The organism is Isoptericola sp. Y541, assembly GCF_059445465.1.
This window is the reverse complement of the sequence record NZ_JCAIUJ010000001.1, coordinates 566,483-679,971: the sequence shown is the minus strand read 5'-3', so window position 1 is coordinate 679,971 and position 113,489 is coordinate 566,483. Positions and strand designations below refer to the sequence as shown.

Below are 113,489 nucleotides of genomic sequence, written 5' to 3'. Positions count from 1 at the left end.
TCGGGGTGATCGAGTATCGCGGGATCGGGACGGCCGAGACCGGCGCCGACCGACGTGCGTATGTCGACCGGGTGCTCCGGGTGGTGCGGCCCCTCGCCGAGGCCGGGGTCGACGTCGTCCTCGTCGGCGGGGCGCTCCCCGACACGCCGACGGTCGAGGAGGTCGCCGCCCGCTCCGCGTCGTTCGGCCCCGGCTGTGTCGCTGCCGCCGAGACGCACTCCCTCGAGGACGTCTCGCGAGCGATCGCCGGATGTCGTGTCGTCGTCGCGTCCCGCTACCACCACCTGGTCGCCGCGCTGCGGCTGCGGCTGCGGGTCGTGTCACTGGGCTACGGCAAGAAGCAGACCTGGTTGCTCGGACAGTTCGGCCAGGGGAGGCATGCGCACGCGATCGACGCGTTCGACCCCGACTCGGTCGCGGCCCAGGCGCTCGAGCTGCTGGGGTCCGACGCGGACGACGACCCGGACCCGCTGGACCAGGCCAGGCTGCGGCTGTCCGAGCAGTCCTCGCGGCTCATGACGTTCCTCGGTGCGATCGCCGACGACGACCCCTCGGCCGGGCGCGCGCTCCACGAGCGAGCGGGGGCCGTCTCGTGATCGGGCTCTCGCTCCCGGCGGGGCCGCTGCGGGTCGTATGCCTCGCCGCCCATCCCGACGACGTCGAGATCGCCTGCGGCGGCACGCTGCTTACCCTGGCCGCCCGCGGCGGGACGGAGGTGGCGTTCCTCACGCTCACGGGAGACCCGGACAGAGAGTCCGAGGCGCGCGCGGCCGCCGAGGCGTACCTGCCCGGGGCCACGTCCCGCTTCGCCGGACTGCCCGACGGGCGCCTCCCGGAGCACTGGGGCGGCGCCAAGGCAGCCCTGCACGAGCACGCCGAGCGGAACCCGGCGCCGCACCTGGTGCTCGCGCCCCGAGCCGACGACGCGCACCAGGACCATCGGCTGGTCGGGCGGCTGGCGCCCACCGTGTGGCGCGACGCGGTGGTGCTGCACTACGAGATCCCGAAGTGGGACGGCGACATGGGCCGCCCGACCACTTACGTGCGCGTCGACGACGACCTGGCACGGCGCAAGGTCGAGCTGCTCGACGCGTGCTACCCGTCCCAGAAGGCCCACGACTGGTGGGACCACGAGGTCTTCCTCGGGCTGATGCGACTGCGCGGAATGGAGTGCCGGAGTCGCTTCGCCGAGGCATTCGTGGTCGCGAAGAGCATCCTCGAGCTCGGAAGGGCGGCAGACCGGTGACCGCTTCGCTGGCGTTCGGGCTCCCCGTCTACAACGGCGAGCGATACCTCAAGGACGCCCTGGGATCGCTGCTGACCCAGGACTACGAGGACATCGAGGTCGTCGTCTCCGACAACGGCTCGACCGACGCCACCCAGGAGATCTGCCGCGCGGCGGCGGCTGCCGATCCGCGGGTGCGGTACCTCCGCTCGGAGACGAACCGCGGGGGCACCTGGAACTACCGGAGGGTGGTCGAGGTGACGTCGTCCCCGCTGTTCAGCTGGATGGCCGTCGACGACATCAAGCTCCCGACATTCGCCTCGTCGTGCGTCGAGGCCCTGGCGGCGCGCCCCGACGCGGCCTTCGCGATGACACGGACACGCCTCGTCGACGGTGAGGGCCACCTCTTCGAGGATCTGAACGACACGCAGCTGGGCCTGGACGACAGCTCGGCGCACCTGCGCATCCGGAACCTCTACCGGTCTCTCGCCGCACACGTCATGTATGGCGTCATCAGGAGGAGCGCGCTCGAGAGGGTGCGTCCTCTCCTGGCGATGGTGGGCGACGACGTCGTCCTGCTCACCGAGCTGCTGTGCCAGGGGAGGGCGGTCGTCGTGGACGACCAGTCGTTCCTCCAACGGCGGATGCCCGAGCAGCTTTCCTTGCAGGGGCACGAGCAGGTCAAGTGGCATGCGCCCTCGGCAGGGGTGCGCTTCGCGTTCCCGCAGTCGAGGCTCAACCTCGAGCTCTACCGGGCGGTCGGCACGTCCGATCTCCCCATCGCGGAGAAGGTCCGGTGCTGGACGCAGATCGGGCCGGGCTGGGTGCTCCCGCGATGGCGCGGGATGGCCCGCGATGTCGCGACGGCTGCCGGGCTCACCGGCTGAGGAGGGCCTCGCACCGTGGCGCGCGCGAGGTCGTCCCCGTGGGTCCGCCGTGCCGTCGCCGTCGTCGCCGCGGTGGCGTTCCTCCTGGCGGTGGGGGCAGGCGCGCTGTGGTGGGACCGGGTGCACGAGGGCCGGGTGAGCTCGATCACGGGCTCGGCGGAGCCCGTCACTCCAGAGCTTCCTGCCACGCCCGCGCCGATGGTCGACGTCCCCGCCGGTACGCGGTTCGTCACCGGCGTCGAGCCGGGCGGGCGGTACTTCCTCGACCAGGACGGCGCGCCGATCCTGGTCCGAGGCGACTCGCCCTGGTCGCTCCTCGTCGACCTGACACCCGAGGATGCCGTCAAGTACCTGGACGACCGCCAAGAACGCGGTATCAACGCCATGATCGTCTCGTTGCTGGGCGCGTCGGCCAACGGTGGGCCCGGCGACGACGGGACGACGAACGACGGGATCCGTCCCTTCGTCGACGGAGACGTCCTGTCCTGGGACCCGGCGTACTGGGAGCGCGCGCACGCGACCCTCGCGGCGGCCGCCGCGCGGGGCATCTCGGTGTTCCTGTACCCCGTCGACGGCTGGACCGTGGGGCGTGCGTTCGCCACGTCGTCCCTCCAGGACTGCCGGACGTACGGCGGCCGGGTCGGCACGTGGGCCGCGGACCTCCCGGGCCTCGTCTGGATGACGGGCGGGGACTACTTCCCGCAGACGGACGACCTGGCCGCCGGCAGCGACGTCGACCGGTGCTTCGACGAGGTCCTCGAGGGCATCCGCGACACCGGTGACGACCGACCGTTCTCGATCCAGCTGGGCTACCCGAGCTCGATCTCGACCGACAATCCGTACTGGGCCCCGCGGGTGGACTTCAGTTTCGTGTACTCCTACCTGCCCACCGACACCGCCGTCCGGGAGGCCTACGACCGCCGGCCCGCGATGCCGGCGCTCTTCGGCGAGGGGAACTACGAGGGCGAGAACAACGACCCGTCCGGGCCGGGGACGACGAACGAGACGTTGCGGCGGCAGGCCGCGTGGGCGCTGACCTCGGGCTCGCCGGGGGACTTCTACGGGAGCGACGACTGGGAGTTCCACGACGGCTGGGAAACTCGTCTCGACAGCCCCGGCCTGCGCCAGGTCGGCGTGGTGCGCGACGCCCTCGAGTCGCTGCCGTGGTGGGAGCTGAGCCCGACGGACGCCCTGGTCGTCTCGGGCCAGGGCGCGTCGTCGGGCGACGGCGAGGGCATCGACGTCCTCGAGAGCGAACGGGTGACGGCGGCGGCCACGGCCGACGGGCGGTACGCGGTCGTCTACGTCCCCACCGAGCGCGAGATCGGCCTCGACCTGGCTGCGCTCGCCCCCGAGGCATCGGCCCGATGGGTGGATCCGTCGTCCGGCGCCCAGGTCGCGGCCGAGCTGCGCGGGCGCGTGCGGACCCCCGGGCGGAATGCGGACGACGGCGGCGACTGGCTCCTGGTCGTCGGGCCGGCCTAGCCGCTCAGCCGGCCGGTGTCGTCGTGGTGGAGCTCGTCGACGTCAGTCCCAGGCCCGCCAGCACGTCGTCGAGCCGCCGCCGGGCCGTGCGCCAGTCGTTGGCCCGGGCGTGCCGCCGGCAGCGTTCGCGGCTCTCGGCGAGGAGCGCCCGGTCGTCCGCGAGGCTCTTCAGCGCCTGCGCCAGGGCGTCCGGTGAGTCAGGCGGTACGAGCAGGCCCGCGCTGCCGGCCGCCTCGGGGATGCCGCCGGCCCGCGACGCGACGACCGCGGCGCCGGACGCCATGCCCTCGAGGACGGTGAGCGCGAACGGCTCGTCCCAGCGGGAGGGGACCACCACCACGTCGGCCGCGCGCATGAGTTGGGCCACCTCCGCCCGGGGCCGGAACGGGAGCCAGCGGACCGAGTCGCCCAGGGGTCGCGCGCTGACGCGTAGCTGCCGTTCGTAGCGGGTCAGCGGCGCTCCCGGCGCGAAGTGCGGCGTGCCGACGAACGTGGCGACCACGTCCGGCCGGCGAAGGGCCTTCAGGGCGTCGATCAGGACGTCGGGGCCCTTGTCCCGCACCATGCGCCCGACGAACAGGACACGCAGCGGGCCGCCGGCCTCCCGGCCGTCGTCGGGCCGGAAGAGCGCGGTGTCGACCGCGTTGTGCACCACCCGCACCCGCCCGCGGAGCCGCGGCGGGAGGCGGTCCGAGGTCCGGTCGGCGACGAAGCCGCTGACGCACACGATCGCGCCCGCGCCGTCGAGCACCCGGCCCGCCTCCCGGGGCGAGTACGTCCGCAGGAGCTCGTTGTGCGCGTACAGCACCGCCGCGTGCCGGTCGACGTCGACCAGCGGGACCAGCTGCGGCATGTTGTGCCCGAGGACGACGGACGCCGGCCAGCGCGCCTGGCCGGTCAACGCGGCGGCGAGGCCCCGGCGAGCCCCGGCTCGGGACAGGCCCAGGTGGGAGGCGGCCACGTCGCGGTAGCGGTCGGTGCGTCGCGGCAGGACCTGCTCGTACTGGACGACGTCGGCGGTGGGGTAGTGGTCGGGATACGTCCCCCGTGCCACGACGACCTTGGACCGTGGGGAACCCTGCGGGGTCGCGCCCGCGAGGCCGTGGACGACCGAGGGGAGCGCGCTCCCGGTCGAGGGGGAGAAGTGGTCGCCGGGGGTGATCACGTGCACGTGGTTCCCGGCCTGGGCACCAACGGCCATGACGTCGAGCCTAGGCGTGCGGGTGCAAAAGCCCGAGGGTGAAAGGTGGCGAAGCGCGGCTGAAAAACCGCTCTGGCTCTCGGAAAGCGCGCAGACCTCATAAACGATGTCCCCTGTGACCGATAGCGCAGACCTCTGCCCCGACCACGGCGTGGTCGCCACGAGCGCGCGATGAGCACCGAGGAGAAGTCCGTCGTGCCGCCGGAGGACGAGGCAACCCCGGTCATGACGCGTGGCGAGCTGCAGGACAGGGCGATCCGGGGGGCGCTCTGGACCCTGGTCCACGTCGCGGTGATGCTGCCGCTGGCTTTCGTCGTCAACATCGTCATCGCCCGGGTGCTCGGCGTCGTGGATTATGGCCGGCTCGCGTATCTCTCGACGGTCCTTGCCCTCGTCCTCACGACGATCGACCTGGGCGTCGGGACCGGGCTGGTCCAGTTCGGGTCGAAGGCGCACGCCGCCGGGCGGTTCGCCGAGGTCAAGCACATGCTCTCGGCGGCGCAGGCCTACAAGATGCTCGTCGGTGTGCCGGTGGTCGGTGCCGCGGTCCTGCTGCTGATCGACGCGGACCCGATGCTCACGGCGGTCGCTCTGGTCTTCGGCGTGCTGGTGCCGCTCACCTTCTCCGGGGCGGGCGACGCGCTCGCCATCGAGAACAAGACGGCGCAGAACGCGCAGTCGGCCATGATTGTCAACCTCGTCGCGCAGATCCTGGTGGTGGTCGCGGCCACCACAGTTGGCACCGCCGACTCGATCTGGGCGGTGCGGCTGGTTGCCGTCGGTGTGGGAGCCGTGGCCTACCTGTACTTCGTCGCACCGATGTACCGGCGTGTGCTGTTGTGGCCGCGCTTCCGGCGCTTCCCTCCCGGGTTCTGGGCGTTCGCGGTCCCGGCCGGCGCCGCGGGCCTGGTCGAGGCATTTGTCTCCTCGCGCAGCGAGGTCATGGTACTGACCTGGCTGTCCGAGCCGGAGGCGGCCGGTGTGTTCGCACTGGCGATCGGTCTCGGGGTCCACCTCTTCGCCCCGGCGCAGGCGCTGCTCGGTCCGCTGGTCCCGGCGATCTCGGGCCTGCGCGAGGTGGACCTCGATTCGGTGGGCCGGGCGCTCGGCCGGACGCTGCGCGCGTCGTCGACGGCCACCGCAGCCGTCGTCGCCGCCGCGACGCCCGCGTTCGCACTGCTGGTCCCCACCATCTACGGCACGGAGTTCGCCGCCGTCCCCCCGGTCCTCGTGGTCCTCAGCGTGGCCGGCGGTCTCCTGGTGGTGGCCGGCCCGCTCAAGGCGTTCATCATGGCGCGGCTCAAGGGCACCTGGCTGCTATGGACCAACCTCTCGTGCCTTGTGGTCGATGTCGTGCTCACCCTCGCGCTGGTGCGCCCCCTCGGCGTCTGGGGCGCGGTCCTCGGGAACGCGGCAGCAGCCGTGTTGCTCTTCGTCTCCCTACTCGTCATCGAGTCGCGGTCCTTGAAGCTCCCCGCCCGGCGAGTGCTCGGCATGATCCTGCCCTTCGTCCTCGGTGCCGCCGTGTCCGTGACGACCTGGTGGGGGGTCGACGGCATCGGGGCGCCACCGGTGCCGTCGGCGGCCCTGGCGGGCGTCGTCGGTCTCGGGCTGTTCGTCGGCCTGGTGCGGCTGACCCGCTCGGGTATCACTCCCGCGGACGCGGACGCCGTCGCCCGGTCGGTGCCGGCGAGGCTGCGCCGGGTCGCGCTGCCCCTGCTCCGGGTCGTCGCGGCGAGCCGGGCATGACGTCGAACGAGAGGGACGAGACCTTGGAAGCCAGAGCAGTCGCCTTCTACCTGCCGCAGTTCCACCCCATCCCGGAGAACGACCAGTGGTGGGGCCCCGGGTTCACCGAGTGGACCAACGTGGCGCGGGCTCGGCGCCTGTACCCGGGGCACCGTCAGCCTCTGGTGCCGGCGGACCTCGGCTTCTACGACCTCCGGCTGCCCGAGGCGCGGGCCGCTCAGTCCGAGCTCGCCCAGCAGTACGGCGTCGAGGCGTTCGCGTATTGGCACTACTGGTTCGGTAACGGTCGGCGGATCCTCGAGCGCCCGTTCGCGGAGGTGCTCGCCGCCAGGGCGCCGGAAGTCTCGTTCTGCCTCGCGTGGGCCAACCAGACGTGGAGCGGCATCTGGCACGGTGAGGCCGACCGCGTCCTCGTCCAGCAGCACTACCCGGGTGTGGACGACTACACCGCCCACTTCGAGGCGGTCCTGCCCGCGTTCCGCGACCCCCGCTACCTGCGTGTCGGTGGGCGGCCCGTCTTCTACGTCTTCAGGCCCGAGGAGCTGCCGGACGCCGCGGTCTTCGTCGACCTCTGGCAGTCGCTGGCGCGCAAGGCCGGCCTCGAGGGCCTGTACCTCGTCGCGGAGATGAGTGACCTGCTCGGGGGCGGGCCACGGTACGACCGGGTGAAGGAGGACGGGTTCGACGCGGGGGTGTACATGCGGATGCCGGCGGGGACGTCCCGGGCGGAGCTGCTGCGGATGCGGGCCTTGCGCAAGCTTGCCGGTGGGCCCGAGGTCTTCCCGTACTCGACGGACTGGGCGGGGCAGAACCGCACCGGCGACCTGATCCAGCCGTGCGTCTACCCCAACTGGGACAACTCTCCGCGCTCCGGCCGCGGGGGCGTGGTGCTGCACGGTGCGGAGCCCGAGAAGTTCCGCGCGAACGTGCAGCAGGCCGTGAGTTCGATCGCACACCGCCCGTCCGACGAGCGCCTGCTCTGGGTCAAGTCGTGGAACGAGTGGGCGGAGGGGAACCACCTCGAGCCCGACCTTCGGCATGGTCGCGGGTGGCTCGAGGCGCTCCGGGATGGCCTGCGATGAGCGGCGACTTCACCGCGGACGTCACCGTCGACGCGCGGCCCCTGCGGATCGCGATCATCTCCTACTACCTGCCGAGCACCAGCAAGCAGGGGATCGGCTACCAGGTGCATGAGCTCGCGACCGAGCTCGCACGCCGCGGGCACGACGTCACCGTGCTGAGCGACTGCCCCCCGGTCGACGGCGCCGTGTACGGGCACCAGCACGTGCGGATGGCGGGCTCGCTGCGGACCTTCCGGTTCGCCCTGGCGCTGCGGCGCGTCGACCTGTCCTCCTACGACGTGCTGCACGCCTGGGGCGACGACTACTGGCTGTGGCGCCGCCGCGTGCCCCGGCACGTGCGGACGCTCGCCGGGTCATGCTTCGAGGAGGCCCGCACCATCAAGGGCGTCAAGGAGAGGGCGCGCATGGTGCTCCTCGGGCTGTCGGAGGTGCTCGCGTCGCTCGTCGCCGACCACACGGTGGTGATCTCGCCGGAGACGCGGCGCTGGTATCCGTGGGTGCAGGACGTCGTCCCGTGCGGAACGGACGTGCGCCGGTTCCGCCCCGGCGCGTCGCACCGGTCGGACCACCCGGTCGTCCTGTTCGTCGGCTACTGGCACGGGCGCAAGCGTGGCGCGGACCTGGCGCGCCAGTTCCAGGAGACCGTGCTGCCGAAGCATCCCGACGCCGAGCTCTGGATGGTCAGCAGGGACGTCCCCGACGACGTGGGACCCGGGGTCCGGGCGCTCGGGCGGCTGTCCGACGAGGAGATGGTGCGCGCCTTCCAGCAGGCATGGGCGTTCTGCCTGCCGAGCGACTACGAGGGGTTCGGCATCCCGTACGTCGAGGCGATGGCGTCCGGGCTCCCGGTGGTGACCACGCCCAACCCCGGCGCGATGTACGTGACGGACGGCGGCCGCACCGCGGAGGTGGCCCCCCTCGAGGAGATCGGGGCGGCGCTCGCGGAGCTCCTCGCCGACGACGCCCGGCGGGACGTCCTCGCGCGTTCGGCCCTCGAACGGGTCCAGGAGTTCACGCTGGACGCCGTGGTCGACCGGTACGAGGCGCTGTACCGCGGACGGGCCTGACCGGAACGCCGGTCATCGACCGTGCGTCACTGCAGCGGCGCCGGCGTGCACTCGGCCAGGGCGACGCGGAACGTGGTGGGCGTGTCCGGGGTCTCGATCATCGCGCCGTCTTCCGCGCCCTCCAGCTCGATCGTGTGGACGTCGCCGGGGGAGAGCCGGGTAGGACGCCAGGTGTCGGTCCCGCGCTCCCACTCGATCACCAGGACCTCGCCCTCGAGCACGTAGATCTGGCAGCCGTCCGCCCACGCCCCCATGTACGGGTAGATCGTCTCGCCGTCGAGGTCCTTCACGGTGCGCGAGTTGGAGCCCTCGCGGGCGTTGTCGGGGTAGGCGGACCACTCAGGCCAGGCGACGGCCCCGCCGACCCACGGGGCCCAGCCGTCGTCGGCGCACGTCGCGTACGCGTCGCAGTGCCAGAGCGCGAGGGTCGACTCCATGACGACGGCGTCGTCGGGCACCTCGGGCGTCGGGGTGGGTGTCGGCGTGGGCTCGGGGTCCGGGGTGGTTGCGTCGCCGGGGGTGTGCCCGTAGGTGAAGGCGGAGCCGTCGTTCTGGACCGACAGGTACTGGTCGGAGGTCAGGCCTGTGACGGTGTGCTCCTGGCCGGCGGTGAGACGCGCGATGCTGCCGTGCGCCCCGTCGGGCGTGCCGGCGTACAGGGTGGCGGAGCCGGTGAGGAGAGTGATGGTGTCGCCGTTGGCCACGTCGGCGGGCAGGTAGACGGCTTCGGAGGTCGTGTAACCGTGTCGCTCCGTGATGGCACCGGAGGCCTCGGGCCACGCGACGGCGTTCCCGGAGGTCGACTCGCCCCAGGGGCATGGTTCGCCGATGCAGCTCCAGGTGACCGGTCGTGACGTGGTGCCTGGGCCGTCGGGCGGCTCGGGGCTGGGGTCTGGCGTCGGGGTGGGCTCCGGCGTCGGCTCAGTCGCCGAGCCGGGGGAGAACGTATAGGCGAACTGCCCGCCGTCGTTCTGCAGTGAGAGCACGTCGCCGGCTGTGAGGTCTTCGACCGTGAACGAGTCGCCGGGAGACAGCGACGCGAGGGCCCGGTGCGGGCTGTCGAGCGGGCCGGCGTATACGCCCGCCGACCCGGTGAGCACGGTGATCGTCGCACCGTCCGCTGTGGCTCGGGGAAGGTAGATCGGGGCGGACGTCGTGTAGCCGTACCGCGACGAGACCGCGCCCGAACCGTCGGGCCACACGGCGGCGTTTCCTGCCGTCGACTCGCCCCAGGGGCACGGCTCCCCGGTGCAGGTCCACGTGACCGCCTGCGACGCCGCGCCAGAGACGCCGCCGTCGTCGGCCACCGCGGGCGCGAGCGGGCCCGCCGTCAGCGCGAGGGCGAGGACGGAGAGTCGCGTAATGTGCCGGCGTCGCGTGGCCATTTACCGACGCTACGACGGGCGTCGCGCGCGGGGGGCTGTGACCTGGGTGAACTGTCGTCGGTGACGGGTGAAACGAGCGCTGGGTCGATGACACCGACCACCGACGTCACGACGGCGACAAGGAGCAACGACCCGAGCACGTCGGCCGGGCGGTGAGCGAACGTGACGACGTTGACCAGGCAGGCAAGGACGATGGCCACCCGGACCGCCTCGCGCACCACGACGCGTTCGTACCCGCCGCGATACGGCCACAGCACGACGATCGCGATTCCCAGAGTTGCCGTCACCGTGACGTGGGTGCTCGGGAACGTGTTGTGCGCGTAGGCGAACACCTCGCCGTAGACGGGGCGCGGCAGCACGACGTCCCGGAGCACGACGCTCAGCATCGCGCAGAGGACGGTGGTCGCGGCGAACGTGACCGTCGGCAGCCACCGGTGCCGGACGATCGCGAGGACGCCGAGCATGAGTGCGACCCCGATGGCGGCGACCACGAGCCCACCGCGCAGCACGTCGGCAACCGGGCGCACGGCGACGGCGGCACCTCCCAGCATGCCCAGGAGCCGCGCGTCGGCCTGTTGACCCCACGGCGCGACGATCGCCACCACGTACAGGACGCCAAAGCACGCGGCCAGCACGAAGGCCCGCGTTGCGTGGCCACGACGTCCTCGGGGCTGGTTCGGCATGTCTTCGATCGTTCTCGCTCCTACCCGATCTGGTCGAGGTCCCGGAGGGATGAACTCCTGCCGACGATCCCACGGTGAGCGGTCCGGCGCTTGTAGATTCACCCCGGTGCAGCACCTGTTCACCCCATGAGACCGGCCGAAAGTCGCGGTTTCGTGGCTAGCGTGGTGGCGTCTCAGGGCAGTGCCGGGCAGGCCGAGCGGCGCTGTCACGGCGCGCACACAGAACGGGTTCCGACATGCCTCGAGCGCTGATCACCGGAATTACTGGGCAGGACGGGCTGTACCTGTCCGAGCTGCTGCTGTCGAAGGGCTACGAGGTCTGGGGACTCATCCGCGGGCAGAACAACCCGAAGCTCGACCTCGTGCGCCGGACCGTCCCGGACGTGCAACTCGTCGCGGGCGACCTGACCGACCTCTCGTCCCTGCTGCGGGCGCTCGACGCGTCGCGCCCAGACGAGGTCTACAACCTCGGCGCCATCTCCTACGTGGCGTACTCGTGGGAGAACGCGACCCTCACCAGCGAGGTGACGGGCAAGGGCGTCCTCAACATGCTCGAGGCCGTACGCCTGCACGCGGGCGACGACCCGGGCAGCGTGCGGTTCTACCAGGCGTCGAGCTCGGAGATGTTCGGCAAGGTGCAGGCGGTGCCGCAGCGCGAGTCGACGCTGCTGTGGCCGCGGTCGCCGTACGGCGTCGCGAAGGTGTTCGGGCACTACATGACGATCAACTACCGGGAGTCCTACGGGATGCACGCGTCGAGCGGCATCCTGTTCAACCACGAGTCGCCGCGGCGCGGGCCGGAGTTCGTGACGCGCAAGGTCTCGCAGGCCGTCGCGCGGATCAAGCTCGGCCTGCAGGACTCGTTGACGCTCGGCAACCTCGACGCCCGCCGCGACTGGGGCTTCGCCGGCGACTACGTTGAGGCGATGTGGCGGATGCTCCAGCAGCCGGAGGCCGGCGACTACGTGGTCGCGACCGGCGAGACGCACTCCATCCGGGAACTGCTCGACGTCGCGTTCGGGTGCGTGGGCGTCGAGGACTGGTCCGGCTATGTCGAGCAGGACCCGCGCTTCATGCGGCCGGCCGAGGTCGACCTCCTCATCGGGGACCCGTCGAAGGCGCGTGACGTGCTGGGCTGGGAGCGCCGGGTCGACTTCGAGCGCCTCGTGGCGATGATGGTCGAGAACGACCTCGAGGAGCAGGCGGAGCTGGTGGGGATGCGCCGGTGACGGTTGCCCTCGTCACGGGTATCGCGGGTCAGGACGGCTCGTACCTCGCCGAGCGTCTGATCGGCGAGGGTGTGCAGGTGTACGGCCTGGTCCGCTCCACCGATCGCCTGGACGGGCTTCCTGCCGAGGCCCGCCTCCACGTCGGGGACCTGGCTGACGCCGAGGGGATGGCGGGCCTCGTGCACAGCACGAGGCCGGACGAGATATACAACCTCGGCGGAATCAGCTCGGTCGCGTACTCCTGGCAGCATCCTGTCGAGACGGGCGCAGCGTCCGGCCTCGGGGCCGTGGCCCTCTACGAGGCCGCGTGGCGCCTCCAGGAGGACGCCGGAAGGCCCGTCCGGGTGCTGCAGGCCTCCAGCGCGGAGATCTTCGGCACCCCGGACCGGACGCCGCAGGACGAGGGCACGGCGTTCCGGCCGTCATCGCCCTACGGCGCCGCGAAGGCCTACGCCCACCAGATGGCCGCGGTGTACCGGGCGCGTGGGCTCGGCGTGTCCGCGTGCGTCCTCTACAACCACGAGTCGCCCCGGCGCCCCGAGACCTTCGTGACCCGCAAGATCACGGCGGCCGCTGCACGGATCGCGATCGATGGGGCCGGCACGCTCTCGCTCGGCAACCTCGACGTCCGTCGTGACTGGGGCTGGGCCCCGGACTACGTCGACGCCATGGTGCGGGCCGTGCGCCACCCGGCGGCGGATGACTTCGTCGTGGCCTCCGGACGGACCCGATCGGTCGCCGAGTTCGTCGCCGCGGCGTTCGCCGCTGCCGGCATCGACGACTGGGCGGAGCACGTGGAGGTCGACCAGCGGTTCGTGCGCCCGGTCGACCCCGCCGAGCAGGTCGGGGACCCCCGTAGGGCGCACGAGGTGCTGGGGTGGGGCGGCACGATCCCGTTCGACGAGATCGTAGGCCGCATGGTGCGGCACGACCTGGCACTGCTCACCGTCTGAGAGCGTCGTCAGCCCTCGACGAGCAGACCGCGGTCCCGGAGCGCGCCGACGAAGCCTTCGGCACGCAACTGGCCGCTGATGCTGGCCGAGATGCGCGCGGAGTACGCCATCCGTGCACCGCAGGGCTCGCACGTGGACCTGCACCGGGACTACGCGGTGCAGCCTGGCCTGCGGGAGCGGTTCCGCACCGACATGGAGGGCATGCTCGAGCGCCGGAGGCGTGTGGACGTCGGCGGAGGGCGCGCGTTGTGGACCACGGACCCCGTCGACACCGTGATCCTGCTCGCCTTCCACGCGGCGCAGGCCGGGGCGAACTGGCTCGTCTGGCTCGCGGACGTCCGGTTCGGGCTCCTCGCTCTGGGCGGCCTGCCCGGCGCCCTGCAGGACTCCCGGGTCCAGTTCCCGGCACTACCGGGTGACGCGCACCAGGGGGGAGCGCTGTACGCGGCGGCGCGCCCGCGCCTCACGACCACTGCGGGAGCCTTGGTCACGAATGCCGTGCGCACGAGGTCGGTCGAGCGGCAGGTGCGCCGAACGCCGGAGGCGGCGCAGAAGGAACTTCGTCGCGACGTCCCGGACGCCGTTGCGAAGAGCGAGTACCTGCGGCGCAGCGTCAGCGTCTGACGACACCCGCGGACGCGGGCCTCACAGCACGGACGCCAGCGTCCGGTCCAGCTCGGCCTCGATGTGCCGGGCGATCTCCAGCGACGCGGTGGCGGCGGGCGACGGCGCGTTGATCACGTGCACCTGGCGCGGCGCGGTGCGGACGAGGAAGTCGTCCACCAGCGAGCCGTCGCGGGCCACGGCCTGGGCCCGCACGCCGGCGGGCGCGGGGTGCAGGTCGTCCGCCGTCGTGCCGGGCAGCAGGCGCGCGACCGACGCGGCGAACAGCGTGCGCGACATCGACCGGGCCACCTCCCCGGCGGCGGGCGCGAGGTGGCGCCCCGCCAGGCGCCACAGGCCGGGCCAGGACACGGCGTCCCGCACGTCGCGCCACGCGAGGTCGCCGCGCCGGTAGCCCTCGCGGGCGAGCGCGAGCACCGCGTTGGGGCCGGCGTGCACGTCGCCGTGCACGCCCCGGGTGAGGTGCACGCCGAGGAACGGAAACCGCGGGTCGGGCACGGGGTACACGAGGCCGTGCACCCGGTCCGCGGCGGTGGGTGCCAGGTCGAAGTACTCGCCGCGGAACGGCACGATGCGGGCGCCGGGGTCGACGCCGCACGCGAGTGCGAGGCGGTCGGCGTGCAGGCCGCCGCAGACGACGAGCGCGTCGGCGACCAGCTCGTGACGCTCGCCGGTCGCGACGTCCGCGACGTCGGCCAGCACCTGCGCGCCGACGACGCGGGCGCCGTGCAGCGCGCGGCGGAGCAGCACGGCGCCGCCGGCGTCGCGCACCTGCCGGGCGAGGACGGCGCACACGCCCTGGTAGTCGACGACGCCCGTGGTCTCGACACGCAGCGCCCCGACGCACGCCACGTCGGGCTCGTGCTCGCGGGCCTCGACGGGGCTCAGCTCGCGCACGGGCACGCCGTTCGCGGCGCCCCGCTCTGCCAGCACGTGCAGGCGGTCGAGCTCGTCGGCCCCGGTCGCGACCACGAGCTTGCCGGTGGTGGCGACGGGCACGCCGTGCTCGGCGGCGAACCGTGTCATGGACGCCGCGCCCGCCGTGCCGAGCCGGGCCTTGAGGCTGCCCGGCGCGTAGTAGAGGCCGGAGTGGATGACGCCCGAGTTGCGGCCGGTCTGGTGGCTGGCGAGGTCGCGCTCCTTCTCCAGCACGGTCACGTCGTCGCCGCGGCGCGCGAGGCGTGCGGCGGTCGCGAGCCCGATGATCCCTCCACCGACGACGAGTACCCGCACGATCCCTCCTCGGTCCGGCACCCCGGTCTGGCCTCCAGCACCCCGGTCTGGCCTCCAGTCTGACCCTCGGTCGGGCCCGAGGTCGGGGCGCGATCCGGCCTCTGCCGGCCCGGTGGTGGCGGGCCGGGTCCCAGGCCCGGCCCGCCGGTTCTCAGGATGCCAGCCGCGGGCCTGGTCAGGGGCGTCGCCGGGGGGTGAACGGCCGGGTGAACAGGCATAGTGGGAGGGCAGGGTCCCCACCAGGAGGTACGGCCATGAGCCAGGACGACGGCAACCAGCCGAACCCGTACGAGCCTCGGCCCGGCGACCCGACCGGCCCGCCGGAACCGCACCCGCAGCCGGGAGGGCCGCCGGGCACACCGCAGGGCCCGCAAGGCCCGAAGGGGCGACCGAGCCCGCCGCCGCACCCACCGCCGCACCCGCAGCAGCCCCCGCAGCAGCCCCCGCAGCCGTCTGCGCAGCAGCCCGGCGGGCCGCCGCAGCCGCAACCCCAGCAGTACGCCCAGCCGTACCCGCAGCAGTACGCCCAGCCGTACCCGCAGCAGTACCAGCCGTCGGCGGGCACGGACGGGTGGTCGATCGCGGCCCTCGTCACGGGCATCCTCGGGCTGGCGATCATCCCGATCGTGCTGGGCATCATCGGGCTGTCGCGGATCAACCGCACGGGCCAGCAGGGCAAGGGGATGGCGATCGCCGGCATCGTGCTGGGGGCGGTGTGGATCGTCGTCTGGCTCGTCCTCGTCGTGCTGGGGATCGCGTTCTTCTCGGAGATGGACTGGCAGAACTACGACGGACCCCGGGAGTACGACTGATCCGCGCTGGGGTGAGCGACCGGGCCCTTTGGTTCAACCATTGCCCGTAATGCGGTCGGCCCCTTACGGTGCCGTCGACGGCACACTGACGTGCCGTCGGACCCGGGCGAACCACCTGTCGGAGCCGGGGCCACACCGATCGCGTGGGAGCGCCGATGCGGCAGCGGGTGAGGCGGGCGGTCGAGGGTGCAGCGGCCGCCGCGCTGATGGGGAGCGGCGCGGTGTGACCGGCATCATGGGCGCGAACATGGCAGGCGGCGGCGGGTACGTCGTCGAGGCCGCGGTCGACCTGCTCGGCGCGGGCGGACCCGACGGGCGCCGGCTACCAGTCCACGGCCCGGTGGGGCGTGGGGCGGCTCGTGACCGCCGACGTGCCGGAGCCCGACGGGCTGGTCAACGCCCGGCCGCCCGTCGACGTCCCCGACACCCGGCACGGCACCGCGCGCGGCGCCGTCACCGACCTGGCCCGGCTGCTCGCGCTGACGGGACAGGTGCTCCGCGGGGACGCCGACCCGTGGGTGCTCACCTCCGTCCCGGGTCCACGTACCTGGTCGGGAGTGCCGACGTCGGGCGCGACCTGAGCCTCGAGGTGACGGCGCAGCGCGCGGGCTCGAGGACGTGACCGTCGGGTCGGACGCCGTGCCCGCCGGTCGCGGGTAGCCGCCCCGGGTAGTGGTCGCCTGTCACGGCCGTCTCCCGTGGGTCCTGTGCTGTTCCGGCGAAGACGACCGGGGGCCTGTCGCCGCCCCCCGGCGGGTCGATAGCATCGCGGCTCGGGCGGCGCCGGCCGTGCAAGGACCGTCAGTGACCAGGAGGAACATGAGCCAGCAGTACGGGGACGCCCCTCGCGCCGTCCCGCCCACCCAGGTGCTCCCTCCGCAGCGGCACGCGGCACCGCCCGCGCACGCCCGCCCACCGGCCGGGCAGCAGGGCGGTCAGCAGGGCGGTCGGCAAGGCGGTCGGCAGGGCGGTCAGTCGAACGGCGGTTCCGCCGTGCGGCGCGGCACGGAGCCGACGGCGGTCGCATCTCTCGTCACGGGCCTCTTCGGCTTCGTGGTGCCGCTGCTGGGGATCCTCGCGATCATCCTGGGCAGCATCGGCCTGGACCGCACGCGGCGCCGCGGCAGCGGCGGCCGGGGGATGGCCGCCACGGGGGTCACGCTCGGGACGATCCAGGTGGTCTTCACCGCGCTCGTCGTGGTCGCGGGCGTGCTGTTCTGGAACGCGTACGGCGAGGACATCGAGAACGGGCTCGAGCAGGCTGAACAGCTCACCCAGGCCGATCTGTCCCTGCCCGACCTCCTGCTCGGCGGCCTCACCGGCGACGTCTCCCTGGGCGACCTGCGGGAGCTCGTGGGCACCGTTGGCCAGGCGGACGAGCTGCGCGACCTCGCCGACCAGTGCCAGGGCGGCGACGGCGCCTCGTGCGACGACCTCCTCTCGAGCGTCCCCGAGGACCTCCTGCCCGACGACGTCCGCGACCGCCTCCCCTCGGGCAACTGACCCCGCGAGGGAGCTCCGTTCGGGCTCCACGGGGGCGTCGGAGGGTCGGCGTAGTCTGGTGCGGCACGCCCGGCACCCCCGCCGGCCTCGTTGTGCCCCTCTGGTAACAACCGCGGAGCACCACGTGCGTCCCGGGGAGAGCTGGGCCTGTTGTCGTGCCTGCACAGTCGAGCTGCGCCCGAAAGCCTCGCCCCGAAGGACCTGCATGAACCTCACCGGCATCGTCCCTGCTCTCCTCGCCGACCCCGGCGCCTCGGCCGCGCTCGAGCACGTCGCCCTGCGCGGGTTCGCCGACGTCGTCGGCCCGCCCGGCGTGCGTGCGCCCCTGCTGGCCGCGGCGGCCGAGCGGCGCCCGCTCGTCGTCGTCACCGCCACCGGCCGGGAGGCCGACGAGCTCGCCGCGTCGGTGCGCGCATACCTGCCCGACGAGCGCGCGGACGACGTCGCGGTGCTGCCGGCGTGGGAGACGCTGCCGCACGAGCGCCTGTCGCCGCGCGCGGACACGGTGGCCAAGCGGCTCGCCGTGTTCCGACGGCTCGCGCACCCGGCGCCCGCGACGGGCCAGACCGGGCCGATCCGGCTGCTGATCATGCCGACGCGGGCCCTGCTGCAGCCGGTGGTCGACGGGCTCGGGGAGCTGGAGCCGGTCGAGCTGCACGCCGGCACCACGGCCGACCTCACCGACGTGGGCGACCGGCTCGTCGCGGCCGCCTACACGCGCGTCGACATGGTCGAGCGGCGCGGGGAGTTCGCGGTGCGCGGCGGCATCCTCGACGTCTTCCCGCCCACCGAGGACCACCCGCTGCGCATCGAGTTCTGGGGCGACGAGGTCACCGAGATCCGGTGGTTCGCCGTCGCCGACCAGCGCTCCCTCGAGACCGCCGAGCGGGGCCTGTGGGCCCCACCGTGCCGCGAGATCCTGCTCACCGACGCCGTGCGCGAGCGCGCGGCCGGGCTCGTGGAGCGGCTGCCCGGCGCGATCGAGATGCTCGACCGGCTCGCCGCGGGCGTCGCCGTCGAGGGCATGGAGTCGCTCGCGCCCGTGCTCGTGGACCGCATGGTGCCGGTGCTCGACCTCGTGCCCGACGACGCGCTGCTCGTCATCGACGAGCCCGAGCGCGTCCGCCGCCGCGCGCACGACCTCGTCGCCACCACCGAGGAGTTCCTCGCCGCCGCCTGGACCGGGGCCGTCGCCGGGGGAGCGGCGCCGATCGACCTGTCGGCCGCGTCCTTCGAGACGTTCGCCGAGGTGCGCGACGTCGCTGCCCGCCGCGGCCTGGGCTGGTGGACGCTGTCCTCCTTCGGCCTCGACGTGCCCGACGACGCCGACGCGGACGAGGTGATCGCGCCCGTCCGGGAGCCCGACGCCGACGGAGTCACGACGTTCACCGTCGGCGCCCGCGACGTCGAGTCGTACCGCGGCGACGTGCAGCGCGCGCTCGACGACGTCCAGACGCTGCAGCGTGCGGGCTGGCGGCTGGTGCTCACCACCGAGGGGCACGGCCCGGCCAAGCGCATGGTGGAGCAGCTCTCGGCCGTCGACACCGCGGCCCGGCTCGTGGCCGAGCTGGGGGAGGAGCCCGAGGGCGGGGTCGTGCTGGTCGCTCCGGCGCTGGTGGGCAAGGGGTTCGTCGCCCCCGACCTGCAGCTCGCCGTCTTCAGCGAGGCCGACCTCACGGGCCGGCAGGGCTCCACGACCCGCGACATGCGCAAGATGCCGAGCCGGCGCCGCAACGTCGTCGACCCGCTGCAGCTGCGCGCGGGAGACTTCGTGGTGCACGAGCAGCACGGCGTGGGCCGGTTCGTCGAGATGGTGCAGCGCACGCTCGGCGCGGGGGCGAACGCCGCGACGCGCGAGTACCTCGTCATCGAGTACGCCCCGTCCAAGCGCGGCCAGCCGGGCGACCGGCTGTTCGTGCCCACGGACCAGCTCGACCAGGTCACCAAGTACACGGGCGGGGAGTCGCCGTCGCTGTCCAAGTTGGGCGGCGCGGACTGGAAGAACACCAAGGCGCGCGCCCGCAAGCACGTCAAGGAGATCGCGGGCGAGCTCATCCGCCTCTACTCGGCGCGCATGGCCACGCAGGGGTACGCCTTCGGCCCGGACACCCCGTGGCAGCGCGAGCTCGAGGACGCGTTCGCGTACGTCGAGACGCCCGACCAGCTCGTGACGATCGACGAGGTCAAGGCCGACATGGAGAAGGCGGTGCCGATGGACCGCCTCGTGTGCGGCGACGTCGGCTACGGCAAGACGGAGATCGCCATCCGGGCGGCGTTCAAGGCTGTGCAGGACGGCAAGCAGGTCGCCATCCTCGTGCCGACGACGCTGCTGGTGCAGCAGCACTTCGACACGTTTTCCGAGCGGTACGCCGGGTTCCCGGTGACCGTGCGCGCGCTGTCGCGGTTCCAGTCGGACAAGGAGTCCGCCGACACGGTGGAGGGCCTGGCGAACGGCACGGTCGACGTCGTCATCGGCACCCACCGCCTGCTCACCGGGTCGGTGAAGTTCAAGGACCTGGGCCTGGTGATCGTGGACGAGGAGCAGCGCTTCGGCGTCGAGCACAAGGAGACGCTCAAGCAGCTGCGCACCAACGTCGACGTCCTCGCGATGTCCGCGACGCCGATCCCGCGCACGCTGGAGATGGCGGTCACCGGCATCCGCGAGATGTCGACGCTGGCCACGCCGCCGGAGGAGCGGCACCCGGTGCTCACGTACGTGGGCGCCTACGAGGAGCGGCAGATCACCGCCGCGCTCCGCCGCGAGCTGCTGCGCGAGGGCCAGGTCTTCTACGTGCACAACAAGGTGGAGACGATCCAGAAGACGGCGTCCCGCCTGGCGGAGCTCGTGCCGGAGGCCCGCATCGGTGTGGCGCACGGCAAGATGAGCGAGCGCCAGCTCGACCAGGTGATCCGCGGCTTCTGGGAGAAGGAGCTGGACGTGCTGGTCTGCACCACGATCATCGAGACCGGCCTGGACATCTCCAACGCCAACACGCTCGTCCTCGAGCGGGCCGACGTGCTCGGCCTGTCCCAGCTGCACCAGCTGCGGGGCCGCGTGGGCCGTGGCCGCGAGCGCGCGTACGCGTACTTCCTGTACCCGCCGGAGCGGCCGCTCACCGACACGGCCCACGACCGCCTCGCGACGATGGCGGCCCACACCGACCTCGGCGCGGGCATGCAGATCGCGATGAAGGACCTCGAGATCCGCGGCGCGGGCAACCTGCTCGGTGGCGAGCAGTCGGGGCACATCGCGGGCGTCGGCTTCGACCTGTACGTGCGCATGGTGGGCGAGGCCGTGGCCGCGTTCCGCGGCGAGCGCGAGGAGGAGCAGCCGGAGGTCACCATCGAGCTGCCGGTGGACGCGCACCTGCCCGAGTCGTACATCGCCACCGAGCGGCTGCGCCTCGAGGCGTACAAGAAGATCGCGTCCGCGCAGGACGCACCCGAGCTGGCCGAGGTGCGCGCCGAGCTGGTGGACCGCTACGGCACGCTGCCCGAGGTCGCCTCCGCCCTGTTCGAGGTGGCGGGCTTCCGCAACCACGCCCGCCGGGCCGGCCTCACCGACGTCACCGCCCAGGGTAAGTTCGTGCGCTTCGCTCCCGTGGACCTGCCCGAGTCGGCCGAGCTGCGGCTCAAGCGCCTGTATCCGGGCACCATCCTCAAGCCCGCCATCCGGGCGTTCCTCGTGCCGTTCCCGACGACGGCGCGCATCGGGGGCCGCCCGCTGCGCGGCGCGGAGGTGCTCACGTGGGCGCGGCAGCTCATCGACGGAGTCATCCTGGGCGACGTGGCCGCCGCCGCGGGCGTAGGCACGCGCACCGCTGGTTGAGCCTGTCGAAACCCGCTGGTCGAGCCGCTGGTTGAGCTTGTCGAAACCCGGTTTCGACAAGCTCTACCAGCGGGTTTCGACAAGCTCTACCAGCGGGTTTCGACAAGCTCAACCAGCGGGTTCGGCAAGCTCAACCAGCGGGAGGTCAGACGCCGGGACGGTTGACGTCGGGGATGGTGATGGGGGTCGTCTTGCCGGACTGCCCCTTGTTCAGGAACGCCATGCCGAGGGCCTTGACGAACTTGTCGAACAGGCGGAACGAGTACGGCGCGACCGGCAGCAGGCCCTCGCGGAACGCGATGTAGGTGGGCCAGACGGTGCGGATGAGCACCCTCGACGCGGGGTCGCGCCTCAGGTCGAGCCAGTCGGCGACGTCGGGGCCCAGCTGGTAGATCACGAACTCGTTGAGGAACCCGCGCGTGACGCCGAGGTCGACCTGCGCCGTGAGGCCGAGCAGCACCTCGGCGAGGTCCCGCCCCTCCGGCGTGGGGGCGAGCAGCGGCGTGAGCACCTGCTCGGACTGCGCGTGGGCGTCCGCCCACGATGCGGGGATGTACTCGTCGTGCACGCCCAGCAGGTGCAGTGCCACCTGCCAGTGGTGCAGGAACGCCTCCTCGTCGGCGGCCGACATCTTGACGCCCCAGTCCTTCATCGTCTTGTGGGCGAAGGTGCCGGTGCTGTGGAACGTGACGAGGATGTCCATGTTGCTGATCGGGATCGTCTCGTCCGCGACCGCCTTCCAGTACGGCGACTGGGGCAGCAGATGGCGGACCGCCGCGTGGACCAGGCGGGTCTTGTTCGCCGTGACGATCATCTGGCCGTCCGGCTCGTAGGCGTTGACGTCGGTCAGGTCGTAGCCGAACGTGAACGTCTTCGCCGCGCGGTCCTGCATGTCGGCGCCGCCCTTGGACCAGTACACCGACTTCGCCTCGCGGGGGATGACGGTGCTCATGATGCCGCCGCCGAGCCCGTAGATGAGGAACAGGTACAGGTCCTTGCGGCGGTTGAAGTCGGCGGCGCGGCGCAGCTTGGACATGTCGGCCCACTCGGGCAGCTGCGCCTCCCGCTGCAGGAAGCCGGACAGCTCCGTCGGCAGGCCACCGGGGATCGGGTGGTTGTTGTCCACCCACGGGGTGATGGCGTCGTTGACCGCGGGCACCTGCCCGTCGGTGATCACCGAGGCCATGATCTGGTCGATCTCGTCGTCCCAGACCCACAGCGGGTCGACGCCGGTGCCGCTGCCGCGCACCGACCTCGTGGGCGACCAGGACCAGGCCGCCTCCGCACCGACCGCACCCGTGAGGCCGAGCGCCGCTCCGAGGGTCAAGAGGGTGCGCCGTTTCATCTCGCTCATGTGACCACCTGTTTCCGACGGGGACGGGCGTCGCCGGGGCATCATCGTCGACGCCGCCCAGGCGCTCGCTACCCGTCCGGTACCAATGTGACTGGCCGTTAACTTGTGATTCGCCATTAACATATGACCGTCGGCGGTGCGGCACAACCCCTCGCTCCTCGACGGGCTGATCCTCGAAGGGGATGTCGCCGGCTCGGCACCGGCTCGACGCGAAGCCGACACCAGGTCATCGCCAGGTCATCGCCAGGTCATCGCCAGGTCATCGCCAGGTCATCGCCAGGCCGTCGCCAGGTGGCCGTGTCGCGACCGCTACGTTGCTCCGCATGACTGATGTCGACGTCGAGATCACCGCCGATCTGATCCGCGACCTGCTGCGCGACCAGCACCCCGACCTGGCCGACCGTCCGCTGGAGCTCGGCGCCCGCGGCTGGGACAACCAGCTGTGGCGCCTGGGCGACGACCTCGCCGTCCGGCTGCCGTGGGCGACGGCGTCGGCCGACGAGCTGCTGCGCAAGGAGCATGCGTGGCTGCCCGGGCTGGCGCCGGGGCTCCCGCTGCCGGTGCCCGTGCCGCAGCGCCTCGGCAAACCCACGGAGCGGTTCCCGCGCACCTGGATCGTCACCACGTGGGTGCCGGGCGAGCCCGCCGACCGCGCCCCGATCACGCGGGGCGAGGAGGGGGCCGAGGCGCTGGCCGGCTTCCTGTCGGCGCTGCACCGCCCGGCCCCGGACGACGGGCCCGCCGGCCGTGGGCGGGGCGGCCCGCTGGCGGACCACGGCGAGGGCTTCGAGCGGGGCCTCGCCGAGGCGTTCGAGCGGGGCCTGGTCCCGGACCCGGACGCCGTCCGTGCCGTCTGGGCGGACGCCGTCGCCGCGCCCGGCCGGGCGGGCCAACCGGTGTGGCTGCACGGTGACCTGCACCCGGCCAACGTCCTCACCGCCGACGGGGCCCTCTGCGGCGTCATCGACTTCGGCGACCTCTTCACGGGCGACCCGGCCTACGACCTCGCCGGCGCGTGGCGACTGCTGCCCGACGGCGCCGTCGACGGCTTCTACGCGGCCTACCGGCCGGGCGCGGACGACGCCGCCCGCCGCCGCGCCCGCGGGTGGGCCGCGGCCACCGCGCTGGGCGGGCTCCTCGTCGGCGAAGCCGGCGACCACGGGCGCCCGGGCGGGAAGTCCTCGTGGGGGCCGCCGGCCCGCGCCACGCTGGAGCGGCTGGTCGCGACGGCGTCCTGACCTAGCCTGAGGCCATGGTCGCAGCGGTGCGGGTCGTCATCCACGTGGTCGCGGACTCGACGGGGGACACGGGCGCCCGGGTGGCGCGCGCCGTGCAGCCGCAGTACCCGGCGCTCGACGTGGTCGTCGTGCGGCACCCCCGGCTGCACAGCCAGGAGGGCCTGGACGACGTCCTGGAGCGGCTGCGCGCCGAGCCCTCGGAGGCCGTCGTGTTCTGCACCGTGGTCGACGAGACGCTGCACGCCCAGGTGCTCGACCGGTGCGCCGAGCTCGGGATCCCGTGCGCCGACCTGCTCACCCCGGCGCTCGATGCCGTCACGGCGCGCACCGGGGCCGCGCCGGCGCGGATCGTCCATCCGGTGGGGCTCGCGGCCGACTACTTCGAGCGCATCCACGCCATGGAGTTCGCCGTCGCCCACGACGACGGCCACGTCACCGACGCGAGCCTCGACGAGGCGCAGATCGTGCTGGTCGGCGCCTCCCGGACCGGCAAGACGCCGCTGTCGATGTATCTCGGGTACCTCGGCTACCGCACCGCGAACATCCCGTTGGTCGCGGGGCTCGCCCCGCCGGCCGCGCTGTCCCGGGTCGCGCCGTGGAAGATCGTCGGCCTGACGATCGACCCGGAGCGCCTCGTGGCGATCCGCCGCCGGCGGGTCGACCTCATGGGCGCGGGCACCCAGGACGCGGGGCGCCTGGGCGGATACGCCGATCTCGCGCGCATCTTCGACGAGCTCGACGAGATCACGCACGTCCAGCGCCGGCTCGGCTGCCCCGTCCTCGACACGACCTCGCTTGCGCTGGAGGAGGCCGCGGGGCGGATCATCGAGCTGGTGACAGCGCGGCGTCGTGCCCGTACAGTCCCCGACGACGGTCCAAGGACGGGCCACGGGAACGACCCGGACGGGCGGCCTGCGCCGCCCGGCACCGAGACGGAGGCGACCGAACGATGACGAGCCAGGCCCCCACCCCCCAGTCCACCTCCGGCGGCGACCCGGCCGCCGGGGGCGACCGCCGGCTCGTCTACGACCTCGCCGAGGGCAGCGCTCAGATGAAGCCGCTGCTCGGCGGCAAGGGTGCCGGGGTCGCGGAGATGATCCGCATCGGCGTGCCGGTCCCCGACGGGTTCACCGTCACGACCCAGGCCTGCGTGGCAGCCATGGAGGCGGGCGGCACCTGGCCGGAAGGGCTGTGGGAGGAGATCCTCGACCACCTCGACGCCCTCGAGCGGCGGACCGGCCGGCGCCTGGGCGCGGCCGAGCGACCGCTGCTGGTCGCCGTCCGCTCCGGGGCGGTCGTCTCGATGCCCGGGATGATGGACACGATCCTCAACCTGGGGATCTCCGACGAGTCCGTGGTCGGGCTCGCGGCGGAGTCCGGCAACCCCCGCTTCGCCTGGGACTGCTACCGCCGGTTCCTGCAGATGTACGGCGAGGTGGTCGAGGGCGTGCCGGGGCACGTGTTCGAGGACGAGATCGCCGCGCTCAAGGGTCGCCGCGGCGTCGCGGAGGACACCGGGCTGACCGCGGACGACCTGCAGGAGCTGGTCGCCACCTTCCGCGCCGTCGCGCGGCACCACACGGGCGAGGACCTGCCGACCGACCCGCGCGAGCAGCTGCGCCGCGCCGTGGGAGGCGTCTTCGCGTCCTGGGACACCCCGCGCGCCGGCGTGTACCGCAGGGCGAACGGCATCCCCGACGACCTCGGTACGGCCGTCAACGTCATGCAGATGGTGTTCGGCAACCGCGGCGACACCTCCGCCACCGGCGTGTGCTTCACGCGCGACCCGTCGACCGGGGCGAAGGAGCTCTACGGCGAGTTCCTCCTGAACGCGCAGGGCGAGGACGTCGTCGCAGGGATCCGCACCCCGCGCGCGCTCGCCGAGATGGAGCAGGTGCTGCCGGGTGCCTACCGCGAGCTCCTCGACACCATGCAGCGGCTCGAGCAGCACTACGGCGACATGCAGGACATCGAGTTCACCGTCGACGACGGGACGCTGTACCTCCTGCAGACCCGCACCGGCAAGCGCACCGCCGCGGCGGCGCTCAAGATCGCGCGGGACCTGGTGGCCGAGGGCGTCATCGACCGGGAGGCCGCGCTGCGCCGCATCGAACCGGCCCAGCTCGACCAGATGCTGCACCCGGGCCTGGACCCCGAGCACGGGCAGACGCCGCTCGCCCGCGGGCTCAACGCCTCGCCCGGCGCGGGGGTCGGGGCGCTCGTCTTCGACGCCGACACGGCGGCGGCCCGCGGCGACGCGGGCGAGGCGGTGGTGCTCGTGCGCTGGGAGACCACGCCGGACGACATCCACGGCGTCATCGCCGCCCGCGGCGTGCTGACCGTGCACGGCGGGATGACGTCGCACGCGGCCGTCGTCGCCCGGGGCATGGGGAAGCCGTGCGTCGCGGGCGCCGGGCAGCTGCGCATCGACGCCGAGGCCCGCACCGTCTCCGTCGGGGACACGGTGCTCACCGAGGACGACACGGTCACGATCGACGGGTCGACGGGCGAGGTGTACGCGGGGGCGCTCCGGCTGATCCCGCCGCGGATCACCGACGACTTCCGCGCGGTGCTGTCGTGGGCCGACGACGTGCGCCGCCTGGGCGTGCGCGCCAATGCCGACTCGGGCGCCGACGCCGCGAAGGCGCGCGAGCTCGGGGCCGAGGGCATCGGGCTGTGCCGCACGGAGCACATGTTCATGGCCCCCGACCGGCTGCCGGTCGTGCAGGCGATGATCCTCGCCGAGGGGCCCGGCGAGCGGGCGGCGGCTCTCGACCGGCTGCTCCCGATGCAGCAGGCCGACTTCGAGGAGATCTTCACCGCGATGGACGGGCTGCCGGTGACGATCCGGCTCATCGACCCGCCCCTGCACGAGTTCCTGCCGGACCTCGTGGAGCAGTCGTTGCTGGTGCAGCGCCTGGAGGACGCGAGGTCCTCGGGTGCATCCGCCGGCCGAGAGCTCGGCGACGCCCGGGCGCTGCTCGCGCACGTCCGGCGGCTCAGCGAGACGAACCCGATGCTCGGCACCCGCGGGGTGCGCCTCGCGCTGCTGTTCCCGGAGATCGCGCAGATGCAGGTGCGAGCCATCGCCCGCGCCGCCTACGCCGTCCGGGCGCGTGGGCTGGACCCCCGGGTGGAGATCATGGTGCCGCTCGTCGGGTTCGCCGAGGAGCTGCGGCGGATGCGCGAGGTCGTCGAGACGACGTGGTCCGACGAGATGGCGGAGGCCGGACCGGACGGTGCGGGCCTGCCGTACTCCGTCGGCACGATGATCGAGCTGCCCCGCGCCGCGCTCGTCGCGGACGCCGTCGCCCGGCATGCCGACTTCTTCTCCTTCGGCACCAACGACCTCACGCAGACGACGGTCGGCATCTCCCGTGACGACGCCGAGAGCTCGTTCCTGCAGGCCTACCTCGACAGCGGGGTCGTGCCGGCCAACCCGTTCGCGAGCATCGACCGCGACGGCGTGGGGGAGCTCGTGCGGATCGGCGTCCGCAAGGGGCGGGACACCACGCCCGGGCTGAAGACGGGCGTGTGCGGCGAGCACGGCGGCGACCCGGCGTCCATCGCCCTCTTCCACGAGATCGGGCTGGACTACGTCTCCTGCTCCCCGTACCGGGTGCCGATCGCCCGGCTCGCGGCCGCGCGTGCCGCGCTCGGCGACCTCACCTTGTCTGGGTGATGTGGCGGCGCTGCCCGCTTCCTAGCGTGGTGGCGTCCCCATCTTCGCCCCGACCGGGGAGGCCGCCATGCGACCCGACGCGCACGCACGCACGATGCTGCCCATCCCGGACCGGCCGGCGCCGGGCCTCACGACCTACGACGCCAAGGACCCGGACACCTCCTACCCGCCGATCGAGCCGCTGTTGCCGCCCGAGGGCGCGCCGAACGTGCTCGTCGTCCTGCTGGACGACGTCGGGTTCGGGGCGTCGAGCGCGTTCGGGGGGCCGTGCAACACGCCGACGGCGGAGCGCCTGGCCGGGGGCGGGCTGCGGTTCAACCGGTTCCACACCACCGCGCTGTGCGCCCCGACGCGGCAGGCGCTGCTCACCGGCCGCAACCACCACTCGGTGGGCATGGGCAGCATCACCGAGACGGCGACGTCGGCGCCCGGCAACAGCTCCCTGCGCCCCAACACGAAGGCCCCGCTGCCGCTGACGCTGCGGCTCAACGGCTACTCGACGGCGCAGTTCGGCAAGTGTCACGAGGTGCCGGTGTGGCAGACGTCGCCGATGGGCCCGTTCGACGCGTGGCCGACGGGCGGCGGCGGGTTCGAGACCTTCTACGGGTTCATCGGGGGCGAGAACAACCAGTGGGACCCGGCGCTGTACGACGGCACCACGCCCGTCGACCCGCCCGCCACGCCGGAGGAGGGCTACCACCTCACCGAGGACCTCGTCGACCACGCGTGCTCCTGGGTGCGCCAGCAGAAGGCGCTCATGCCGGACCGGCCGTTCTTCGTCTACCTCGCGCCCGGCGCCACGCACGCGCCGCACCACGTGGCGCCGGAGTGGATCGAGAAGTACCGGGGCGCGTTCGACGACGGCTGGGACGCGCAGCGGGAGCGGACGTTCGCTCGGCAGCAGGAGCTCGGCGTGGTCCCGGCGGACGCGGAGCTCACGCGCCGGCACGACGAGATCCCGTCGTGGGACGAGATGCCGGACGACCTCAAGCCCGTGCTGGCCCGCGAGATGGAGACGTACGCGGGGTTCCTCGAGCACGTCGACGTACAGGTGGGCCGGGTGATCGACACCCTCGTGGACCTCGAGATCCTCGACGACACGCTCGTCCTGTACATCATCGGCGACAACGGCGCGTCGGCCGAGGGCACCGTCAACGGCGCGTTCAACGAGATGGCGAACTTCAACGGCATGGCCGCCCTCGAGACGCCCGAGTTCATGCGCAGCAAGATGGACGAGTTCGGCTCGCCGACGTCGTACAACCACTACGCCGTGGGCTGGGCCTGGGCCATGGACACCCCGTACCAGTGGACCAAGCAGGTCGCCTCGCACTGGGGTGGCACCCGCAACGGGACGATCGTGCACTGGCCCCGCGGCATCTCCGAGCGCGACGGGCTGCGGTCGCAGTTCACCCACGTCATCGACGTCGCGCCCACCGTGCTGGAGGCCGCGGGACTGCCGGAGCCGGCCACGGTCAACGGCGTGCTGCAGTCGCCCATGGAGGGGACGTCGATGCTGTACGCGTTCGGCGACGCCGACGCCGACGAGCGCCACGACCTGCAGTACTTCGAGATGTTCGGCAACCGCGGCCTCTACCACCGCGGGTGGAGCGCCGTCACCAAGCACCGCACGCCGTGGGAGCTGGCCGGCGGCGCCGTGCCCGCCTTCGACGACGACGTGTGGGAGCTGTACGACGGGTCCGCCGACTTCAGCCAGGCCCGCGACCTGGCGGCGCAGCATCCCGACGTCCTCGCGCGGCTGCAGCGGCTGTGGCTCATTGAGGCGACCAAGTACCAGGTGCTGCCCATGGACGACCGCACCGGCGAGCGCTTCGAGCCCACCCTGGCGGGTCGCCCCACGCTCGTGCGGGGCACGTCCCAGCTATTTTTCCCGGGCATGGGCCGGCTCTCGGAGAACAGCGTGGTGAGCGTGAAGAACCGGTCGTTCGCCGTCACCGCGGAGGTGGACGTCGCCGACCCCGGTGTCCACGGCGTGATCATCGCCCAGGGCGGGCGGTTCGGCGGGTGGAGCGTGTACGCCCGCGACGGGCGGCTCGTGTTCGCCTACAACGTGCTGGGCATCCACCTCTACCGTGTGGTGGCCGACGAGCCCGTGCCGACCGGCACCCACCAGCTGCGCGTCGAGCTCGCCTACGACGGCGGCGGGCTGGGCAAGGGCGGCGACGTCTCGCTGTACCACGACGGCGTCGTCGCGGGGACCGGCCGGGTCGAGGCCACGCAGCCGCTGGTCTTCTCCGCCGACGAGACGACGGACGTCGGGTACGAGTCCGGCACCACCGTCTCGCCCGACTACACCGCCCGCGACAGCCGGTTCACCGGCCGGCTCCGCTGGGTCCAGCTCGACGTCGACAAGGAGGACTCCGACCACTTCGTCAGCCCCGAGGAGCGTCTCCGGGTCGCGATGGCGCGGCAGTGAGGGGACTCGTGCGCGACGACGGTGCACGGGCTCGCCCGGAGGTGGTGCCGTACGAGCAGCGCTCCGCCTACCTCTACGGCCTGATCGTCACGGGCTCGGTGCTCGCGACGGCGCCGGAGGACCTCAGGCTCGTGCGGATCGCCGCGCTGCTCGGCGGCACGCTGGCCGTCTACTGGTGCGCGGAGTCGTACGCCCACATGATCGCCGCACGCACCGCGCTGCGCCGCTCCCTGCACTCCCGCGAGCGGCGTGAGATCTTCGCGGCCGGGCTGCCGATGCTGGCCGCGTGCGCGATACCGGCGGTGGTGCTGCTGGCCGAGGCCGTGCTCCGGGTGGAGCCGGCGCTCGCCGCCGACATCGCCCTCGTCGTCAACATCGCGCTGCTCCTGCTCGTCGGCTGGCGCATGAGCACCGCCGGCGGGATGACCGGCGGCCGACGCCTCGCCGCGACCGCGTTGGCGGGAATGCTGGGTGTCGCGATGATCATTCTCAAGCTGCTCCTGCACCATTGAGTCTCCTGCACCATTGAGCCGTCTGAGTCGTCTGAGTCGTCTGAGTCGTCTGAGTCGTCTGAGTCGTCTGAGTCGTCTGAGTCGTCTGAGTCGTCGCGTCTGAGCTACCGCAGAGAGGCGGGGTCGGCATGAGCACTCCGATCGGGGCACCGGGGGACGACGTCGCGTCGTCCCGGCTGACGACGCGCCTCGGCGAGCTCGAGCGGGAGAACGCGGAGCTGCGCCGCCGCCTGGCGGCCGGCGCCACCGACCAGGGTCACGCGCCGGACGGCGGGTCCCCGGCCGGGCACCGGTCCCGGCGGCACCGGGGCCGCGCGGCGGCGGCCGTGGTGCTCATCGCGCTCGGGGCCGTCCTGGCCCCGGTGGGCGCGGTCGCCGCGTGGGCCGAGCGCACGCTGACGGACACGGACCGGTACGTCGCCACGGTCGGCCCCCTGGCCGAGGACCCGGTGGTGAAGTCGGCGGTGGCCGGCCGCCTCACCCAGGCCGTGATGTCGCGGATCGACGTGGCGGCGATCCTCGGGACGGTCGTGTCCGGGCTGGAGGAGCAGGGCGTGCCGCCGCGCGCGGCCACGGCGCTGGGCGCGCTCGAGGCGCCGCTGACCAGCGGCGTCGGGTCCTTCGTGCGCCGCGCGGCCGACGGCGTGGTCGAGAGCGACGCGTTCGAGGACGCGTGGGGGCAGGCCAACCGGACGGCGCACCGGCAGCTCGTCGCCACCATGGAGGGTCAGGGCGGCGAGCTCCTGCAGATCGGGCAGGACGGCCAGCTCACCATCCAGCTCGCCGGGATGATCGACCTCCTCAAGGAGCGCCTCGTCGACCGCGGGCTCGGCATCGCCGCGAACATCCCCCGGGTCGACGCCACGTTCACCGTCATGGAGACCTCCCAGCTGGTGCAGGTCCAGAACCGGTACGCGCAGGTCGTCGCGCTGGGCACGTGGCTGCCGTGGGTCGCGCTGGGCCTGCTCGCGGCCGGCGTGCTCGTCGCGTCGCACCGGCTCCGCGCGCTCGTCGTCGCGGGCCTCGCCCTCGCCGCCGGGATGGTCGTGCTCGGCATCGGGCTCGCGATCGCGCGGGGCCTGTACCTCGACGCGCTCGACGACGTCGTCCTGCGGCTCGACGCCGCCGAGGTGCTCTACGACCAGCTGGTGTCGTTCCTGCGCGTCACGCTGCGCACCGTCGGCGTGCTCGGCCTCGTCGTCGCGCTGGCCGCCTACCTGGGCGGCGGGAGCGCGTCCGCGCGCAGCCTGCGGGCCGGCATCGGCCGGGGATTCGCCCGGGCGCGGACGTACGGCGAGCGGCGGGGCGTGTCGTCCGGGCCGGTCGGCGACTGGCTCGGGCAGCACCGCGGCTTCGTCCGCGTGGTCGTCGTGGCGCTCGCGGCGCTGGTGCTGTTGCTCGCCGACTCTCCGACGCCGGGCCTCGTGGTCGGGACCGCGATCGTCGCCGGCGTGGTCGTCGCCGTCCTGGAGCTGCTGGCCCGCTCGCCCGTGCCCGAGGAGTCGGGAGCGGCGGCGACGGCAGAGCCGGCGTCGTGAGAGTCAGCCCAGCGCCTTCTCCTTGAGGGCGGTGAACTCCTCGTCGTTGATGACCCCGGCGTCGTCGAGGCGATCGGCCCGCCGCTGGTTGAGCTTGTCGAAACCCTGGTCTCGGCGGCACGGGGTCGGAGGGCACGGGGTCGGAGGCAACGGGGTCCGGCGCCGGGATCACCTGATCGGGGTGATGCGCGGGCCCGCCGCCGCGCGTCGAATGGACGGGTCGACCCGACGCCGGAGGGGGACCCGTGGACTACGTCGACCGACTGCGTCGCTTCGCGGTGAACGACCCGCGGCTCGACGTCGACCTGGAGCTCCCGACGGAGCTCGACCCGAGGGACGTGGCCCTGGCGCGCCTCGCCGCGCTGGTCGCGGTCGGCGGCGCCGAGCCCACGTACGGGAGCCTCGTGGACGAGGCCGTCACCGCGGGGGCGACAACGGCCGAGATCGTCGACGTGCTGGTCGCCGTCGTCCCGATCGTCGGGCTGCCAGGCGCGGTCGCGGCGGCGCCCAAGCTCGCGCTGGCGCTGGGTCACGACCCGTTCGGCTCGGACCCGACAGGCTGATCGGACAGCCTGACCGGGCGGGCAGTGCTCAGGAGCCGAGCAGCCCCATCCCGGTGGCCCGGGCGACGGCGCCGCCGCGGGAGGTGACGCCGAGCTTGCGGTAGATCGACCCCACCTGTGAGCTGGCGGTGTTGCGGGTCACGAAGAGCCGCTCCCCGATCTCCCGGATCGTCAGGTGGGTCTGCAGGTACGGCAGGAGCCGGAGCTCGGCGGGCGTGAGCGGAGCCCCCACGCTGCCGGGGACCACGCTGTCGGGGGACCGGGGTTGCCCCGCGCCGAACGTCTTGCGCAGGTCGGCGGCCTCGTCGACCAGCATCCCCAGGGCGGGGCGGTGCAGCAGGACGTCGTCGACCTCGCGGAGCAGGTGCCGGACGGTGGCGACGTCGCCCGTCGACCAGCTCACGCGCGCGAGGTGGAGGCGCACCCGCACGGCGAGCGTCGGGAAGGCGAAGGTGCAGAACGCCCGCGCCCGCATCCCCTGGGTGAGCCGCCGGCGGGCGGCGGGCACGTCCCCGCGGTGCAGCGCGAGGCGCGCCGCGGCGGCGTAGCCGAGCGCGCTGGTCGCGTGGTCGCCCATCCGGTGCTGCCCGACGGCGTCCAGGGCGAGACGGGCCCGCTTCGCGGCGTCGTCCCAGCGGTCGTGGTCCATGTCGAGCTGGGCCAGCAGCGCCGCGCTGAACACGAGGGTGTCCGCGTTACCGAGGGCGACGGCCGTGGCGAGGGCGTCCTCCAGGTGCCGCACGGCGCCCGCGACGTCCCCCGCGAGCAGGAGCGCGTCGCCGGCCAGCGTGAGCGCGGTGTCCCGCCACACGCTCCACCCGGGCTCCTCGGCGAGGGCGACGCGGGCGTCGTCGATCATCCGCTGCGGCCCGTCGGGACAGCGCAGCGCCCGGTACATGGCGCGCGCCGAGGTGAAGGAGGCGGTCCCGTCCACGGGGTCCTCCGCGGACGACGCGGCGTCGGCCACGGCGCCCCAGCGTTCCGCCTCGAGGGCGTGCCCCTCGTACACCGCCACGTACCCGGCCAGCACCGCGAGGTGCGGGTAGCCCGCGACGGCGTCGTCGCCCAGGGTGCGCAGCCACCGCTCGACGGTCGCGACGCGCCCGGCCTGGAAGTTCGACATGACGATCCGCGTGACCAGCCGGACGCACCGGTCGCGCTCGGGCGTGGCGAGCAGGTGCTCGACGGCCCGTTCCGGGGACCCGTGCGCCTCGAACCAGTCGGCCGCGCGGATCCGCACGGTGTCGGCCGTCGTGGGCTCGACGTTCCGGAGCTCGGCGAGCAGAAACTCCCGGAAGAGGGGGTGGTAGCGGAACCACTCGCGCTGCCGGTCGAGCGGGACGAGGAACGCGCCCGACGCCTCGAGGAGCCGCAGCAGGCGGTGCGACGAGCGCTCGCCCAGGACGGCGTCGCACAGCGGCGCCGACATGACCTCCAGCACGGCGGTGCGGCGCAGGAACCGCCGCGTCGTCGCGGACAGCCGCCGGAACGTCTCGCGCTGCAGGTAGTCGGCGATGTACGGGTCGGCCCCGGTGATCGTCACGGCGCGCGGGTCGCCGTGCCGCGCGACGAGCGACGCGAGGTAGACGCCCGCCGGCCAGCCCTCCGTGCGGTCGGTGACGGTCGCGGCGACCTCCCGCGAGACCGGGACGTGGGAGGCCTCGAACACCCGCTCAGTGCCTGCGACGTCGAGCGCCAGGTCGTCCGCGACGATCTCCACCACGTCGCCCGTCGCGCGCAGCCGCGGGAGGTGCGGCTGCTCGGACCTGCTCGCGGCGACGAGCTGTGACCCAGCGGGGATCCCGGCGAGGACGACGCCGAGCACGTCGTGGCAGGCGGGGGAGCGCAGCTCGTGCAGGTCGTCGAGGGCGATCAGGAAGGGCGCGGGGGCCTCGCGCAGGGCAGCAGCCAGCCGGGGCGCGGCCCTTCCGAGCACCGCGACATCCCGCCCGGCCAGGTCCGCCGCCAGGTGCGGGTGCCCCGGGTGGATCCGCGCGAACGCGGAGGCGAGGACGGCGAGCAGGGACAGCGGGTCGTCGTCCAGCCGATCGAGCGACACCCAGGTGACGGCGCGGTCGTCGCGCGACGCCCACTCGGCGAGCAGCGTCGTCTTGCCGTACCCGGCCGGCGCCGTCACGCCGACCACCCGGGTCCCGCTCGACCGGGCCGCGTCGACGAGGCAGGCCCGGCTCACCGTCCCCGCGCGGGGGCGGGGCACGGTGAACTTGGCCTCGAGGAGCTGTCGGTCCAGCCCCGCGGGCGCCCGTGCCGTGCCCGGCTCGCGGCTCACCTCTCGACTGTAGAACGGTCGGGGGGCCGGACAACCGTGCCGGTCGTCATTCACCCGCAGGGGGGCCCGAGGTCCCCATACTTCGAACGTGGATTCGAACTGCATCGCCGACTCGTCGGCAGAGATCGGTGCGACCTTCGCGAATTCCCCCGCCGCTGAAGGGCGCAGAGGAGTCGTCCGACCACGTGGCATCCATGGCCCCCGCCACGGTGCCGCGCCGTTCTGACCTGCCCTGTCGGGTCCGTCGTCGGGATGAACCCGCGCCGAGGACTACCTCGACTACACCACCTCCTCGAAGTCCGGGCTCATCAAGCAGTTGGAGTTCGAGGGCTACTCGAAGAAGGACGCCAAGTACGCCGTGAACAATGTCGAGGTGGACTGGATGGAACAGGCTGCGAGGAGTGCCGAGAACTACATGGGGTACTCGAGCTTCTCGCGCTCCGGTCTCATCGATCAGCTGGAGTTCGAGGGCTTCTCGAACGAGCAGGCCGAGCATGGCGCCGACTCCGTAGGCCTCCGAGCGACGCCACGTTCGGGCACCCGCCTCGCACTCCGGCCCGCCGAGCGGCACAGTGTGGGCATACAAGTTACCAACTTGTATGATCGGTTTGGCCCGCGCGTCGTCGCGCGGAGCCGCGGTCGCGGACGGCGACCGCGACCCCACGCGAAGGAGCGTCATGCACTACCAGCCCGATGCCATCCGGACGGTGCACCTCTCGACCCTCGCCCTGCCGCTGGCCACCGCTGTCTCGGACGCCAAGGTCTTCACCGGCCGTCAGGAGCCGATGACGGAGGTCGTGTTCCTCGTCGCCGAGATCAGCACGGAGCAGGGGTTCGAGGGCCTCGGGTTCTCCTACTCCAAGCGGGCCGGCGGCCCCGCGCAGTACGCGCACGCCCAGGAGGTCGCGGGCTCCGCGATCGGCGAGGACCCCAACGACATCGCCAAGCTGTACACGAAGCTCCTGTGGGCGGGCGCGTCGGTCGGGCGCTCGGGCGTGGCCACGCAGGCGCTGGCCGCGATCGACATCGCCCTCTACGACCTCAAGGCCAAGCGCGCCGGCCTGCCGCTGGCCAAGCTGCTCGGCGCCCACCGCGACTCGGTCCGCACCTACAACACCTCGGGCGGCTTCCTCAACGCGAGCATCGACGAGGTCAAGGACCGCGCCAGCCGGTCGATCGACGACGGAATCGGCGGCATCAAGATCAAGGTGGGCCTGCCGGACTCCCGGACGGACCTGGCCCGCGTCGAGGCCGTGCGCGAGCACATCGGCCCCGACGTGCCGCTCATGGTCGACGCGAACCAGCAGTGGGACCGCACCACCGCGCTGCGCATGGGGCGCCGCCTCGAGCCGTACGACCTGGCGTGGATCGAGGAGCCGCTGGACGCCGACGACGTCGAGGGCCACGCCGCGCTCGCCGCCACGCTCGACACGCCGATCGCCACGGGGGAGATGCTCGCGTCGGTGGCCGAGCACGAGCGGCTCATCGCCACGCGCGCGTGCGACGTCATCCAGCCCGACGCGCCCCGCGTCGGCGGGATCACGCAGTTCCTGCGCCTGCTGACCCTCGCCGACCAGGCCGGTCTGGACCTCGCACCGCACTTCGCGATGGAGATCCACCTGCACCTGGCCGCCACCTACCCGCGCGAGCCGTGGGTGGAGCACTTCGACTGGCTCGACCCGCTGTTCGAGGAGCGGCTGGAGACGCGGGACGGCCGGATGCTCGTGCCCGACCGGCCCGGCCTCGGCGCCACTCTCACCGAGCAGGCGCGGGCCTGGACCACCGACAGCGTGGTGGTCGGCGCGCGATGAGGCGCCGGCGGAAGCGGCGGGATGGAAGCATGAGGCCATGTCCCAGACCCTGAGCGGCGCTCTCGTCGCGGCGCTGCGGGCGCGGATCGTCGACGGTGACATCGCCCCGGGGGAGCGGCTGCCGAGCGAGACGCGCCTCGCCGCCGAGCACGAGGTCAGCCGCACCGTCGTGCGCGAGGCGATCACGCGCCTCAACCTCGAGGGGCTCGTCCATACCCGGCGCGGCAGCGGCACCTACGCCCTGGCCCCGCCCACCGGCGACGCCGACGGCGAGCCCGTCGCCCGCTCGTTCGAGGACCGGCTCGCCCTCGTCGACTACCGCCTGGGTGTCGAGACGCAGGCCGCCGCGCTCGCGGCCGACCACCGCACCTCGGCCCAGCTCGCCGCGCTCGCGCAGCGGCTACGCGACCTGGACGCCGCGCACGGGCACCCCGCGACGGCGATGCAGCACGACTTCGCGTTCCACCGGCTCGTCGCCGAGGCCGCGCACAACCGCTACCTGCTCGAGGCGCTCGACCGGCTCGGCCCGCAGATGATCGCGATGCCGCGCGGGCGGCTCGGCGCCTCCGCCGAGGACGCCGGGGTGGACGGGGCCGCCGGCGCGGGCCGCTTCGTCACCGTCGTGCACGAGCACGAGGCGATCCTCGACGCGCTGACGGCGCAGGACCCGCTCGCCGCCGCCGCGGCGATGCGGGTGCACCTGGCGGGCTCGCGCCGCCGCCTGCTCGCCGAGGCCGGGCGGGGCTGACCCCGCCGGGGCTCACGACGCCGGCTTGACCGCGAGGACGGGGTGCTCGGCCTGCAGCAGGATGCGCTGCGCGACGGAGCCCATGATGAACTTCCCGACCGGGCTCCGGCGGCGCAACCCGATGACGATGAGGGTCGCGTCGTGCCGCTCGGCGAGCTCGAGGATCTCGTCGCTGAAGTCGTCGCGGTGCGTGCCGCGCACCACCTGTGCAGGGACGCCGGCGTCGGCGGCCAGTGCGAGCAGGGCGTCCAGGTCCTCGTCCGTCGCGACACTGCTCGCCACGAGCGAGCCCTCCCGTGCCGAGTTCACGACGAGCAGGTCCTCCCCGCGCAGCCTCGCCTCGCGGACGGCGGCCTGGGCCGCGGCCTCGCCCGCGGGCGTCGGGACGTATCCCACGACGACGGTCATACCGATTCCTTCTTCCTGTCGTTCGAGCGCCCGTCGGACGACGTCTCGTCGCCCGACGACAACATCGCCTGCACTCGCGTGCGTGCCACCTTCACCAGGGGCCACACCGCGACCAGCACGAACGCCGCGAGCAGCACGGCGGAGATCGGCCGGCCGAGGAACCCGCCGGGGTCGCCGTCGAACAGCAGCAGCGAACGGCGCAGGCTCTCCTCCAGCAACCCGCCGAGGACGAACGCCAGCACCAGCGGTCCCGCCTCGTACCCGAACTTCTTCATGAGGTAGCCCAGCGCGCCGAACACGACCACCAGCAGCACGTCGAACACCGAGTTGTTGAGCGTGAACGCCCCGATCACCGTGATGAGCGCCGTCACGGGCGCCAGGATCGCGGGCCGGACCTTCAGCACGCGGACGAAGAGCCCGACGAGCGGGATCGACAGGATGAGCAGCAGCACGTTCCCGATGTACATCGAGTTCACGACGCCCCAGAACAGCTCGGGCTCCTGGTCGACGAGCTGCGGCCCGGGCGTGATGCCCTGGATCAGCAGCGCGCCGAACATCATCGCCATCGTGGCGTTGGCCGGGATGCCGAGCGTGAGCAGGGGGATGAACGAGCTGGTCGCGGCGGCGTTGTTCGCCGTCTCCGGCCCCGCCACCCCCTCGACAGCGCCCTTGCCGAACCGGCTCGGGTCCTTGGCGCGCTTCTTCTCCACGGCGTACGCCGCCATGGAGGAGATCGTGGCGCCGCCGCCGGGCAGCACACCGAGGAGGAAGCCGAGGACGGAGCCGCGACCCATCGCGCCGGACGACTCCCGCAGGTCGCGGCGCGACGGCCACACGTTGGCGACCTTGCCCGGCGCGGCGACGGCACGGTGCCGGTCCTCGAGGTTGTACAGGATCTCACCGAGGCCGAAGACGCCCATCGCGACGACGACGAAGTCGATCCCGTCCGCGAGGTCGAGGCTGCCGAACGTGAGCCGCCCGACACCCGTGAACGAGTCCCGGCCCACCGTGGCCAGCAGCAGCCCGAACGTCGCCGCGACGAGCGCACGCAGAGCGCTCCCCGACGCGATCGTCGCGACGAGGAGGATGCCCAGCAGCGCGAGGGCCGCGTACTCCGGCGGCCCGAAGTCGAGCGCGAACCCCGCGACGACCGGAGCGAGGAACGTCAGCCCGACGATCGCGATCGTGCCGCCGACGAACGAGCCGACCGCGGCGATCCCCAGCGCCGTACCGGCTCTTCCCTTGCGCGCCAGCGCGTAGCCGTCGAGCACCGTCACCACCGAGCTCGCCTCGCCTGGGAGGCGGAGCAGCACCGCGGTGATCGTGCCGCCGTACTGGGCGCCGTAGAAGATCCCCGCGAGCATGATGATGGCGGTGACCGGCTCGAGCCCGTACGAGATGGGCAGCAGGATCGCGATCGTCGCGGCCGGGCCGAGGCCTGGCAGCACGCCGACGAGCATGCCGACGACGACGCCGATCAGGCAGTAGAGCAGGTTGGTCGGTTCGAGCACGACACCGAATCCGGCGATCACGTTGTCCAGGGATTCCACCTGACGTCTCCTTCGCGGGGTGCGTTCGGGCGGTCAGAACAGGTGCGGGACGGCGGTGCCGAGCGCGCCGACGAAGATCGCGTACAGCGCGGCGACGAGGCCGACGGAGCACACGATCGTGGAGCGCCACGTCTCTCCGCCGAGGAACCGCATCCACACGATGCTGAGCACGAGCGCGGGGATCTCGAAGCCGATCACCGGCAGCAGCACGACCAGGACGACCAGGGTGACCAGCCCGACCAGGGCCAGCCACGAGTGGCGGGAGAACCGCTCTCCCTCGCCCCCGTGGCGACCCAGCAGCAGCTGCGCGAGCGCCAGCGCCGCCATCGCGACGCAGATCGCGAACGGCCACAGGCCGGTGCCCGGCTGCTCCAGCGTGCCCAGGCCCAACGACACCGAGAGCACGGCGCCCGAGACCCCGACGGCGAGGGCGACCAGGCCAGAGGCCAGGTTCGCCACGCGGCCGGCGGGCTCGGGTCCGTCCGGGCTGTCGTCGACCGAGTCGACCGAGTCGACCGAGTCGACCGAGTCGACCGGGGGCCCGGCGTCGGCCGCGGGCTGCGTGCCCGCCGGCGAAGGCTCGGGCGCGTCGGCCGTCGGGTGCGTGCCGGGTGTCGTCATCGTCGTGCTCCTCACGGCGTGCTCAGTTCTCCGAGAGCGCGATGTCGTACGTCTCCGTGAGCTCCGCGTACTTGTCGGCGAGACCGTTCCACTCCTCGACGACCTCCTCGCCCGAGATCTCGTGCGGGGTCAGGAGCTGGGAGCTGTTGAACTCCTGGTAGGCGTCGGTCGCGAGGGCCGCGTCGATGGACTCGACGAGCCGCGCCTTGACGTCCTCCGGGAGCCCCTTCGGGGCGGCGACGGCGCGGTACTGCGCGACGGGGGCGTCGTAGCCCTCCTCGGCCGCGGTGGGCACGTCGGGCAGGTTCTCGTTGCGCTCGGTCGAGAACACCACGAGCGGGACGGCCTTGCCGGCGTCGATCTGCGGCTTCGCCTCGCCGAGCTGGACGGTGGAGACGTCGACCTGGTTGCCGACGACGGCGGTCAGGGCCGGCGAGCCGCCGTCGAACGGCACAGGGGTGCCCTCGATCTCGGCCTGCGCGAAGAGCAGCTCCTGCGCGAGCTGTGATCCGGTACCGACGCCGGTGGTGCCGAACTTGATGCCGCCCGAGGCGGCCTTCAGGTCGTCGACGGAGGTAAAGCCGGACTCCGTGCTGGCGACGAGGACGTAGTCGTCCTGCGACAGCCCCTTGAGGACGTCGAGGTCGTCGAGCGAGACGGCCTCGTCCTCCGGGAGCGCCAGGTTCGTGATGGTGATGAGGGAGGCGTTGAGCAGGACGAGGTTCTGGCCGTCGGCGGGCATGGCGGCCACCTCCTTGGTGGCGAGCGCCCCGTTTGCGCCCGGCTTGTTCACCACGGGGACGGCGACGCCCAGGTCGTCCGACATACCGTCGGCGACGGACCGCGCGATGAGGTCGGTGGAGCCGCCCGCGTCCTGGCCCACGGTGAAGGTGATGTCCTCGGTCGGGAAGTCGGACGACGACTCGTCGGTGGAGCCGCCGTTCACGTTCCCGCCGCAGGCGGCGAGGGCGATCACGCTGACGGCTGCGGTGGCGCCGAGGAGAGCCCGGCGCAGGGGGATGGTCATCAATGTCTCCTCATCGAGAACGGTCGGTGCGGCTTCGGGCGGTCCGGGGTCGTGAACCTCGGTCTGGCGGCGAGCCTAGGGAGCCGTACGATGCCTGTCTAAGCCACTTACAGCATTGCGTGAGTCCCGGAGGGCATCGTGTTCACCCTCGACCAGATCCGCTGCTTCGTCGCCGTCGCGCAGGAGCTGCACTTCGGCCGCGCCGCGGAGGCGCTGAACATGACCCAGCCGCCGCTCAGCCGGCAGATCCAGAAGCTCGAGCGGGTCGTCGGGGTCCTCCTGCTGGAGCGCGACAACCGACACGTCCGACTCACCACGGCGGGTGAGGTCTTCCTGACCGAGGCACGCCGCCTGCTCACCGCGGCGGACGACGCTCCGGCGCTCGCCCGCCGCATCGCGGCCGGCAGGGCGGGGGTGCTCCGTCTCGGCTTCACGGCAGCCACCGGGTTCAGCCTGCTGGGCACGCTGGTCCGGGCGATCGGCGAGCACATGCCGGGCGTCGACCTGGACCTGCAGGAGCTCGTCACGATCGAGCAGATCGAGGCGATCCGCCGCGGCGAGCTCGACCTGGCGCTGGGTCGCCCGCCGTTCGACGACAGCACCTTCGACTCCCAGCTCCTGCTGTCGGAGGACCTCGTGCTGGTGGTTCCCCACGGCCACCCGTTCGCCACACTGCGTCGCGCGGTCCGCGCCGGCGACCTGCGGGACGTCCCGTTGATCGGCCACCATTCCACCAAGGCCCGCTACTTCTACGACATGGTGGTGCGCTACGTCGACGTCGAGCACGTGAACGTGGTGCACGTCGTGAGCCAGATCCTCACGATGTGCTCGCTGGTGGCGGCCGGTCGGGGGGTCGCGTTCGTCCCGGAGTCCGCCCGCCTGCTCGGCCTGCCGGGGGTGGAGTTCGTCGACCTCGCCGACGTCCCCCACGCCGTCGTCGAGCTGCACGCGATCTGGGACCGGGACTCCCGGAACCCGGCGCTGCACGAGTTCCTCCGGATCCTGCAGCAGGTGCACGACTGAGGCGGACGCCCGGCAGGAGCTCCGACAGCGATGCAGGACGTGCATGATTCGATGCCATTCGGGGCTTGGACAGGCATCGTGAACGCTCCTTAGGTTGTCGGACGAACTGTCACCGCCGACGTCTGTCACCAGGAGGGGCCATCGTGGCCACGTACTCACCCTCGGAGCTCGCCGCCACCCTCAAGGAGGGCCTGCTCTCGTTCCCCGTCACCCCGTTCACCGCGGACGGCGAGGTCGACGGCGCCCGGTACGCCGAGCACATCGCGTGGCAGACGAGCTTCGGGATCGGCGGCCTGTTCGCCGCCGGCGGTACGGGCGAGGGGTTCAGCCTGACGCCGGGCGAGGCCGCGCGCGTGATGGCGCTCGCCGTCGAGGCGGCGGAAGGGGCCACCCCCGTGCTGGGCAGCGCCGGCGGCAACACCGCGCAGGCAGTCGAGAACGCGCGGGCCGCCGAGGCCGCGGGTGCCGAGGGCGTCCTCCTGCTGCCGCCGTACCTCACCGACTGCGACCAGGACGGCCTGCTCGAGCACGCCTCCGCGGTGTGCGCCGCGACCGACGTCGGCGTCATCGTCTACAACCGCGCCAACGCCGTCTACTCCGCGCAGACCGTGGCCCGGCTGGCCGACCGGCACCCGAACTTCGTCGGCTTCAAGGACGCGCTCGGCGACATCGAGCAGCTCACGCGCGTGGTCGCGACCAACGGCGACCGCCTGTTCTACCTCGGCGGGCTGCCCACCGCGGAGACCTTCGCGCTGCCGCTGCTGCAGCTCGGCATGAGCACCTACTCCTCCGCGATGTACAACTTCGTGCCCGAGTTCGCGCTCGACTTCTACCGCGACGTGCGCCGTCTCGACCGCGACGCCGTCACCGAGAAGCTGACCCGCTTCGTGCTGCCGTACCTCGACATCCGCGACCGGGCCAAGGGCTACGGCGTCTCGATCGTCAAGGGCGGCCTCAAGGCCGTCGGCCGCGACCTGGGCGGCGTGCGGCCCCCGCTGCAGGACCTCACCGACCGGGACGTCGACGACCTGCGCGCCCTCGTCGACGCGGCGGGCATCCGGCCGGCCGACGTCGCGCTGGCACGCTGACCGACGACGCCCACACAGCCACGCGCATCCGCGCGCACCCTTGGAGGGACCATGACCGCCACCGCCGTCCTCACCGGGCACTCGATCGTCGCCGGCGCCCCGCTGGTGGGCGCCGCCGGCTCCGCGAGCAGCCACGACCCCGCCACCGACGAGGCCCTCGAGCCCGCCTACTCGCTGCTGTCCACCGATCAGCTCCCGCTCGCCACGGCCGCGGCCGAGGAGGCCTTCGCCTCGTTCTCCGCGCTGGCCCCGGAGCCGCACGCCCGGTTCCTGGAGCGCGTCGCGGAGAACATCGAGGCCGCGGGCTCCGCGATCGTCGGGCGCGCGCTGCGCGAGACCGGGCTGCCCGAGGCCCGGCTCACCGGGGAGCTCGCCCGCACCACCGGCCAGCTGCGCCTCTTCGCCGGCGTCGTGCGCCGGGGCGACCACCGCGGGGTGCGGGTCGACCCGGCCCTGCCGGACCGCACGCCCGCGCCGCGCGCCGACATCCGCCAGCGGCAGGTGCCCGTCGGCCCCGTCGCCGTCTTCGGCGCGAGCAACTTCCCCCTCGCGTTCTCCACCGCGGGCGGCGACACCGCGTCGGCGCTGGCCGCCGGCTGCCCCGTGATCGTCAAGGCGCACCGCGCCCACCAGGGCACCAGCGAGCTCGTCGGCCGCGCGGTCGCCGAGGCCGTCGCGGAGGCCGGCCTGCACCCGGGCGTCTTCTCGCTCGTCTACGGCCCCGGGGCGGAGGTCGGCCAGGCGCTCGTGCGCGACCCCGCCGTCCGGGCCGTCGGCTTCACCGGCTCCCGGTCCGGCGGGCTGGCCCTCGTGGCCGCGGCCGCCGCGCGCCCCGTGCCGATCCCCGTGTACGCGGAGATGAGCTCGATCAACCCGGTGGTCGTACTCCCGGGCGCGCTGGAGGGCGACGTCGATGCCCTCGCGAACGCCTACCTCACCTCGGTGACGGGGTCCTCGGGCCAGCTCTGCACCGCCCCCGGCCTGCTGTTCGCGCCGCGGTCGGAGCGCGGCGACGCCTTCGTCGACGCCGTGCGCCACGCCGTCGAGGCCGCCACCGGGCAGACCATGCTCACCGCCGGCATTGCCCGGGCCTGGCACGACGGCGTGGAGAGGCTCGCCGCGCAGGACGGTGTCACGACTACCGGTTCCGGGACCGCCGGGGCGACGAGCAACGCGCCCGCCCCGGCCGTCTTCACGGCCGACGTCGCGACCTTCCTCGCCAACCCCGTCCTCGAGGCCGAGATCTTCGGCGCCGCGTCCCTCGTGGTGCGGTACGCGGACGACGACGAGCTGCTCGCGGCCCTCGGGCGGCTGGAGGGCCAGCTCACCGCGACGCTGCACCTCACCGAGGCGGACCGTGACACCGCCGTGCGGCTCCTGCCCGTGCTGGAGCGCAAGGCCGGGCGCATCCTCGCGAACGGCTGGCCCACGGGGGTCGAGGTGGGGCACGCGATGGTGCACGGCGGCCCGTTCCCCGCGACGTCGGACGGTCGCTCGACGTCGGTCGGCACGCTCGCGGTCGAACGGTTCCTGCGGCCGGTCGCCTACCAGAACCTGCCGGAGTTCCTGCTCCCCGCGCCGGTGCGTCCGGACAATCCGTGGCGGCTGAACCGGCGCGTCGACGGCGCGCTCGAGCTCGCGCCCGAGGCCGCGCGGTGAGCACCCCGACGATCGACCGGGTCGAGGTCGTGCCGGTCGCCGGGCACGACTCGATGCTGCTCAACCTGTCCGGCGCCCACGGGCCGTTCTTCACGCGCAACGTCGTGATCGTCCACGACTCCGACGGTCGCGAGGGGCTGGGCGAGGTGCCGGGCGGCGAGAAGATCCGCGCGACGGTCGAGGACGCCGGGCGGCTCGTCGTCGGGCAGCCGGTGGCGCGGTTCCGGTCGCTGCTGCGGCAGGTCTCCGCGGCGTTCTCCGGCCGCGACGCCGGCGGGCGCGGCAACCAGACCTTCGACCTGCGCACCACCGTGCACGCCGTCACCGGCCTGGAGTCCGCGCTGCTGGACCTGCACGGCCAGGCGCTCGGCGTGCCCGTGGCCGAGCTGCTCGGCGAGGGGCAGCAGCGCGACGCCGTACCGATGCTCGGCTACCTGTTCTACGTCGGCGACCCGGACGCCACCGACCTGCCGTACCTTCGCGAGCCCGACGGCCCGGACGCCTGGTCGCGCCTGCGCCGCGAGGCCGCGATGACGCCCGAGGCCGTCGTCCGGCTCGCCGAGGCCGCCCGCGAGCGCTACGGCTTCGCCGACTTCAAGCTCAAGGGCGGCGTGCAGGCCGGCGACCTCGAGGTGGACGCGGTCGTCGCGCTCAAGGAGCGGTTCGGCGACGCCCGCATCACGCTCGACCCGAACGGCGGCTGGCTGCTCGACGAGGCGGTCCGCCTCGGGCGGCGCATGCGGGGTGTCGTGGCCTACGCGGAGGACCCGTGCGGCGCCGAGGGCCGGTTCTCCGGGCGCGAGGTCATGGCCGAGTTCCGCCGCGCGACCGGGCTGCCCACCGCGACCAACATGATCGCCACCGACTGGCGGGAGCTGGGGCACGCCCTCCGCGCCGACGCCGTGGACATCCCGCTGGCCGACCCGCACTTCTGGACGATGGCCGGGTCCGTGCGCGTGGCCCAGCTCTGCCACGAGCTCGGGCTTACCTGGGGCTCGCACTCCAACAACCACCTCGACATCTCGCTGGCGATGTTCACGCACGTGGGCGCGGCGGCGCCCGGCGAGATCACCGCGCTCGACACGCACTGGATCTGGCAGGACGGGCAGGGCGTCACCACCGAGCCGCTGCGGATCACCGGCGGCGAGATCCGCGTCCCGACCGCCCCCGGCCTCGGCGTCGAGCTGGACCGTGACCGCCTCGCCACAGCGCACGAGCTGTACCGGGAGCGTGGGCTCGGCTCGCGCGACGACGCCGTCGCGATGCAGTATCTGGTGCCGGGGTGGGAGTTCGACCCGAAGCGCCCGTGCCTCGTTCGTTGAGGGGTCGCTGACGCGTGGGGGGCGTGCTCACCGGCTTCGCCGTCGTTCTGGTGCTGGTGGCGGTGGGCCTGGCGGTCACGTTGCTTCTGCCGGCCCGCGCGCCGGACATGCAGCGCGGCATCGCGCCGCTGGTCTACTACGTGACCAACCCGGCGCTGATGTTCGTGCTGGTCTCGGGTGCCGACGTCGACGCGGTGCTCGGCACGTACGCGCCGCTCGCGCTGATCACGGCGGCGGCCACGGGGCTGCTCTACGCGGCCCTCGCCGGCGGGATGCTGCGCCGGCCCGCGGGGCGCGTAGCGACCGGGGCGATGGCGGCCTCGTACGTCAACGCCGGCAACATCGGCGTCCCCATCGCGCTGTACGCGGTCGGCACCACGGCGCCGGTCGTCTCCGTCCTGCTCGCGCAGCTGCTCGTCGTCGCGCCGTTCTATCTGGCGGTCTTCGCGTGGTGCCGGCACAGGGCGGACGGCGGGTCCGGCGGCCTGGGGCGGACGCTCGCGCGCTCGCTCGCCAACCCCGTGAGCGTCGCCACGGCCCTCGGCCTGGCCGCCGCGCTGCTGTCGGTCGAGCTGCCGGAGGTGCTGGGCGCGCCGCTCGAGATGCTCGCCGACGCGTCCGTCCCCCTCCTGCTCCTCCTCTTCGGGATGGCGTTGCGCGGGCAGAAGCCGCTGGGCGACGAAGCCCGCGCGGAGGTCGTGGCCGGCGCGGTGCTCAAGGCCGCGGTGATGCCCGTGCTGGCGTGGGTCGTGGGCCGGTTCGCCTTCCACCTCGACGGCGTCGACCTGCTCGGCGTCGTCATCATGGCCGCGCTGCCCACCGCGCAGAACGTCTTCCTCTTCGCCGGCCACTTCCGCCTGCCGACGACGGCCGTGCGCGACGTCACGCTGCTGAGCATGCTGCTCGCCCTGCCCGTGTCGCTGGGCATCGCAGTCCTCCTGGGCTGACCATGCTGCTGACCATGCTGCTGACCAGGCCGGATAGTTGTCCACACCCCCTGTCGGACCGGACTGACGAGCGCTAGACTCGAACGCATGTTCGAAGCCGTGGATGTCGAGGCCGTCGATGTCGCAACCCAGGTTGATCCTGGGCCGCACCCGTCAGTGGGTGACGTGTCGACGGCGATCGACGAGGCGGTCCTGCTCCAGGCGTGGATCGACGCACTGGAGGGGCGCAGGCTGCTCGTGGTGGAGCGGGCACGGCGGGCGGCGGCCGGGTGCGAGCGGACGTTGCTGGACGAGACCGATCTCGAGGTGTGTCGCGCGTCGACGCTGCGGCGGCGGGAGCTGGCGCAGCGGGCGTTCATCGCCGATCTGGCGACGGCGCTGCGGTTGTCCGAGCAGCAGGCGACGCACCTGGTGGACACCGCGAAGACGTTGGCGGACGTCGCGCTGGGTGTCCGGGAGGCGGGCGCGCCCGCCACGTCGACGCTGATCGAGCTGTGCCAGGGGCGGTTCTCCTTCGCGCACGCCCGCGCGATCGCGGACGCTCTGGCGGACCTGCCTCATGCCCCTCCCGACACCGACGCTGCGCGGGTGCGCGCACAGGCGCAGGTGGCGATCGAGGCGGCGGTGCTGCCCGCAGCGGCGTGCGTGACGTTGCCGCAACTGCGCCGCCGGTTGCGGCGAGCTCGTGACCTGGCTCACCCGGAACCTCTCACAGCACGCCATGAGAGCGCCGCGACCAGGCGCGCCGTGCACCTCGACCCCGCCGCTGACGGCATGGCCTGGCTCACGGCCTACCTGCCCGCAACCAGCGCGCACGCCATCCACGACCGCCTCACCGGCACGGGCCGACGGGCCAAGGACGCCGGCGACTGCCGCACGCTGGACCAGCTGCGCGCCGACGCGCTTGCCGGCCTCCTGCTCGCGACCACCAGGTCGACCGGCACCGCGACGCCCGGCACCGCTGCCCCGGCCCGGCGCGACGCAGATGATGCCCGAACCCATGTCGATGACGAGCCCGCCGTACCCGACCTGGCCGACCTCGCGCTCCACATCACCCCGAGCGTGCGGGTCACGGTCCCCGTCACGGCGCTGCTCGGTGGCGGCGCCCCAGCCGAGCTTGACGGGCACGGGCCCGTCGACGCGGACACTGCCGCCCGTCTGACCGCGCACGCGCCGTCCCTGCGGCGCCTGCTGGTCGACCCGGCCGACGGGCGCGTGCTGACCACCGATCCCGGCACCTACACGATCCCGGCCGCGCTGCGCGCGCTGCTACAGGCCCGCGACACCACCTGCCGGTTCCCTGGCTGCACCCGCACCGCCGCCCGCTGCGACATCGACCACGTCGTCGCTTGGGCTGACGGCGGCCGCACGACCGCGGACAATCTCGCGCATCTTTGCAGGCGGCACCACGTGTTGAAGCACCAGTCCCGATGGCGCAGCGAGGCCGGAGGCGACGGCGCCCTGATGTGGACCTCACCCACAGGACGCACCCACCAGGACCGGAACAGCTCGACGCTCGAACCCCCGCCACTCGAATCACCGTCCCACGACGCACCCCGCGCCTCCCCGCTCGATCCCGGACCGCCACCGTTCTGACGCGCCGGTAGAAGTTGGCCGCACACGCCGGGTCGGCGGTCCTGGGGTAGTCGAGCAACGGGGGTGGCTTCACGTTCGGCGGCCGGTCGGCGGCTCCTGCGCGTCGTCGGAGCCGCCCGTCGACCCGCTCGGCCCACCCTGCCCGCCGCCGTCGCCCTGCTGCTCGCGCATCGCGTCGAGGTCCGGCACCTCGCCGGAGAACGACATGTTCTCGAGCGTGAGCGTCGCGGCCGCGCCGGTCACGTGGTCGACGCCGGTCACGGTGGCGAGGGCGGTGGCGTCGAAGGAGGCGGACCCGCGCACCACGCTCAGCCGGTCCTGATCGAGCGAGCGCGTGCCCTCGCCGTCCGTCTCGCCGTCCGGCTCGCCGTCCGTCTCGCCGTCCGTCTCGCCGTCGGTCTCGCCGTCGTCCGCGTCGAACTCGAACCGGCCGGGCCCGCCGCCCTCGCCGGGCTCGCCCGTCTGGGTCACGGTGACGTCGGTGCCGACGCCGTAGACGGACTCCAGCACGGACGCCTGGGCGTCGCGGACCCCGGCGGAGACGGACTACACGACCATGACCAGCGCGATCGCGACGGCCAGGCCGATCGCGACCACCACGGTCTGCTTGCGCCGGTGCCGCAGCTCGCGGCGCAGGTAGGTGATGAACATGGGACTCCTCGGGAGGAAGCACGAACGGCGGGGGTGGCTGCACTGCCACCGGACGCCCGGAACGTAGGCCCGGTGCCTGGGGCGGTCCTGCCGTGCGCCTGTGACCATCCTGTGAACCCGAAGATCAAGGCGGCCGGTGCCGCCCCGAACGAGGTGCCCCCGAGCGAGGGCGCCCGGCGTCAGTGCCGGTGCGGCTCGCTCCCGGGCTCGTCGGCCTCGTGCTCGGGGGCCCGCTCCAGCAGGCCCGCGATGCGCTGCTCGATCGCGTCGGTGGCGGCGTCGGGCAGCACAAGAATGCCCTCGAGCTCCTTGGTGGCCCGCCGGTAGGCCGACTGCCGCTCGGCCTGGGTGGAGCCCTCGTCGTCGGCCAGCGCGAGCAGCTTCTTCGCCCGGTCCAGCGACTGGCGCTCTGCGGGGGAGAAGTCGGACGCGCGCCGTCGCCGCGCCTCGGCCTCGGCGATGTCGAAGCGCACCTGGTACTCGCGGACGGCCTCGCGGTACCGGTCGAGGCGACGGCGGTCGCGGAGCTCCTCCGGGTCCTGCGGCCGCAGGCTCTCGGCGTCGCGCCGGGCCCGGTGGAAGTCGACGGTCACCTGCTCGCGCATGTCCGTCATGACGGGGTACTCGAGCACCTTGACGGCGTCGAGCTCGTAGTCGAGCCAGCGGCGCTCGGTCTCGTCGTGCGCCGCGATCGTCCGCTCGATCTCGCCGGTGAGCGCCTCGTCCGCCTCCAGGGTGGCGCGGTCCTGGGCGTGTTTGATCCGGTACATCTCGATCTTGTCCCGGCGCCGGCGCTCGTCCCACACCTGGGCGCCGCGGACCCAGCCGCCGATGATGCCGCTCAGCGGGAAGACGAGCCACCAGTAGGAACCGACGAAGTCCCAGAAACCGTTCACGTGTCCACGCTAGCGGGCGCGGTGCCCGCTCCGTGGTCGCGGGCGCCGGCGACCCGGTGCCGGTCTACGCTGGGGCACGTCAACCCAGCACCGTCGCGGGCGTCAGCGGCCCCGGGCACACTCGCTCGGGCGATGCCGCAGGGTCGCCCGCGGTCCCCGTCTGAAGGAGCACCCGTGGCAAGCATCGAAGCCGTTGGAGCACGCGAGATCCTCGACTCGCGCGGCAACCCCACCGTCGAGGTGGAGATCGCGCTGGACGACGGCACGTTCGCGCGTGCGGCCGTCCCGTCGGGCGCCTCGACGGGCGCCTTCGAGGCGGTCGAGCGTCGCGACGGCGACAAGGCCCGCTACCTGGGCAAGGGCGTCGAGGGCGCGGTCAACGCCGTCATCGACGACATCGCCCCCGAGCTCATCGGCTACGACGCCGAGGAGCAGCGCATCATCGACCAGACCCTGATCGAGCTGGACGGCACCCCGAACAAGGGCAAGCTCGGCGCCAACGCGATCCTCGGCGTCTCGCTCGCCGTCGCGAAGGCCGCCGCGAAGTCGTCCGGCCTCGACCTGTTCCGCTACATCGGCGGCCCCAACGCGCACGTCCTGCCCGTGCCGATGATGAACATCCTCAACGGCGGGTCCCACGCGGACTCGAACGTGGACGTCCAGGAGTTCATGGTCGCGCCGATCGGCGCCTCCTCCTTCAAGGAGGCCCTGCGCACCGGCACCGAGGTCTACCACTCCCTCAAGTCCGTCCTGAAGTCCGAGGGCCTGTCCACCGGCCTGGGCGACGAGGGCGGCTTCGCGCCGAACCTGTCGAGCAACCGCGCCGCGCTCGACCTCATCATCACCGCCATCGAGAAGGCCGGCTTCACGCCCGGCACGGACGTCGCGCTCGCGCTCGATGTCGCCTCCTCCGAGTTCTTCTCCGACGACAAGTACGCGTTCGAGGGCAAGAGCCTGCAGGCCGCCGAGATGATCGAGTACTACGAGCAGCTCGTGGAGGACTACCCGCTGGTCTCCATCGAGGACCCGCTGGACGAGGACGACTGGGAGGGCTGGAGCGCCCTCATGCAGCGCATCGGCGACAAGGTGCAGATCGTGGGCGACGACCTGTTCGTCACCAACCCGGAGCGCCTGGCCAAGGGCATCGAGCTCAAGGCCGCCAACTCGCTGCTGGTCAAGCTCAACCAGATCGGCACGCTCACCGAGACGCTCGACGCCGTCACGCTCGCGCAGCGCAACGGCTTCACCACGATGACCTCGCACCGCTCCGGCGAGACCGAGGACACCACCATCGCGGACCTGTCCGTGGCCACCAACGCCGGCCAGATCAAGACCGGCGCCACCGCCCGTGGCGAGCGCATCAACAAGTACAACCAGCTCCTGCGCATCGAGGAGGCGCTGGACGACGCCGGTCGTTACGCCGGCCGTTCGGCCTTCCCGCGCTTCCAGGTCTGACACCCCGGAGCCTCGACGACGGCCGGTCGCCCCGCGAGGGCGGCCGGCCGTCGTCGTCCCGCGAGGTCGTGTCGAAACTCGGCGAGGTAGTTCGAAACTCGGCGAGGTAGTTCGAAACTTGGCGAGGTAGTCCTGATCTGCGCGAGGTAGTTCGGGTTGCGGGCTCGGTGGTGCGGGAGGTCTCGTCGCTGCGTTCGTCTTGCGCAGACCACGCCTCGTACTACCTCGCGGAGTTTCGGACTACCTCGCAGGCGCGCCGACGACGGTCCCCGGCCGGGGCGTCGCGGATCGGCAGAATCGGGGCGTGCCTGCCCGCCGACCGTCCTCGCCCGCCGCGCGTCGTCCCGCGTCGCGGCCCTCGGGCGCGCGCGGCGGCTCGGCACGGCCCACGACGACGGCGAACAGGTCGGTCGGCGCGTCGTCGTCGCCCCGCCCGAAGGCGTCCGGCACGAAGTCGGCTGGAGCAAAGTCCGGCACGAAGGCGGCCGGCGCGGCGGGCAAAGCCAAGGGGGCGGGCAAGGGCGGTTCGGGCCGGATGGCGTCGAGCGGTCGGCGCGGGACGCGCCGCCCGGTCGGACCGGCCCGCGAGGACCGCCGGCGCAGCCGCTACGGACTGGTGCTGCCGGAGGTGCTCACCGTCCGCCTCATCGTGCTGTCGGTGGTGGTGCTGCTGGCCGTGGTGCTGCTGCTGCCCACGGTGCGCGGCGCGGTGCAGCAGGCGGGCGAGCTCGACCGGCTGCGCGCGGAGCTGGCGCAGCACGAGTCGGAGCGGGACCGCCTGGACGTGGAGCTCGGGCGCTGGGAGGACCGGTCGTACGTCGAGGAGCAGGCGCGCTCGCGCCTCAGCTTCGTCATGCCGTCCGACAAGGTGTGGCGTGTCGTCGACCCCGACGCGGCCGGCCCGGACGACGTCGACCCCGTGACGGGCGAGGCCGTCGACGACGGCCCGGTGGGAACGGCGACAGGTCCCGGCGTGCCCTGGTATCAGTCCGTGTGGGAGTCGGTGCAGGTCGCGGACGGCGCCTCAGACTGACAGCGACGGTCCGTCCCCCTGCGGTTCGGGGTGCGCGACCCTACGATCCGAGCATGACGACTGCTGGTCCCAGGGTGCGGACGCTCCTCGTGACGGGCGCGGCCGGACCGGCGGGCCGCACGTTGGGAGCGCAGCTCGCGCGCCGCGCGGACGCCGCCGGACGGCGCGTCGTCGGGGTCGACCTGGACCCGGTCGCCGTCGCGGGGTTCGACGTCGTCGAACCGGTCCCCGGGGCACTCGATCCCGCGTACGACCGGGCGACCCTCGAGCTGCTCGAGCGCCATCGCCCCGACGTCGTGGTGCCGACCGTCTCCGAGGAGCTGCCCCGGCTCGCCGTGCTCGCCGAGGCTGCGGGCTTGGGGGACGGTGTGGTGTTGTCGGCCCCCGGCCCCACGGCCGTGGCGGCGGACAAGCTCCTGACCATGTGGGCGCTGGCCCGCGAGGACGTCGCCGTGCCGTGGTTCGTGGCCGCCGACGAGCCGACGTCGGCCGCGGACGCGCTGGCGAGGGCCGGCGGCCCCGTCGTGGTCAAGCCGCGCGTCGCTCGCGGCGGTCGGGGCGTCCACGTCGTCGAGTCGCCGGACGATCCCGTCTGGGCCGCCGTCGACGGGTCGTGGATCGTGCAGGCCTTCGCGCCGGGCGACGAGTACAGCCCGCAGGTGTACCGGTCGCCGGCCACGGGCCGGTGCACGGTCGTGGTCCTGGCGAAGACCGCGCTCAAGGAGGGACGCGTCGGGAACGCCGCCTCCGTCGAGCGGTTGCCCGACGGTGCGGCGGCCGACGTTGCCGAGCTGGCAGCGCGCACCGCGCAGAAGCTGGACCTGGTCGGCCCGCTGGACATGGACGTGCGCCGGCTCGACGACGGCACCCCGGTGATCCTCGAGGTGAACTCCCGCTTCGGCGCGGTGTCGGCCGACGCGCCCGAGCTGATCGACGCGGTCCTCACCGACTGGCCGGGGTGAGGGCATGGTCACGGTGCTGACGGCGCTCGTGCTGGTGCTCGGCCTGTCGTTGCTGGTCGTGGGCGTGGGGCGGCTCGTGCTGGTGCCGTGGGCGCTCGTCTTCGAGGTGCGGCAACGGCGCGTGGGCACCGGACCGGCCGGGTACGGGCCGCTCTTCCTCGAGCCGCCGCAGGTGAGCGTGATCGTCCCCGCCTACGACGAGTCGGTGGTGATCGAGAACTGCGTGCGGTCGATCCTGCGCAGCGACTACCCGCGGTACGAAGTCGTGTGCGTCGACGACGGGTCGTCGGACGACACGTACGCACGCATGCAGGCACTGGCCGCCGCGCACCCGGCGGTCACCGCGATCCGCCAGGAGAACGCCGGCAAGGGCGCCGCCCTCAACACGGGGATCGCGGCGACCACCGGAGAGGTGCTCCTGCTGGTCGACGCGGATGGGCTCTTCCGACCCGACACGATCACGCGGATGCTGCGCGGGTTCCGGGAGCCCCAGGTGGGCGCGGTGTGCGGCAGCGACCGGCCGGTGAACCTGGACCGCGTGCAGACGCGGCTGCTGGCGCTCATCAGCCATGTGGGCACCGGGCTGATGCGCCGCGCCCTGGACGTGCTGGGCTGCCTTCCCGTCGTGTCCGGCAACATCGGCGCGTTCCGGCGCGACGTCCTGGAGAAGACCGGGCCGCTGCGCACCGACACCCTCGGCGAGGACCTTGAGCTCACGTGGCGGGTGCACCGCGAGGGGTACCACGTCACGTTCGCGCCGGACGCCCTCGTGTACGCGGAGTCGCCGTCCACCCTCCGGGGGCTGTGGCGGCAGCGGGTGCGGTGGGCGCGCGGGCTGCTGCAGGCGACCGAGCTGCACCGTTCGATGATCGGCCGTCCGCGGTACGGGGCGTTCGGGATCTACCTCGCGTACAACTCGTTCGCGCAGATCGTCGCCCCGTTCCTCCAGGTGCTCGGCATGGCGGCCCTCGCGGTGCTCGTCGCCGTCGACGGGCCCGGGTGGCTGCCGACGTCGTGGTGGGCGTGGATCCTCCTGGTGGGCCTGCCGCTGTCGCTGGGCCTGCTGCTGCTCGCGCTGCTCCTGGACCGCTCCCCGGGCGACCTGCGGCAGCTGTGGACTGTCGTCCTGTGGCCCCTCTACTCCCTGATGATGACGTTCGTCGTGCTCGAGGCCGTTCGGCGCGAGCTCGGGAACGCGGAGAACCGATGGGACAAGCTGGACCGGAGCGGGACGGTGTCTGTGCACGGGCTCGTCGACCAGGGCGAGCCTGGGGACTGAGGATCGCCCCCCGCCTCGCGCGGTGGAGGCCGCCGAGACGAAGGAGCGTCCGAGACCTCGACGTCACCCCGTTGTTCCATCTGACCGGCGCACACTGGGCGGCGCTGGCGGAGGGCTGGCTGCCGTGAGGTCTGGGAGGGCGACCTCGACCTGGGTGCCCTCGCCGGGCGTGCTGCGGATCGCCATCTCCCCGCCGTGGTCGTGCACGATCTGGTCCACCAGTGCGAGTCCCAGGCCGACGCCGCGGACCTGGCGGCGCCGCGTGTCGCGCGTGCGGTAGAAGCGTTCCGTCACGTGGTCGAGCTCGTCGGGTGGGATGCCGATGCCGTCGTCGGTGACCTGCAGCCGGGCCAGGCGGGTCCCGTCGGGCGTCGTCCCCGACGTGACCGCGACCCGGACGTGGCCGCCGTGCTCGCTGCGGGTGTACTTCGCCGCGTTGGAGAGCAGGTTGTGGACTATCTGCGCCAATCGCGCGGCGTCGGAGACGAGTGGCACCGACGGATCCCCGTCGACCGTGACACGCACCCCGGCAGACCGGGTGGTGGGCAGCTCGCTCTCGACCGTCTGCCGGACCACCTGGACCACGTCGACCTCCGCGGCCGTCAGCATGAACGTGCCGGAGACGATCTGCGCGCTCGTCAGGAGGTCGTCCACGAGGCCCAGCAGGCGGTGGGCGTTGCGCTCCACGACGTCCACGTACTCGCGCGCCTCGGCGTCGAGGCGGTCCCCGCCGAGCCGTAGCAGATCGACGTACCCGAGGATCGCGGACAGAGGCGTGCGCAGCTCGTGGCTCACCAGTCCGATGAACGCGTCCTGGTTGCGCTGCTCCTCGCGGCGCGCCGTGATGTCGGTCGCGACCGCCAGGTAACCCGTGGGCAGCTCGGGTTCGGGGCCGGCGAGGGCCGGGCGGGGGGTCACGACCAGCTCGAGTACGCGGCGCGACCCGTCGGGGAGCTGGTAGTCCCACTCGTCGACCTGCGTGCCCCCGGCAGCGGCGGCGCCCAGGATCTCGGCCAAGGGCGGCCGACCGACCAGGAGATCCGTCACGACGAGACCGACCAGATCCTGCGCCGGCCGACCGAAGAGCCGGACGGCTCCCGTGTTGACGGAGGCGATCGTGCCCTCGGAGTCGGTCGCGAGGAAGGCCTGCGCGGTGGCAGCCTCGAGGATGCTGCGCACGGTGTCGCGGGAGTCTCGCAGCTGGTGCGCGCTCGCGGCGAGCTCGTCCCGGGCACGTTCGAGCTGGCGGGCCTGCCGCCGGGACAGGTCGACGATGCCGTGCGCCCCCACCGCCACGAAACCCATGATGATCAGGTCTACGAGCGCGTGGGTCGGTGAGGGGACCCATCGGGGGAGGACGTCCTGCCAGATCGTCGGCGCGAGGAGCACCGTGGCGGAGCCGAGGATCGCCAGCACCAGGCCGGCTCGACCAGGCTGCAGCGCGAGGCTGACCACCGGGAGGAACAACAGCGTGTCGAGCGCGGTGACGGCGTGACCGAACCCGTCCCCCATCAGCCCGATGGCGACCATCTGGGCCAGGGGGAGCACGAGCTGCCAGGCGTGCGGCCACCTGTCCCAGCGGCCCGCAAACCCCACGACCTGGACGAGGGCGATCGTCAGGGCCCCCGTCGTGACCTGCGCAGGGCTGCTGATCTCGATGCCGGGGGCCAGGAAGAGGAGGACGGCGAGGACGACGCCGACGGAGATCGTGCCGGGGAGCTGTCGAAGGCCCACCGCGTCGTCGGCGAACCATGCGTCGAGGGGGTGGGCCGAGCCGTCGCGCCCCGCCGACCGGCGCGTCATCGTCCCTCCGCACTGTGGAGGAGCTCGGAACCCTGGCCGTCGACGGCCAGGTCGGCGCGCACCGCGGACGCGGCCGCGACCGTCTCGCTCGCGCGGAGCGTCTCGAGCGGCTCCACCTCCCGCGCGCGGCTGTACCGGGACCAGTAGCGGGCCGTCGCACGCACCACGTCCGGCTGCATGTACTCCCGGTGCGCCTGCGAGGCGTAGGCGGCGAGCATCCGCAGCTTGGTCTCCACGAACCCCTCGATGTCCACGAACTGGTTCGGCGCGAATGCCACCGTGGACGACGGGCTCTGGAAACACCAGACGCTCGGCACGGTGCGGGCCGCGATCTCCACCGCCCGGTGGGCTGCCCGGTGGTCCTGGTGCCGGTCGTGCACGTCGTGCGTGTAGATGCGCTGGGGGTCCAGGTCGCGCACCACCTCCTCGACGGCGGCGATCAACCCGTCGGCGGGGTCGAGGCGGGTGTCGGGGAAGTCCAGGTGCACGAGCCGCGCGCCGACGACGTCGGCGGCCGCGCGTGCCTCCGCGCGGCGTGCGGCGGACTCGCCGCCGACCGCGCCGCCGGACAGGGTGAGGATCACGAGCTCGTCGCCGGCGGCGGCGTGGGCGGCGAGGGTCGCACCCACGCCGATCTCGACGTCGTCGGGATGCGCGCCGACGGCGAGCACCCGCTGCCGGGAGGACCTGCGCCGCTCCCGCGCCTGCCGCGCGAGCTCGGTGGCGCGCTCGACCACCTGCGACGCGGTGACGGGCTTGACCAGGAAATCGTCGACCTGCCCACGGATCGCCTCCACCGCACGGCTGACCGTCGGGTACGCCGTCACGATCATCACGGGCAACGTGGGGTCGAGCTGCTTCACCTCGGGCAGGATCTCCAGACCGGACCGCCCGGGGAGCTGGATGTCGCTCACGAGGACGTCGTAGGAGTGCTGCCGCAGGGCGGCCAGGAGCCCCTCTGCGGTGCCGGCCGTGTCGACGTGCATCCCGCCGTACCGTTCGAGGGCGATGCGTAGGAAGGCCGCGGTGTCGGCATCGTCCTCGAGGACGATGGCCCGGAGCTGGTCGTCGGCCACGGTGGACCTCTCGGGACGGGGCGGGGGACGGCACGCCTAAGCGGTACCGTACGCGACCGTACGCGCGGCCCGTGCGCGCCGCGCGGCGCAGCCGGGGGAGAATGGGCGCCGTCCCGCCCGCCGACCGCCCTCCGAGGTACCCGTGACCGACCAGCAGCCCCCCACCGACTCGTCGGTCGTCACCGACCGCGACCTCGAGGTGCTCGCCGAGCAGCTGGGGCGCGAGCCGCGCGGCGTCGTCGGCATCGCCGCACGCTGCGTGTGCGGCCGCCCGCTGGTGGTGCGCACCGCGCCGCGTCTGCCCGACGGCACGCCGTTCCCGACCACGTACTACCTGACGCACCCGGGCGCGGTCGCCGCGGCCTCGCGGCTCGAGGCGCGGGGCGTGATGAAGGAGCTGACGGAGCGGCTCGGGCAGGACGAGGAGCTCGCGTCCGCGTACCGGCGGGCGCACGAGCACTACCTGGCGCGGCGCGAGGAGCTGGGTCATGTCGACGAGATCGACGGGATCTCCGCGGGCGGCATGCCCACGCGGGTCAAGTGCATCCACGTGCTCATGGGGCACGCGCTGGCGACTGGGCCGGGCGTGAACCCGCTCGGCGACGAGGCCCTCGCCATGGTCCGCGACCAGTGGCGGCCCGACCGCTGCACCTGCTGACGGCGTCGGCCGGCATCGCCTCTCGACCAGCGAGAGGTCGGTGGCGGGTGAGAAGGTTTCCGCGTGACTGAACGCCCCACCTTCTCCTCCGCCGGTGCGCGGGTCGCGGCGATCGACTGCGGCACCAACTCCATCCGCCTCCTGGTGGCCGACATCGGCCCCGACGGCACGCTGACGGAGGTGGACCGGCAGCTGCGCATCGTCCGCCTCGGGCAGGGCGTGGACCGCACCGGCGAGCTCGCCCCGGAGGCGCTCGCGCGCACGTTCGCGGCGTCGCGCGACTACGCGCGGGTGATCGAGGAGGCCGGCGCCACGCGCGTTCGCTTCGTCGCGACGTCGGCCACGCGCGACGCGCGCAACCGGCAGGCCTTCGCGGACGGCGTCCGGGCGGCCGTCGGCGTCGACCCGGAGGTCGTCTCCGGGCGCGAGGAGGCCGAGCTGTCGTTCCGCGGCGCGACCGTCGGAGTGGCCGCGCAGCACGCGGGGCCGTACCTGGTGGTCGACCTGGGCGGTGGCTCCACGGAGCTGGTGCTCGGCACGACGACGCCGGAGGCGGCGCTCTCGCTCGACATCGGGTCCGTGCGCATGACGGAGCGCCACCTGCACTCCGACCCGCCCACCGCCGCCGAGGAGCAGGCCGCGCGCGCCGACGTGCGCGCCGCCCTGGACAAGGCAGCGCTGGAGGTGCCGTTCTGCCGGACCGCGACGCTCGTCGGGCTCGCCGGTTCCGTGACGTCGGTGACGGCGCACGCGCTGGCGCTGCCGGAGTACCGGCGCGACCGGGTGCACGGCGCGGTCCTCGCCACCGACGACGTGCTCGCCGCGTGCGACGACCTGCTGCACCGCACCCGGGAGCAGCGCGTCGCGCTCGGCTTCATGCACCCCGGCCGCGCGGACGTCATCGGCGCGGGGGCCCTGGTCTGGTCGGAGGTCGTGACGCGGGTGCGCGACGATGTCGCGGCCGCGGGCGGCGCGCTGACGCACGTCGTCACCAGTGAGAGCGACATCCTCGACGGCATCGCGCTCTCGCTCGCCTGAGCGACGCAAGCCCGACCGGCATCGTTCCGGCGCGTCCTTCCACTATTCCGCATCGCGCACTACTGTCTGTGGCGAAGCACTCAGGAGGAGAGCCGGATGGATACGACGCAGTTGCTCAAGGGGGTCCTCGACGCGGCGGTGCTCGCCGTCGTCGAGGAAGACGACGGGTATGGGTACGACGTGGTGCGCCGCCTGCGCTCCCGGGGCCTCGACGACGTGGGCGACGCCTCCGTCTACGGCACGCTCCGCCGGCTGTATGCGGCGGGGGCGCTGACCAGCTACGTCGTGCCGTCGGAGACCGGCCCGCACCGCAAGTACTACGGCATCACCGCGCACGGGCGCGAGATGCTCGCGATCCAGCGCAAGGAGTGGCAGGAGTTCGCCGGAACCGTCGGCGGCCTCCTCGGAAGCAGGAACGAGGTCGCATGATGATCACCGACGACAGCGCCGGGACCCCCGGCGGCGCCCACCCCACCCTCGGCACCGTCCTCGAGGCGCACGCCCGCGGGTACGCCCAGGCGGTCCGGCTGCAGCTCGAGGACCTCGGCCCGGAGGTCGTCGACGAGCTGACCGACGGGCTCGAGGCCGATCTCGCCGAGGCGCTCACCGACGCCGTGGCGCCACTCTCCGCGGCGACCGCCGGGACGGCGCGCGCGGCCGGGACCTGGGGGGCCGGGTACGGCCCGGCCGACGACGTCGCGCTCGACCTCGTCGCGCACTTCGGGCCCGCCGAGTCGTACGCGGCGGAGCTGCGCGCCGCGGCGGGGCTGCCCGCGGCGGTGCCGGGCAGCGGGCGGCGCCGCCGCGGCCGCCGCACGTTTGCCGCCCGGCGGGCGCTCCTCGTCGAGCGCTGGCGCCGCGCCTGGAGCCCGGTCACGAGCACGCCCCAGTGGGCGCGGCTGCGCCGCCTCGGGGCCGACGTCCGCCCGGTCTGGTGGGTGGCGCGCGGCTGGATCGGGGGCGCCCTGCTCGTGGCGTGGTTCGTGCGCGACCGCCCCTCGCTGGTGCCTGCCGGAGTGGGGGAGCTGCTGGTCATGGCCTTCGGCGCACTCGTGAGCGTGCAGTGGGCTCGGGGGCGGTGGCTGCCGCAGCTGTGGCAGGCGCGCGCCACGGTCGCGGCGTCGGTCGCGGCGGTGCTGCTGGTGCCCGCGGTGGCGAGCGCGACCTACGACGAGTCGGTGCACGGCTCGACGAGTGGCGGCGGCTCGTACGGCGCCGGGTACTCGGCGGGGCAGGACGACGCCCTCAACGTCGGGTACGGCGAGGCCTCCGACGGCGACGGCGTGTGGGTGGACGGCATGCAGGTGTCGAACCTCTTCGCCTACGACGCGAATGGCGACCCGATCAAGGACGTGCAGCTCTTCGACGACCGTGGCCGCCCCGTGCGGACGGTGACGACCGTCGGCGACGAGCAGGCGTGGACCGTGCCCGACGTCGAGGGCGCGTGGTACTTCAGCCCGAGGACGGCGGACGACGGGCGCGAGCGGTGGAACGTCTACCCGATGCGCGCGGTGCCGGAGGACGGGATGGAGTGGTCCGACGACGGCGGCAGCTTCCAGCCCCAGGTCGGCGTGCAGCCCGAGGAGATGCCATGGCCGTTCCTCAAGGCGCCGACGTCGGTCGGCGGCGCGGGGTCGGGCGCGTCGAGTGACCCGTCGGACGGGTCGTCGCCTGAGCCCTCGAGCACGCCCGAGCCCGAGAAGTCCCCGTCGTCGCGGAGCACCACGCCACCGCCCGGAAAGGGCGGCTCGGCAGCGCAGACGACGGCGGCGACGGAGGGTGCGGCCGGCTGATCCGGGGCGATCGGGGGCCCCGGGGGGTCGCACCGTGGACGCCCGACTGCGGGCCGCCGGAGCGGTCGTAGAATGGTGTCCATGCCTCAGAACGTTCTGTCGTCGGACACCCATGCCCAGGCCGCGCCCGCAGCGGCCCCGCGGCCCCGCAAGGTGCCTCGAATCATCGTCCTCGGCGGTGGGTCCGTCGGCCTCTACGTGGCGCGCCGGCTGCGCCGCAAGCTCGGCAAGCGTGAGGCGGCGATCGTCGTCGTCGACCCGCGGCCGTACATGACGTACGCACCGTTCCTGCCGGAGGCGGGCGCGGGCTCCATCGACGCCCGCGACGTCGTCGCCCCGCACCGCAAGGCGCTCAAGGGCGTGGACGTGCTGCAGGGCAAGGCCGTGCACATCGCCCACGGTGACAAGCGGGTGACGATCCGTCCCGAGGAGGGGCCGGACTACGAGGTCTCCTACGACCAGCTCGTCGTCGGCCTCGGCTCCGTGTCGCGCACGCTGCCGATCCCGGGCCTCGCGGAGAACGCGATCGGCTTCAAGAACGTGGAGGAGGCCATCGCCGTCCGCAACCACGTGCTCAACCGCATGGACGTGGCGTCCTCCACCTGGGACGCCGACCTGCGCAAGCGCATGCTCACGTTCACGTTCGTCGGGGGCGGCTTCGCCGGCGTCGAGGCGCTGGCCGAGATCGAGGACATGGCGCGGTACGCCACGCGCAACTACCCGACGATCGACGCGGACGACCTGCGCTTCGTGATGATCGAGGGCTCCGGCCGCATCCTCCCGGAGGTGTCCGAGCCCATGGGGCTGTGGGCGCTGGAGGAGATGAAGAAGCGCGGCATCGAGTTCCACCTCAACACGTTCCTCAGCTCCTGCGTGGACGGGCACGTCGTGACCTCCACGGGCGTGGAGTTCGACACGGAGACCATCGTGTGGACCGCGGGCGTCAAGGCGAACCCGGTCATCAAGGAGGACTCGGACCTGCCGGTCGACAAGCTCGGCCGCGTCATCGTGAAGCCGACCCTCCAGGTCGCGACCGACGACGGCGAGATCGTCCCCGACGCCTGGGCCGCCGGCGACTGCGCCGCGGTGCCCGACGTGCTCAACCCGGGCAGCTTCTGCCCCCCGAACGCGCAGCATGCGATCCGCGAGGCGACCAAGCTCGCGGACAACATCATCGCGATCAGCCGCGGGCAGCAGCCCGAGGAGTACTCCCACAAGAGCGTGGGCGTCGTCGCCTCGCTCGGCATGTACAAGGGCGTCGCGGAGCTGTTCGGCTTCCTCAAGCTGCGCGGCCCGCTCGCCTGGCTCGCGCACCGCGGCTACCACGTGATGGCGATGCCGACCGGCAACCGCAAGGTCCGGATCCTCATCGGCTGGATCGGCCAGGCCATCATGGGCCGCGAGATCGTCTCGCTCGGCTCGCTGCACGACCCGCGCGACGAGTTCCGCAAGGCGTCCGTGCCGCCGAAGAAGCCGGGCGAGAAGGTGGAGCAGAAGGCCGAGTCGTCGGCCGAGCGCGCCGAGAAGGGCTGACACCGCACCGGTACCGTGAGCGGGCGCCGGGTCGACCTCCTGCGAGGTCGGCCGGGCGCCCGCTCTCGGCGTATTCGCCCCCGTAGCCCAACTGGCAGAGGCAGCCGGCTTAAACCCGGCCCAGTCCCGGTTCGATCCCGGGCGGGGGCACCTCAGGAGGCGGCGTCCGCCTTCTTCCTGGCCCGGTAGGCCGCGGCCTTCATGCGGCTCCCGCAGGTCGCCATCGAGCACCACTCGCGACGGTGCCCGCGGGAGTGGTCGAGGTAGACCTGCGTGCACTCGGGCCGCCCGCACTCCCGGAGCGTCCGTGCCTGCCCGCCCCCGACGATCTCGACGGCCTCGCGCGCCACCTGCGAGAGCGCCTGCGCGGGACCGCCGTCCCGCGACCAGCCCTGCGCGCCCAGCACGGGAGTCAGCGGCGCGGTCGCCGCGACCCGGTTGACGACGCCGACCGCGTCCGCCGGGAGCGGCAGGTCGTGCAGGCGGGCCCAGGCCAGCGCGTAGATCGCCTCCCGCAGCTCGAGCGCGGCCTCGAGGTCGTCCTCGTCGCAGGTGGTTCCGGAGGGCAGGAGCCCGGACTCGACGAACCAGGCGTCGAGGTCCGGCGGCGAGGCGAGCATCTCCGTCGGCTCCTCGTTGCGCCGTGCGCGCAGCGTGCCGACGAAGTCGAGGGCGAGGGTCCCGCAGGGGAAGGCATGCATCACGTCACCATCCTGACAGGTAACCGAGGGCGCGACAAGGCTCTGTGACGTATAAGTCACCTGCTTGACGGGTGACGCGAGCGGTGGCATGGTCGTCACCAGTTGAACCGGTGACGTACCGGTCGCTGAGATCATCGGAGGAACACCATGGAGCTCAAGCTCGAGATCGTCGTCGTCCCCGTCGCGGACGTCGACCGCTCGAAGGCCTTCTACGAGGGGCTCGGCTTCCGGCTCGACGCCGACTTCCGCACCGACAAGGGGCTGCGGGTGGTGCAGCTGACACCGCCCGGGTCCGAGGCATCCATCATCGTGGGCGAGAAGCTCACCGCCTCCGAGCCGGGCTCCCTCCAGGGGCTCCATCTCGTCACCGCCGACATCGCCGCGGCGCGTGCGGAGCTGCTCGAGCGCGGCGCCGACGTCAGCGAGCTCTGGCACGACGCCGAGGGCGTCTTCCACTGGGCGGGCGAGGCCAACCGGGTCGCCGGGCCGCACCCCGACGAGGACAGCTACGGCACGTTCGCCTCGTTCGCCGACCCCGACGGGAACGGCTGGGTCCTCCAGCAGGTGGTCCGCCGTGCGCCGGGGCGTTGACATGGGCGGGCGCCTCGGTCGTGGCGACCGGGATGCGATCGAGCGCTACCTCACGACGGTCCGCAGGGCCGGGCCGCGGCTGGACACCGGGCTCGCGGAGGCGTTCGAAGGACTCACCCCGGCCCAGCTCGACGTGCTCGTCGCCGGGCTCGTCGACGCCGAGCCGGCGCCGGCCGGCCCGGCACCCGCCCGCACGGAGCCTGCCCGCATCGCGCCTGCCCGCACGAAGCGCCGGCTGGGCGACCTCGCGCGCGCGCTCCTCACCGTCGGCGTCGCGACGGTCGTGAGCGTCGGCCTCGCCGCCGCCGGCATCCTCCTGGGCAGCCCGACGGGTGACGACGCGCCGATGGCGACGTCGACCCAGACCGTGGATCCGGACGCGCTCGACCAGAGCCAGCTCCTGTACTGGGACCTGTACGGCGACTTCTGATCGTCGCCGTCCGTCCCGAGTCAGACCGCCGGGCCGCCGGCCATCACGGCGGTGACGTCGGCGCCGGCGCGTTGGAAGGCGTCGACGACGCGCCGCACGGCCAGCCGCTCCGCGCGGTCGGGCCGCAGCACGGCGGAGATATGCCGGGCGGACGCGACGTCGGCCAGCTCGCGCAGCTCCAGGTCGGTGCCGGTGGAGGTGCCGGTGGGCGTGGTGAACCGGGGGAGCACGGCGATCCGGTCGCTGGTGGCGACAAGGGCCTCGATGAGGCGGTTGTCCCGCAGCCGTTGCGCCACCCGCAGCTCGGCGCCGGTGGCGCGCGCGATCGTCTGGAGCACGGTGTCGAACGGGTAGCCGACGGGCACACCGATCCAGTCGTACTCGACGAGGTCGCGCGGGCGGACCACCGGTAGCCGCGTGAGCGGATGGCCGGCGGCCATCGCGATGTCGAGGGGCTCGCGGGCCAGCGGCGCGACGGTGAGCCCGTCGGCCCCGTCGGGCCGCACGCTGGTGAGGCTGTGCGCGACCACCACGTCGTGGTCCGCCGTGAGCGCGCCGTACTCGGCCTCCGCGATGTCGACGTCGACCACGTGCAGAGAGATCGCCGTGCCGGCGAGGTCGCGCATGACGCCGGGCAGCAGGAAGGTGGCCGCGCTGGCCAGCGCGGCCACGGTGACCGTGCCCGAGGGCTCGCCCTGGAACGCGTCCCAGCGTGCCTGCACCTGTGCGAGGGCGGCCGCGACGTCCGCGCCGCCCTCGGCAAGGAGCCGGCCCGCCTCGGTGAGCCGGAGCCCGCGCCCGGCCGGCTCCACCAGCGGGACGCGCAGCTCGCGCTGCGCCGTCCTGAGCTGCTGGGAGACGGCCGACGGCGTCCGGTGGGTGGCACGGGCCACCGCCGTGATGCTGCCGCGGTCGGCGAGCTCGCGGAGCAGCTCCAGGTGTCGCGCGTCCATGAAGGCAGGCTACAGACAGAGTGAAGGAAGTTTCGCTTGTCCTTCACCGTGTGTGCCGCGACGCTGGACGCATGCCCGCTCGCCACCGCCTGCTCGCCGCCCTTGTCGCCCTCCTGTGGGGGCTGAACTTCATCGCCATCGACGCGTCGCTCGCCCACTTCCCGCCGATGTTCCTCGTGGCGCTCCGCTTCGCGCTCATCGCGATCCCCACCGTCTTCCTCGTGCCATGGCCGCAGGTGCCCGTGCGGTGGGTGGTCGGGTACGGGATGGGGTTCGGCGCCCTGCAGTTCCTGTTCCTCTACTGGGGCATGGCCGCCGGGATGCCCGCCGGCCTTGCGTCGCTGGTGCTGCAGATGTCCGGGCCGTTCACGGTGCTGCTCGGTGCGACGTTCCTGCGCGAGCGGGTGAGCGGGCGCCAGATGCTGGGCATCCTCGTGGCGGTCGGCGGCCTGACCCTGGTGGCGTGGCAGCAGGCCGCGAGCGCGAGCGTCGTCCCGTTCCTTCTGACCCTGGCCGGCGCCTTCGGCTGGGCGATCGGTAACGTCTGCAACCGGCAGGCGCGGCCCGAGAGCCCGCTGCGCCTCACGCTGTGGATGTCCGTGGTGCCACCGCTGCCGATGCTCGCCCTGTCCCTGCTGGTCGAGGGGCCGGGCGAGATCACCCGCTCCCTCACGGTGTGGGACGAGCCCGGAGCGGTCGGAGCCCTCGTCGGCCTGGCCTACACGGTGGTCGTGGCCACGGTGCTGGGCTCCGGGATCTGGACGTGGCTCATGGCCCGGCACCCGGCCGGCGTCGTCGCACCGTTCTCCATGCTGGTGCCGGTGGTCGGGATGACGGCGGCGTGGCTGATGCTCGGCGAGCGCGTCACCGTGCCCGAGGGCGTCGGCGCCGTGCTCGTCGTCGGCGGCGTGCTGTTCGGCAGCAGCCGCGCGGGACGCTCCCGGCTTCTGCCCGTAGCAGAACGACAGCAGAGCCCGCCCGCCACCCCGCCGCCGGGCGCGGAGCGCGGGGTAGCGTCGTCGGCATGACGGTGGGCACAGGAGCGGGCACGCGGACGAGGACCGAGCACGTGCGCGAGCCGCTCCTGCGGCACCTGGTGGGCGCCATCCTGCGCCGTGCCCGGCTGCGGCAGGGCCGTACGCTGCAGGAGGTCGCGTCGACGGCCCGGATGTCGACGGCCTACCTCTCGGAGGTCGAGCGGGGGCGCAAGGAGGCGTCGTCGGAGGTGCTGGCCGCGGTATGCGCGGCGCTCGGCATCCGCCTCGTCGACCTCGTCGCCCAGGCCCACGACGCTCTCGCCGCCCGCCTCGACCAGCAGCACGCCGAGGGCCGGCCCGTGCGCGTGCTCACCGCCGTCGGCGACGGGCCGGCGGCGCACCACGTCCGGGCCCCGGCGACCGCCGACACGGTCACCCTTGCCGCCTGAACCGTTGTGGGCGCGATTTCGGGGACTATCCGGCCGCGGATAGTCCCCGAAATCGCGCCCACAACGGTTCAGGCATCGCGGCGGCGCAGGCTGACCGCAGCAGCCGAGAGGACGAGCGCCGCGTACGCCACCAGCACGGCGTAGCCGACCCCGGGCGTCAGCAGCTCGTCCGGGGTGGCGCCGGTGGCGATCACACGCTCGCCGGCCACGGTGGGCAGGAGCCGGTAGACGTCCGCCGCCCAGTCGGCGCCGGGCGAGCCGGTGACGACCTGGAACACGATCGGCAGCACGAGCAGCACTGCGGCGGCCGTGGCGATCGCCCCGGCGGTGCTGCGCAGCACGGCGCCGAGGCCGAGGGCGAACGCCGCGACCGCGACGAGGTACAGCACCGTGCCCGCGAGAGCGCGCAGCTGCTCACCGTCCGAGAAGTCCACCGCGAGGCCGTCGGCCGCCAGCGTCGGCGCGGTCACGAGCCAGGCCAGGCCCAGCCCGATCACCGTGAGCGCCGCCGTCGTGAGCGTCAGCACCACGAGCTTGGCCGCCAGCACGGCCAGGCGCCGGGGCGCGGCGGCGAAGGTCGAGCGGATCATGCCCGAGGAGTACTCGTTCGTGAAGCACAGCACCCCGAGCACGGCCACGGTGAGCTGCGCGAACCCGTAGCCGAAGGTGACGGCGACGGCACCGTTCGGGTCGGCCAGGCGGGGGTCGGTGCCCATGGTCTGTTGCATCTCCGGGGACTCGGTCGACGCCCCGAGCGTGGTGGCCATGAGCAGCGCGAAGCCCGCCATGAGCAGCACCGTCAGCCCGACGGTCCACCACGTGGAGCGCAGGCTCCAGAGCTTGAGCCACTCCGCACGCAGGATCCGGCCGAAGGTCACGTACGTCCCGGCCAGGGGCGTGGCGATCGCGCTGCGCCGGTCGGCGTCGGGCGTGCCGGGCGTGGTCCGGGAACTGGTCACGGAGCTCATCGCGGGTCTCCTGTGCTCGTCGTGCCGGTGCTCGTGGTGCTCGTGGTGCCGGTGGTCGCCAGGTCGGCGGTGCGGTGCTCGGCGCTGTGGTGCTCGGCCGCCGTGCGGTACTCGACCGCGTCGGCGGTCAGCTCGAGATAGGCGTCCTCGAGGGTCGAGGCCACGGGGGTGAGCTCGTGCAGCGCGACGCCGGCGGTGAGGGCGATCTCCCCGATCGCGCCGGCGTCCAGGCCGGTGACCTCCAGGAGCCCGGCCGGTGCGCCGTCGCCGAGCTGGTCGTCGGTCGCGCCGTCGGGCGGGTTGCCGGGCATGTTCTCGGGCACGGTGACGTCGGCGCCGGCGCGCTCCAGCGCGCCGCGCAGCTCGGCCGCGCCCGGATCCCCGGGTGCACGCACCCGCACCACGCGCCGGGAGGCGCCGTCGACGATCTCCCGGACCGGGGCGTCGGCGAGGATGCGGCCCCGGCCGATGACGATCACGTGGTCGGCGGTGAGCGCGACCTCGCTCATGAGGTGGCTGGACAGGAACACGGTGCGGCCCTCGCCCGCGAGCCGGCGGGCGAGGTTGCGCACCCACAGCACGCCCTCGGGGTCGAGGCCGTTGACGGGCTCGTCGAGGATGAGCGTGCGCGGGTCGCCGACGAGGGCGGCGGCGATCCCCAGGCGCTGGCCCATCCCGAGCGAGAACCCGCCCACGCGCTTGCGGGCGACGGCGGTGAGCCCGGTGAGCTCGACGACCTCCGCGACCCGCCGGTCCGGGATGCCGTGCGTGGCGGCGAGCACCCGCAGGTGCTGCTCGGCCGTGCGCCCGGGGTGCACGGCCTTCGCCTCGAGCAGGGCGCCCACCTGGGTGAGCGGTGAGCGGTGCTCCGCGTACGGCCGGCCGTTGACGACGACCGAGCCGGCGGAGGGCCGGTCCAGACCCATGATCATGCGCATGGTGGTGGATTTCCCGGCGCCGTTGGGCCCCAGGAATCCGGTGACGACGCCGGGGCGCACCGTGAAGGTGACGCCGTCGACGGCCGTCTTGTCGCGGTAGATCTTGGACAGTCCGTGTGCCTCGATCATGGTGTCGAACGTAGGCGCCGACCGGGGTCCGGCAGAACGGGGATGCCCCTGAACCTCACCCTGGTCGCGCGGGGCAAGGTTCAGGGGGGTGAATATCAGGCCGCCTGGGCGGACAGCTTGCGCGAGCTGACGACGGCGTCCGCGACGCCGTACTCGACGGCGTCGTGCGCGGACAGGATGAGGTCGCGGTCCGTGTCGGTGCGCAGGCGGTCGACCGTCTGGCCGGTGTGCCGGGCCAGCAGCTGCTCGGTCTCCGCGCGCAGCCGCAGCACCTCGCGGGCCTGGATGGCCAGGTCGGACACCGTGCCCTGGCCCTGGCCGGACGGCTGGTGCAGCAGCACCCGGGAGTGCTCCAGCACGGTCCGCTTGCCGGGCGTGCCCGCGGCGAGCAGCACGGCGGCCGCGGACGCGGCCTGGCCCATGCAGGTGGTCGCGACGTCGGCGCGCACGTACTGCATCGTGTCGTAGATCGCGGTCATGGCCGTCGCGGAGCCGCCGGGGGAGTTGATGTACAGGCCGATCTCCTGCTCGGGGGCCTCCGACTCCAGGTGCAGCAGCTGGGCCATCACCACGTTCGCCACGCCGTCGTCGATCTCGGTGCCGAGAAAGATGATGCGGTCGCGGAGCAGCCGGCTGAAGACGTCGGAGTAGCGCTCGCCCATGGGGGTGCGCTCGACGACGTTCGGGATCGTGTAGCTGCTCATGATCTTGTTCATCACAGCCCCGCCTTCCGGCCGGTGGCCGAGGGCCGCACGTCCTCGACGGACTCCACGATGCGGTCGACCAGCCCGTACTCCAGCGCCTCGGGGGCGGTGAACCAGCGGTCGCGGTCGGCGTCGGCGGTGATCTGCTCCACCGTGCGGCCGGTGTGCTGGGCGGTGAGCTCGTGCATCACGCGCTTGGTGTGCTCCAGGTTCTCGGCCTGGATCGCGATGTCGACGGCGTTGCCGCCGATGCCGGCGGAGGGCTGGTGCATCATCACGCGGGTGTGGGGCAGCACGTACCGCTTACCCTTGGTGCCCGCGGTCAGCAGGAACTGGCCCATGCTCGCGGCGAAGCCGAAGCCCACCGTGACGACGTCGTTCGGCAGCAGGCGCATCGTGTCGTAGACGGCGAGGCCCGCCGTGACGGAGCCGCCGGGGGAGTTCACGTACAGGGCGACGTCGGAGCCGGTGTCCTCGGCGGACAGCAGCAGGAGCTGGGCGCTGACGCGGTTCGCGACGGCGTCGTCGATCTCGCTGCCCACCACCACGATGCGCTGGTGCAGCAGCCGGGCGGAGAGCTGGTCGTCGAAGGTGGACGGGATGGTCGGTGCTGGTGTGCTCATGCCTCCACGGTCCGCCGCGCGGCCCCGCCGCGGGAGGGTTCTCTGCCCCCAGCGCATCTGCTCATGGCAGACGCGCCCGGGCCGCAACCCTCCCGCGGCAGGTCAGGGCCGGTGGAAGCGCCGGCGCAGCAGCACCAGGGCGAGGCCCGCGAGGACCAGCGCGATCGCCGTCACCGGCCAGAGGGCGTCGAAGCCCGTGGCCGCGAGCTCGCCGGGCAGGAGAGCGGTCTGGTGCGGCGGGTCGGCGCGCGGGGGCTGCGGCTGGTGGTCGCCGCGCCCGGCGTCGTCGTCGCGGCCGTCGCCCGGGGCGGCCCCACCGTCGTCACCGCCACCGCCATCGTCCACCGGGGGGTCGGACGGCTCCGGCTCGTCGGGCGGGTCGGGCACGGCCGCCTCCTCGAACGTGCCGCCGCCGAGCCACGCCGTGCCCGTCGCCGGGTCGTCGAGCGTGGCGACGTCGTCCTCGGCGGCGATCGCGGGCGGCTCGCTCACGGTGTCGAAGCGGGCGTCCTGGACGCTGCGCGACAGCGTCGGATGGTCGCGCTCGAACTCCTCCTTCGGCGTCTGGTCGCGCGGTGCGTCGGGGAGCTCGATGCCGCCCATCACCTCGATGTATAGCTCCTGCTCGCCGTACTCGTACTCGTAGGTGTACTGGACGGTCTGCAGCAGCTTCATGAACTCGTCGAAGGTCTCGTCGAAGTCCCAGTCGGTGCGGGCGGGCCATGCCGAGACGTCGCCCGAGCCGATGATGTCGTGGAAGGCGCCGGGCCGCCTCGCGTCGCGGTCCTTGATCCACTCCGCAGCGACCCGCGCGGTGTACACGCGTCGCATGTCCGCGTACTCCGGGTCGGCGTTGACGTGCTCCTCGAGCAGAGGGGCGAAGGTGTCGATGTAGAGCTTCGTGTTCGCCTCCTCGATCTCCTCCGGGACGCCATCGCACGAGTCGCCGCCCGGCGGGTCCCAGTCGAACTCCATCGGCTCGATCTGCACCCGTAGTGGGGCGTCGAGGATGTACAGCTGATCGCCGTCCGCTCTGACCTTGGCGGGCTGTGGTTCGATCCAGGCACGCATCCCGCCGTAGCAGAGGACGCCGTCCTCTGACCGCTCCATCGAGTCCCAGAACGTCTTGCCTGTCTCGGTCGCCGGGTCCATGAGGTCGGACAGCGTCTTCTTCATCGAGAGGTCGGCCTCAAGCAGGACACGGCCGGCGTCGGTGGTGCCGAACTGCTCGTCGACGACGGTGTCGGGGGTGTCGGGGTTGAGGTTGACCCAGAACTGGCTGGGGTCCAGTGCGAGCCAGGTGAACAGCGCGTCGGAGGACAGGTTCAGCGACACCTCGCCGCCGTAGCCCGGCTCCTCGGCGTCGTCGGGCAGCTCGTCCGCCGAGAAGGCGTACCCGTAGTCGTCGTTCTTCGGGTCGTCGGTGACGTACTTGAGCTCGAGCGACGTCCAGTCGATCCCGCCGGGCGAGCGCGGCACCACGCCTCGCGCCGAGTTCTGCGCGAGCCGGTTGGTGATGCTGCGGTTCATCGCGGCCTGGGCGGGGTTCTTGCCGGACCGGCCGGCCATGTCGCCCACCACGCTGGTCGTCTTCGTGCCCCCGGGCTTCATCGCCGAGCCGGACGAGGGCTTGGGGTTGGTCGGGACAGCCCGCGCCTGGTGCGTGGAGTGGCTGGCGCCGAGCGAGCGGAACCGCTGTGCGGCGGCGGGGCTCGGCGTCTTGCGCGCCACGACGTGCGTCTTGTATCCGGCGCGCCGGTCCTGCTGGATCCGCCGCTCCAGCTCCTTGTCGATCGGGCAGCCGGCCCGGAGCGTCGCCGGGCAGGGCCCGCCGGATTCCGCGGCGCGGATGGTCTGCTTCAGCGACTTGCTGGACGCCGTCGGCCGGTTGGGGTTGTTCCGGCTCTGCTCGAGGGACGGGCAGGCCCAGTCGCCGGCGTCGGTGCTGACGGGGAGGCTGCGTAGCGCCGACTTCTCGAACGCGACCTGTTCCTGCACCCCGGTCGACCAGGCCTGGTACGCCGGCTTGTAGGTCTTCCAGTCCGGGGGGTCCGCCGGGCGGGGGCCGACCTGGCCGCCCTGCTCCCAGTCCGCGATCTCGCCCTCGCGCTGCTGGACGAAGTCCTTGAAGCTCCACTTCGCGTGCTCGTCGCTGCCGGGCGACTCCTCGAGCCAGGCGTCCTTGTAGCTCGCGAACTGGTCCTTGTGGACGCCCGAGAGCTGGGCGAGGGACTCGGCGTACGCGTCGTCCCAGGTGTAGTCCTCGCCCTCGGTCTCTACGCCCTCCTCGCCCGCCTCCGGCAGCTCGTCGAGGTAGCTGTTGGCCTGGTTGATGAGCTCCTTGCAGAGGTCGGAGACGGGGTCGGCGGACGCCGTGGGCGCCGCGGCGAGCGGGATGACGGCGGCGGTGAGCACCGTGGCGAGGGCCGTGGCGGCGCCGAGCGTGCGTCGACGCGCCGGGGTTCGTGATCCGAGCGGCTGCACGAGATTCCTCCAGGAGGTCGTCATTCGGGCTCAGCGGGTCCAGCGTCGGCGCAGCAGCACCAGGGCCAGCCCGGCCAGGAGCAGCGCGGCCGCGGCCGGGGCCAGCCAGGCCTGGTTGAACCCCGTGGCGGGCAGGCTCCCCGGCAGGGGAGCCGCCGCGAGCTGCGGCGCGTCGGCCTGCGGCGGCGGGGGTTGCCGGTCGACGCGTCCGGCCGCGTCGCCGCGGTCGTTGCCGGCGCCACCCTGCTCGGTGGTGCCGTCGTCGTTCCCGCCGCCGTTGCCGTCGTCCGGCGGGTTGGTCGGGTCGGGGTCGGTCGGGTCGGGCTCGTCCGGGGGGTCCGTCGGGTCGGGTTCCTGCGCCTGCAGGGCGGGACCGCCGCCGAGCCAGACCACACTCTCGGCGTCGGCGGCGAGAGTGCTGACCGCCTGGCCCGACTCGGGGGCCGCCGCGGCGTTCGGCACGCTCACGGCCTCGTAGGTGGAGCTGCGCACCGTCCTCGGGAGGGTGGGGTGCTCCTGCTCGAACTGCTCGGCGGAGACCGGGTCGCGGGGCGACTCGGCGAAGTCGACGCCGCCGCCCACCTCGATCCAGAACTCGCCCTCCTTGTTCTCCCACGTGTACCGGAACTGCACGGTCTGGAAGTCCTCGACGTACTCTTCGAAGACCGCCTGCGGGTCCCACTCGGTGCGGGCCGGCCAGTCGGAGACGTCGCCCCCCTGGATGACGTCGTGGAACACGCCCGGGTGCTCGGCGTCCCGCTCCCGGAGCCACTGCGCGGCCACGCGCGCGGTGTACACGCGGCGCAGGTCGGCGAAATCCGGGGCCGTGTTGACCTCCTCCTCGAGCTTCGGCCCGACCACGTCCTCCATGACCTCGAAGTTGTGCTGCAGCACCTCCTCGGGTGCGGTGCAGGCGGGCCCGCCGGGGCCCGGCGTCGAGATGTCCATCCGCTCGTGCTGCACCTTGAGCGGGGCGTCGAGGATGTACAGCTGGTCGCCGTCGACGCGGACCGTCGCGGGGTGTGGCTCGATCCAGATCCGGTACGAGTCGAAGCACGGCACCCCGTCCTCGGTGCGCTCCAGCGCCTCCCAGAACTCCGTGCCCGTCTCGCTCTCCGGCCGCATGAGGTCGGTGTGCGACCGCTTGAGCTCCAGGTCGGCCTCCAGGAGCACGCGGCCGGCGTCGGTGCTTGCGAGCTCGTCGTCGATGACGGTGTCGGGGGTGTCCGGGTTGAGGTTGACCCAGAACTTGCCGGGGTCCAGCGACAGCCAGGTGAAGAGGGCGTCGGAGGACAGGCCGACGGCGGCCTCGCCGCCGGACGACGGCTCCGCCTCGCCGTCGTCCGGGAGCTCCCCGGCGGAGAACGCGTACTGGAAGTCCTTGTCTTTCGGATTCTCCGAGACGTAATGCAGCTCGAGCGACGTCCAGTCGATGCCGCCCGGCCTACGGGTCCCGAACCCCTGACGCCGGTTGTCCTGCTCGATGTCGTTGCGGATCTGCTGCCCCTGCCGGGCGTCGGCCGCGTTGCGGCCGGACTGCCGCGCGAGGTCCTTCGCCGGGCCGCCAGTCGGGTTCTTGGGGCTGGGGGACATCTCGTTGCCCACAGGCTTGGCCGGGTTCGTCGGCACCGCCGTCGACCGGAGCTTGGTGTGCTCGATGCCGTACTGCTGCAGCAGCCGCACGCGCCCGGGCGGCGGGTCCTGGCTGAAGATGTACACGACCCGCCAGCCCTTGGCCCGCAGAGCCTGGTCGGCGCGGAGCTGTTCCAGCTTCAGGGGTGAGTTCCCGGACTTCAGCTCGTACGCGATCTTGAGCTTGCGGTTCACCGAGTCGTAGCGGCGTTCCGAGCCCAGCTTCTCCTCCGACCAGAGCTTGTTGTCCTCGCACATCCAGTCGGCGCCGCCGAGCTTGAGGCGCTTGGCGACGTTCCGGTGGAAGCCGTCGCCCCGGTAGTCGTTCGACACGGCCGGGATGTACACGTTCCGCCAGCGACCCCAGTCCCAGTCGCCCTCGTAGGCCTTCCAGCGGCGCAGCAGGTGGTCCTCGGTGCCCGGCGTGTAGTCCTTGTAGCTGCCGGTCAGCTTGTCGAGCTCCGCCTGGGTGGGTTCCGCGCGGCCATTGAGCTTCTCGGCGGGGTTGTCGTACTCGTAGTCGTCGATCGTCTCGTCGTAGGCGTCGGGGAGCCCGCCTCCCGGCAGGTCGGCAGCATCGGCGATGCCCTCGATGCCCTCGATGAGCTCGTCGCACTGCACGTTGAACTTCGGTGCGCCCTCGCTGTCGGCGCCGGGCACCAGCACGAGCGAGACGGCGAGCGCCAACGCGGTGGCGATACAGGCCGCGACTGCGCGTCGCAGGCGGCTGCGCCTCGCGGCGTCTCGTGCGCTTTCGTCGACCTCATTGGCGTTGACGCTCACGACGCTCTCCTTCGAAGCGGGGGCTCAGCATGCGGGTCGGTGAGTTCCCGGGCGGCCGCGCCGCGGGCAACGTTCTCGACGGTAGCCAGGAGCGGCGAGTCCCGCGACCGGGACAATTGTTGCTGAGAGCAAACGAAAGCGGGCGAAGGTGCGGGCGCGAATCAGCCGGCGGAGGCGCCGCGCTTGTAGGCGTCGAGATCGGCGTTGAGGCGCTCGACGAGCTCGGCGAGCAGGGCGCGGTCGTCGGCGGTCCAGCCGTCCAGCACCGCCGCGTAGGTGGCGCTGCGCTGCCGGCGCTGGGCGGCGAGCGCGCGCCGGCCGCTGTCGGTCGCCGCGACGACGACGGCCCGGCCGTCCTGCGGGTCACGGGAGCGCTGCGCGTGGCCGGCGCGTTCGAGGGCCACCACCTGGCGGGTCACGGTGGAGGCGTCGATGCCGAGCCGGTCGGCGAGCGCGCGCACGTGCTGCGGCCCGCCGTCGCGCAGGGCGTGCAGCAGCAGGTACCCGGAGCGGTCGAGGTCGTCACGCCCCCCGCGGACGGTCGTGGCGGCGCTGGTGCGCTCCGCCCGGCGCAGCAGCTGGGCGAGGCCGAGCTCGACGCGCGCGAGGGTGTCGGTCGCAGAACGGTTGCTCGGGGAAGCGGTCATAGGTGTATTCTACAGGTATGTACCTGCATCATGCAGGTAAATGAGCGCCTCCGAGGGTTGCAGCCGTGGGGCAGGAGTGAGGAGTCCGTGGCAGGCAGACGCAACGAACCGAACAAGACGGCCATCTACGCCACGGCGCTGACCGCTTTCTTCGCGATCGCCGGCATCGCCGTCGTCGATCCGATCCTGCCGATCATCGGCGCAGAGATCGGCGCCAGCACGTGGGAGATCGAGCTGCTCTTCACCGCCTACATCGCGGTGATGGCGGTCGGCATGATCCCGGCCGTACTCGCCACCGGGAAGTTCGGGTTCAAGAAGATCCTCGGCGCGGGCGTCACGCTCGTCGCGATAGCGGCCATCCTCGCGGCGCTGAGCACCTCCATCGGCCAGCTCGCCGCGCTACGCGGCCTGTGGGGCCTGGGCAACGCGATGTTCTTCGCCACCGCGATGGTGCTGCTCGTCTCGCTGGCCGACGACCGCGAGTGGGTGGTCGGCATCTTCGAGACCTGCGTGGGTCTCGGGTTCGCCGTCGGCCCCCTCATCGGCGGCCTGCTCGGCAGCATCAGCTGGCGCGTGCCGTTCCTCGCGTGCGGCCTGTTCATGATCGTCGCGCTGGCGATGTCGATCACGAAGCTCAAGGACCCGGCCGAGAAGCCGACCCAGCTGCACGTCGGCCAGGTCTTCTCCCTCTTCCGCAGGCCCGCGTTCCTCGCGCTCGCCGTCGTGACCGCCGCCTACAACTTCGTGTTCTTCGTGATCCTCGGCTACACGCCGATCTTCCTCGGGCTCGACGTCGTGCCGCTCGGCCTGGTCTTCACCGCATGGGGCCTGGGCCTCGCCTTCGGCATCCTCGTCGTGGGCCACAAGCTCGCGCACACCATCGGTTCGGTGCAGACGCTGGGCGTCGCCGTCGGCGGCGTCCTCCTCATGACGGTGCTGCTCGCCCTCGGCCTCCCGACGGCGGCCTCGATCGTCGTGCTCGTCGTCGCGGGGGTGTTCATGGGCATCGCCAACGCGATCCTCACCGACCTGTCGCTGGCGCTGGGCGACCCCGACCGCCGCGTCACCACCGGCGCCTTCAACCTCGTGCGCTGGGGCTTCGCCGCCCCGGCCCCGGTCATCGCCGGCCTGCTCGCCCCCGCCGGCCTCGCGCTGCCCTACTGGGTCGGCGCCGCCGTGCTGCTCGTCGGCGCCGTGGTCTTCGTCGTGACGGCGCACCGCATGGCCGGCCCGCTCGGCGAGCGCGTGCTGTGGTCGCGGTGGAACCGCGCCGCGCGCGCCGTCGAGGGCACGCCCGAGGAGGCCGTCGCGGAGCTCTGACCCCGCAAGGACGAAGGCGGGCGCCGGGCGGGAAGCCGCCCGGCGCCCGTCCGTCCTTCCGAGGATGTCGCGGGAACTCCGGGCGCGTATCGTCCGTTCAGCCCCTGCGTCACGACAGCGGAGTCGTGCCCCACCTGCCGACCGCCCCGACTGGAGTGAGTGTGTTCCGACTTGCCCGCATTTCCCTGGCGAACCGTGCCGTCGTCGCCCTCGCGACGATTGCGATCTTCGTCTTCGGGGTGCTGAGCCTGGGTTCCCTCAAGCAGGAGCTCATCCCGTCGCTGGAGCTCCCGGCCGGCGCCGTCGTCGCGGTGTACCCCGGTGCCTCGCCGGAGGTGGTGGAGCAGCGCGTCACCGAGCCGCTCGAGGCCGCCGCCGAGTCCGTCGAGGGCATCGAGTCCGTCGGCTCCACCGCGTCCACGGGCAGCTCGGTCACCACCGTGCAGTTCGTGTACGGCACCGACATGGACGCCGCCGCGCAGCGGCTCCAGACGGCCGTCACCCGTGCCCAGTCGCAGCTACCCCAGGACGTGGAGCCGCAGGTGATCACGGGCTCGCTGGACGACCTGCCCGTCATCCAGCTCGCCGCCGCCGGAGCCGACGACTCCCTGGACGCCGCGGCGCTCGCGGACACCGTGGAGAACGTCGTCGTGCCGGCCCTCGAGGACGTCGACGACGTGCGCTCGGTGGCCGTGACGGGCGGCGAGACGGACCAGGTGCTGGTCGACGTCGACACGAAGAAGCTCGCGGCGGCAGGCCTGACCACCGACGACGTCACGTCCGTGCTGAAGGACAACGGCGTCGTGCTGCCTGCGGGGACCATCACCGACGACGACGTCACGTACTCCGTGCAGGCCGGGTCCAGCATCGACAGCGTCAAGGAGCTCGAGCAGCTCCCGCTGGTCGCCGACCCCGCTGCGGGCGCGACGACGGGCGGTGGCGACGCCACCGGCGGCACCACCGGCGAGATCGGGGACGGCACGGCCGCCCCGCCCGAGCCCGCAGAGCCCACAGAGCTCGCCGACGTCGCCAGCGTCGAGGTGGCCCCGGTCGAGGCAACCTCGCACTCCAGGCTCGACGGCGAGCCGTCGCTCGGCGTCGCCATCACCAAGACCCCGGACGGCAACACGGTCGACGTCTCCCACGCGGTCCAGGACGTGCTGGACGAACTGAAGCCGGAGCTCGACGCCGCCGGCGTCACCACCGCCGTCGTCTTCGACCAGGCGCCGTTCATCGAGGAGTCGGTCGAGGGCCTCGCCACCGAGGGTGGTCTCGGCCTGCTCTTCGCCGTGATCGTCATCCTCGTGTTCCTGGTCTCCCTGCGCTCCACGTTGGTGTCGGCCGTGTCGATCCCGCTGTCGCTGGCCGTGACCTTCGTGGTCATGAACGCCACCGGGTACACGCTGAACATCCTCACGCTGGGCGCGCTCACCATCTCGATCGGCCGCGTCGTCGACGACGCCATCGTCGTCATCGAGAACATCAAGAGGCACCTGTCCTACGGCGAGGACAAGAAGGAGGCGATCCTCACCGCCGTGCGCGAGGTGGGCGGCGCGATCACCGCGTCGACCGTGAGCACGGTCGCGGTCTTCCTCCCGATCGCGCTGGTCGGCGGCATGGTGGGCGAGCTGTTCCGGCCGTTCGCGGTGACCGTGGCGATCGCGATGCTCGCGTCGCTGGTCGTGGCACTGACGATCGTGCCCGTGCTCGCGTACTGGTTCGTCAAGGCGCCCGCCGTGGCCACCGACCCGGCCGAGGCCGAGCGCGTCCGCGAGGCCGCCGAGGCCAAGGAGCGCCGCGGTCTGTGGCAGCGGGCGTACGTGCCCACCCTCGCGGCGTCGCTACGCCACCGGTGGGTGACGCTCGTCGTGGCGGTCGTCGTCCTGGGTGGCACGCTCGCGCTGGTGCCGCGCCTGGAGACCAACTTCATCGGGGACTCCGGCCAGGACACCGTCACCGTGACGCAGACCTTCGAGTCCGGCGCTGCGCTCGAGGCCCAGGACGCCGCCGCGACCGACGTCGAGGACGCCCTGGCCGAGGTGGACGCCGTCGAGAGCATCCAGACCACCGTCGGCACGGGCGACGCCGCGCAGGCGGCGTTCATGGGCGGCGGCTCCGCGCCGCAGGCGACGTTCGCGATCACCCTCGACCCGGACGCCGACGGCGCGGCCGCGCAGGAGGAGATCCGCGACGCGGTCGAGCCGCTGACCGGCGGCGTCACGACCGACGTCAGCGTCTCCGGAGGCGACTCCGGCTTCGGCTCCAGCACCGTGGACCTGGTGGTGCAGTCGCAGGACGGCGACGACCTCGAGGCCGCGGCCCAGCAGGTCACCGACGCGGTGTCCGACCTGGACGGCGTGGCCGAGGTGTCCAACGACCTCTCCGCCGCGCAGCAGGTGGTGCAGGTGGACGTGGACCGCGAGAAGGCGGCCGCGGCCGGGCTCACCGAGACCCAGGTCTCCGGCATCGTCGCGGGGGCCATGGGCCCCGAGCAGACCGCCGGCGAGGTGGACCTCGGTGACGGCCCGATCGACGTCGTCGTGAAGACCGGCGACGCCCCGGCCACGCTGGGCGAGATCGAGGACCTCGAGCTCCCCACGGCGGCCGGCACGGTGCCGCTCACGGACGTCGCGACGGTCGAGAAGGTGGATGTGCCCACGTCGATCTCCCGCACCGACGGCGAGCGCTCGGCGACCGTCTCCGTGACCCCGGAGACGCAGGACGTCGGCACGCTCAGCGCCGACATCACCGCCGCGACCGACGACCTGGACCTGCCCGCGGGCGCCACGGTCGAGATCGGCGGTGTCGCCGCGGACCAGGCGGACGCCTTCGCCGACCTCGGCCTGGCGCTGGTGGCCGCGATCGCCATCGTCTTCCTGGTGATGGTCGCGACGTTCGGGTCGCTGGTGCAGCCGCTGATCCTGCTGGTGTCGGTGCCGTTCTCGGCCACGGGCGCGCTGCTGGCCCTGCTCGCCACGAACACCCCGCTGGGCGTCCCGGCGCTCATCGGCGTGCTGATGCTGGTCGGCATCGTCGTGTCGAACGCCATCGTGCTCATCGACCTCATCAACCAGTACCGGGACCCGTCGAGGGAGCACCCCCGGTCGCTCGAGGAGGCCGTGCGCGAGGGCGCCCGCAAGCGCCTGCGCCCCATCGTCATGACGGCGCTGGCGACGATCTTCGCGCTGACGCCGATGGCGATCGGCCTGACGGGCGGCGGGTCGTTCATCAGCCAGCCGCTGGCGCTCGTGGTCATCGGCGGGCTCATCTCCTCGACGCTGCTCACGCTGTTCGTGGTGCCCGTCCTGTACTCGCTCATCGAGGGGCGCAAGGAGCGCCGCTCGGGCAAGCGCGCGATCCGTGCCGAGCGCCGGGCGCAGAAGGCGGCCCATCGGGCCGCGGCCAAGGCCGAGCGTGCTGCGATCCAGGCGAAGCTCGCCGAGGAGAAGGCGGCGGGCACGGCTGTTTGAGCCTGTCGAAACCCGCTGGTCGAGCCTGTCGAAACCCGCTGGTTGAGCCTGTCGAAACCCGGTCGACAGGCTCAACCAGCGGGTCCGAACCGCTTCAGGCGTCCCGGCGCTTCAGCGTGATCGCCGCCGCCACGAGCAGCACGACCGTGTAGCCGGCGAGGACGGCGTAGCCGACCCAGGGGTCGAGCAGGGTGTCGGACGATGGGCCCGTCGAGATGATCCGCTCGCCGGCGACGCTGGGCAGCAGCTTGTTGACCCAGTCCGTCCAGGCGGCATCCGAGGCGGCGACGACGATGTTGAAGATGATCGGGAGCACGAAGAAGATCGCGACCAGGGTGAAGATCGCCCCGGCGGAGTGCCGCAGCAGGGTGCCGACCGCCAGCGAGAACGCCGCGACGGTCGCGAGGTAGAGCACGCACCCGAGAAGCGCGCGCAGCTGCTCGCTGTCGGACAGGTCCACCGACAGGTTCGCGGCGTCGAGGATCGGCAGCGTCACGAGGTAGGCGGCCGCCAGGGCCACCGCCACGACCACGACGGTGGCCAGCACGACGACGACGAGCTTGGCCCACAGCGCGGGCAGCCGCTTCGGGACGGCGGCGAAGGTGGACCGGATCATCCCGGTCGAGTACTCGTTCGTCACGACGAGCGCCGCGAGCACGGCGACGGCGAGCTGCCCGAACGAGTAGCCCAGCGTGATCACCGTCGTGCCGGTCATCCCCAGGGACTGGAACCCGGGGTCGCTGTTCATCCCTTCGGACATCTCGGCGTTGTCGGCCGACACCCGCATGATCGCGGCCATCATCAGAGCGAACCCGACCATCACCACCACGGTGATGATCACCGTCCACACCGTGGAGCGCAGGGTGCGGAACTTGATCCACTCGGACCGCAGCACGCGAGCGAAGGTCACACGGTGCACGGTGACCGTCGGCGGCCTGGTGTCGGGCGCGGAGGTCGTGCGGGTCGCGGCGGTCATCGGGCCTCTCCCTGGCTCGCCCCGGCGTCCGGCGCCGGCGGGGCCTCCGGCGGGGCGCTCGGCGGCGGCCCCGACGCGGCCGCGACGTCCTCCGCGTGGTACTCGACGGAGTCGGCGGTCAGCTCCATGTAGGCCTCCTCCAGCGTGGACGCCTGCGGCGTGAGCTCGTGCAGGACGATGCCGGCCGCGGCCGCTGCCTCGCCGACGCGCGCCGCCTCCAGGCCGGCGACCTCGAGCACGCCGTCGTCGCCCGGTGTCACCTCGACCGTCCCGTCGCGCCGCAGCGCCTCGGCGAGGTCGGCCGCCTGCGGCGAGCGCACGCGCACCGTGCGTCGCGACGCGCCGTCGAGCAGCTCCTGCACCGAGGTGTCGGCGAGGATGCGACCCCGGCCGATGACGATCACGTGGTCGGCGGTGAGCGCGACCTCGCTCATGAGGTGGCTGGACAGGAACACGGTGCGCCCCTGGCCGGCGAGGTACCGGGCGAGGTTGCGCACCCACAGCACGCCCTCGGGGTCGAGGCCGTTGACGGGCTCGTCGAGGATGAGCGTGCGCGGGTCGCCGAGCAGCGCGACCGCGACGCCGAGGCGCTGCCCCATGCCGAGGGAGAAGCCCCCCACCCGCTTGCGGGCGACAGGGGCGAGCCCGGTCAGCTCGATGACCTCGTCCACGCGCGAGGTCGTGATGCCGTGGGTGGCCGCCAGCGCCTGCAGGTGCTGGCGTGCGGTGCGGCCGGGGTGCGCCGCCTTCGCCTCGAGCAGGGCGCCCACCTCGGCCAGCGGCTCCGCGTGCCGGGCGTACGGGCGCCCGTTGACGGTGACGCTGCCCGCCGTCGGGCGGTCGAGGCCCACGATCATCCGCATGGTGGTGGACTTGCCTGCCCCGTTGGGGCCGAGGAAGCCCGTGACCACGCCCGGTTGCACGGTGAACGTCACGTCGTCCACCGCGAGCTTGGATCCGTATCGCTTGGTCAGGCCGTGTGCTTCGATCATGTCGCCCCTCGGGGTGCCGTCGTCGCGGGAGCACGGGTCGTTCCCGAGCCTACGTGCCGGTCACGGCTACGTCACGAGCAGCGGGCGGGTGATCTGGGCGGGTGATCCGTGCGGAAGGACGATCATGCGGTCATGCGATCCGACGACCTCGACCTGGCGCTGCGGGCGGCGCTCTCCGCGGGAACGTATCGCGGGGGCCGTGCGTTGCCTACGATGGATCGCACGCACGGCCAGCGACCCGGCCCTGTCCGCCGACGCCCTGTCGGCGGGGACCCGGCAGCCGCGACCAGGAGGAGTTCATGAGCAACCCCGTCTTCTCGAACAGCGCCGTCTTCGGCGAGCCGCGCCGCAACGGCGCGCGCCGCGGAAGCGCGGCCACCGCGCCGCCGCAGCCGCAGTACGGGCAGGTCGCTTACGGTGCCGGCACCGCGGCGCCGGCCGCCGACGCCACGTCGCTCGAGTCCATGTACGGCGCACCGTCGGCCACGACGGCCGACACCAAGCGCCTCACCTACGACGACGTGATCATCAAGACCGGCGGGCTGCTCGCGCTGCTCGTCGTCGTCGCGGTGGCCACGTGGAACTTCGCGCCGACCCTGTGGCCGATCGGCATGATCGCCGGCCTCGTGCTCGGCCTGGTCAACGCGTTCAAGAAGAGCCCGAGCCCGGCGCTCATCGTCGCGTACACCGTCGCCGAGGGCGTATTCCTCGGCGGGATCAGCATCGTGTTCGCGCAGGCCGCCGTCGGCAGCTCGGGTGAGCCGCTGGCGCCGATCGTGCTGCAGGCCGTCGTCGCGACGATGGCGACCTTCGCCGCCGCGCTGTTCCTGTTCAAGTCCGGCAAGGTGCGTGTCACGCCGAAGTTCACGCGCTGGCTGCTCGTCGCGATGGTCGGCTACCTGGCGTTCTCGCTCATCAACGTGGTCCTCACGTGGACCGGTGTGCTGGATGGCTGGGGGCTGCGCTCCGGCCCGATCGGCATCGTCGTCGGCCTGGTCGCGGTCGGTCTCGCCGCGATGTCGCTGATCATGGACTTCGACTCCATCAAGCGCGGCGTCGAGCAGGGCGTCCCGGCCAAGTTCGCCTGGTCGGCCGCCTTCGGCCTGATCGTCACGCTCGTCTGGCTGTACCTGGAGATCCTGCGCCTGCTGGCGATCCTCCGGGGCGGCGAGTAACGCCCAGGGCGATCCAGGAGCGCACGGCCGGTCATCCTGCGGGGTGGCCGGCCGTCGTCGTCCTCCCGGGCGCGGCGACGACCCGCGCGACCGTCCACGCCACGAGGAGCAGGCCGGCCGCGACCAGCACGCCGTGCGCGACGCGGACGGCCGGGGAGCCGAAGAACTGCGGCAGGTACAGCACGAGGCCGGCGGCCAGCACGACGCCCGCCCACCGGCCGAGCGGGCCGGCCCGCCACAGGGCGACCGCCATCAGCACGCCCGATGCGGCGACGAGGGCCAGCCCGACGCCGAACAGCGCCATGGCCGCGGGCTGCTCGCGCAGCACGTCGACGTCGGCGAGCAGGGCGGCGTCGCCCGTGCGCAGCGCGGCCTGTGCGATCGTGCGGATGCCGAAGATCTCCGCGCCGTAGTAGAGGGCGCACAGGCCCGCGCCCGCCCAGGCGGTCACGACGGCCGCCGTCGCGGCCCGGCCACGGGTCGTCGGGCGGCCGCGCAGCACCGCGCGCAGACCGAGGAAGGTGGGTGCGAGCAGCCCGAGCCCGGCGATGCCGCACAGGTGCGCGAGGACCCAGCGGTCGGACGCGAACCCTTCGGCGAGCGCGAGGCTCGCGACGGACTCGTCGGGCCAGGGGCGTAGCACCGGGAACAGCAGGAGCAGGACGCCTGCGGCGGCGGCGCCGACGGCGGTCCAGCGGGCGGTGCGGCGAAGGTCGGCCGGTCCGGGGGGAGTGGACGGGCCGGCCGTGGTGACGGCCGGCGTGATGGGGACGGTCATGGTCGCTCCTTGGGGAGAGTGGGCGAGGCGTTGCCCAGGGCGGTGACACCGGCGACGAGCATGTCGACCAGCACGTCGAAGCTGCGGTCGAGGTCCTCGGGCAGGCGGAACCCGTCGGCGAGCTCGAGCGTGACGAAGCCGTGGATGCCGGCGCGGACGGTCCGCACCGCGTCGATCGTGCGCTCCTGCGGCAGCCCGAAACCCCGCAGCGTCGCCGCGACGAGCGTGACCACGCCGACTCCGGCAGCGCGGTGCTCGGCCTCGTCGGGGGCGTCCGGGTCGGGGGCCATCTGCGTGGCGGCGTACCGCCCGGGGTGCTCGAGGGCGTAGGCGCGCCAGGCCCGGCTGAGGCCGCGCAGGGCGTCAGGGCCGGCGCGGCCGATCGTCGCGGCGGCGGTCGCGGTCGCCATCTCCTCGAGGGCGACCACCGCGATGTGCCGGCGCAGGGCCGCCAGCGAGCCCACGTGCTTGTAGAGGCTCGGGGTGGCGACGCCGGCCGTGGCGGCGACCTTCGCGAGCGTGAGGTCGGTGAGCCCGGTCGGCCCGCCGTCGTCCACCAGGCCCAGCGCGATGCGGACCACGGCATCGCGGGAAAGGCCGACCCTAGGCACGGGTTTCCTCCTCGCCGGTGCCGTTCTCGTGCGCGCGCCGCCCTGAGTCTGTCGAAGGGTCGAGACCCGTGAGGAAGTCGAGCAGCGCCGGCGCGACGACGTCCGGCGCCTGGTGCTGCGTGTAGTGCCCGACGCCGGGCACGAAGAGGGAGCGTGCGTCGAGCGCGGCGCGCATGCGTTCGAGCTCGGCGCCCGCGTCCTTGTAGTCCGGGTCGAGCTCGCCGACGACGACGAGCGCGGGAGCCTGGACGCGGGGCACCTGCGGTTCGACGACGGAATGGTCGAGGGAGACGGCGAGGTGGCGGAACGAGCGCAGGTGCGCCGGGTCGGCCATGCTGCGGCGGATCTCCGCGACGTGTTGCGCGTGGCGCGGCGAGCGACGGCCCTTGGAGAACATCGACGTGTAGAGCCAGGCCCAGACGGCGCCGCCCCAGGGCCGGGCGAACGCCGCCCGGTACAGCAGGCGGTAGACCTGCAGCAGGGCGGGGGAGTTGGGCTCGCGCAGGTGCGGGGCGAGCAGCGCCAGTCCGCGCACCAGGTCGGGCCGCTCGGCGGCGGCCCACACGGCGGCGGAACCGCCCACGGAGCTACCCATCAGCACGGCGGGGCCGGAGTCCAGGTGCTCGACGAGCGCGACGAGGTCGGTGCCCGTGACGTCGTCGCCGTGAGTGGAGAACGTGGTGTCGGAGTCACCGTGGCCGCGCAGGTCGGTGACGACCACGCGGTAGCCGGCGCCGGTGAGCTCCGGGACGAGGTCGTCGAAGGTGGCGCGGAGATCCCCCATCCCGGGCACGGCGACGATGAGTGGGCCGGCGCCCGAGTCGGTGTAGGCGATGCGCCCCTCGGGTAGGCGGAGGTACTGGACCGAGGTTCTCTGCTGAGTAGCCATAGCCGCAAAGCTAAGCCCATTAGCTAGATGCGTCAAGGGGTGGCGCAAACAAAGTTCGGGACGGGTGTCGATCCTGCGGTTCCCCGTTCGACCTGGGGATGAGAAAGTCACCACGAGGGTGACCGCGATCACGACAGGAGCAGGACCATGGCCAAGTACATGCTGATCATGCGAGGCACCGACGAGGGTCAGGCTGCCTACGAGCAGATCGACTTCACCAAGGTCATCGAGGACATGGGCAAGTACAACGAGTCGATGATGAACGCCGGCGTGCTGGCGGCGGGCGAGGGTCTGTCGGACGCCTCCGAGGGGTCGGTGGTCGACTTCTCCTCCGAAAACCCGGTCGTCACGGACGGCCCCTACGGCGAGACGAAGGAGCTGTTCAACGGCTTCTGGATCCTCGACGTCGCGTCCAAGGAGGAGGCCATCGAGTGGGCCAAGCGGGCGCCGCTCAGCGGCCCGGGCACCAAGCTCGAGGTGCGCCGCGTGCACGGGGCCGAGGACTTCCCGCAGGACAACGAGTGGATCCAGAAGGAAGAGGGATGGCGCGAGCAGCAGGCGCAGCGCGCCGAGTGACCGGGTCCACCCCCGACGACGGAGGCCGCGCCGACGGCGCGGCCTCGCGTCGTGCCGTCGAGGCCGTGTGGCGCATCGAGTCCAGCCGGATCGTCGGCGCGCTCGCCCGCTACACGAACGACTTCGCCCTCGCCGAGGACGTCGCGTCCGAGGCGCTCGCGGAGGCCCTGGTCGCGTGGCCGCGCGACGGCATCCCGCGCGACCCCACCGCGTGGCTGCTCGCGACCGGCCGCCGCCGGGCGATCGACGCGTTCCGGCGCCGGGCCGGGCGCGACGAGCGGTACGCCGCCCTCGCCCGGGACCTGGACGAGGGCGGCGTGGTCACCGGCGGGCCGGGAGTCTCGGGCGCGGCGGCCGAGGAGCGCCCCGACCTGCTGTGGGACCCGGACCGCATCCCCGACGACCGGCTCGCGCTGCTGTTCGTCGCCTGCCACCCCGTCCTGGCGAAGGAGGCGCGCGTCGCGCTGACCCTGCGGGTCGTGGGCGGCCTGACGAGCGAGGAGGTCGCGCAGGCGTTCCTGATCCCGGTGCCGACCGTGCAGGCGCGCATCACGCGGGCCAAGAAGACGCTCGCCGCCGCGCGCGTCCCGTTCGAGGTGCCGGCCGCGGAGGACCGGGCCGAGCGGCTCGGCTCCGTGCTCAACGTCCTCTACGTGATCTTCTCCGAGGGGTCGTCGGCGTCGGGCGGCGACGACTGGATGCGCACCGACCTCGCGGCCGAGGCCGTGCGGCTGGCGCGCGTGCTGAGCCGGCTGATGCCCGACGAGCCTGAGGCGCAGGGGCTGTTGGCCCTGCTCGAGCTCACGGCGGCCCGCTTCCCGGCCCGCACCGGGCCGGACGGTGAGCCGGTGCTCCTCGAGGACCAGGACCGCCGGCGCTGGGACCGGTCGGCCATCACGCGAGGGCGGGCCGCCCTGGCGCGGGCGGTCGCCGTCGGGCGCGGCCTCGGGCCGTACGGGCTGCAGGCCGCGATCGCCGAGCAGCACGACATGGCGTCGTCCGTCCCCGCGACCGACTGGGACCGGATCGTGCTGCTCTACGAGGCGCTCGGCCGGGTCGCGCCGTCGCCTGTCGTCGAGCTCAACCGCGCCGTCGCGGTCTCGATGGCGCACGGCCCGGCCGCCGCCCTGCCGCTCGTCGACGAGCTGGTCGCCACCGACGCGCTGCGCGGCTCCTACCTGCTGCCGTCCGTGCGGGGGGAGCTGCTGGCGCGGCTCGGGCGGGCTTCGGAGGCGAGGGCCGAGCTGGAGCTGGCCGCCCGCCTGTGCGGGAACGCCCGCGAGCGCGGGGTGCTGGAGCGCAAGGCCGCCGCCCTCTGACCCGCGAACTGTCAGGACCAGGACCATGGATTCATGCTCTAGAACCTGACAACTCGCGGGCGGTGAGAGTTGTCAGGACCACGTTCACGGGATCGTGGTCCTGGTCCTGACAAGTCGGGGGAGGGTCGCGACCGCGACCCCTGCGAGCGCGAGCGCGCCGCCCAGGAGCACGATCGCGGTCGGGACCTCGTCGAGCAGCAACCAGGACATGAGGACCACGAGCGGCGGGGCGGCGTACGTCGCGGACGCCGTGCGGCCGGCGCTCGTGCGGCTCAGGGCGTAGCCCCAGGTGCAGAAGGCGATCGCCGTCGGGAAGATCCCGAGGTAGACGATGCCCAGGATCGACGACGTCGGCGCGACGGCGACCTGCGTCACCAGCGCGGGGAGGAAGGGCAGCGCCGCCACGGTGCCGGCGAGGCAGCCGATCCAGGTCATGGTGAGGGCGTCGAGGTGCGGCAGCAGGCGCTTCTGCAGGGTGGCGGCGCCCGCGTACAGGACCGCCGAGGCCAGGGCGAGCACCACGCCGACGGCGTCGAAGCGGCCGGTCGACGTCGCGATCGCGATGACGAGGACGCCGGTGAACGCCACACCGATCCCCACGAGCAGCCGGCGCGGGAAGCCCTCGCCGAGCAGGATCCCCGCGAGGACCGCGACCAGCATGGGCGAGATGTTGACGATCAGGGCGGTGGTGCCGGCGTCGAGGTGCTGCTCGGCGGCGTTCAGCGTGAGGTTGTAGCCGCCGAACCACGCGACGCCCCAGACGAGCACGAGCACCAGGACCCGGCCCCGCGGCAGCCGCACCGGCGTGCGGCGGTAGGCCCGCGCCGTCAGGACCATGAGGGTGAGCGCCACGGTGCCGACCGCGACGCGGCCGAGGGTGAGCGCGCCGGCGTCGAAGTCGTGCCCGACGGCGCGCACGCCGACGAAGGCCGAGGCCCAGAGCACCACGGTGACGGCCATCGCGGCCACGGTCAGGGCCCCGCCGGTGCTGCGGGGCCGGCCGGGCGCAAGGGGGGTGGTCGTCGTCATGACGACGATCGTCTCCCGAGAGGTATCGTCAGCACCAGTTCACATACCTACCGAACCATTCAGTCCCACTGTAGTGTCGTGTCCATGCTCGACGTCCACCGCCTCCGCATCTTCCGTTCGGTCGTGGCCAGCGGCTCCGTCGCCGCCGCGGCCGCCAACCTCGGCTACACACCCTCCGCCGTGAGCCAGCACGTCTCGGCGCTGCAGCGCGAGACGGGCCTGCAGCTGCTCGCCCGGCACGGCCGGGGCGTGCGGCCCACCGCCGCCGGCCAGGCGCTCGCCGCGCAGGCCGACGGGCTGCTCGCGCGGCTGGGGGAGGTGGAGACGTTCGTCGCCGATCTGCGTTCCGGGCGCTCGGGCAGCCTTTCCATCGCCTACTTCGCGTCCGTCGGTGCGGCCTGGCTGCCGTCGGTGGTCAGCACGTTCACGACCCTCTATCCCGGGGTGCGTCTCGACCTCGTGCTGACCGAGGAGATCCCGACGGACCCGTCCCGTCGCGCCGACCTGCAGCTGGCGGTCGCGCAACCGAACTTCACGCCGGGCGCGGGGACCACCGCCCACCACCTGCTGGAGGACCCGTACGTCGCCGTGATCCCCGAGTCGCACCCGCTGGCAGGCCGGGAGGAGATCGAGCTCGTCGAGCTGGTGGGCGAGCGGTGGATCGACAACGACTTCGCCCGCGGCTGGTGCCGCCGCAACCTCCTCGAGGCATGCCGTGCAGCGGGCTTCGCGCCGACGTTCGCCGTCGAAGCCCACGACTACCGGACCGCGGTGGCCTTCGTCGCGGCCGGCATCGGGATCACGGTGCTGCCGGCCCTCGGTTCGGCGCACCCGGCGCCCGGCACGGTCGCGGTGCCGGTGGTGCGCCCCGTTCCCGTGCGGTCGATCTACGCGCTGGTGCAGGACGCCGTCGCCGACGCGCCGCCGGTCGTCTCGGTGCTCGAGGCGCTGCGGGCCGTGGCAGCGGCGTCGGTGCGGCAGTCGGTGTGGGAGACCGTTCGGCAGCCCGCGTAGGCTTGTCGCGCACTCCGCCGGGAGCTCCGGCGGCCCCCGACGAATTCGAGGTACCCCTGTGAGCACGCTCCCCACCGCCACCGGCAGCTTCGGCGACAAGCCCGAGATCACGTTCCCGGAGGGCGACGCGCCCGCCGGCCTGCAGGTGCAGGTGCTCGAGGAGGGCACCGGCCCGGTGGTCGACTCCGGCCGCACCATCGTCGTCAACTACCTCGGCCAGACCTGGGCCGGCGGCGTCTTCGACAACTCCTACGACCGTGGCGAGACGATCGACTTCCCGATCGGCGTGGGCGCCGTCATCGGCGGCTGGGACAAGGGCCTCGTGGGTCGCAACGTGGGCGACCGCGTGCTGCTGTCCATCCCGTCCGAGCACGGCTACGGCCAGCGCGGCGTGCCGCAGGCCGGCATCCCCGGCGGCGCCACGCTCGTCTTCGTCGTGGACGTCGTCGACGTGCGCTGATTCCCGCTTGTTGAGCCTGTCGAACCCGCCGCTGGTTGAGCCTGTCGAGACCCGGCCCGTGGTTTCGACAGGCTCAACCAGCGTTCAGCGCCGGCGGGACCGGGTCACCGTGAACTTCGGGTTCTGGGCGATCTGCACGGTGGGCCCGACGGAGCGGGCGAGCGCGGGCCGGTACTGCCGGGCCGTGTTGAAGACGCACCACAGCTCCCCGCCCGGGCGCAGGGCGCGGCCCGCCGCGCGGAACATCCGGTGCGCGGCGTCGGAGCGCACGGCGGCCCGGTCGTGGAACGGCGGGTTGAGCAGGATCAGGTCGGCGCTGGTCTCCGGGAGGGAGGCGCCGGCGTCGTCGCGCAGCGCGACCACCCGGTCGCCGACACGGTTCGCTGCCGCCGTCGCGAGCGTCGAGGCGACGGCCGCGGCCGAGCTGTCGACGGCGACCACCCGGGCGGCCGGGTAGCGGTGGGCGAGCACCACGGCGAGCAGGCCGGAGCCGGAGCCCAGGTCGACGGCGTCGCGGACCCGGTCCGTGGCGGGCCACTTGTCCGCCGTCGTGAGCAGGAAGCGGGTGCCCAGGTCGAGCGCCGTGCCGGCGAAGACCCCGCCGTGGGCGACGACGTCCAGGTGCGGCACGCCCGCCGCGGCGGCGAGCTCGGGGTCGGCGAGCCGGGCGGTGGCGGGGTAGGTGAGCGGGGCGTCGCGTCGCCCGGGCCGCACGCCCGTCGCCACCAGCGCCCGGGACTTCTGCCGGGCCAGCGTGGCGCGCACGTCGGTGAACGACGCGGCGAGCACGTCGTTCATCCCGCGCGTCATGTGCTTCACGCGTCCGCCCGCGAGGACGACGACGTCGTCGGCTGCGTACCGCGCGACGAGCTCCGCGATCTCCGTGAGCTCCGCCAGGGACTTCGGGAGCTGAAGCAGGACGAGCCGGGCGCCGGAGAGCAGCTGCTCGCCCAGGGCGTCGCTGACGGTGACGCCGGCTCGCCGGGCGTCGACGACGTCCGGCAGTTCGGCGTCCGCCAGCTGGTGCTCGATCGCGGCCTGCGTGGTCGCCAGGTCCGCGTGCGTGCGCACGTCCGGCGCGCCCAGCGCGAGGGCACCGAGGGTGAGGGCGCCGAACCGGTCGCCGAGCACGACGACGTCGCCGGGCCCGGCTGCGGCGAGCAGGGGGCCGGCCTCGTCGAGGAGCAGCCGGTCCGTGGCGTCGACGGCGACGGGCCCGTCGGCGCGGTGTCCGTCGTCCGGCCACGGGATCAGTGCGTCGAGGACGACGTCGAGGTCGCCGGACGGCGTGGCGGGGTCCGGGGTGAGGCCAGGGTCGGGGGTGTGCACCCGACCAGTCTCCCTGACGACCGCCGGCGTCGCGATCACCTGCTGCGCGCAGTGCCCGTGGCTGACGCGGGCCGCGTGGGTGGCGCAGGAGTTGCTGCAGGCCTTCCGCACCCGGCTCGGGGAGGTCGCGCTGGTGCCCGCCACCGGCGGGGTGTTCCGGGTAGAGCTCCGCCCGGGCGACGGTCGGGACGCCGTGCCGCGCTGTGGGATCGGGCCGCCCAGGGCGGGGTCCCCGAGATCCCGCCGCTCAAGAAGGCGATCCGCGACGCCGTCGCGCCCGACCTCGCCCTCGGGCACACGGACCGGGTGGCTGCGCGAGACTGACGTGCGAGTTCGATCACTCGGTTCCAGTTCGGCCGGCGTACGGACCGAACTCGCACCATCTGACCGAACTCGCGTCTTGTCGGCGGATCAGTGCTTGGTGCGCCGCCGCGCCTCGCGCTCGGCCTGCTCCGCAGCGTGGGCCTTGACGCGGTCCTCTTCCTCGCGCACCTTCGCCGCCGTCGCGCGCTCGTCGAGGAGCCACTGCGGCGGGTCGTCGCGCAGCTCGTTGATCTGCTCGGTGGTCAGCGCCTCGCTGACGCCGCCGCGCGCAAGCCCGGCGATAGAGACGCCCAGGCGCCCCGCGACCACGGGCCTCGGGTGGGGGCCGTTGCGGCGCAGCTCGGCGAGCCACTCCGGCGGGTTGGTCTCGAGCTCCTCGAGCTCGGCTCGCGTGACGCCGTGCTCCTGGAACTCGGGCGGCGTGGCGGGCAGGTACACCCCGAGCTTCTTCGCCGCGTTCGTCGGCTTGAGGACCTGCTGAGAGAAGGGGGTTCCGGCCATGGGTACCAGGGTAGTCGCGGCAGGCCGCCCGCGACGCCCACGTAGCCTGGTCCTGTGAGCGAGCAGCCGGCCGATGGCCCCGACGACGCCCCCGAGGCGACCCCCGACGACGCGGGCGACGCGGGTGACCTGGGTGACGTTGGCGACGTGGGTGACGTTGGCGCCGCCGCGACCTTCCGCCTCGCGTACGTCACCGGCGTGACCCCCGGCCGGTGGGCGCGCACGTGGCGCGACCGCCTGCCGGACGTCCGGCTGGAGCTGGTGCAGGTCGAGGCCGGCGACGCGGTCCCCGCGCTCACCGACGGGCGGGCCGACGCGGCGATCCTGCGCCTGCCGGTCGACAAGGACGTGCTGCACGCGATCCCGCTCTACGCCGAGCTGCCCGTGGTGGTGGTCTCGCGTGACCACCTGCTCGCGGCGGCCACCGAGGAGGAGGTCGTGCCGGCCGCCGACCTGGAGGACGACGTGGTCTGGCTGCCCGCAGACGACGTCCTCTACCAGGGTGGCGCCGAGGTACCGGGGCGGGCGCCCGAGGCGTACGACGACGGCGCGGGCGGGCTCGTGGAGACCGAGCGGCCGGCCACGGCCGCGGACGCGATCGCGCTCGCCGCCTCAGGTGTCGGTGTGACGATCGTGCCGATGTCGCTGGCGCGGCTGCACCACCGCAAGGACGTCACCTATCGCGTGCTCGACGGCGGTCCGGAGGCACCCGTCGGGCTCGCCTGGCCCGTCGACGGGGGCTCCGACCTGGTCGAGGAGATTGTGGGCATCGTCCGCGGGCGGACGGCGAACAGCTCGCGGGGGCGCGGCGCCCCGGACGAGGGCGGCGGCAGCCGCGAGGACCGCCGGGCCCGGCGGCGCGAGGCGCAGCGGGAGGCCAAGGCGTCCGAGGGCGGGGGTCGCGGCACGGATGGCGCCGGCCGCGGTCGCGCCGCCGGCCGCCCCGGGGGACGGCCGGCGGGTCGTCCTGGTCGCCCGGGCCGGCCGGGCAGCAGCGGGAGGCCCGGGCGCCGCGGCGGCCGCTAGAACGGGCAGCTAGTACAGACGGCTAGGTGCCGAGGGTGCGCACCGTCTCGACGGTGTCGGCCTCCGCGGCCGTCTTGTCGTCGCGATAGCGCACCACGCGGGCGAAGCGCAGCGCCATCCCGCCGGGGTAGCGCGTGGAGCGCTGCACGCCGTCGAAGGCGATCTCCACCACCTGCTCGGGCCGCACCGTGACGACGTACGACGTCCCGTCCGCGGGGGACGTCGCGAGCTCGGTGAACCGCTGCGTCTGCCAGGCGAGCATCGCGTCGGTCATGCCCTTGAACGTCTTGCCGAGCATGACGAACCCGCCGGTGGCGGGGTCGCGGGCGCCCAGGTGGATGTTGGAGAGCAGGCCCTCGCGGCGCCCGGAGCCCCACTCGACGGCCAGCACCACGAGGTCGAGCGTGTGCCGCGGCTTGACCTTCACCCAGCCGGCGCCGCGGCGCCCGGCGGCGTACGGCGCGTCGAGCGCCTTGAGCACCAGACCCTCCTGGCCCGCGGCGACGGTGTCGGCGAAGAACCGCTCGACCTCGCCGACGTCGGCCGACACCAGCCGCGGCACCACGACCTCGGGCGGGAGCACCCGGTCCAGCACCGCGAGGCGCTCGGCCGCGGGCGCGTCGATGAGGTCGGTGCCGTCGTGGTGCAGCACGTCGAAGAAGCGCACGCTCAGCGGCACGGCGGCGCTGCCCGCCTCGGCGTCGTGGCTGCCCGTGCGTGCCGCGGTCTCCTGGAACGGGCGGGCGCGGCCGGCGGCGTCGAGCGCGATCGCCTCGCCGTCGAGTACCACGGTCCGCACGTCGAGGGAGCGGGCGACGGCGACGACCTCCGGCAGCCGCTCCGTGACGTCGTCGAGGGAGCGCGTGAACACGACGACCTCGTCACCGGTGCGGTGCACCTGCACGCGGATCCCGTCGAGCTTGGTGTCGGCCGCGACCTCGGCGCCCCCGAAGCGCTCGAGGGCCGTGGCGACGTCGGGCGCCGACGACGCGAGCATCGGGCGCACGGGCCGCCCGGGCTCGAGCCGGAACGCCTCCAGGGCGGGCGCGCCCCCGGAGAGCGCGGCGCGCGCGATCGGGCCGGTGAGCGCGCTGAACATGGCGGCGCGGCGTACGACCGGTAGCGGTACGTCCGCCGCGGAGGCGATCGCGTCGAGCAGCAGCGAGTCGAGCGCCCCCTGGCGCAGCTCGCCCAGCACCAGGCGGCGGACGAAGTCCTGCTCGTCGGCCGTGGCGCGCGCGAACAGTTCGTCGACGGCGGCCCGGCGTGCGGCCTGGGAGCCCGCCCCCGCCAGCCGCTCCAGGTGCGCGAGGGCGGCGTCGACGTCCTGGGGGCTCAGCGACGGCTCGTCGGCCGGCGACGGCAACGACCCGAGCGTGCGCCAGCCGAGGCCGGTGCGGCGCTGGCGCGGACGCCCCGACAGGAACGCAGCGACGATCTCGACCTCGTCGCCCGGGTCCGCGGCGCGCAGGGCGCCCGCGAGCAGCTCGCGCTTGCGCAGCCGCGAGCGCGTCGCGGCGACGGCGGCGTGCGTGGTGACCAGCTCGGCGAGCAGCACGCGTCGATCGTCCCACCCGACCCCGACGCTGTCGCGGTGCCGTCGTGCTGCGGTCGTGCTGCGGTCGTGCTGCGGTCGTGCTGCGGTCGTGCTGCGGTCGTGCTGCGGTCGTGCTGCGGTCGTGCTGCCAGGAGCAGAAGGCCGTGCGGCCCGGCCTCGCGCCTGCGACCGTGGGGCCATGCGCGAGGACATTCGTCAGGACATTCGTCAGGACATTCGTCAGGACATGCGTCAGGACTCGGACGAGATCGGCACCGTCGCGGTGCTCTCCGACGTGCACGGGGTGCTGCCGGTGCTGGACGCGGTTTTGGCGGAGCCGGACGTGCGCGCGGCGGACGTCGTCGTCGTGACCGGCGACCACGCCGCGGGCCCGCAGCCGGTGGAGGTGCTCGACCGGCTGCGTGGGCTCGGCGACCGAGCCGTGCTGGTGCGGGGCAACGCCGACCGCGAGCTCGTCGCGCACGCCCGCGACGGTTCCGGCGTCGTGCCCGACCCGATCACCCCGTGGGCGGCGGCCCAGCTCCGGCCCGCGGACGTGGAGCTCCTGGCCGGGCTGCCGCACCCCGTCGAGCTGCGGGTGCGGGGGTTCGGGCGCGTGGTGGCGTGCCACGGGACCCCGCGCGACGACGAGGAGGTGGTGCTCGTCGACTCCTCGCTCGAGCGGTGGGCCGACGTGCTGGGCAACCTCGACGACGACGTGACCACCGTGCTGTGCGGGCACACGCACATGCCGTTCGTGCGCCTCGTGGACCGGCGGCTCGTCGTCAACCCGGGCAGCGTCGGGATGCCCTACGGCCGCCCGGGCGGATCGTGGGCGCTGCTGCGCGACGGGCAGGTCGCCCTGCGGCACACGCCGGTCGATGTCGACGCCGCGGTGGCGGCGGTGGTCGCCGGGTCGGCGTACCCCGACGCGGCGGAGTGGGCGGAGTACTTCCTGCGGTCGGCGGCGAGCGACGCGGAGGCGCTGCGCACCTTCGGGCCGCGGGACGGGCGCGCCACCCGTCCCGCGGGCGGGGCTCAGAGCTCCTCGTAGACCGCCGGGTCCTGGTCGGCGGTGCGCCCGTCGGGGCGCCCCAGGCCGGTGAGGCGCGCCATCTCGTCGTCGGTGAGCTCGAACGAGAACAGTTCGAGGTTCTCCGCCTGCCGCTGGGGGCTGGACGCCTTGGGCAGGGGCACGACGCCGAGCTGCACGTGCCAGCGCAGGATCGCCTGGACGGGGGAGACCCCGTGGGCGGCGGCCACCTCCGCGATCACCGGGTCGCCCAGCATCGCGCTGGCGCGGCCGATCGGGCTCCACGCCTCGGTGACGATGCCGCGCTCGGCGTCGGCGGCGCGCTGCTCGGCCTGCGGGAAGTACGGGTGCAGCTCGATCTGGTTGACGACGGGCGTCACGCCGGTGGCCTCGGTGACGGCGTCCAGGTGCTCGGGCAGGAAGTTCGACACCCCGACGTGGCGGATCAGCCCCCGTTCGCGGCAGTCGACGAGCGCCTGGAACGCCTCGACGTACGTGCCGATCCGCGGGTTGGGCCAGTGGATGAGGTACAGGTCGAGGTAGTCGAGCCCGGTGCGGTACACCGACTCCTCGACGGCGGCCACGGCGTCGTCGTAGGCCTGGCGGCGGCCGGGCAGCTTGGACGTCACCAGGAGCTGCTCGCGCGGTACGGACGAGGCCCGGACCGCGCGGCCCACGGTGCCCTCGTTCTCGTAGCTGAACGCGGAGTCGATCAGACGGTAGCCGGTGTCGATCGCTCGTGAGATCGCGTCGGCGCCGGCAGCTCCCTTCAGCTGGTAGGTGCCGAAGCCGACGGCGGGGATCGCGGTGCCGTCCGCGGCGGCGAGGGTCGGGACGTCGGGGGCGGTGCTCTGCTCGCTCATGCTCCTATTCCACACCCGGTCGGCGCACCGGGCCTCGGGTCCTGCATCGCGGCGGGCGGCTACCGTGGCGCACGTGATCACCGTGCCGCCCCCGTTCCGCGCGATGCCGCGATGGTGGCACGACGACGCCGGGCGGGGCTGGCTGGATGCCCTGCCCGCCCGCGCGGCCGCGCGGTGCGCGTCTTGGGGGCTCGCCGTCGACGGGGAGCCCGCGCACGGGTCCAACGCCCTGGTCGTCCCGGTGCGGAGGGGGAACGAGCGCCTCGCGCTGCGCCTCGCCCCGCCCGGCGACGACGTGGCCGAGGAGGCCCGCGCCCTGCGCGTGTGGGCGGGGCGCGGCACCGTGCTGCTGGTCGACGCCGACGAGGCGGACCGCGCGATGCTGCTGGAGCGCCTCGACGCCGGGCGGTCGCTCGCGGACGAGCCGCTCGCTGACGCGATCGACGTGCTCGCCGAGCTCACGCGCACGCTCGCCGTCCCCGCGCCCGACGACGTGCCGTCCACCGCCGGGATCGCGGCGGGCATGGCGGGATCGTTCGCCGCCGACTGGGCACGGCTCGCGGAGCCGGTGCCGTCGGATCAGCTCGACGTGGCGCTCGCCCTGGCCGCCGAGCGCGCCGCGGCGCCGACGTCGGGCCGGGCCGTCGACGGCGACCTGCACCACGACCAGGTGTTGGCCGGCACGCGCGCGCCCTGGCTCGTCGTCGACCCGGTGTTGTGGCGCGGCGACCCGGAGGCCGACCTCGCGCGCGTGCTGTGGACCCGGCTCGACGAGCTGCCCACCGAGGCCGACGTGCTCGCGGCCTTCGACGCCTTCGTCCGCACGGCCGGGGTGCCCCGCGACCGGGCGCGCGCCTGGGTGGTGCTGCGCGCGACGTCGTACCTGCTGTGGGGGCTCGAGCACGGGCTCACCGAGGACCCGGTGCGCTGCCGTCGCCTGCTCGACACGTTCTGCTGAGGCCAGGACGGCCGGCAGGTCAGCGCGAGCGGGCGTGCCGGCGACCGGCCACCGCGCGTCGGGTGATGACGGCGTGCACCACGTACCACCCGAGTGCCACGACGGCCAGGACGATGACGACGGACTGGTACCGGCCCATGAGGGCCTCGACGGCGTGCCACTGCTCGCCCAGCACGTACCCGACCAGCACGAGGGCGGTGTTCCAGATGCCGCTGCCGATGGCCGTCAGCGCCAGGAACCGGCCGAGCCGCATCCGTTCCAGGCCGGCGGGGACGGAGATCAGGCTCCGGACGATCGGGATCAAGCGGCCGAGCAGCACGGCGCGCTCGCCGTGCCGCGCGAACCAGGCCTCCGCCGTGTCGAGGTCTTCGACGCGGACGAGGGGCATGCGTTCGACGAGGCGGCGGAGTCGTTGCCGTCCGATCGCCCCGCCGACGAGGTAGAGGGCGAGCGCACCGATGACGGAGCCGGCGGTGGTCCACAGGATCACGGGCAGCAGACCGAGGGTGCCCTGGCTGGCCGTGAACCCGGCGAGCGGCAGGATCACCTCGCTCGGGATGGGCGGGATGAGGTTCTCGAGGGCGACGGCGAGACCGGCACCCGGTGCGCCGAGCGTCTCCATGAGGCTCACGGCCCAGTCGGTGAGGCGGGTGAGGATCCCGGGGTCGTCTGCGGCGGCGCTCGCCGCCGTCGTGAGGAGTGGTGTGCTCATGCCGTCGACACTAGGAACCGTGGGGTCGGCGCCGCATCGGGGCTTCGCGCATGGAACTCGCGGGACAACCGCAGGTCAGGGGTGCGGTTCACCGCAGTACGGTGCGCGCGCCGCGTGGCTAGGGTCGGCGGGTGGCCATTCCTAGTTCCGCCGCCCGGGCGACGTACGGGGTCGTGCTGGGGGCATGTCTCGCACCTCTCGACGGGGCCGCGCTCGTCGTGGCAGCCGGCGCGTCGGCCGTCGGCGGTGTCCTGCCGAGTGCATGTGCCTGGCGCGACCGGGTGCTCTCATCCGTGGTGCAGGTCCACGTGCGGCGTCTCGAACGATGGCTCGGGCGGCCGGTGGACGTCGCCGTCGCGCCGGACCGTCACGCGCGCTACCTCGCCGTGCGCCTCGTGGTCGGGCTCACAGGCCTCGGCGTCGTGGCGTTGCTCGCCTACGGCGTGCTCGCCGCGGCCCTGATGCTCGCGTCCTGGGGATTCGACGTGCGGGTCCCGGCGCTCTCGAACGACGAGGGCGAGCCCACGACCGGACTCACGATCCTCTCCGCGGCGGTCCCGGGCGTGCTGCTGCTCTACCTGGCCGTGATGGGGCTGATCGGGGCGGCAGCGCTCGAGCGGGCAACCGCCGGCCGGTACCTCGGCTCCGACGACCGTGCTGAGCTGGTCTCCCGCATCGAGTCGCTCGTCGCGTCGCGCGCAGACATCGTCGCGGCGGTCGAGGCGGAGCGCCGCCGGATCGAGCGGGACCTGCACGACGGCGCCCAGCAGCACGTCGTCGCGCTGGGGATGCTCGTCGACCGGAGCCGCCGCGCCGCCGACGACGGGACGCGCGACGCCCTGCTCGCCCAGGCGGCGGACGAGACCGGTCGCCTGCTCACCGCTGTGCGCGACGTCGCGTGGAGTGTGCACCCGGCGGCCCTGGACACCCAGGGCCTGCGCCCGGTCATCGGTCGGCTGGCGGCGCGTGCCACCCCGTCGGCCGGGCTCGACTTCCGGCTCGCGGGCCGGGTGCCGCCCGAGGTCGAGGCCTGCGTGTACTACGTGGTCGCCGAGGCCCTGACGAACGTCTCGAAGCACGCCCGGGCGACGCGCGTCGACGTGGTCGTCGCGCCGGCCGACGGCGCGGTGTCCGTGACGGTCGAGGACGACGGTGTCGGCGGCGCGGGCGTGCACCCCGGCCGTGGCCTCGCCGGGCTCACCGCCCGTGCCGCCGCCCTCGGGGGGTCGCTCGGCGTGCACAGCCCGGCCGGCGGGCCGACGGCCGTGCGAGCGGTGCTGCCGTGCGCGTGATGATCGCCGAGGACTCCGCGCTGCTGCGCGAAGGGCTGCGCGCCCTCCTCGAGGACGAGGGCATCGCGGTGGACGCCGCCGTCGGCGACGCCGACGAGCTGCTCGCGCTGCTGGCGCGCCGGACGCCGCCGGACGTCGTGCTCGTGGACGTGCGCATGCCGCCCACGCACACGGACGAGGGCATCCGGGCGGCCGTCGAGATCCGGCGCCGGTGGCCGTCGGTCGCGGTGCTCGTGCTCTCCCAGTACGTGGAGACCGGGCCGACACGCGAGCTCGTCACGGGGGCCGGGTCCGGCGTCGGCTACCTGCTGAAGGACCGCGTCATGCGGGTCTCCGAGCTGCTCGACGCGCTGCACCGGGTCGCGCGCGGCGACTTCGTCGTCGATCCCGAGGTGGTGCGCCAGCTCTTCGCCGGCACCGGGCGGGCCGACCCCCTTGCTCGCCTCACCGCGCGCGAGCGGGACGTCCTCGGCCTCATGGCGGAGGGCAGGACGAACGCCGGGATCGCGTCCGCCCTGCACCTGTCGCTGTCCGCCGTCGAGAAGCACGGCAACGCCATCTTCACCAAGCTCGGCCTCGACGCCACCGGGGGGTACAGCCGCCGCGTCCTCGCGGTGCTGCACCTCCTGCAGGGCTGAGAGCGGACGGTCCGCACGGGGCGGGGCACCGGCCTCGACCGGAGGCGCCCCGGGTGCGACGATCGGGGAGTGCGGCCCCCGCACGGTGCGGTGCCCGGCGACGCCGTCGCCGTCGTGTGGGCGATGCCGGCGCTGTTCGCCGTCTCGGGCTGGGCGTCGCGGCGCTCGCTGACGCGGCGCACCCCCGCCCGCTACGCCGGCGAGCGGCTGCTGCGGCTCGGCGTGCCGCTGGTCGTGGCCACCGTGCTGTTGCTCCCGTTCCCGGTGTGGGTGCGCGAGCGCACCCGCGAGGCTCCGACCTTTCTTACGCGGAGCTCTACCCGCGGTTCTTCGACGCGCGGCTCGAGCCGGCCGAGGCGCCGTTCGTCGTGCAGGGCGAGCACTTCGAGTCGGGGCACCTGTGGTTCGTGGTGCTGCTGCTCGGGTAGTCGCGGCTCCTGGCGCTGGTCGTCGCGGTGCTGCCGAGGGTGCTGCGCTGGAGTGTCACGCGGTGGGCGTTCGGCAGGCGCCACAAGAATCGTTGATATTCACAACGAAAAATCGTTGAAGATATCAACGATTCCCCCTATCGTATGGCCAATGGGGCGCGACGACGCACCCCGTCCCGCACTCGTTCGGCGAGGTGGACTCTCCGGACGGCGCACGGAGGGGATCGACATGCACACGACGACGTGTCCGTTCGGGCCGAGAGGCACCTCGACGGGAGCTGACCGATGAGGTCGGCAGCGCGACGGCTCACGGCCGTGCTGTCCACCGCCGCGACCGCCGCCCTCCTCGTCGGCGCGGCGATCTCGCCGGCCGCGGCGGGGCAGCACGGCGACCGGCACAGGCCCCCGCACCTGAGCGCCGCAACCCCCGGCACCCTCCTCGAGTGCGAGTCGCTCGAGGGCTTCCGGTACGGGGACACCGTCGTCACCGGGGCCTCGCTGGTGGCGGCAGGCACCCTGAGCAACGGCGGCGAGTCGATCGGCGAGCACTGCCTCGTGACCGGCCGCATGAACGAGCGGGTGAGCGAGGTCGACGGGCAGACGTACGCGATCGGCTTCGAGATGCGCCTGCCGACCGACTGGAGCGGGCGGTACCTCTACCAGGCCAACGGCGGCATCGACGGCAACGTGGCGACGGCGATCGGTGGCGTCGGCGGCGGGGAGAGCGGCCTGCAGCAGGGGATGGCGGTGATCAGCTCGGACGCCGGGCACGGCCCGGGCCAGAATCCGACGTTCGGCCTCGACCCGCAGGCCCGGCTCGACTACGGCTACCAGGCCGTCGGCACCCTGACGCCGATGGCGAAGGCGCTCGTCACCGCCGCCTACGGCCGCGGCCCCGACCGCTCCTACATGACCGGAGGCTCGAACGGCGGCCGGCACACCATGGTCGGCGCGGCGCGCTACGCCGAGGACTACGACGGCTTCCTTGCCGTCGCGCCGGGCTTCAACCTGCCGCAGGCCGCGGTCGCCCAGCTATGGGGCGCCCAGCAGTACGCGACGCTCGCCACCACGACCACCGACCTGTCGACCGCGTTCACGGCCGCCGAGCGCGCCGTCGTCGCCGAGGCGATCCTCGATCGCTGTGACCGTCTCGATGGCCTCGAGGACGGCATGGTGCAGGCGAGCGCGCGGTGCCAGCAGAAGTTCTCGATCGACCGACACGTGCCCACGTGCGCGGAGAGTCGTGACGGCACCTGCCTCACGACCGAGCAGAAGGCCGTGGTGGGCGGCGTCTTCGCGGGTGCGACCACGAGCGACGGGGAGGAGGTCTACAGCTCCTTCCCGTACGACCCGGGGCTCACCCAGCCCGGCTGGGCCGGATGGGAGTTCGATGCGTCGGTGACGCTCGACCCGGGCGCGTTCGGGTTCGTGTTCTCGACGCCGCCGTCCGACCCGAGCATCCTGGCCGACCTGCGGGGGTACGCGCTCGGGCTCGACATCGACGCGGCGGCCGCATCGATCGACGCCACGAGCGGGGCCTACGCCGAGAGCGCGATGTCGTTCATGACGCCGCCGGACCCGGCCGAGCTCGACACCCTGCGCGACCGGGGCGGCAAGCTCATGGTGATCCACGGCGCGGCCGACGCTGTCTTCTCGCCCGACGACACCGCCGACTGGTACCGGGCCCTCGACGCCGGGAACCGCGGACACGCCGAGAGGTTCGCCCGCTACTTCGAGGTGCCCGGCATGGGCCACGTGAGCGGGGGACCGGCGACCGACCGATATGCCGCCTTGGCCGCCCTGGTCGACTGGGTCGAGCGTGGCGACGCCCCCGACTCCCTGGTCGCGACGGTGAACCCGTCGAACCCGGCCCTTCCGGCCGGCTGGTCCGCGGACCGCAGCCGCCCGCTCTGCGTCTACCCGGCCGTCGCGCGCTACCGGTCGGGCGCACCCGAGAGTGCCTCGAGCTTCGTCTGCTCGGACGGGGACGGCAGGGACAGGCGACACCACAAGCACACGTGACGATCGCCCGGGCCGGCTTCGGGCCGGCCCGGGCGGGGATCAGGCGGCGTCGGGGTAGGGGACGCCCGTCGTCGCGTGGCAGCGGTAGCCGTGCGGGTTCTTCGCGTCGGACAGGTACTCCTGGTGGTAGTCCTCCGCGTAGTAGAACGGGCCCGCCTCGGCGGCCGGGCGCAGGTCGGTGGTGATGGGGTCGTAGCCCTTGGCGGCCAGGACCTCGCCGTACCGTTCGGCGGTCTCGCGGATCGCCTGCTCCTGCTCCGGCGTGGTCCAGTAGACGGCGGACCGGTACTGCGTGCCCACGTCGTTGCCCTGGCGGAAGCCCTGCGTCGGGTCGTGCCGCTCCCAGAAGATCTTGAGTAGCTCGGCCTCGGAGACCTTGGTCGGGTCGTACGCCACGAGCGCCGTCTCGGCGTGCCCGGTGCGTGCCGAGCACACCTCCTCGTACGTGGGGTTCGGCGTGGTGCCGCCCATGTAGCCGACGGCGGTGCTCACGACGCCGGGCACCTGCCAGTAGATCTCCTCGGCGCCCCAGAAGCAGCCCATCGCCAGGTAGAGCACTCGCGTGCCCTCCGGCCACGGGCCCGTGATCGACGTGCCGAGCACCGTATGCGGCCGCGGCGCCGGGAGCACCGGCGACTCGCGCCCGGGCAGCGCCTCCTCCGGCGCCACCATCGTGGTCTTGCCGGAGCGGCCGAGCAGCTGGTCGAAGATCGAGTTCATCGTGTTACCTCCTTGACGGGTCCATGGAGCGGCCCCGACAGTCGCAACCGCCCGGCGGCGCGGGATGTTCCGTCGTCGTCGTTGCGCGGGCCCGGGATGGTGACGGCAGGATGGTCGTCGCCGCACGGTGCGGTGACGACCGAGGTCAGGACGGTGGAGTGACGGTCTCGCGTTCCTCGACGCCCGAACAGGAGACGACATTGACGAGTGACAGCGCCGGCACCGGCCTGCCCGAGCAGCTCGTGCTCCCCGACCCGGCGGCGTGGCGGGCGTGGCTCGACGAGCACGAGGACTCGCGCCCGGACGGTGCGTGGCTGGTGCTCGCCAAGAAGGGGCGCCCCGCCCCGACGACGCTCACCTATGCGACGGCGCTCGAGGAGGCGCTGTGCAGCGGCTGGATCGACGCCCAGATGCGCAGCCTGGGCGCAGACTCGACGCTGCAGCGCTTCTGCCCGCGCCGGCCGCGCAGCCGCTGGTCCGTGCGCAACCAGGAGATCGTGGCGCGGCTGACCGGCGAGGGGCGGATGCGCCCCCGCGGACAGGCGGAGATCGACGCCGCCAAGGCGGACGGGCGCTGGGAGGCCGCGTACCACGGGCCCGCGCGGGCCGAGGTGCCGCCCGACTTGGCCGCGGCGCTCGCCGCCAGCCCGCGTGCGGCCGCCACGTTCGACGTCCTCACGTCGCAGAACCGGTACGCCATCCTGCACCGGCTGGGCGCTCTCAAGACCGCCGAGGCGCGCGAGCGCAACGTCGCGAAGTACGCGGCAATGCTGGAGCGCGGGGAGACCCCGTACCCGCAGAAGCGGCGCCCGGACGCTGGTTGAGCCTGTCGAAACCGGGTTTCGACAGGCTCAACCAGCGGCGCCGACAGGCTCAACCGGCGGGTTTCGACAGGCTCAACCGGCGTTGTCAGCGCCGCAGGTCCTGCGCCACCGACACGAGCGCCGCGCTCGCGAGGTTGCGCCGACCCTCCGACGCGACGTCCTCGGCCACCCGCTCGAAGCGGTCGAGCGCCCGGTCCGCCGCCTTCGGCGGGAGCACCGCGGCCAGGGCGAGGTCGGCGAGCAGCCGCGTGCGCTGGCTCCGGGTGAGCAGGTCCTGGTCGGCGTAGTCGCGCACCAGCCGCGCGGCGCTCGCGTGCGTGACCCTCAGGTCGCGCTTCTCGAGCGTCACGGTGGTGGTGGTGACGACGTCGGGGTCGGACTCGCTGGTGGCCGTGAGGGTCACGGTCGCCCGCCGGGACGCGCCGTCGCCCGCCGTCGCGTACGCGCCGACCATCGCCGCGTCGTCGGCCTCGACAGCCGCCACCTCGTAGGGCAGCGCGACGTCCCAGCCCTTGCCGTCCACGGTGGCCGACAGGCGGTACACGTCGGAGCCGTGCAGGCCCGACCCCGCCTCGCCGGTGTTCGACAGGCGCGACGTCAGCAGCGCGGCGTCGCCGCCCACCGGCGCGGTCCGGGCCTTGCCGAGCCGCCCGTCACGCTCCTGGTCGCCGGCGCCCTCGAGGGACCGGGCGGCGACGTCGTACGACAGGACGCCGCCAGCGTCGCGGTGGGTGTCCAGCACGTACAGGTGCAGGCCGTTGGGCTCGTCCACCCACTCCGACGCGCTGCCGGAGCCGGTGCCGGCCTGGAACGTCGCGTCGTCGAGCTGGCGCGGGTCGCCCCGCACCACCGGGGCGGGCTCGCCGTCCGGACCCTCGTAGTCGACCCGCTCGATGTCCTGCGGGTTGGGGTCGACCAGCCACTCGCGCGGGCTTCCCTGGTCGCGGTTCTGCGCCAGGAGCACGCCGTGGCCGGGGACGAAGGAGTCGTTGCCGACCCGGTCCACGACCTCCATCGTGTAGTCCTGCCAGTTGTCGCCGGCCGGGCACCAGAAGTCCGGGTCCTCGGGGACCTGGGCCGTGCACGCCCCGGCGGTCCACCCGCCGTCGACGTCGAGGTCGAGCGCGACCTTGTCGCCCTCGCCCGGCACGTGCTCGCGGGCGCGCAGCGTGGTCACGGCCACGCCGTCCTGCGCGAGCCCGCTGCGCGTGAGCTGCACCGTCTCGTCGTCCGTGAGCACACCGAGGTCCTGCTTGAAGTGCACCATGTGGTGCGGACCGAGGCCCGATCCGCCCGCGTTCGGCACCTGCCAGCGGTTGTGGGTGCCGCCGGGGCCGTTGAACGTGCCGCGGCTCATCATCTCCCAGTACCCGGTGTAGTTGCGGGTGTCGTCGGCGAACGGGTTGTTGTAGTTGTCGGGCAGCCCGCGCAGGTGGCTGAACTCGTGCGCGAACACGCTCAGCCCCGAGCTCTCCGCCTGGGTCGAGATGCCGCCGCCCGCGTTCGGCCAGTGGTTCGCCGCGGCCCGCCACGACGTCCAGTCCACGTACCGGGTGCTGGCCCAGTTCGTCATCGGCTCGCCGAGCTGGTTGAGCACGGGGGTACCGTCCGCGTTCCGCGGCGGCCCGAGCTCGTCGGGCACGTCCTCGGGGCTCGCGTACCGCTGCTGGCCGAACTCCTCCCACGTGGCGGACTCGTCGTGACCGGCCGTGACGAGGAAGGCGTTGTCGAAGTCGCACAGCCCCTCGGCGCAGCCCGTGTCCTCGCGCCACAGCTTCGTGGCGTCCGCGCGCAGGTCCTTGCCGCACTCGTCGCCCATCGGGCAGTACTTCTCGATCGGCCCGTTCATGCGGTCGTCGATGCCGTACTCGTGCAGCTTGCCGGGCAGCTCGTAGGGGCCGAACACCTCGACGTCGACGCCGATCTTCCCGTGGCTGGTCTCCATCCAGTACGAGTGCAGCGTCTGCCCGCCGTTGTACTCGTTCGGCGTCGCGTAGTACGCCTCGTACCAGTCGGCGACCTCGTCCTGCGGGACGGGCGTCCAGTCGGCCTGCGGATTGTCGAACGGGTGCGTGCCGGGCTCCTGGGTGATGAGGAACGGCTGGTCGGAGAACTCGACCAGGATCACCGCCGTGCGGTATTGCGATTCCGAGCCGGTGCTGGTCTCGGCGGACGCCCACTCGTCGGGGCGCACCGGCACGTAGTCGTCCCACGTCATCTCGGCCTGGTCGTTCCACGCCTGCGGGTCCGCCGGGACGACCGGGCCCGCGCCGGGTGGCGCGCCGGTGTCGTCGCCGGTCGCCGCGGCGCCGGGGACGCTCGCGAGCGGCACCACGACCAACGCGGACGCCGCCGCGGCGACGAGCCGCCAGGCGCGGCGTCGGCCGGCGGGTTGGGTGGGACGGGTGGTGCGACGGGTGTTGCAGACGTCTTGCGCTGGGTTCGCTGTCACGTCCGTGCTACCTCCTCGTAGCGACGGGCCCGGCCCGGGCGACCTTGCCCGCCGCGAACCTATCGGTGCGTCGGGGCGACCAACCTGTGGACGCGCCGTGAAGATCCAGGTCGGCGGCTGAGCGCCGCGACCGGCGCGGGCGTGGCTCTCGCGCGGGGGAGCGGCGCGCCGCCTAGGGTTTGCGGGTGAGCTCGGAACGAACTTCCCCCTCCGGCGCGGACGCCGTCCCGCTGAGCATCCGTGTGGCGGCCGCCTGGTCGTGGCGCGTCCTGCTGATCGCCGCCGCCGTGGCCGGCTTCCTGTGGCTGCTCGCGGCCCTGAAGACGATCGTCGTGCCCGTCGCGATCGCGCTGCTGGTCACGATCCTGCTCGCCCCCGTGCGTCGGACGCTCCAGCGCTGGCACCTGGGCCGGGGGCTCGCCACCGCGATCTCGGTGGTGGGCCTGATCGTCGTCATCGGCGCCCTGATCACGCTGGCCGGCAGGTCCATCGTCGCCGGCTTCCAGGACCTCGCCGACCAGGCGGTCGCCGGCTTCAAGCAGTTCACGACCTGGCTCGCCGAGGGTCCGCTGAGCCTCGACTCCGAACAGCTCTCGGGGTACGGGCAGCAGCTGCAGGACTCGATGGTGGACAACTCGGGCCTGGTCTCCGGGGCGCTGGGCGCGGCGACCACGGTGGGGCACGTGCTCGTCGGCGCGCTCATCGCGCTGTTCTGCACGATCTTCTTCCTGCTCGACGGCCGCACCATCTGGACCTGGCTCGTGAACCTGCTGCCCGTCCGGGCGCGCGAATCCGTGCACCAGGCGGGCCGCCGCGGCCTGGTCACCCTGTCGGCGTACGTGCGCACGCAGATTCTCGTGGCGTTCGTCGACGCCGTCGGCATCGGAGTCGGGTCCGCGTTCTTCGTCCCGGCCCTCGCGCTCCCGATCGGCATCCTCGTCTTCATCGGGTCGTTCGTGCCGATCATCGGCGCGATCGTCACCGGCGCGATCGCCACCGCCGTCGTACTGGTGGCGAACGGCTGGTTCGCCGCCCTCATCATGCTTGGCATCGTGCTGCTGGTGCAGCAGGCCGAGAGCCACATCCTGCAGCCGTTTCTCATGGGCCACGCCGTGTCCCTGCACCCGGTGGCCGTGGTGCTCGTGGTGGCGGCCGGCAGCATGGCGGCGGGCATCATCGGTGCCCTGTTCGCGGTGCCGCTCGCGGCGGTGCTCAACACCGTGCTGCTCTACTTCCACGGGCACGACAAGTTCCCCGAGCTCGGCACCGAGGACCACGTGCCGCTGCTGCGCCGCCGGTCCCAGCTCCCCGGTACTCTCCTCTGGTCGGGACGGGGGGCGTCGCAGGTCGCCCCCGACTCCACCGACGAGGGCCCGGCAGGAGAGAACAGGTAAGTGGCAGCACACCCCCCGATCGACCGCGTCACTCTCGACGACGTCCGCGCCGCGGCGCAGGAGCTCGACGGCGTCGTCATCCGCACCCCGGTGCAGGCGTTCCGCGCGATGTCCGAGCTCGCGGGCACTCCCGTCGTGCTCAAGTGCGAGAACCTGCAGCGCGCCGGCTCGTTCAAGATCCGCGGCGCGTACACGCGCCTGAGCCGGATGCCCGATGAGGAAAAGGCCCGCGGCGTGGTCGCGGCCAGCGCCGGCAACCATGCCCAGGGCGTGGCCCTCGCGGCACAGATGCTCGGCATCCACGCCATCGTCTACATGCCGGTCGACGCCTCGGTGCCCAAGCTCGCGGCCACCCGCGGCTACGGCGCCGAGGTACGGCAGGTGGGCGACAGCGTGGACGAGGCGCTCCTCGCCGCGCGCGCCGAGGCCGCGCGGTCCGGCCGCACGCTCATCCACCCGTTCGACCACCTGGACGTCGTGACCGGGCAGGGCACCGTCGCCCTCGAGATCCTCGAGCAGGTGCCCGACGTCGGGACGGTCGTGGTCCCCCTGGGCGGCGGCGGCCTCATCGCGGGCATCGCGACGGTGCTCGCGGAGGCGGCCCCGCACGTGCGCGTCGTCGGCGTTCAGGCCGAGACCGCCGCGGCGTATCCCGCCTCGCTCGCCGCGGGGCAGCCGACGGCGGGCACCCTCGGGCCGACGATGGCGGACGGCATCGCGATCGGCACCCCGGGCGACGTGCCGTTCGAGGTGTTGCAGCGCCTCGGGGTCGAGGTACGCACCGTGTCCGAGGAGGAGATGTCGCGCGCCCTGCTGCTCGTCGCCGAGCGTGGCAAGCAGATCGTGGAGCCGTCCGGCGCCGCCGGGGTCGCGGCCGTGCTGGCGGCCGAGCCCGGCTCGCTGCCCGGCACTATCGTGCCGGTGCTCACCGGCGGCAACGTCGACCCGCTGCTGCTGCTGCGCGTGGTGCAGCACGGCCTCGTGGCCGCCGGCCGCTACCTGCAGCTGCGCCTGTGCATCGACGACAAGCCCGGCTCGCTCGCCGCCCTGCTCGACACCATCGCCGCCGCCGGCGCCAACATCGTGCAGGTGGAGCACACGCGGACCGACACCACGCTGACGGTGTCGCAGGTGCTGGTCAACGTGCAGCTCGAGACCAAGGGGCACGAGCACTGCACCGCGGTGGTGGAGAAGCTGCGGTCCGCGGGCTACGCCGTCGCCGGTTGAGCCTGTCGAAACCCGGTTTCGTCAGGCTCGACCAGCTCAGCCGAGCGAGCGGCGGTAGTCGCCGGGCGCCGTGCCGCAGATCTGCCGGAACGTGTCGCAGAAGCTGCTCTGCGACGTGATGAGCTGGCCGCCCCCACCGACGGTTCCCGGAGACCGGGGCGAGCCAGCCGGAGGATTCACCACCATCCTCGGGTCTAGCGTCCCTGCATGGCTCATTCCCCGAAGATCACCATCATCGGTGCTGGCGGCTACGTCTTCCCGCTCCGCCTCATCGGTGACCTGCTCAGCTTCCCTGCCCTGTGCGACGCCACCTTGTGCCTCATGGACCTCGACGCCGGCCGGCTCGACCGGGTGGCGGGCGCCGCACGCGAGCTCGTGGACCACCACGGGCTGCCCACCGACGTCCAGCAGACCACCGACCGCCGCGAGGCCCTGCGCGACGCCGACTTCGTCATCATCACCTTCCAGGTGGGTGGCCTGGACTCCTACCGGCACGACGTCGAGATCCCGCGCCGCCACGGCGTGGACCAGACCGTGGGCGACACCGTCGGCCCCGGCGGCGTGTTCCGCTTCCTGCGCTCCGTGCGGGCCTACCAGGACATCGCGACCGTCGCCCTCGAGGTCTGCCCGGGCGCCCAGTTCATCAACTACGCCAACCCGATGGCCATGGCCACCGCCTACCTCAACGCGCTCGGCCTGCGTACCGTCGGGCTGTGCCACAGCGTGCAGGGCACCACGCGCATGCTCGCCCGCACCCTCGGCGTCCCGTACGACGAGGTCTCCTACCGGTGCGCGGGCATCAACCACCAGGCGTGGGTGCTCGACTTCCACCGTGGCGCCGAGGACCTCTACCCCCGCCTGCGCGAGGTGATGAAGGAGCGGCACCGGCGCGGCCGCGCGGCGGCCGACCTGCTCACCGACGACGGCGACCATTCCGACGAGGCGCTCGCCGCGAGCACCTACGAGGGGGGCAACGAGCAGGTCCGCACCACGCTGATGAACCACTTCGGGTACTTCGAGACCGAGTCGAGCCACCACGCGTCGGAGTACGTGCCGTACTTCCGCAAGGACGCGGCCACCACGCTGGAGTACCTCCCGGAGCGCTGGGACTATTACGAGATCTGCTCGGCGCACGACGAGCAGGGCGACGTGGACGAGCAGCTCGAGCGCCTCAAGGCCGACCTCAGCCCGTCCGTCGAGTACGGGGCGTCGATCGTCAACGCCGTGGTGACGGGCGTGCCCGCCGTGGTCTACGGCAACGTCCCCAACGCGGGCCGGGTCATCACGAACCTGCCGGACGACGCATGCGTCGAGGTGGCGTGCCTGGTCGACGCGAACGGCGTGCAGCCGACCTCGTTCGGCGACCTCCCGCCCCAGCTCGCGGCGATCAACCGCACCAACATCAACGTCCAGACGCTCGCGGTCCGGGCGGCCCTGACGGGCGACGTCGAGCACGTGCACCATGCCGTCGCGATGGACCCCCTGACGTCGGCGCACTGCACGCTCGAGCAGATCCGGACGATGACCGACGAGCTGCTCGAGGCGCACGCCGCGCTGCTGCCGGCGGTGCTCCGTCCGACCCGGCCCGGCACGCTCGTGGGCGATGCCACGGACCGGGATCCGGCCCAGGCGCACTGAGCGGCCGCGCCGCATCGCGAGCACGGGCATCAATGAGTTGTCGATCGGGCCGGTCCCCGTTCGTCGTCCTCATGACACGGCCGCACGGGCCGTGCAGGACGAGAGGTCACGCGATGAGATTCCTGGACACGATCCTCGGGGCATGCCGCACGCAGCGGCAGGCCGGCACCGCCCGGTACCGTGACGGGCGCAGCGTCGGCGACGGCATCGAGGCCGTCGACGTGGCGTTCTACGGGCCGATGGTGTTCAGCCGGCCCCTCACGACGCGGACCGAGGAGGCCTGATGCGCTATCTCATGCTGGTGCTGAGTACGCCGGACGACCCGGACCTGCGCCCCGGGGACGCCGAGGGGGCACCCGCCATCGAGGGATGGGTCGAGAAGTACTACGGCAGCGGCGCGGCGGTGGTGGGCGACCGTCTGCGCCCCCCGGAGGACGCCGTCGGGGTGCGGGTGCGCGGCGGGAGCGTCGTCGTCACGGACGGCCCGTTCTCGGAGGCCAAGGAGGCGATCGGCGGGTTCGACGTCATCGAGGCGCCGGACCTGGACACGGCGATCACCATGGCCTCCGAGCACCCCATGGCCCACGGTGGCGCCATCGAGCTGCGTCCGGTGTGGCCGCTGAACCTCGACGGATCGGAGGGCGACTGATGCGATACCTGTTCCTGGTGCGGGAGCCCGACGTGCCCGACCGCGGGCCGACCCCGGACATCGAGGACTGGGTGCGCCGCCACGACGCCGACGGCTCGCGGGTGCTGGGGGAGCGGCTGCGTCCCGCGGCGGACGTGCGCCAGGTCCGGGTGCAGGGCGGCTCCGCCCTCGTGACGGACGGCCCGTTCTCGGAGTCGAAGGAGGTCATCGGCGGGTTCGACGTCGTCGAGGCGCCCGACCTGGAGACGGCGCTCGCGATCGCCGCCGAGCACCCCGGCTCCTGGGGCGGCGGGACGATCGCGGTGCACCCGTTCTGGCCCACGGAGACCGACCGGCCCGCATGACGGTACGGGGGGCGCCGAGCGCCGCCGTCGAGGACGCGTTCCGCACCGAGTGGGGACGCGTCCTCGGCGCGGTCGCGCGCGCCACGGGCGACCTCGACCTCGCCGAGGAGTCCGCGCAGGAGGCGTTCGCCACCGCCTTGCGCACCTGGGTGCGCGACGGCGTGCCGGAGCGTCCGGGTGCCTGGCTGACGACGGCGGCGCGCAGGCACGCGATCGACGTGCTGCGTCGACGTCGGACCGAGGGTGAGAAGACCTCCGCTGCGGCCCGGCTGGCCGAACGGGTGGACCCAGGCTCCCGTGCCGTGGACCCCACCGCGGACCCGGTCCCCGACGAGGTCGCCACCGGTCTTGACGACGACCGGTGGGAGCTCGACGACCCCGACGGCGACCTCCTGCGGCTCGTCTACACGTGCTGCCACCCAGCGATCCCGCTCGAGGGGCGGGTCGCCCTCACGCTGCGCTCGCTCACCGGCATGACGACGCCCCAGGTGGCGCGGGCGTTCCTCGTCCCGGAGGCGACGATGGCGCAGCGCCTGGTCCGCGCCAAGGCGCGCATCCGTGCCACGGGGATCGCGTTCCGGGTGCCGCCGCCGGCGCTGCTGCCGGAGCGCACCGCGGCGGTGCTGGCGGTGCTCTACGTGCTCTTCACCGAGGGGTACGACGCGTACGCCGAACCGGTGGACGAGGTGGCCGGCGCCGCCGAGCGGCGCGCCCTGGCCGACGACGCGGTCCGGCTCGCCCGGCTGGTGGTCCGGCTGCTGCCCCACGAGCCGGAGGCGGGCGGGCTGCTCGCCCTCGTGCTGCTGCAGCACGCCCGCCGGGACGCCCGCAGCGGCGCCGACGGTGCGTCCTCGACGCTGGCGGAGCAGGACCGCCGCCGGTGGCGGACGGACGAGATCGACGAGGGCCTGCGCCTGCTCGACGAGGTGCTGGCGGTGCGCCGTCCGGGGCCATACCAGGTACAGGCGGCGGTCGCCGCGCTGCACGCGCGAGCGGCGGCCGCCGGGGACACCGACTGGGGCGAGGTCCTGGGCCTGTACGACGTGCTCGTCACGATGACGCCCTCGCCCGTCGTCGCGCTCAACCGTGCTGTCGCTCTGGCCGAGGTGGCGGGCGCGGCGGCGGGGCTCGAGGCGGTCGACGCCCTGGCGGACGCCCCCGCCCTGGCGCGCTACCACCTGCTCCCGGCGGTGCGGGCAGACCTGCTGGCCCGGCTCGGGCGCGACGCGGAGGCGGCGGACGCACTGCGGCGGGCACTCTCCCTGGTCGACAGGGAGGGCGACCGCCGGCTGCTGCGCTCGCGCCTGGCCGCCCTCGGCGGCGCCCCGCCGGCCCGCTGACGGCCGGAAATGGCTGTGGGCGTGATTTCGGGGGGAACCCCAAACAGGATTTCCCCCGAAACCACCCCCCCAACAACCGCGGGGG

Annotated in this window: 101 protein-coding genes, 1 tRNA gene and 2 pseudogenes (1 of these 104 cut by a window edge); 67 read left to right on the top strand and 37 right to left on the bottom strand. The window is 73.3% G+C overall.

Going from position 1 to position 113,489, the window contains the following annotated elements; all coding sequences use genetic code 11:
- The 4 genes in view from AC1C2V_RS03070 to AC1C2V_RS03055 are tightly spaced (at most 15 nt apart) and all read left to right on the top strand, a layout consistent with a single transcriptional unit that may run on beyond the window.
- Positions 1-596, top strand: partial view of a polysaccharide pyruvyl transferase family protein gene (locus tag AC1C2V_RS03070; RefSeq protein ID WP_495388092.1) — the 3' portion only. 592 nt of this gene lie to the left of the window's left edge; only the last 596 of its 1,188 coding nucleotides appear in the window; its start codon lies beyond the left edge, outside the window; its stop codon occupies positions 594-596.
- On the top strand, positions 593-1,246 hold the full coding sequence (locus AC1C2V_RS03065; protein WP_495388091.1) for a PIG-L deacetylase family protein: 654 nt from the start codon (positions 593-595) through the stop codon (positions 1,244-1,246). The genes AC1C2V_RS03070 and AC1C2V_RS03065 overlap by 4 nt, the downstream gene beginning before the upstream one ends.
- The gene (locus AC1C2V_RS03060) at positions 1,243-2,112 is read left to right on the top strand and encodes a glycosyltransferase family 2 protein (protein WP_495388090.1); all 870 of its coding nucleotides are present in this window, start codon (positions 1,243-1,245) and stop codon (positions 2,110-2,112) included. The genes AC1C2V_RS03065 and AC1C2V_RS03060 overlap by 4 nt, the downstream gene beginning before the upstream one ends.
- A gap of 15 nt (positions 2,113-2,127) precedes the next feature.
- The gene (locus tag AC1C2V_RS03055) at positions 2,128-3,597 is read left to right on the top strand and encodes an apiosidase-like domain-containing protein (protein ID WP_495388089.1); all 1,470 of its coding nucleotides are present in this window, start codon (positions 2,128-2,130) and stop codon (positions 3,595-3,597) included.
- 4 nt (positions 3,598-3,601) lie between these two features.
- Here the strand turns inward: AC1C2V_RS03055 and AC1C2V_RS03050 are convergent, their stop codons facing one another.
- Positions 3,602-4,798, bottom strand: a complete 1,197-nt coding sequence (locus AC1C2V_RS03050) for a glycosyltransferase family 4 protein (RefSeq protein ID WP_495388088.1) — start codon at positions 4,796-4,798, stop codon at positions 3,602-3,604.
- A gap of 171 nt (positions 4,799-4,969) precedes the next feature.
- Between AC1C2V_RS03050 and AC1C2V_RS03045 the strand changes: the two genes are divergently transcribed.
- The 3 genes from AC1C2V_RS03045 to AC1C2V_RS03035 are packed head-to-tail and all read left to right on the top strand — an operon-like array spanning position 4,970 to position 8,696.
- The gene (locus tag AC1C2V_RS03045; protein WP_495388087.1) at positions 4,970-6,547 is read left to right on the top strand and encodes an oligosaccharide flippase family protein; all 1,578 of its coding nucleotides are present in this window, start codon (positions 4,970-4,972) and stop codon (positions 6,545-6,547) included.
- Complete coding sequence (locus AC1C2V_RS03040) at positions 6,544-7,629, top strand: glycosyltransferase WbsX family protein (protein ID WP_495388086.1); 1,086 nt, start codon at positions 6,544-6,546, stop codon at positions 7,627-7,629. The genes AC1C2V_RS03045 and AC1C2V_RS03040 overlap by 4 nt, the downstream gene beginning before the upstream one ends.
- A complete protein-coding gene (locus AC1C2V_RS03035) occupies positions 7,626-8,696 on the top strand; it encodes a glycosyltransferase family 4 protein (RefSeq protein WP_495388085.1) in 1,071 nt (356 codons plus the stop codon). The genes AC1C2V_RS03040 and AC1C2V_RS03035 overlap by 4 nt, the downstream gene beginning before the upstream one ends.
- Before the next feature lie 26 nt (positions 8,697-8,722).
- On the opposite strand, the gene AC1C2V_RS03030 is transcribed toward AC1C2V_RS03035, so the two are convergent.
- Together AC1C2V_RS03030 and AC1C2V_RS03025 are read right to left on the bottom strand one after the other, a co-directional pair.
- On the bottom strand, positions 8,723-10,081 hold the full coding sequence (locus tag AC1C2V_RS03030) for a hypothetical protein (protein WP_495388084.1): 1,359 nt from the start codon (positions 10,079-10,081) through the stop codon (positions 8,723-8,725).
- On the bottom strand, positions 10,027-10,764 hold the full coding sequence (locus tag AC1C2V_RS03025; RefSeq protein WP_495388083.1) for a phosphatase PAP2 family protein: 738 nt from the start codon (positions 10,762-10,764) through the stop codon (positions 10,027-10,029). The genes AC1C2V_RS03030 and AC1C2V_RS03025 overlap by 55 nt, the downstream gene beginning before the upstream one ends.
- A gap of 236 nt (positions 10,765-11,000) precedes the next feature.
- On the opposite strand from AC1C2V_RS03025, the gene AC1C2V_RS03020 reads away from it, so the two are divergent.
- The 3 genes from AC1C2V_RS03020 to AC1C2V_RS03010 all read left to right on the top strand — a co-directional run bounded on the left by AC1C2V_RS03020 (position 11,001) and on the right by AC1C2V_RS03010 (position 13,570).
- Positions 11,001-11,993 (top strand): GDP-mannose 4,6-dehydratase, encoded by a 993-nt coding sequence (locus AC1C2V_RS03020; protein ID WP_495388082.1) that lies wholly within the window; start codon positions 11,001-11,003, stop codon positions 11,991-11,993.
- Positions 11,990-12,946: a GDP-mannose 4,6-dehydratase gene (locus AC1C2V_RS03015; protein ID WP_495388081.1), complete on the top strand. Its 957-nt coding sequence runs from the start codon at positions 11,990-11,992 to the stop codon at positions 12,944-12,946. The genes AC1C2V_RS03020 and AC1C2V_RS03015 overlap by 4 nt, the downstream gene beginning before the upstream one ends.
- Before the next feature lie 90 nt (positions 12,947-13,036).
- Positions 13,037-13,570: a hypothetical protein gene (locus AC1C2V_RS03010; protein ID WP_495388080.1), complete on the top strand. Its 534-nt coding sequence runs from the start codon at positions 13,037-13,039 to the stop codon at positions 13,568-13,570.
- A 21-nt stretch (positions 13,571-13,591) separates the two neighbouring features.
- Here the strand turns inward: AC1C2V_RS03010 and lhgO are convergent, their stop codons facing one another.
- On the bottom strand, positions 13,592-14,803 hold the full coding sequence (gene lhgO / locus AC1C2V_RS03005) for an L-2-hydroxyglutarate oxidase (protein ID WP_495388079.1): 1,212 nt from the start codon (positions 14,801-14,803) through the stop codon (positions 13,592-13,594).
- Between the two features lie 254 nt (positions 14,804-15,057).
- Between lhgO and AC1C2V_RS03000 the strand changes: the two genes are divergently transcribed.
- The 4 genes from AC1C2V_RS03000 (at position 15,058) to mfd (ending at position 20,947) form a co-directional block, all read left to right on the top strand.
- Entirely contained in the window at positions 15,058-15,615 is a 558-nt protein-coding gene (locus AC1C2V_RS03000; protein WP_495388078.1) for a DUF4190 domain-containing protein, read from the top strand.
- Positions 15,616-15,974: 359 nt separating this feature from the next.
- On the top strand, positions 15,975-16,196 hold the full coding sequence (locus AC1C2V_RS02995) for a hypothetical protein (protein WP_495388077.1): 222 nt from the start codon (positions 15,975-15,977) through the stop codon (positions 16,194-16,196).
- A gap of 238 nt (positions 16,197-16,434) precedes the next feature.
- Positions 16,435-17,118, top strand: coding sequence for a DUF4190 domain-containing protein (locus tag AC1C2V_RS02990; protein WP_495388076.1), 684 nt, complete (start codon positions 16,435-16,437; stop codon positions 17,116-17,118).
- Between the two features lie 205 nt (positions 17,119-17,323).
- Complete coding sequence (gene mfd, locus AC1C2V_RS02985) at positions 17,324-20,947, top strand: transcription-repair coupling factor (protein WP_495388075.1); 3,624 nt, start codon at positions 17,324-17,326, stop codon at positions 20,945-20,947.
- 145 nt (positions 20,948-21,092) lie between these two features.
- Here mfd and AC1C2V_RS02980 read toward each other — a convergent pair whose 3' ends face one another.
- Positions 21,093-22,301, bottom strand: a complete 1,209-nt coding sequence (locus tag AC1C2V_RS02980; protein WP_495388074.1) for an oxygenase MpaB family protein — start codon at positions 22,299-22,301, stop codon at positions 21,093-21,095.
- A 323-nt stretch (positions 22,302-22,624) separates the two neighbouring features.
- On the opposite strand from AC1C2V_RS02980, the gene AC1C2V_RS02975 reads away from it, so the two are divergent.
- The 7 genes from AC1C2V_RS02975 (at position 22,625) to AC1C2V_RS02945 (ending at position 32,268) form a co-directional block, all read left to right on the top strand.
- The gene (locus tag AC1C2V_RS02975) at positions 22,625-23,539 is read left to right on the top strand and encodes an aminoglycoside phosphotransferase family protein (protein WP_495388073.1); all 915 of its coding nucleotides are present in this window, start codon (positions 22,625-22,627) and stop codon (positions 23,537-23,539) included.
- A 14-nt stretch (positions 23,540-23,553) separates the two neighbouring features.
- Complete coding sequence (locus AC1C2V_RS02970) at positions 23,554-24,492, top strand: pyruvate, water dikinase regulatory protein (RefSeq protein ID WP_495388072.1); 939 nt, start codon at positions 23,554-23,556, stop codon at positions 24,490-24,492.
- Positions 24,489-27,221 carry a pyruvate, phosphate dikinase gene (gene ppdK / locus AC1C2V_RS02965; protein WP_495388071.1) on the top strand — a complete coding sequence of 911 codons (2,733 nt, stop codon included), beginning with the start codon at positions 24,489-24,491 and terminating at the stop codon, positions 27,219-27,221. The genes AC1C2V_RS02970 and ppdK overlap by 4 nt, the downstream gene beginning before the upstream one ends.
- A gap of 67 nt (positions 27,222-27,288) precedes the next feature.
- Positions 27,289-29,655, top strand: a complete 2,367-nt coding sequence (locus AC1C2V_RS02960; RefSeq protein WP_495388070.1) for an arylsulfatase — start codon at positions 27,289-27,291, stop codon at positions 29,653-29,655.
- A gap of 8 nt (positions 29,656-29,663) precedes the next feature.
- Entirely contained in the window at positions 29,664-30,167 is a 504-nt protein-coding gene (locus AC1C2V_RS02955; RefSeq protein ID WP_495388069.1) for a hypothetical protein, read from the top strand.
- Between the two features lie 128 nt (positions 30,168-30,295).
- Positions 30,296-31,705: a hypothetical protein gene (locus AC1C2V_RS02950; protein WP_495388068.1), complete on the top strand. Its 1,410-nt coding sequence runs from the start codon at positions 30,296-30,298 to the stop codon at positions 31,703-31,705.
- Between the two features lie 245 nt (positions 31,706-31,950).
- Positions 31,951-32,268 (top strand): carboxymuconolactone decarboxylase family protein, encoded by a 318-nt coding sequence (locus AC1C2V_RS02945; RefSeq protein ID WP_495388067.1) that lies wholly within the window; start codon positions 31,951-31,953, stop codon positions 32,266-32,268.
- 28 nt (positions 32,269-32,296) lie between these two features.
- Here the strand turns inward: AC1C2V_RS02945 and AC1C2V_RS02940 are convergent, their stop codons facing one another.
- The gene (locus AC1C2V_RS02940; RefSeq protein ID WP_495388066.1) at positions 32,297-34,558 is read right to left on the bottom strand and encodes a helix-turn-helix transcriptional regulator; all 2,262 of its coding nucleotides are present in this window, start codon (positions 34,556-34,558) and stop codon (positions 32,297-32,299) included.
- A gap of 271 nt (positions 34,559-34,829) precedes the next feature.
- On the opposite strand from AC1C2V_RS02940, the pseudogene AC1C2V_RS02935 reads away from it, so the two are divergent.
- The 3 genes and pseudogenes from AC1C2V_RS02935 to AC1C2V_RS02925 all read left to right on the top strand — a co-directional run.
- Positions 34,830-35,051 (top strand): annotated as a pseudogene (locus AC1C2V_RS02935) (Ltp family lipoprotein); the annotation flags it as partial.
- 184 nt (positions 35,052-35,235) lie between these two features.
- Positions 35,236-36,369 (top strand): L-talarate/galactarate dehydratase, encoded by a 1,134-nt coding sequence (locus AC1C2V_RS02930; protein ID WP_495388065.1) that lies wholly within the window; start codon positions 35,236-35,238, stop codon positions 36,367-36,369.
- Between the two features lie 37 nt (positions 36,370-36,406).
- Positions 36,407-37,117: a FadR/GntR family transcriptional regulator gene (locus AC1C2V_RS02925; RefSeq protein ID WP_495388064.1), complete on the top strand. Its 711-nt coding sequence runs from the start codon at positions 36,407-36,409 to the stop codon at positions 37,115-37,117.
- Between the two features lie 12 nt (positions 37,118-37,129).
- Here AC1C2V_RS02925 and AC1C2V_RS02920 read toward each other — a convergent pair whose 3' ends face one another.
- Genes AC1C2V_RS02920 through AC1C2V_RS02905 form a run of 4 tightly spaced genes read right to left on the bottom strand, consistent with a single transcriptional unit; the run spans position 37,130 to position 40,726 of the window.
- Positions 37,130-37,525 carry a universal stress protein gene (locus tag AC1C2V_RS02920; protein ID WP_495388063.1) on the bottom strand — a complete coding sequence of 132 codons (396 nt, stop codon included), beginning with the start codon at positions 37,523-37,525 and terminating at the stop codon, positions 37,130-37,132.
- On the bottom strand, positions 37,522-39,075 hold the full coding sequence (locus AC1C2V_RS02915; protein ID WP_495388062.1) for a tripartite tricarboxylate transporter permease: 1,554 nt from the start codon (positions 39,073-39,075) through the stop codon (positions 37,522-37,524). Before AC1C2V_RS02915 ends, AC1C2V_RS02920 begins: the two co-directional genes overlap by 4 nt.
- 33 nt (positions 39,076-39,108) lie before the next feature.
- On the bottom strand, positions 39,109-39,696 hold the full coding sequence (locus AC1C2V_RS02910; protein ID WP_495388061.1) for a tripartite tricarboxylate transporter TctB family protein: 588 nt from the start codon (positions 39,694-39,696) through the stop codon (positions 39,109-39,111).
- A gap of 22 nt (positions 39,697-39,718) precedes the next feature.
- Positions 39,719-40,726 (bottom strand): tripartite tricarboxylate transporter substrate binding protein, encoded by a 1,008-nt coding sequence (locus tag AC1C2V_RS02905; protein ID WP_495388060.1) that lies wholly within the window; start codon positions 40,724-40,726, stop codon positions 39,719-39,721.
- A gap of 135 nt (positions 40,727-40,861) precedes the next feature.
- Between AC1C2V_RS02905 and AC1C2V_RS02900 the strand changes: the two genes are divergently transcribed.
- The 6 genes from AC1C2V_RS02900 (at position 40,862) to AC1C2V_RS02875 (ending at position 48,358) form a co-directional block, all read left to right on the top strand.
- The gene (locus AC1C2V_RS02900) at positions 40,862-41,746 is read left to right on the top strand and encodes a LysR substrate-binding domain-containing protein (protein WP_495388059.1); all 885 of its coding nucleotides are present in this window, start codon (positions 40,862-40,864) and stop codon (positions 41,744-41,746) included.
- A gap of 143 nt (positions 41,747-41,889) precedes the next feature.
- Positions 41,890-42,834, top strand: coding sequence for a 5-dehydro-4-deoxyglucarate dehydratase (locus AC1C2V_RS02895; RefSeq protein ID WP_495388058.1), 945 nt, complete (start codon positions 41,890-41,892; stop codon positions 42,832-42,834).
- 51 nt (positions 42,835-42,885) lie between these two features.
- On the top strand, positions 42,886-44,493 hold the full coding sequence (locus AC1C2V_RS02890) for an aldehyde dehydrogenase (NADP(+)) (protein ID WP_495388057.1): 1,608 nt from the start codon (positions 42,886-42,888) through the stop codon (positions 44,491-44,493).
- The gene (locus AC1C2V_RS02885) at positions 44,490-45,815 is read left to right on the top strand and encodes an enolase C-terminal domain-like protein (RefSeq protein ID WP_495388056.1); all 1,326 of its coding nucleotides are present in this window, start codon (positions 44,490-44,492) and stop codon (positions 45,813-45,815) included. The genes AC1C2V_RS02890 and AC1C2V_RS02885 overlap by 4 nt, the downstream gene beginning before the upstream one ends.
- A gap of 23 nt (positions 45,816-45,838) precedes the next feature.
- Complete coding sequence (locus AC1C2V_RS02880; RefSeq protein WP_495388055.1) at positions 45,839-46,762, top strand: AEC family transporter; 924 nt, start codon at positions 45,839-45,841, stop codon at positions 46,760-46,762.
- 87 nt (positions 46,763-46,849) lie between these two features.
- On the top strand, positions 46,850-48,358 hold the full coding sequence (locus AC1C2V_RS02875) for an HNH endonuclease signature motif containing protein (protein WP_495388054.1): 1,509 nt from the start codon (positions 46,850-46,852) through the stop codon (positions 48,356-48,358).
- A 69-nt stretch (positions 48,359-48,427) separates the two neighbouring features.
- Here the strand turns inward: AC1C2V_RS02875 and AC1C2V_RS02870 are convergent, their stop codons facing one another.
- Positions 48,428-48,868, bottom strand: a complete 441-nt coding sequence (locus AC1C2V_RS02870) for a hypothetical protein (RefSeq protein ID WP_495388053.1) — start codon at positions 48,866-48,868, stop codon at positions 48,428-48,430.
- Between the two features lie 320 nt (positions 48,869-49,188).
- Positions 49,189-49,905, bottom strand: coding sequence for a hypothetical protein (locus AC1C2V_RS02865; protein ID WP_495388052.1), 717 nt, complete (start codon positions 49,903-49,905; stop codon positions 49,189-49,191).
- 174 nt (positions 49,906-50,079) lie between these two features.
- Between AC1C2V_RS02865 and eno the strand changes: the two genes are divergently transcribed.
- The 4 genes from eno to AC1C2V_RS02845 all read left to right on the top strand — a co-directional run bounded on the left by eno (position 50,080) and on the right by AC1C2V_RS02845 (position 54,634).
- Entirely contained in the window at positions 50,080-51,360 is a 1,281-nt protein-coding gene (gene eno / locus AC1C2V_RS02860) for a phosphopyruvate hydratase (protein WP_495388051.1), read from the top strand.
- 304 nt (positions 51,361-51,664) lie between these two features.
- Complete coding sequence (locus AC1C2V_RS02855) at positions 51,665-52,393, top strand: FtsB family cell division protein (RefSeq protein ID WP_495388050.1); 729 nt, start codon at positions 51,665-51,667, stop codon at positions 52,391-52,393.
- 53 nt (positions 52,394-52,446) lie between these two features.
- Complete coding sequence (locus tag AC1C2V_RS02850) at positions 52,447-53,355, top strand: ATP-grasp domain-containing protein (RefSeq protein ID WP_495388049.1); 909 nt, start codon at positions 52,447-52,449, stop codon at positions 53,353-53,355.
- A gap of 4 nt (positions 53,356-53,359) precedes the next feature.
- Complete coding sequence (locus tag AC1C2V_RS02845) at positions 53,360-54,634, top strand: glycosyltransferase family 2 protein (RefSeq protein ID WP_495388048.1); 1,275 nt, start codon at positions 53,360-53,362, stop codon at positions 54,632-54,634.
- Between the two features lie 63 nt (positions 54,635-54,697).
- On the opposite strand, the gene AC1C2V_RS02840 is transcribed toward AC1C2V_RS02845, so the two are convergent.
- A complete protein-coding gene (locus AC1C2V_RS02840; RefSeq protein WP_495388047.1) occupies positions 54,698-56,437 on the bottom strand; it encodes a sensor histidine kinase in 1,740 nt (579 codons plus the stop codon).
- Entirely contained in the window at positions 56,434-57,513 is a 1,080-nt protein-coding gene (locus tag AC1C2V_RS02835; RefSeq protein ID WP_495388046.1) for a PIG-L deacetylase family protein, read from the bottom strand. The genes AC1C2V_RS02840 and AC1C2V_RS02835 overlap by 4 nt, the downstream gene beginning before the upstream one ends.
- A gap of 142 nt (positions 57,514-57,655) precedes the next feature.
- Here AC1C2V_RS02835 and AC1C2V_RS02830 point away from each other — a divergent pair, with 142 nt between their 5' ends.
- The 6 genes from AC1C2V_RS02830 to AC1C2V_RS02805 all read left to right on the top strand — a co-directional run bounded on the left by AC1C2V_RS02830 (position 57,656) and on the right by AC1C2V_RS02805 (position 62,685).
- On the top strand, positions 57,656-58,171 hold the full coding sequence (locus tag AC1C2V_RS02830) for a DUF501 domain-containing protein (RefSeq protein ID WP_495388045.1): 516 nt from the start codon (positions 57,656-57,658) through the stop codon (positions 58,169-58,171).
- Positions 58,172-58,234: 63 nt separating this feature from the next.
- Positions 58,235-59,209: a Ppx/GppA phosphatase family protein gene (locus AC1C2V_RS02825; RefSeq protein ID WP_495388044.1), complete on the top strand. Its 975-nt coding sequence runs from the start codon at positions 58,235-58,237 to the stop codon at positions 59,207-59,209.
- Positions 59,210-59,305: 96 nt separating this feature from the next.
- On the top strand, positions 59,306-59,638 hold the full coding sequence (locus tag AC1C2V_RS02820; protein WP_495388043.1) for a PadR family transcriptional regulator: 333 nt from the start codon (positions 59,306-59,308) through the stop codon (positions 59,636-59,638).
- Complete coding sequence (locus AC1C2V_RS02815; protein WP_495388042.1) at positions 59,635-61,002, top strand: hypothetical protein; 1,368 nt, start codon at positions 59,635-59,637, stop codon at positions 61,000-61,002. The genes AC1C2V_RS02820 and AC1C2V_RS02815 overlap by 4 nt, the downstream gene beginning before the upstream one ends.
- A gap of 81 nt (positions 61,003-61,083) precedes the next feature.
- Positions 61,084-62,535, top strand: coding sequence for an NAD(P)/FAD-dependent oxidoreductase (locus AC1C2V_RS02810; protein WP_495388041.1), 1,452 nt, complete (start codon positions 61,084-61,086; stop codon positions 62,533-62,535).
- A 76-nt stretch (positions 62,536-62,611) separates the two neighbouring features.
- Positions 62,612-62,685 (top strand) — tRNA-Leu (locus AC1C2V_RS02805).
- A 2-nt stretch (positions 62,686-62,687) separates the two neighbouring features.
- On the opposite strand, the gene AC1C2V_RS02800 is transcribed toward AC1C2V_RS02805, so the two are convergent.
- Entirely contained in the window at positions 62,688-63,236 is a 549-nt protein-coding gene (locus tag AC1C2V_RS02800; protein ID WP_495388439.1) for a CGNR zinc finger domain-containing protein, read from the bottom strand.
- A gap of 147 nt (positions 63,237-63,383) precedes the next feature.
- On the opposite strand from AC1C2V_RS02800, the gene AC1C2V_RS02795 reads away from it, so the two are divergent.
- Positions 63,384-63,827, top strand: a complete 444-nt coding sequence (locus AC1C2V_RS02795; protein WP_495388040.1) for a VOC family protein — start codon at positions 63,384-63,386, stop codon at positions 63,825-63,827.
- The gene (locus tag AC1C2V_RS02790) at positions 63,811-64,257 is read left to right on the top strand and encodes a hypothetical protein (protein WP_495388039.1); all 447 of its coding nucleotides are present in this window, start codon (positions 63,811-63,813) and stop codon (positions 64,255-64,257) included. The genes AC1C2V_RS02795 and AC1C2V_RS02790 overlap by 17 nt, the downstream gene beginning before the upstream one ends.
- Positions 64,258-64,277: 20 nt before the next feature.
- Here the strand turns inward: AC1C2V_RS02790 and AC1C2V_RS02785 are convergent, their stop codons facing one another.
- On the bottom strand, positions 64,278-65,210 hold the full coding sequence (locus AC1C2V_RS02785; RefSeq protein WP_495388038.1) for a LysR family transcriptional regulator: 933 nt from the start codon (positions 65,208-65,210) through the stop codon (positions 64,278-64,280).
- A 71-nt stretch (positions 65,211-65,281) separates the two neighbouring features.
- Between AC1C2V_RS02785 and AC1C2V_RS02780 the strand changes: the two genes are divergently transcribed.
- Complete coding sequence (locus AC1C2V_RS02780) at positions 65,282-66,238, top strand: EamA family transporter (protein WP_495388037.1); 957 nt, start codon at positions 65,282-65,284, stop codon at positions 66,236-66,238.
- A complete protein-coding gene (locus AC1C2V_RS02775) occupies positions 66,235-66,636 on the top strand; it encodes a helix-turn-helix domain-containing protein (RefSeq protein ID WP_495388036.1) in 402 nt (133 codons plus the stop codon). Before AC1C2V_RS02780 ends, AC1C2V_RS02775 begins: the two co-directional genes overlap by 4 nt.
- 68 nt (positions 66,637-66,704) lie before the next feature.
- On the opposite strand, the gene AC1C2V_RS02770 is transcribed toward AC1C2V_RS02775, so the two are convergent.
- From AC1C2V_RS02770 to AC1C2V_RS02740, 7 genes are all read right to left on the bottom strand, one after another.
- Positions 66,705-67,604, bottom strand: a complete 900-nt coding sequence (locus AC1C2V_RS02770; RefSeq protein ID WP_495388035.1) for a DUF2705 family protein — start codon at positions 67,602-67,604, stop codon at positions 66,705-66,707.
- Entirely contained in the window at positions 67,601-68,671 is a 1,071-nt protein-coding gene (locus AC1C2V_RS02765; protein ID WP_495388034.1) for an ABC transporter ATP-binding protein, read from the bottom strand. Before AC1C2V_RS02765 ends, AC1C2V_RS02770 begins: the two co-directional genes overlap by 4 nt.
- 95 nt (positions 68,672-68,766) lie before the next feature.
- Entirely contained in the window at positions 68,767-69,375 is a 609-nt protein-coding gene (locus AC1C2V_RS02760; protein WP_495388033.1) for a ClpP family protease, read from the bottom strand.
- Positions 69,376-69,386: 11 nt separating this feature from the next.
- Positions 69,387-69,998, bottom strand: a complete 612-nt coding sequence (locus AC1C2V_RS02755; protein WP_495388032.1) for a ClpP family protease — start codon at positions 69,996-69,998, stop codon at positions 69,387-69,389.
- Positions 69,999-70,100: 102 nt separating this feature from the next.
- Positions 70,101-72,482, bottom strand: a complete 2,382-nt coding sequence (locus AC1C2V_RS02750; RefSeq protein ID WP_495388031.1) for a hypothetical protein — start codon at positions 72,480-72,482, stop codon at positions 70,101-70,103.
- Positions 72,483-72,512: 30 nt separating this feature from the next.
- Positions 72,513-74,897, bottom strand: a complete 2,385-nt coding sequence (locus tag AC1C2V_RS02745) for an LPXTG cell wall anchor domain-containing protein (protein WP_495388030.1) — start codon at positions 74,895-74,897, stop codon at positions 72,513-72,515.
- A 161-nt stretch (positions 74,898-75,058) separates the two neighbouring features.
- Positions 75,059-75,544 (bottom strand): MarR family winged helix-turn-helix transcriptional regulator, encoded by a 486-nt coding sequence (locus tag AC1C2V_RS02740; RefSeq protein ID WP_495388029.1) that lies wholly within the window; start codon positions 75,542-75,544, stop codon positions 75,059-75,061.
- An 87-nt stretch (positions 75,545-75,631) separates the two neighbouring features.
- On the opposite strand from AC1C2V_RS02740, the gene AC1C2V_RS02735 reads away from it, so the two are divergent.
- Together AC1C2V_RS02735 and AC1C2V_RS02730 are read left to right on the top strand one after the other, a co-directional pair.
- Entirely contained in the window at positions 75,632-76,864 is a 1,233-nt protein-coding gene (locus AC1C2V_RS02735; RefSeq protein ID WP_495388028.1) for an MFS transporter, read from the top strand.
- A 161-nt stretch (positions 76,865-77,025) separates the two neighbouring features.
- Positions 77,026-80,334 carry an efflux RND transporter permease subunit gene (locus tag AC1C2V_RS02730; RefSeq protein ID WP_495388027.1) on the top strand — a complete coding sequence of 1,103 codons (3,309 nt, stop codon included), beginning with the start codon at positions 77,026-77,028 and terminating at the stop codon, positions 80,332-80,334.
- 94 nt (positions 80,335-80,428) lie between these two features.
- Here the strand turns inward: AC1C2V_RS02730 and AC1C2V_RS02725 are convergent, their stop codons facing one another.
- Complete coding sequence (locus AC1C2V_RS02725; RefSeq protein WP_495388026.1) at positions 80,429-81,310, bottom strand: DUF2705 family protein; 882 nt, start codon at positions 81,308-81,310, stop codon at positions 80,429-80,431.
- Entirely contained in the window at positions 81,307-82,302 is a 996-nt protein-coding gene (locus AC1C2V_RS02720; protein WP_495388025.1) for an ABC transporter ATP-binding protein, read from the bottom strand. Before AC1C2V_RS02720 ends, AC1C2V_RS02725 begins: the two co-directional genes overlap by 4 nt.
- 299 nt (positions 82,303-82,601) lie before the next feature.
- Here AC1C2V_RS02720 and AC1C2V_RS02715 point away from each other — a divergent pair, with 299 nt between their 5' ends.
- The gene (locus tag AC1C2V_RS02715) at positions 82,602-83,477 is read left to right on the top strand and encodes a Bax inhibitor-1/YccA family protein (protein WP_495388024.1); all 876 of its coding nucleotides are present in this window, start codon (positions 82,602-82,604) and stop codon (positions 83,475-83,477) included.
- 31 nt (positions 83,478-83,508) lie between these two features.
- Here the strand turns inward: AC1C2V_RS02715 and AC1C2V_RS02710 are convergent, their stop codons facing one another.
- From AC1C2V_RS02710 to AC1C2V_RS02700, 3 genes are read right to left on the bottom strand one after another with little or no spacing between them, the layout of a single operon-like run.
- Entirely contained in the window at positions 83,509-84,255 is a 747-nt protein-coding gene (locus AC1C2V_RS02710) for a hypothetical protein (RefSeq protein WP_495388023.1), read from the bottom strand.
- Positions 84,252-84,866 (bottom strand): TetR/AcrR family transcriptional regulator, encoded by a 615-nt coding sequence (locus AC1C2V_RS02705; protein ID WP_495388022.1) that lies wholly within the window; start codon positions 84,864-84,866, stop codon positions 84,252-84,254. The genes AC1C2V_RS02710 and AC1C2V_RS02705 overlap by 4 nt, the downstream gene beginning before the upstream one ends.
- A complete protein-coding gene (locus tag AC1C2V_RS02700) occupies positions 84,859-85,755 on the bottom strand; it encodes an alpha/beta fold hydrolase (protein WP_495388021.1) in 897 nt (298 codons plus the stop codon). Before AC1C2V_RS02700 ends, AC1C2V_RS02705 begins: the two co-directional genes overlap by 8 nt.
- Before the next feature lie 147 nt (positions 85,756-85,902).
- Between AC1C2V_RS02700 and AC1C2V_RS02695 the strand changes: the two genes are divergently transcribed.
- Both AC1C2V_RS02695 and AC1C2V_RS02690 read left to right on the top strand, forming a co-directional pair.
- A complete protein-coding gene (locus tag AC1C2V_RS02695; RefSeq protein ID WP_495388020.1) occupies positions 85,903-86,331 on the top strand; it encodes a YciI family protein in 429 nt (142 codons plus the stop codon).
- Positions 86,298-87,650, top strand: coding sequence for an RNA polymerase sigma factor (locus AC1C2V_RS02690; protein ID WP_495388019.1), 1,353 nt, complete (start codon positions 86,298-86,300; stop codon positions 87,648-87,650). Before AC1C2V_RS02695 ends, AC1C2V_RS02690 begins: the two co-directional genes overlap by 34 nt.
- A gap of 84 nt (positions 87,651-87,734) precedes the next feature.
- Here AC1C2V_RS02690 and AC1C2V_RS02685 read toward each other — a convergent pair whose 3' ends face one another.
- The gene (locus tag AC1C2V_RS02685; protein ID WP_495388018.1) at positions 87,735-88,679 is read right to left on the bottom strand and encodes a DMT family transporter; all 945 of its coding nucleotides are present in this window, start codon (positions 88,677-88,679) and stop codon (positions 87,735-87,737) included.
- 84 nt (positions 88,680-88,763) lie between these two features.
- Between AC1C2V_RS02685 and AC1C2V_RS02680 the strand changes: the two genes are divergently transcribed.
- A complete protein-coding gene (locus AC1C2V_RS02680) occupies positions 88,764-89,693 on the top strand; it encodes a LysR family transcriptional regulator (protein ID WP_495388017.1) in 930 nt (309 codons plus the stop codon).
- Between the two features lie 58 nt (positions 89,694-89,751).
- Positions 89,752-90,153 carry an FKBP-type peptidyl-prolyl cis-trans isomerase gene (locus AC1C2V_RS02675; RefSeq protein WP_495388016.1) on the top strand — a complete coding sequence of 134 codons (402 nt, stop codon included), beginning with the start codon at positions 89,752-89,754 and terminating at the stop codon, positions 90,151-90,153.
- A gap of 84 nt (positions 90,154-90,237) precedes the next feature.
- On the opposite strand, the gene AC1C2V_RS02670 is transcribed toward AC1C2V_RS02675, so the two are convergent.
- Positions 90,238-91,482, bottom strand: coding sequence for a class I SAM-dependent methyltransferase (locus AC1C2V_RS02670; RefSeq protein ID WP_495388015.1), 1,245 nt, complete (start codon positions 91,480-91,482; stop codon positions 90,238-90,240).
- Between AC1C2V_RS02670 and AC1C2V_RS02665 the strand changes: the two are divergent.
- Positions 91,442-91,591: pseudogene (locus AC1C2V_RS02665) on the top strand (Rdx family protein); the annotation flags it as partial. The gene AC1C2V_RS02670 and the pseudogene AC1C2V_RS02665 overlap by 41 nt on opposite strands.
- A gap of 302 nt (positions 91,592-91,893) precedes the next feature.
- Here AC1C2V_RS02665 and AC1C2V_RS02660 read toward each other — a convergent pair.
- Entirely contained in the window at positions 91,894-92,307 is a 414-nt protein-coding gene (locus tag AC1C2V_RS02660) for a DUF5997 family protein (protein ID WP_495388014.1), read from the bottom strand.
- 54 nt (positions 92,308-92,361) lie between these two features.
- Here AC1C2V_RS02660 and AC1C2V_RS02655 point away from each other — a divergent pair, with 54 nt between their 5' ends.
- Positions 92,362-93,333: a LysR substrate-binding domain-containing protein gene (locus AC1C2V_RS02655; RefSeq protein WP_495388013.1), complete on the top strand. Its 972-nt coding sequence runs from the start codon at positions 92,362-92,364 to the stop codon at positions 93,331-93,333.
- A gap of 22 nt (positions 93,334-93,355) precedes the next feature.
- Here the strand turns inward: AC1C2V_RS02655 and AC1C2V_RS02650 are convergent, their stop codons facing one another.
- Positions 93,356-94,891, bottom strand: coding sequence for an ATP-dependent DNA ligase (locus AC1C2V_RS02650; protein ID WP_495388012.1), 1,536 nt, complete (start codon positions 94,889-94,891; stop codon positions 93,356-93,358).
- A 226-nt stretch (positions 94,892-95,117) separates the two neighbouring features.
- Here AC1C2V_RS02650 and AC1C2V_RS02645 point away from each other — a divergent pair, with 226 nt between their 5' ends.
- A complete protein-coding gene (locus AC1C2V_RS02645; protein ID WP_495388011.1) occupies positions 95,118-95,924 on the top strand; it encodes a metallophosphoesterase family protein in 807 nt (268 codons plus the stop codon).
- Here the strand turns inward: AC1C2V_RS02645 and AC1C2V_RS02640 are convergent.
- Positions 95,909-96,766, bottom strand: a complete 858-nt coding sequence (locus tag AC1C2V_RS02640) for an aldo/keto reductase (protein WP_495388010.1) — start codon at positions 96,764-96,766, stop codon at positions 95,909-95,911. The genes AC1C2V_RS02645 and AC1C2V_RS02640 overlap by 16 nt on opposite strands.
- Positions 96,767-96,839: 73 nt before the next feature.
- Here AC1C2V_RS02640 and AC1C2V_RS02635 point away from each other — a divergent pair, with 73 nt between their 5' ends.
- The gene (locus AC1C2V_RS02635) at positions 96,840-97,724 is read left to right on the top strand and encodes an aminoglycoside phosphotransferase family protein (protein WP_495388009.1); all 885 of its coding nucleotides are present in this window, start codon (positions 96,840-96,842) and stop codon (positions 97,722-97,724) included.
- A gap of 19 nt (positions 97,725-97,743) precedes the next feature.
- Here the strand turns inward: AC1C2V_RS02635 and AC1C2V_RS02630 are convergent, their stop codons facing one another.
- Positions 97,744-98,436 (bottom strand): DedA family protein, encoded by a 693-nt coding sequence (locus AC1C2V_RS02630; RefSeq protein WP_495388008.1) that lies wholly within the window; start codon positions 98,434-98,436, stop codon positions 97,744-97,746.
- A gap of 281 nt (positions 98,437-98,717) precedes the next feature.
- Between AC1C2V_RS02630 and AC1C2V_RS02625 the strand changes: the two genes are divergently transcribed.
- The 4 genes from AC1C2V_RS02625 (at position 98,718) to AC1C2V_RS02610 (ending at position 102,816) form a co-directional block, all read left to right on the top strand.
- Positions 98,718-99,728 carry a sensor histidine kinase gene (locus tag AC1C2V_RS02625; protein WP_495388007.1) on the top strand — a complete coding sequence of 337 codons (1,011 nt, stop codon included), beginning with the start codon at positions 98,718-98,720 and terminating at the stop codon, positions 99,726-99,728.
- On the top strand, positions 99,728-100,366 hold the full coding sequence (locus AC1C2V_RS02620) for a response regulator transcription factor (RefSeq protein ID WP_495388438.1): 639 nt from the start codon (positions 99,728-99,730) through the stop codon (positions 100,364-100,366). Before AC1C2V_RS02625 ends, AC1C2V_RS02620 begins: the two co-directional genes overlap by 1 nt.
- Before the next feature lie 266 nt (positions 100,367-100,632).
- Positions 100,633-100,794, top strand: coding sequence for a hypothetical protein (locus tag AC1C2V_RS02615; RefSeq protein WP_495388006.1), 162 nt, complete (start codon positions 100,633-100,635; stop codon positions 100,792-100,794).
- Positions 100,795-101,079: 285 nt separating this feature from the next.
- Positions 101,080-102,816, top strand: coding sequence for a tannase/feruloyl esterase family alpha/beta hydrolase (locus AC1C2V_RS02610; protein ID WP_495388005.1), 1,737 nt, complete (start codon positions 101,080-101,082; stop codon positions 102,814-102,816).
- 39 nt (positions 102,817-102,855) lie between these two features.
- Here AC1C2V_RS02610 and msrA read toward each other — a convergent pair whose 3' ends face one another.
- Positions 102,856-103,536, bottom strand: a complete 681-nt coding sequence (msrA, locus tag AC1C2V_RS02605) for a peptide-methionine (S)-S-oxide reductase MsrA (RefSeq protein WP_495388004.1) — start codon at positions 103,534-103,536, stop codon at positions 102,856-102,858.
- Between the two features lie 200 nt (positions 103,537-103,736).
- Here msrA and AC1C2V_RS02600 point away from each other — a divergent pair, with 200 nt between their 5' ends.
- Positions 103,737-104,360, top strand: coding sequence for a YdeI/OmpD-associated family protein (locus AC1C2V_RS02600; RefSeq protein ID WP_495388003.1), 624 nt, complete (start codon positions 103,737-103,739; stop codon positions 104,358-104,360).
- Between the two features lie 85 nt (positions 104,361-104,445).
- On the opposite strand, the gene AC1C2V_RS02595 is transcribed toward AC1C2V_RS02600, so the two are convergent.
- Positions 104,446-106,812, bottom strand: a complete 2,367-nt coding sequence (locus AC1C2V_RS02595) for a M6 family metalloprotease domain-containing protein (RefSeq protein WP_495388002.1) — start codon at positions 106,810-106,812, stop codon at positions 104,446-104,448.
- Between the two features lie 185 nt (positions 106,813-106,997).
- Between AC1C2V_RS02595 and AC1C2V_RS02590 the strand changes: the two genes are divergently transcribed.
- Positions 106,998-108,206, top strand: coding sequence for an AI-2E family transporter (locus AC1C2V_RS02590; RefSeq protein WP_495388001.1), 1,209 nt, complete (start codon positions 106,998-107,000; stop codon positions 108,204-108,206).
- The gene (gene ilvA, locus AC1C2V_RS02585; protein WP_495388000.1) at positions 108,207-109,433 is read left to right on the top strand and encodes a threonine ammonia-lyase; all 1,227 of its coding nucleotides are present in this window, start codon (positions 108,207-108,209) and stop codon (positions 109,431-109,433) included. It begins immediately after the preceding gene.
- A 36-nt stretch (positions 109,434-109,469) separates the two neighbouring features.
- Here the strand turns inward: ilvA and AC1C2V_RS02580 are convergent, their stop codons facing one another.
- Positions 109,470-109,613 carry a hypothetical protein gene (locus tag AC1C2V_RS02580; RefSeq protein ID WP_495387999.1) on the bottom strand — a complete coding sequence of 48 codons (144 nt, stop codon included), beginning with the start codon at positions 109,611-109,613 and terminating at the stop codon, positions 109,470-109,472.
- A gap of 27 nt (positions 109,614-109,640) precedes the next feature.
- Here AC1C2V_RS02580 and melA point away from each other — a divergent pair, with 27 nt between their 5' ends.
- From melA to AC1C2V_RS02555, 5 genes are all read left to right on the top strand, one after another.
- Positions 109,641-111,071 (top strand): alpha-galactosidase, encoded by a 1,431-nt coding sequence (gene melA / locus AC1C2V_RS02575; protein WP_495387998.1) that lies wholly within the window; start codon positions 109,641-109,643, stop codon positions 111,069-111,071.
- A 113-nt stretch (positions 111,072-111,184) separates the two neighbouring features.
- Positions 111,185-111,355, top strand: coding sequence for a hypothetical protein (locus AC1C2V_RS02570; RefSeq protein ID WP_495387997.1), 171 nt, complete (start codon positions 111,185-111,187; stop codon positions 111,353-111,355).
- Positions 111,355-111,720, top strand: coding sequence for a YciI family protein (locus tag AC1C2V_RS02565; RefSeq protein ID WP_495387996.1), 366 nt, complete (start codon positions 111,355-111,357; stop codon positions 111,718-111,720). The genes AC1C2V_RS02570 and AC1C2V_RS02565 overlap by 1 nt, the downstream gene beginning before the upstream one ends.
- On the top strand, positions 111,720-112,064 hold the full coding sequence (locus AC1C2V_RS02560; protein WP_495387995.1) for a YciI family protein: 345 nt from the start codon (positions 111,720-111,722) through the stop codon (positions 112,062-112,064). Before AC1C2V_RS02565 ends, AC1C2V_RS02560 begins: the two co-directional genes overlap by 1 nt.
- On the top strand, positions 112,061-113,404 hold the full coding sequence (locus tag AC1C2V_RS02555) for an RNA polymerase sigma factor (protein WP_495387994.1): 1,344 nt from the start codon (positions 112,061-112,063) through the stop codon (positions 113,402-113,404). Before AC1C2V_RS02560 ends, AC1C2V_RS02555 begins: the two co-directional genes overlap by 4 nt.
- The last annotated feature ends 85 nt before the right edge of the window (positions 113,405-113,489 follow it).

What these genes read in the sequence shown, in the direction of transcription:
- AC1C2V_RS03000 (WP_495388078.1), top strand. Translation starts at nt 15,058, where the DNA reads ATGAGCCAGGACGACGGCAACCAGCCGAACCCGTACGAGCCTCGGCCC.
- AC1C2V_RS03010 (WP_495388080.1), top strand. Translation starts at nt 13,037, where the DNA reads ATGCGCGCGGAGTACGCCATCCGTGCACCGCAGGGCTCGCACGTGGAC.
- AC1C2V_RS03020 (WP_495388082.1), top strand. Translation starts at nt 11,001, where the DNA reads ATGCCTCGAGCGCTGATCACCGGAATTACTGGGCAGGACGGGCTGTAC.
- AC1C2V_RS02630 (WP_495388008.1), bottom strand. Translation starts at nt 98,436, where the DNA reads ATGAGCACACCACTCCTCACGACGGCGGCGAGCGCCGCCGCAGACGAC.
- AC1C2V_RS03045 (WP_495388087.1), top strand. Translation starts at nt 4,970, where the DNA reads ATGAGCACCGAGGAGAAGTCCGTCGTGCCGCCGGAGGACGAGGCAACC.
- AC1C2V_RS02845 (WP_495388048.1), top strand. Translation starts at nt 53,360, where the DNA reads ATGGTCACGGTGCTGACGGCGCTCGTGCTGGTGCTCGGCCTGTCGTTG.
- AC1C2V_RS02725 (WP_495388026.1), bottom strand. Translation starts at nt 81,310, where the DNA reads ATGACCGCCGCGACCCGCACGACCTCCGCGCCCGACACCAGGCCGCCG.
- AC1C2V_RS02565 (WP_495387996.1), top strand. Translation starts at nt 111,355, where the DNA reads ATGCGCTATCTCATGCTGGTGCTGAGTACGCCGGACGACCCGGACCTG.
- AC1C2V_RS02560 (WP_495387995.1), top strand. Translation starts at nt 111,720, where the DNA reads ATGCGATACCTGTTCCTGGTGCGGGAGCCCGACGTGCCCGACCGCGGG.
- AC1C2V_RS02775 (WP_495388036.1), top strand. Translation starts at nt 66,235, where the DNA reads ATGACGGTGGGCACAGGAGCGGGCACGCGGACGAGGACCGAGCACGTG.
- AC1C2V_RS03050 (WP_495388088.1), bottom strand. Translation starts at nt 4,798, where the DNA reads ATGGCCGTTGGTGCCCAGGCCGGGAACCACGTGCACGTGATCACCCCC.
- AC1C2V_RS02840 (WP_495388047.1), bottom strand. Translation starts at nt 56,437, where the DNA reads ATGACGCGCCGGTCGGCGGGGCGCGACGGCTCGGCCCACCCCCTCGAC.
- AC1C2V_RS02970 (WP_495388072.1), top strand. Translation starts at nt 23,554, where the DNA reads ATGGTCGCAGCGGTGCGGGTCGTCATCCACGTGGTCGCGGACTCGACG.
- AC1C2V_RS02700 (WP_495388021.1), bottom strand. Translation starts at nt 85,755, where the DNA reads ATGGCTACTCAGCAGAGAACCTCGGTCCAGTACCTCCGCCTACCCGAG.
- AC1C2V_RS02810 (WP_495388041.1), top strand. Translation starts at nt 61,084, where the DNA reads ATGCCTCAGAACGTTCTGTCGTCGGACACCCATGCCCAGGCCGCGCCC.
- AC1C2V_RS03035 (WP_495388085.1), top strand. Translation starts at nt 7,626, where the DNA reads ATGAGCGGCGACTTCACCGCGGACGTCACCGTCGACGCGCGGCCCCTG.
- AC1C2V_RS02770 (WP_495388035.1), bottom strand. Translation starts at nt 67,604, where the DNA reads ATGAGCTCCGTGACCAGTTCCCGGACCACGCCCGGCACGCCCGACGCC.
- AC1C2V_RS02765 (WP_495388034.1), bottom strand. Translation starts at nt 68,671, where the DNA reads ATGATCGAGGCACACGGACTGTCCAAGATCTACCGCGACAAGACGGCC.
- AC1C2V_RS02820 (WP_495388043.1), top strand. Translation starts at nt 59,306, where the DNA reads ATGGATACGACGCAGTTGCTCAAGGGGGTCCTCGACGCGGCGGTGCTC.
- AC1C2V_RS02690 (WP_495388019.1), top strand. Translation starts at nt 86,298, where the DNA reads ATGGCGCGAGCAGCAGGCGCAGCGCGCCGAGTGACCGGGTCCACCCCC.
- mfd (WP_495388075.1), top strand. Translation starts at nt 17,324, where the DNA reads ATGAACCTCACCGGCATCGTCCCTGCTCTCCTCGCCGACCCCGGCGCC.
- AC1C2V_RS02680 (WP_495388017.1), top strand. Translation starts at nt 88,764, where the DNA reads ATGCTCGACGTCCACCGCCTCCGCATCTTCCGTTCGGTCGTGGCCAGC.
- AC1C2V_RS02760 (WP_495388033.1), bottom strand. Translation starts at nt 69,375, where the DNA reads ATGAGCAGCTACACGATCCCGAACGTCGTCGAGCGCACCCCCATGGGC.
- AC1C2V_RS02740 (WP_495388029.1), bottom strand. Translation starts at nt 75,544, where the DNA reads ATGACCGCTTCCCCGAGCAACCGTTCTGCGACCGACACCCTCGCGCGC.
- AC1C2V_RS02570 (WP_495387997.1), top strand. Translation starts at nt 111,185, where the DNA reads ATGAGATTCCTGGACACGATCCTCGGGGCATGCCGCACGCAGCGGCAG.
- AC1C2V_RS02930 (WP_495388065.1), top strand. Translation starts at nt 35,236, where the DNA reads ATGCACTACCAGCCCGATGCCATCCGGACGGTGCACCTCTCGACCCTC.
- AC1C2V_RS02620 (WP_495388438.1), top strand. Translation starts at nt 99,728, where the DNA reads ATGATCGCCGAGGACTCCGCGCTGCTGCGCGAAGGGCTGCGCGCCCTC.
- AC1C2V_RS02910 (WP_495388061.1), bottom strand. Translation starts at nt 39,696, where the DNA reads ATGACGACACCCGGCACGCACCCGACGGCCGACGCGCCCGAGCCTTCG.
- AC1C2V_RS03030 (WP_495388084.1), bottom strand. Translation starts at nt 10,081, where the DNA reads ATGGCCACGCGACGCCGGCACATTACGCGACTCTCCGTCCTCGCCCTC.
- AC1C2V_RS02640 (WP_495388010.1), bottom strand. Translation starts at nt 96,766, where the DNA reads ATGAGCGAGCAGAGCACCGCCCCCGACGTCCCGACCCTCGCCGCCGCG.
- AC1C2V_RS02800 (WP_495388439.1), bottom strand. Translation starts at nt 63,236, where the DNA reads ATGCATGCCTTCCCCTGCGGGACCCTCGCCCTCGACTTCGTCGGCACG.
- msrA (WP_495388004.1), bottom strand. Translation starts at nt 103,536, where the DNA reads ATGAACTCGATCTTCGACCAGCTGCTCGGCCGCTCCGGCAAGACCACG.
- AC1C2V_RS02980 (WP_495388074.1), bottom strand. Translation starts at nt 22,301, where the DNA reads ATGAGCGAGATGAAACGGCGCACCCTCTTGACCCTCGGAGCGGCGCTC.
- AC1C2V_RS02610 (WP_495388005.1), top strand. Translation starts at nt 101,080, where the DNA reads ATGAGGTCGGCAGCGCGACGGCTCACGGCCGTGCTGTCCACCGCCGCG.
- AC1C2V_RS02795 (WP_495388040.1), top strand. Translation starts at nt 63,384, where the DNA reads ATGGAGCTCAAGCTCGAGATCGTCGTCGTCCCCGTCGCGGACGTCGAC.
- AC1C2V_RS02990 (WP_495388076.1), top strand. Translation starts at nt 16,435, where the DNA reads ATGAGCCAGCAGTACGGGGACGCCCCTCGCGCCGTCCCGCCCACCCAG.
- AC1C2V_RS02685 (WP_495388018.1), bottom strand. Translation starts at nt 88,679, where the DNA reads ATGACGACGACCACCCCCCTTGCGCCCGGCCGGCCCCGCAGCACCGGC.
- AC1C2V_RS02660 (WP_495388014.1), bottom strand. Translation starts at nt 92,307, where the DNA reads ATGGCCGGAACCCCCTTCTCTCAGCAGGTCCTCAAGCCGACGAACGCG.
- AC1C2V_RS02780 (WP_495388037.1), top strand. Translation starts at nt 65,282, where the DNA reads ATGCCCGCTCGCCACCGCCTGCTCGCCGCCCTTGTCGCCCTCCTGTGG.
- AC1C2V_RS02695 (WP_495388020.1), top strand. Translation starts at nt 85,903, where the DNA reads ATGGCCAAGTACATGCTGATCATGCGAGGCACCGACGAGGGTCAGGCT.
- AC1C2V_RS02920 (WP_495388063.1), bottom strand. Translation starts at nt 37,525, where the DNA reads ATGACCGTCGTCGTGGGATACGTCCCGACGCCCGCGGGCGAGGCCGCG.
- ppdK (WP_495388071.1), top strand. Translation starts at nt 24,489, where the DNA reads ATGACGAGCCAGGCCCCCACCCCCCAGTCCACCTCCGGCGGCGACCCG.
- AC1C2V_RS02925 (WP_495388064.1), top strand. Translation starts at nt 36,407, where the DNA reads ATGTCCCAGACCCTGAGCGGCGCTCTCGTCGCGGCGCTGCGGGCGCGG.
- AC1C2V_RS02755 (WP_495388032.1), bottom strand. Translation starts at nt 69,998, where the DNA reads ATGAGCACACCAGCACCGACCATCCCGTCCACCTTCGACGACCAGCTC.
- AC1C2V_RS02720 (WP_495388025.1), bottom strand. Translation starts at nt 82,302, where the DNA reads ATGATCGAAGCACACGGCCTGACCAAGCGATACGGATCCAAGCTCGCG.
- AC1C2V_RS02785 (WP_495388038.1), bottom strand. Translation starts at nt 65,210, where the DNA reads ATGGACGCGCGACACCTGGAGCTGCTCCGCGAGCTCGCCGACCGCGGC.
- AC1C2V_RS02890 (WP_495388057.1), top strand. Translation starts at nt 42,886, where the DNA reads ATGACCGCCACCGCCGTCCTCACCGGGCACTCGATCGTCGCCGGCGCC.
- AC1C2V_RS02555 (WP_495387994.1), top strand. Translation starts at nt 112,061, where the DNA reads ATGACGGTACGGGGGGCGCCGAGCGCCGCCGTCGAGGACGCGTTCCGC.
- AC1C2V_RS03040 (WP_495388086.1), top strand. Translation starts at nt 6,544, where the DNA reads ATGACGTCGAACGAGAGGGACGAGACCTTGGAAGCCAGAGCAGTCGCC.
- AC1C2V_RS02815 (WP_495388042.1), top strand. Translation starts at nt 59,635, where the DNA reads ATGATGATCACCGACGACAGCGCCGGGACCCCCGGCGGCGCCCACCCC.
- AC1C2V_RS02875 (WP_495388054.1), top strand. Translation starts at nt 46,850, where the DNA reads ATGTTCGAAGCCGTGGATGTCGAGGCCGTCGATGTCGCAACCCAGGTT.
- AC1C2V_RS02710 (WP_495388023.1), bottom strand. Translation starts at nt 84,255, where the DNA reads ATGACCGTCCCCATCACGCCGGCCGTCACCACGGCCGGCCCGTCCACT.
- AC1C2V_RS02975 (WP_495388073.1), top strand. Translation starts at nt 22,625, where the DNA reads ATGACTGATGTCGACGTCGAGATCACCGCCGATCTGATCCGCGACCTG.
- AC1C2V_RS02950 (WP_495388068.1), top strand. Translation starts at nt 30,296, where the DNA reads ATGAGCACTCCGATCGGGGCACCGGGGGACGACGTCGCGTCGTCCCGG.
- AC1C2V_RS02960 (WP_495388070.1), top strand. Translation starts at nt 27,289, where the DNA reads ATGCGACCCGACGCGCACGCACGCACGATGCTGCCCATCCCGGACCGG.
- AC1C2V_RS02715 (WP_495388024.1), top strand. Translation starts at nt 82,602, where the DNA reads ATGAGCAACCCCGTCTTCTCGAACAGCGCCGTCTTCGGCGAGCCGCGC.
- melA (WP_495387998.1), top strand. Translation starts at nt 109,641, where the DNA reads ATGGCTCATTCCCCGAAGATCACCATCATCGGTGCTGGCGGCTACGTC.
- AC1C2V_RS02850 (WP_495388049.1), top strand. Translation starts at nt 52,447, where the DNA reads ATGACGACTGCTGGTCCCAGGGTGCGGACGCTCCTCGTGACGGGCGCG.
- AC1C2V_RS03025 (WP_495388083.1), bottom strand. Translation starts at nt 10,764, where the DNA reads ATGCCGAACCAGCCCCGAGGACGTCGTGGCCACGCAACGCGGGCCTTC.
- AC1C2V_RS02645 (WP_495388011.1), top strand. Translation starts at nt 95,118, where the DNA reads ATGCGTCAGGACTCGGACGAGATCGGCACCGTCGCGGTGCTCTCCGAC.